Below are 115,343 nucleotides of genomic sequence, written 5' to 3'. Positions count from 1 at the left end.
TAGCCGCAACTGATTCGGCTATGGAAATATCTATTAGGCCTACACTCCTGCCGGGGCTGCTTTCTGCCTAATACCTGACTGCATGCTCACGCCAACACCGTCACGTCTAAAATCAAACATATTCATCTTGAAAGTGTTTATTGTGACTTGGTCGTTTCCGCTTGAATGTGCAATCAATCGATTGTGTCGCTCGTTATAGGGTGCCATGGCGTAAGAGCCACCATATTCCCCTGTGTTAACCAAAACAACGTGTTGGTACATGTGGTAGTGGAGTGCCTCTACCATCGAGTCGAAGGTGTTTACATCTTTGTTTAGGGCAGGAATTAGCAGGGCATGGGATTTGTCTCGCAGGTCAGAGCTCAACGCTATATCTGTAGAATCAAAACAGATAGCGGCTGTCAGCGTAAAACCGGGAGCTTCTTTGAACGCTGGGTGTGATAGCTCCAGCATTAACTGATATGGGCGCCAGGGTTGAATATTCAGTTTTTTCTCAGGGGTGGTCATGTGGTGCTTACCCTGAAATCTATGAATTTCGCTTCGATTGCCGTTGTGTTTTCTAGGTACGATCCAAATGGCGCAGTTATTCGGGCCTTTAATTCCGGGCTGATTTAAGAAGCCAAGGCCTGCGACAATGATTGCGTGAGTTTTTCTGGATAACTGAATCAGAATATCCAAGTCATCTTGATGGACGGCCAGTTCTGGCAGAACGATGAGATCGATATCCTGTTCACGCTCCCCATTATTCGGCTTCTTAAGATGCTGTGCCTCAATGTGCTTTGTGACTAACTTTGCAACACGTGCCACGTGCCTTCTGTGTTTTTCTCGACCCTCCGGTGTATCCATAAATAGCCCATGCCTTACAAAGTCTTCTTGGAGCGGCATCTTGGTTTGAACCATGGCCACAATCAGACTGTTCTTGGCTGAATCCCAAGCAGGGGTTACTAATTCGGGAAGGCCAGGCATGCGAGACTGTTGGCAGTAACAATTCTTAAGTTTGGTAAGCCGTCCTTCGACTAGTTCTCTGACATTTTCCAGCGTGAGTTGAGTCGGCCACGAGTAGCCTTGGTCATTGACCCGGATGCCTGGCCACTTGAGCAGTTTGGAAAGTAGCGTGGTGATCCAACCAGAGAATGAAGCAGCTTCACCAGCAAGCGACTCCGGTGTCGTTAGCAAGCCAATCTGTCGCTTGAACTGAGTTGTCTTTAGGCCGCGATACCCTGCTCTAGGGATAGAGGTCTGCCCGAAGCCGGTAGGGTCTCCCGAACCTTGCAGCACAGCGCGAATACAGAGAGCAATGCGTTGAAGCATAAATGTCTCGTCGTGTTCGGAGTGCAAGTGGTTTGCAGCTACGCCAAGGGAAGTTTGAAAAGCCACCGAGACAGATATGTCTGAACTGAAAGCTTCGAATGTGGGTGGAGTGCATAAGTCATCGAATTTTACTTCTGTCTGCGAAAGATCGATGACATCGTAGCTCTTGGCCTTGGCAAATGGTGCTGGGTCCTTCAGCAGCGCGAGCATAAGCTTCAATGCCATTATTTCATTGCCAAATGGGTTATCTGTTCGGGCAATGAGCTTATATAACGGAGTAAAGGATTTGATATCTGGAAGTGGTTTGGCAGAAGGTCTGCTATCGATGTAAAGCTTCTTAATTAATGCATCGACTTCTGCATATTTTTGCCAACTGTACCGCAGTGCTCTTGCATGAAGTACCAGGGATCGGAATAGTGCTGCATCTTGAATGGCAATCAACTCCAGTACAGTCGAACCATTTTGCTGATTCTCAAGCAGGCTTGCTGTCGAGCGATAGAGTGGCTTGGGGTCGTCTATCAATTGTCGGGCAATCAGAATCCCAGCGGCCAAGTCTCTCGCAGCTACATCTTCGGAAAGGGTGATATTTCGGAATCCCTTGGCAAGCTTGAAGATGAAGTCATGAAACCAACAACCAGAGCTGGTTTCGAGTACAGTGTCCAGTCGCACCAGCAAAAAGAACCTAGCTTGAGTCGCCAAGAAGTTAAAACCATTGGTTTTAGGCTCCTCCTGTGATTTAGATAGTGGGGCCGCGAGAGCATTATCCCCATCGGCAGCCTCTGCTGAGGCATCAAGAATCTCAACAGCAGTATTTTGCAGTGATTCAAAAAAAGCGTCGACGTTCGCATGGGCAGGGAAAGCCTGTCTATCTTTTCGATGAATAATCGTCGCAGCGTGTCGAAAAATCTCAGCAAGGCAGTATTTGCCAATGGCTGCTTGCCTAATGGCCAGCTCTGGCGGAATACCGTAAAAATGGGCATTTGGTAAGGAAATAAGATAATCGAGTTGCTCCAAAACCGGTTCGAGTAATCGAGTGCTCGGAAACAGCTCCAGCCCTTTTTTTAGCAACATCACCAAAGCAGGGTCGCGGCTCCAGCAAGCGATGAAGCGCCGGGCCAAGCGTTCCTGAAGGTAATCCCAATTTCCTGATATAGGCTGGCCATTTTCGTCGGTTTTGCGCGATGTGAAATGGCGAATATTATTAAGGAGCCTAGAAATCTTGTTCGCTGCGAAACGCTTCAGCGTGTCCTCTCGGACATCAAACATGTCTTTTTCGATAGCGGCTAGCCGGTTAAAGTAACCTGCTTGATTCGATTGCTCATTTGAACTGCTATCGGATAAAACCAATAAGGACTCTAGCTGACCTAAATGAATCTCTGCATCCTCATAGGAGACAGGCCCTGATACATTGGTTTGGATACCTTCCAAGGTACTGGAAATTCCAACTGACTTGCCCCGAAATATTTCAACTTTTGTCTTTTTGGGATGAGCCTTCAGGTTCAGCTCGTCTAGAATGGGTTTTACCTTCTCCAACAGCTTACCCTTGATGGTTTCAAGATGATTAGCGCCTTGAAGTTCTTTTCTACCGGGTCCTACCAGCACTAAACGCATGTCATCTACATAACGGCAGTAGTCAGCAAGCCTAATTTCACTGTCGTCCTCAATCGGCTGGCCGATTAACTGCTTCATAAAGTCATCAAACTCAGCCATGTAAATGTTGGCTAGGAAGCCTGACGCAACCATTCCCTGCGGGAGGCCCTTTGGAGCCTCAATGGAACAAACGCTTGGGAAGGCTTTTTTAGCTGAGAGCGACCACTCCCAGTTTTTGAATGCTTCTAGGACATTGGTTATGGTCGCATCGTCAAGGCCCTCCAGAGAGCCTTGCTCGCAGGCTATCGCCTTAATTTTTTCGACCAGTTTTTTCCTGTCTATGCAATCGAAAAACTGACTGAGATCGACTTCCAGAAGGTAGACCTCTTGTTCCTCTGACTTTTCCTGGAGCTCCTTCCTGGCAAAGTGATAGGGGCGTTCCAGGAATTTTCGATAGTCTGTAAAGAACTTGCTATATGTAGTGGTTGCTCCGTAACTGTGTTCGGCTGTGTCGTCCTCATAGCGGCAATAGAGGCGGTTCCCATAGCTGACTACCTCTTTTTCGTGGACTTTTTTGTAGTCGGTTGAAGGGTCCCCCTGTCTAGTCTCGACCTCGTTTGCCAAGCACATCATGACTAACGTCATAACGGTTTGCTCGCGGATGGGCATGTGAGCAAGCGGCCTTAGCCTTAAAAAGCTGTTGTTGTTATCTTCTTGTTCTTTTCCACGCTCAGCAGTTTGCTCAGCTAGCTCTCTTGGCTGCCAAAGTAGTTTGAATTCAGCTACCGGCAAGGGATCTTCAGGCGTTACAAACTCCCAAGGGTGAGACTTTGGAGCTGGTACCAGCTCTAGGTCTCGGAAGACTAGATGGCCCGTGATTTCCTTAGCCCATTCGTCACACCGGTTTGGCAAGTCGATCGAAGAAACATCGAGCTTGAAATGATCTGCATACCAGTTGGCCGTACGGACGTACTCATGGGTCTTTTTCCATGCCAACGCCAAAAGCAATGGGTCGGTTAGGTATTGGTGATTCAGGGAGAGCTTGTCGTACTTATCGTCCAAAACTGGCATGGTGCTGTCCTTAATTAATCGCTTGTTCTACCACGGCCCCCGCCAGTTGGCAGCGGGTGTCGCTGGCCTGTGTCAGGCGCTGTTTGAGGCGGTCGCAAAGGGCCATCAGTTCATCGACTTTTTGGACGATGCGTCTCTGCTCAGCGAGAGGGGCCAGCGGTATAGCGATAGATTCCCATTTCGACCGATTAATGATGGGGGTCGCAGAGCCGGTGGCTTTTTCACGAATAGAATGTTGAAAGAAATCAGCGTTTATTGCCGCCAAGAGATAGCTGGGCTCAACGAGGACAGGTCGAATTTTGTTCAGCTGCTGATTAAATCCACAGCGCTCGGTTACTATCGCCGTTTTGCCTATAGATCCCCCTATACACACGGTTAGAATATCTCCAGAAAGTGCTTCCTCGGATTGGAGGATTCCCTCCTCTGATAGGTGTTTTTCTGGCGTGTTTATTTTTCCCGCAGCTGTGACTTGCCCTGGCCCGATAAATGGAATGTTGCCAGAAAAGAAGCTCGCGTTCTTAGTGCTTGGGGTTTTCCCTGTGGAAGTGATACCGGTTTTTCGAAGAGGCATCCACGCCCAGGTAGAGGGGATTTGAAATGGCTGCGATCCAGCGGTGCTGCTCTTCGGAGGTTTCGAAGCTCTACGTTTTCCGTTTCCGGTTTCTGCCTTTTGAGTTGCTATGCGCTCGATGAGTTGTTCCGCAGGTTCATCCCCATCATCCTGCTCCACCAGCCGCCCCATTACCGCCAGTTGCAGAATGGTTTGCTTGAGCTTATCGATGCTTTGTTCGGTGGTAAACAGCGTATCGAAGTGCTCGGCCAGGAGTGCCCAGTTGTCGGCCAGCTCGGTGGCGTTGGCGGATTGGGTTAAGGTGCCAAGCAGGGTGACTACAAGGGTTTCGCGGGCGTCGAGCTGGTTGCTGGTGTGCTGTTCCAGCCGGTCGCAGAGGGATTGGCAGAGCAAATTCCAGACTCGAAATGATTACATGGCAGAGATGGCCATGCTCGGCTAAGCTATTGTTTTATCGATTTATGTGCAGAGCGATTTATGGTTTGTGGATTCAACCAATAACCGCAGCACCGCCTATTCATAGTGCTCCGGAATATTCACCCCAGAACACCTCTGCCGGTGTTCGGTAGCCCAGCCGTTTTCTGGGCCGATTATTCAGTTGTTCGACCACTCGGTTGATGTGCGCTTGAGACAGCTTGGCGAAGTTTGTTCCTTTTGGGTAGTACTGGCGCAGCAAGCCGTTTGTATTCTCGTTCGTGCCACTCTTCTGTAGCTCAAGCGAACTCCTGTGTTGTCGACCGATCTGCCATACCAAAACAATCGCACCTACAATGATGCCAATCAGCGTTAGCAAATGACCAAATAGATCAACCGAATTCGACTGAATCCAGTCCCACATGTCGCTTTCCTTTTATCCTAAAAGCAGTTGGGCAGCGCGCTTTATCATTGCAGAAATTTGACTGCGTCATTATTACTGACTTTGAACCCTGGATTCATAGAATAACCGCAGCACTTTGGACAGCACGGTGGAGGCAGGAGGGCCAGCGCCGGTACCCTTCTCGGCTCACCGACCAAAGTGATGCAGAGCATGGGATACCGACAGCTGACCCAGATCCAACGATACCAGATCCACGCCCGCTATGACTTGGGCATGAGCCAGCGGCAGATCGGCAGGGAGTTGGGCCTCCACAGCAGCACGATCAGTCGTGAGCTGCGCCGCAACGCGACCTCCGATGGCTATGATCCCGAGCAGGCTCAGGCTCTCAGTGACCATCGGCGCCGTACCGCCTGGAAGTGGACAAAGCGCCTGCCGAGCATGATTGCCGCCGTTGTCGGCCGGCTGCGTGAGGAGTGGAGCCCCCAGCAAATCAGTGGCTTCACAGCGCCATTGGCCGGCGTCGGCGTCAGTCATCAATGGATCTACTCCTTGATCTGGGATGACAAGGCACGGGGGGGTGATCTCTGGCGGCATCTCCGTCAGCCCAAGCGTCGCAGCAAGCACCGCGTCCAGGCCAAGAGCGCTGGGCTGGGCAAGATCCCCAACAGGGTAGGGATTGAGCGCCGCCCCGCTGAGGTCGATGACCGGCGTTTCATCGGCCACTGGGAGGGCGACACCGTGATCCATGGGCACAAGCAATCGGGCTTGGTTACGCTGGTCGAGCGTCGCAGCGGCTATCTGCTGGCGGCACGACTGTCCAAGATCTCGGCGGAGCTGACACAAGCGGCCATGATCCGCCTGTTGAAGCCTCGTCGGGGAGCTGTCCAAACTATTACTCTGGACAATGGCTCGGAATTTGCCGGCCACGAAGCCGTGGCCAAGGCGGTGACGGCGTCGACGTACTTCTGCGACCCCTACTGCTCCGGGCAGCGTGGGACCAACGAGAATACCAACGGCCTGATACGGCAGTACTTCCCCAAGCAGGTCGTGTCAAAACGGAAAACAGCCTAGCTTGGCTGCCAAAAAAGTTGCCCCGCTTCATTCGGGTTGGTTTCTTTAGGGTATTGCGCGATCAATCAACAGACGATAGACCGCCCAGCCATCAGGCCGGCAGCGCTCTCAACCGAGCTTTTAGTGCTTCGGTGCCGATGTGATTCATTAACCGCTTCAGGTTGTAGGCCAGCACGGCTAAGCTGATCTCTCCTCGCCCTTTTCTGAGGCCTCTGACTAGCAAGCGGCCACCGTTACCCATCAAGTCGTATTTTATTGTTCCGAAAGGGTGTTCCACAGTCGCGCGTCGCCGTGTCATGGCATGCGGGTCTGCCTTTAGCCTCTGTTGCGATATGTCGAAAGCCGCCTCGTACTGATGGCGAGATACACGCCTGTAGCGTCCTGTCGTGCACTGCGTTTTTTGCGGGCAGGTTCTACATGCCTCTGGATTCGCGTAGATACTAATCTTTTTCGGTGCATGCCACTGTTTCAAATACAAAGCGCGTCCTGCTGGACAGTGATAGGTATCTCGACCCTGATCATAATGGAAGTCACTCACTTGGTAGAGCGGGACGCTACCTTGACTATTGATGCCCCGTCGCGGCGGAATATAGCAAGCGATACCTCGTTCTTCGCAGTGCTGCTGTTGTTCGACATTGGAGTACCCTGTATCGGCCAGAACCGTTAACTTCTTGGCTTCCTGAGCCTGTCTGGTGGCATCCGCCATAGGGGCCAGCTGGCGTCTATCATCACCGTCCTGAACCACATCATGGTGTACTACTAGGTGCGTATCGGTATCCACAGCAGTCTGGATGTTATAGGCCACGCGCTTATCCTGTGGGGTGCGCATCAGCTTGGCATCCGGCTCGCCGATCACATATTGGCGAATGCCGAGCCGTTCCATGCGCTCACGGCTATCCTGAATTTGATCACGCATTCTTTTGAGTTGATCAAGCGAACGGCGGCGTTGGCCATGATGAGGCTTATCCCGATGAGCCTCATCATGGTCAGCTTCATCGAGCTCATTTAACCAGGTATCGATGCGCTCGTTTAGCCGCTGTTCATCACGTTTTAAGTCCTCAGATCTCACTGCTCGTTTCTTGCTGGCTACCGCACCAAATTTGCTGCCATCGATGGCAACCTCACGGCTTCCGAGCCAGCCAGCATCACGACAGAAGCGAATGAAATGCCGGCAGAGTTGGCGAAAGGCCTGAGGATGCTTGCGTCGAAACTCAGCAATAGTCTTGAAGTCTGGGGTCAACCGGTTGAGCAGCCACATCAGCTCGATGTTGCGCTGACACTCACGCTCCAGGCGACGCGACGAGCGAATCTGCTGCAGGTATCCATAGAGGTAGAGCCGCAGCATGTCGGCAGGATGATAGCCTGGGCGTCCAGTCGCCGCCGGCCTGGCACGTTCAAAGCCAAGGGCTTCGAGGTCGAGAGAATCGACGTACAGGTCGATGACGCGGATAAGGTGATCGTTGGGAATCAGTTCATCGAGAGAGGGCGGTAATAAGTCGAGCTGTTCGCGAGAATCACCCGTGATATAGCGTGCCATGATAAAAGCTGCCGATCAGGAATGCCTGAAAGCAGTGTGCCAGCCTAAGCAGTGTTTTGACACGGCCTGCAAGGGAACGGACTTCCGACAGGTCACCGATACCAAGCTGCGCAAAGTGGTCATGAAGCTGAATGACCGCCCCCGAAAACGGCTCGGCTATCGAACACCGGCGCAGGTGTTTCTGGGGGAATACTCAGGAGCCCTAGATACCGCAGGTGCTGCGCTTATTGCTTGAATTCAGGAGGCTGCGTGCTATCGTATCGCGGGGGGACGTGCCCCGGACATGCTTTCAGCCCGAGCCGTACCGCTACCAAGCAACTAACCGACCAGCACTGGGAAAGGAGAGCGACATGCCATCGACAAATATTGGAATCAGCGATGCCCATCGCAAGAACTCGGCCAAGATACTCAACAACGTGCTATCTGACGTGTTCGTGCTCTATACAAAGACACTATGCTGCCATTGGAACGTCCAAGCTTCCGACTTCCGGGACCTTCACCTTCTTCTGGAAGATCAGTATCGCACCTTAGCCGGTGAGATCGATATGATTGCCGAGCGTGCTCGCGCGCTCGGAGAGCGTTCTACGGGTAGTATGGCGGGCTTTCATGAGCACACCCGGATTCATGAGTTCGACGAGCACAAGGACCTGCCCGACGCGAAGGGTATGTTAGGCCAGCTGCTCGAAGACCATGAAACAGTCATTCGAGAGCTACGGGAGCAGCACGGAAACGTCTCGGATCGTCAGCATGATATCGGAACGACGAGCTTGTTCGAAGACCTGCTGGTAACGCATGAAAAAATGGCGTGGTTCCTCAGGTCCCACCTCTAAATTTTTGTCCTTATTGTCCAGATCGCATCACAGGATAGCCCGACACAGCCTTAGCCACGGCCTAACTAGCTGTGCGGATGCGGTGGCGGGCCTTTTCGTCCTGGATTCATAGAATAACCGCAGCACTTTGGACAGCACGGTGGAGGCAGGAGGGCCAGCGCCGGTACCCTTCTCGGCTCACCGACCAAAGTGATGCAGAGCATGGGATACCGACAGCTGACCCAGATCCAACGATACCAGATCCACGCCCGCTATGACTTGGGCATGAGCCAGCGGCAGATCGGCAGGGAGTTGGGCCTCCACAGCAGCACGATCAGTCGTGAGCTGCGCCGCAACGCGACCTCCGATGGCTATGATCCCGAGCAGGCTCAGGCTCTCAGTGACCATCGGCGCCGTACCGCCTGGAAGTGGACAAAGCGCCTGCCGAGCATGATTGCCGCCGTTGTCGGCCGGCTGCGTGAGGAGTGGAGCCCCCAGCAAATCAGTGGCTTCACAGCGCCATTGGCCGGCGTCGGCGTCAGTCATCAATGGATCTACTCCTTGATCTGGGATGACAAGGCACGGGGGGGTGATCTCTGGCGGCATCTCCGTCAGCCCAAGCGTCGCAGCAAGCACCGCGTCCAGGCCAAGAGCGCTGGGCTGGGCAAGATCCCCAACAGGGTAGGGATTGAGCGCCGCCCCGCTGAGGTCGATGACCGGCGTTTCATCGGCCACTGGGAGGGCGACACCGTGATCCATGGGCACAAGCAATCGGGCTTGGTTACGCTGGTCGAGCGTCGCAGCGGCTATCTGCTGGCGGCACGACTGTCCAAGATCTCGGCGGAGCTGACACAAGCGGCCATGATCCGCCTGTTGAAGCCTCGTCGGGGAGCTGTCCAAACTATTACTCTGGACAATGGCTCGGAATTTGCCGGCCACGAAGCCGTGGCCAAGGCGGTGACGGCGTCGACGTACTTCTGCGACCCCTACTGCTCCGGGCAGCGTGGGACCAACGAGAATACCAACGGCCTGATACGGCAGTACTTCCCCAAGGGAACGGACTTCCGACAGGTCACCGATACCAAGCTGCGCAAAGTGGTCATGAAGCTGAATGACCGCCCCCGAAAACGGCTCGGCTATCGAACACCGGCGCAGGTGTTTCTGGGGGAATACTCAGGAGCCCTAGATACCGCAGGTGCTGCGCTTATTGCTTGAATTCAGGACTCCCAACACTAAGAAGCCAGCAATGCTCACCAGCGCCATTGACAGTGCGTAGGGCAGTTGTGTTATGACGTGGTCTATGTGTAAGCGTTCATTCCACGACGTAGTTGACCTACTTCACGTCACGGAGGGGCCTCAATAACTCCGGCGAGACCTTGTACTGCTTCCTGCCATCCTCACCCAGCACGATCGCACTCTTGCGGTTGATCTTGGTGACGATCCCCAACACCGGTCCTTCCCGGCCCTCGAAGGTCACTTTCAGGCCAACCCGCAATTGACTCAAGGCTTGCAGGGTTTCTTGCTCTTGCAGTTCATCAATTCGCTGGCAGATATACTGGTTCAGTTCCAGCAACTGGTCGATGCTCATGTCCTCAATGCGCACGGACGGTGGCCTCCGGCTGTTTGCTCTGTCGGTCAGGATGGCGTGGGTCGATCAGCGCCCGTAACGGGGTCTCGGCGAACCGAGTTTTCCAGAGTCGGGGCGTCAGGTCGCTGACTTCACGGGCCGGGTGCTGGCTGATGCGTTGCAATACGTCCACCAGATACATGTACGGGGTAATATCGTGCAGCTTGCAGGTGCTGATCAGGCTCTGGATGATGCCCAGGTGTTCCGCGCCCAGTTCGGTCCAGCAGAACATACAGTTTTTCTGGCCCATTGGAATGGGCCGCAGGGCCCGTTCCAGGTGGTTGGTATCGGGTTGTACGTCCGGATCTTCCAGGAACACCGTCAGGCTCGTTTCCCGGCCGAGCACGTAATTCAGGGCTTTGGTTAGCGGTTCACTGGGTAACAGGCCGCCTTGCGCCAACTGATCCCGGCACCACTGGAAGAAGCCGCTGACGACCGGCTTCGCATGGTCCAGCCGGTATTGACGCTTCTTCTCGCCGGTGAGCTCCTTTTCCTTAATGGTATCTTCAATCTGGTACAGCTTCGCGATCTGTTGCAGAGCTTCGGTGGCCTTCTCAGGATGATCCTTCTGGGCCTCAACGAAGCAACGGCGACTATGCACCCAGCATTGAGCATGGGTAATGCCTTTCTGGGCCGCGGCATAGCGGGCATAAGCCGCATAACCATCACTGATCAGTGTGCCACTGAACTGGTCGTTCAGAACGTCCTCAATGTGCAGTCGGCCCCATGCATAACACTCAAATGCTACGGACGCGTAAACGCGCCGAAAATTTTGGGCGGTATCTCTAAGTTGCATGTTCGCTTTGCGACCAAAGCTACGGGCGGCCAATTTATTGTGGCATCCTCCAGCTACAGTATGAGTATGGTGGTACGACCATTGCTCACTTTTAAGCATCCCCGAGGAAGTTATCTGTATCTGTGCTTTCACTGGATCACATCGCTGGTCGTGAAATACCTCGGGTGAATCGCCGCTTGCGGCGAGAGGGCAGAGCCCTTGGAGCAAGTGCTCCTATTTTACACACCAAATTACATACCGTGTAAAAACTAAAAATGCCCCAAAAGCCTTTGCTTATGGGGCATTCACTCACTCACCAACAGAAGTACACAAAATTCACTATATACTCTGTAAGGGGGGCTAGTGGTGGCAACGGATATTGAGCATGCCCATCAAATTGCTGGAATGCTGAATGCTAAGCATCAAAGCTATGTCGTGGTCACCAGTAAAACACCTCGGGCTCAGCAACTAATCGACCGGTTTCGGCATGACAACACCTGCTGGATTGTCGCGGTGAGCATGATATCTGAAGGCACCGATATACAGCGTCTTTTAGTTTGCTGTTACCTCAGTCGCATCCGCACCGAGCTTCACTACAGGCAGGTTCTTGGTCGCATCTTAAGAAAGATGGGCACTGATGACAGAGAGGCGTGGCTTTACGTGATTGCTGAACCTACCCTAAGAAAATACTCACAAAGAATTGCACATGACCTTCCCGAGGATCAATCCACGCTGCAGGCAAAAAAGCTTAATGGCTGTCAGACCCAATCCCACTCTGAGCACGCCAATGGGAGTACCGAAGGCGCAAAAGACAGTGAAGAAAATCCCCTTTCCGTTAAAGATCAGCATGGAAAGAGCGAGCTGCAAGTTACTGATGCTTCGTTACTGACGCTGAGCTTTTCTCAATACTACCGGCAGTACCTCTTGTCGCTGATATAAACACAGCTACTCTCATATACCCGTTCCGCCTAGTGCGATGAGCATTGACAAAGCAGCCTCAAACAAGCAAAAGCGAATCCCATTCCACGCGAGTGAAAATACCCTTGTGTGTATCGACTGACCGTCGCACCGGCAGTTTATGGCGTGACTAAAAAGTTACGTTTTGGAGCCTGAATTCGTCCCATAAACTGAAAATTTAACTAAAATGCCAGTTTTCTACAGAAATTGAGCGGGAATTTTTTTCCAAGCGATGACTTAGGCTCCTTGGTTTGGCGTCTTCCAACCCACCCACCCATCAAAGTTAACGAAAAATTTATGGGATAGATTAGAGTATTGCGCCATGGAAATCCGTTAGGTTGTTGGAGAAAAGAGTCGCAGCTGTGTGCTGGCATAGGGCTAAGATGATAGTGCTCAGCGCAGGTAAAGGCCAGACGCGTAGAAGATAAGTCTTGTATATGCGTTGATCAGCAGCTTAGTAAAGGCTTGGGGTGCAACCATTACAGTGAGTAACTAGATGTCGTAACTAAGCTGCCAATCAATGAAAGCGGTTGGACGATCAGGTTATTCCTCTTCATCCCAATCATCTTCAATAGCGCGCTGCAAACGGCGCTCCTCAAGCCATGCTTCTACTTGGCGGCGGGCGCGAAGCGTATCTGCTTTGCTGGGTTTGCTTTTGCCGTAGTGGTCATCGTTAACAGCGTCTAAGTTATCGAACTCATCTGCATCGACTGCATCACTGGCATAAGATTCACGATTTAAGGGGTCACGGCTCATAGTATGCCCTCCAACCCAAGCCGGCGCACCGGCATCACAACGGCTTCTTCTTTCAATCGATAGATGAAACAAGAAGCGCCTGGCGCTTTTATGCGCTTAGCCGCTGTATACCGCCACTTAGGTTGAAGTTCAAGCCCCCGAGGCTATTTTATTTTACTCTGCCAGTTCTTGGCGCTTTTGAATGGCTGCCAAAGCTTGCTGTGCTTCGACGCGTTCAGTCACATCTTTCTGTACGCCGATGTAGTACATCAAGTTATCAGCTTCGTCATAAACGGGAGTGATAGAGAGCTCATTCCAGAACATGGTGCCGTCTTTGCGGTAATTGCGCAGCACTTCACGAGAAGGGCGACCCTCTTTCAGCGCTTCCCGAATAGAGACCAGTGCGTCTTGGTCACGGTCTTCATTTTGTAAAAAACGGCAGTCGCGATAAAGAATTTCATCTGCACTGTAGCCAGTGAGGCGTTCGAAGCCTTGGTTGACGTAGATAAGGATATTTTCGTCGCCTTCTTGTTCTGCAACGACGATGCCATCCTCGGAAGCGTCAACAAGACGTTCAAGTAACTCAGGGCTGATCAAAGGAGATCGTTTCATCAATGGGTTCCTGTTGCTGCTCTCGTTCTTGCGAAGCTATGCGCTGTCCATCAACGCGGAGCTAAGCGGCATTTCATACTGCTTAATAAAGGTAGAATAGCAAAAACCCAGCTAATCACCGCTAATTACCTATCATCATGGCGAGCGTTGCGATGCATTGCAATCGACAGTGCTATCCAGATAGAGGTCGTTACTGATACCAGTCAGTACTGATAGAAGTCAGTACTGATAGAAGTCAGTACTGATAGCAATAGGTGTGTCTAAAGCATTGAGTTTCCTTGGCAGTTGCTAATGTAAGGTGACAGAATGAAAAATAGCGATGCCACACTAAAATGTTTAGGAACCTTCGTATGTCACGCATTCAAATACGTTACTGCACGCAGTGTCAGTGGTTGCTGCGCAGTGCTTGGTATGCCCAAGAGCTGCTTTCAACCTATGGCGAAAGTCTTGTAGAGGTTGCCTTGTCTCCCTCCCATGGTGGCACCTTTGAGATATGGTGCGACGAAGCGCTGCTATGGGAAAGAAAGCGCGATGGTGGCTTTCCAGATATTAAGCTTCTAAAGCAACGCGTACGGGATAAGATCGAGCCAGCCCGGGATTTGGGGCATATCGACCGATGAACCAAGATCGTCAAGCGATACTGTATGGTCTTGGAGCGGTGGCGCTATGGTCGACAGTTGCTACGGCTTTTAAGGTCGCTCTTGCCTGGATGAGCCCGCTAGAGTTGATGTGGCTCGCGGCCCTTGTATCTTGGGCATTCATGTTTGTGTTGGTAGTGAAGCAAGGGCATTTAACAGAAGCCCTTCGCCATGGTTGGCGAACTGCTGCATGGGCTGGGTTGATGAATCCTGTTGCCTACTATCTAGTGCTGTTTGCCGCTTACGATAGGCTGCCTGGGCAAGAGGCAATGGCACTCAACTATACTTGGGCGCTGGCAATGGCGCTTCTGGCGGTACCGATCCTAGGGCAACGGCTCACGCGAGTGGATGTGGTCGCGGGGCTCATTGCCTACGCGGGGGTCTGGGTGATAGCAACCCGCGGTAATGTTTTCAATGTTGATTTCGCAGACCCTCTTGGAGTCGTATTTGCACTTGTGTCGACGCTGTTATAGGCGCTCTACTGGTTACTCAACGCGCGGGATGAAAGAGCGCCCTTAGTCGCGCAATGGCAGAATTTTAGTGTCGGTTTGCCTGTTTTAACGCTGCTATTAATGGTGGGTCCAGGGTTTAGTTGGCATGGCTGGCAAGCCTTAGGCGCGGGTGTCTACGTGGGTCTTTTCGAAATGGGGGTCGCTTTTATTCTTTGGCAGATGGCGGTTCGCAAGGTCTCGCGTACGGCCAAGGTGTCTAATCTGATCTTTCTTTCGCCGCCTATTTCGTTGCTGCTGCTCTATCTGGTTGTCAATGAGCCATTGTTGGTATCCACGTTGGTAGGATTGATGCTGATCCTTTCAGGGCTAGCGCTGCAGCAGCTGCAATCTTCGAAAGCCTAGCTCTTGGAGCTTAAGGGGGGGCGGAATAGCCCTATTCCCACAGATATTTCTCACTGATTTGATTAGCAGGTTGTTGAACGACGCTGCTAGCAAGTGCAGGTACCGAGTGTTTTTGGCCAGCCCACGATAACGAGCCTTTCGCTTTTTGTTCTGGTACTCAGCTTCGGAGAAGGTGATCTGATCCATGACAGTACTGAAATCTATGCAACTGACAATGGCCGCATTATCGCTGATGTTAGGGTTTTTCTCAGAGCCTCTTTAAGATTAGTGGCTTAGAAGCGCTAGCGTTAAACGATAAAAAGGAACTGTCGTTGTCTCATTTGGCGGATGCTTGAAACACGCTATCGAGCAGAGGTTCAAGTGCTGGCCAAACGTTGTCTAAAATAATGGGTTGAGCTGCTGCGGTGGGGTGAATGCCGTCATCTTGCATCAGTTGCTCGTTAAGCGCTACGTCTTCCAACAAGAAGGGCACGAGAGGTACGTCATACTCATCAGCTAACGAATGAAAAACACCGGTAAAGGCATCACGGTAGGCTTGGCCATAGTTGGGCGGAATATCAATGCCGAGAAGCAGTACGTCAGCACCTGCCTGTTGGCTTTGTTCAATCATGCCAGCTAGATTAGAACGCATTTGAGCAGGCGGAAGGCCGCGTAATCCATCGTTGCCGCCAAGCTCTAACAGAACGATATCAGGCTGTCGTTGTCCGATAATGTTAGCTAATCGTTGTGCACCACCGGACGTCGTTTCACCGCTGATACTGACATTGATAACCTGGGCTTCACCATCTAGCCGCTCAGCCAATAACGTTACCCAACCCATTTCTTGCTCTATACCATAGGCGGCACTAAGACTATCGCCCATGACTAAAAGTGTTGGGCGTTGGTCGGCGCTGAGTGCTGGTGCGCTAAAGATGACTATCAGTGCCAGCAACCCTCCGGTTACCATGCGGTTCAGTCTTTGCCTCGCTATAGGGATGCCATGCTTCATGTCTTACTCCTCTGATCCACAAGCCAATTTGGATCCAAAAGCCCACTTGGACCCAACCGCTAATTTGCCAACCGATGCTGCCTCTTCGCATCAGCCCACCACCGACACCATCACCGCTAGTAATGTTCCTCACAAGCAAGCTCACCAGCCAGTCCTGCATGCGGAAAAACTATCTAAACAGGTGAGGAGCGGAGAGCGTTCGCTAACTATCTTACACGACCTTTCGCTCAGCGTGGCCGCGGGAGAAAGTGTTGCCATTCTTGGTAAAAGCGGTGCTGGTAAGTCGACCCTGCTAGGGTTATTGGCTGGGTTGGATACGCCCAGTGATGGTGAGCTCACGCTATTTGGCCAGCCGCTGAGCCGAATGGATGAAGATGGGCGTGCAGCGTTGCGTGCCGGAAGAGTCGGTTTTGTATTCCAAAACTTTCAGCTACTACCGACGTTAAGTGCATTAGAAAATGTGCTACTGCCGTTGGAGTTGTCTCCCAGAGCGGGAGAAACTCAGGCAGCGGCTCAATGGCTTGAGCGAGTCGGACTGGGTGAGCGCACAGAGCATCTGCCTAAACAGCTTTCGGGAGGCGAGCAGCAGCGCGTTGCCATTGCTCGCGCATTCGTTACCGACCCTGAGCTAGTCTTTGCCGACGAACCAACAGGTAACCTTGATCCCGATACGGGCGCACAGATTATTGACCTGCTTTTCACGCTGAACCGTGAAGCGGGCACGACGCTAATTTTAGTGACCCACGACCACGCACTTGCCCGCCGCTGCGACCGGTGTTTGCGCCTGGCTAACGGGCAGTTGATGCCGTTCGAGCCAACCGCTGCTGCCAGCGGGGGTGGCGATGAGTGATATAAACTGGCGGCTTGCGGCACGTAGTTTGAAGCGTGACCTACGTGCCGCTGATGTTCGCGCGCTGTTTGTCGCGCTGGTGTTGGCAGTTGCCGCTTCTACCATGATCGCCTTTTTTTTAGATCGCCTGGAACGTGGGTTAGAGCGCCAAGCAGGTCAGATGCTGGGTGGCGACTTAGTTCTTGAGCAGCGCGAGCCATTCTCTGAGGAGCTACGCACCACGCTAGAGCAAGCGGGTTTTACGCTGAGTGATCAGGTTGATCTGGTGTCAATGATTAGTCGTGGTGAGCGCTTCCAGCCAGCTAGCTTGAAAGCGGTGGATGAAGTCTATCCTCACTATGGCGTTTCCCATGTGGATCGTGGCAACGGGGTTGAGCAGATTGTATCAGGCCCTCCGCCTGGGGAAGTCTGGGCAGACCCACGGTTAGCGCAACTGATTGACATTGCGATAGGCGACCGAGTTCAGGTAGGCCAAACAGAACTGCTGATTAGTGGGATTATCGAGCGCGAGGCGGATCAGTCTGCCGGTTTTAGTAATTTCAATCCTCGTTTAATGCTCAATACCGCCGACCTGGAAGCAACAGGATTGGTGCAGTTGGGGTCACGGCTCGAGTTTGAACTGCTTGCTGCTGGGCCTCCCGCAGCACTGGAGCAAGTGCAGGTCTTACTGGCCGAACTAAGGCGTAATGGGGTAGATGTACGTGATGTCCGTGTTGACCGTCCTCAGTTAGGCAACGCGCTTCAACGCGCTGAGAGTTATCTGGGTCTTGCCGGATTAGCGGCCGTATTGTTAGCGGGCGTCGCGGTGGCTATGTCGACTCGCCGTTACGTTGAACGCCACCTGGACACCGCGGCGTTGCTGCGCTGCTTCGGCGCCAGTCAATATCAGCTGGTGACTATTTTTACCCTGCAATTAATGGGACTCGCACTAATGGCGGCAATTATTGGCGCGCTGTTGGGGCTTATTGGTCAAGCTGTGCTGTTGTGGCTGTTAACTAGTTTTTTACCTATGACACTGCCGCCCCCCGGTATTATGCCGCTCTGGCTAGGCATTTTTACTGCGCTTGCGGTACTGGTTGGTTTTGCTGGCCCCACACTGTTACGCATTAAGCGTGTCAGTGCGCTGAAAGTGTTGCGTCGTGAGCTTGACCCACTACCGCCGTCTGCTTGGCTAGTAGTGGGAGTTGCGAGTCTCGTGTTTGGTGGCCTGTTGTGGCTTTACTCAGGTAGCTTTTCGCTTGCACTGGCGCTACTCATCGGTGGTGCGGCCCTGTTAGGGCTTTTATGGATGGCAAGCACGCTGTTGCTAAACGGGCTGTTGAAAGCTGTTCAACGGCTTTCCGGTGGAAGTGAGTGGGGCCAAGCGTTTCGGTTGGGCGGCAGGCAGCTGGCCCGTCGAAAGCAAGCAGGGCTTGGACAACTGCTGGCGTTTTCGGTCACGTTTTTTGCGATGGCGATGATCGTGCTAGTGAGGGGGGATTTACTGTCCACCTGGCAAGATCAGTTGCCGGCGAATACCCCTAACTACTTTGCTATCAATATTCAGCCCAGTGAGCGAGATGCCTTCGAGGAGGCGGTTGCTCCGCGGGTGGAGACCCAAAGCACTCTATACCCAATGGTGCGCGGAAGAATCAGTGCTATTAACGGTCAGCCGCCGATAGAAGCCGTTCCTCCTGATGCCAGAGGTGATAACTCGCTGCGCCGTGAACTGAATCTTACCTGGCAATCAGAGTTGCCCGAAGGTAATCAGGTCGTCGCCGGAGAGTGGTTTTCACAACCGAGTGAGCCTCAGGGATGGATGAGTGAGGTGGAGGCCACGCCTCAGGAAGCTTCTAGCGTTGTGCCCATCTCCGTGGAAGATGGACTAGCAGAGCGCCTTGGTCTTGGGTTAGGCGACGAGCTAACGTTCTCCGTCGGCGGTGATACGATCACTACCCGTATTGAGAGCCTTCGCAGCCTTAACTGGGATAGCTTTAACCCGAATTTCTTCGTTATTTTTCCACCGGGCGTGCTTGAATCGTTTGGCCATAGTTTTATCACCGCGTTTCACTTGCCAGAACAAGAGCAGAGCTTAATCCGACAATTAGTCAATGATTTTCCAGGCGTATCACTGCTCAACGTGGATGCCATCTTAGGCCAAGTGCGCGAGGTGCTTACCCAGGTCACCCGAGCAGTGGAGCTAGTGCTTATTCTGGTTCTGATGGCTGGCGTTAGTGTGCTTTATGCAGCACTGACGGCTAGCCGACCGGTACGCGCCCATGAGAGCGGCTTGCTGCGTGTATTTGGTGCAGGTAACCGAATGATTTCACGGGTACAAGGCGCTGAATATGCGCTGCTCGGTTTTGCCAGCGGTTTGATGGGGGCCTTCCTTGCAGAGTTTGCCACTGCCGCGCTGTATCTCTATTGGCTTGATTTAACGCCGCGCCTGCATGTGAGCTTATGGCTAGTTCTGCCCTTAGGGGGCGCATTACTGATTGGCATTATCGGACATGCCCTTTCTTATAGCCTGCGGCGTCAAGCGCCTGCGGCGAGTTTGGGGTTGCTTGGTGAGGCTTAACAACACTTTGCTAAGTGCTATGCTTAGCGCTTCTCACAAGGAGGTCATGACATGTCTGTGTCTGTAGGTCATCGCCAGCTTACTGCTGGGGTTTTGTTGCTGCTACTTTCCGGTGCGGTGAATGCTTCACCTTGGCAGCTTGAAGCAGAGCTTCGTGAGCGGCTAGGTAGTGAGTCGAGCGCATTCACAGTTGCCCAAGTGTATGAGCAGCCTGACGCTATTGTCGCTGAAGATATTGCTATCACTTATGCGAATGGCGATGTGTTTACTATCGAACGTTACCTCGTTGAGGGTGACTATCATCGTCCAGACAATGTAGTCATTGATGGTATGGCCGTTAGCGAGGCAGGTAACTCATTGCCTTTTCTCAGCATTGCCTCCATTGAATTGCCCAACGCTTCGCAAGCAGTGCCGTCGATTGATGAAATGAGTGCGCCTGACATGGTATGGAAGGCATTGAATGCGCGTGACATCACGCTAAACCTACAGGGCGAGGCGGCGGATGAATTTTTTAGTGAGCTAGATTCTCCCCCGCTTGAGGGGCAGTTGCACATTGAAACGCTCATGCTTGAAGAGGTCAGCAGTAGCGCCATTGGCTTGTTCGATATGCAGGGCGTCAGTGCCGATTTTAATGACTTGGAAAGTGGGATTAGTTCGGTTCTTGCGCTCGCTAATTTGCGCATTGAGCAGCTAACCGGAATCGATACGCCTGGGGAGGAGAGCGTGGAACATGCCGCGTTGAATGGCATGGATCTGTCCGGGGATGGTTGGCGCGTAGCGTTGGATAGCGCCTGGGTAGAAGGCAATTCCTATGTGGGAGATGCGGGCTTCGAAGGCGCATTTTTTGATATTGGAGGGCTGCTGCCTTTATTGCCTCTCGAGCAACGACAAGAGTTCGAAACCTTCAACAAGATACTCACAGGGGGAAGTGGTCAGTTACAGGCTGAAGGGCGCAGTCACTCTCGCTGGGAAGAAGAGGGGGCAACCGATCGCTTGATCGCTGATGGCTATGTGCGCTTGAGTAGTGCTGCGGGAATTGAATACAGCCTTGATTTGCCGATCAGTTTGCCAAAGAGCGTTTCCATTGAGCAGGCAATGCAAAACCCTGCGTTGTTTGAATCAGCCACGTTGCATGGTGGTGAGGTCGTTGTGGCTTATACCGATGAAGGGTTGCTGCCGCGATTAACTACCGAGATCGCCGCGCACGAGAATATTACCGAAGCGCAAGCAATCTCTATGGCGGCGGGGCAGGCTCGTCAGCTTGAGCCCTTGTTAGGCTCGCAAATAACCAAATTAATGACCGGGATGGTCGACATTATGGCTGGCCATTCCCAAGCCTTAACGGTCAATGTCGCATTGCCCAATCCGTTTACTTTTAACCAATTCATGATGAACCCGATGGCGAGTACTGAGCGGTTTACGTTCACCTATGAGCTAAAGTAGCGCGGTTGACCAGTTAGTCAGTTTTTTGATGACGACTGCAACATGAAATACGCTCATGCACGACCTGACGCGGATGCGATGAAAGTCGCGTCAGGCTGCGTTATGATAGCGGCCTAGTTTCCCCATGATGATCCTTTTGTAACGAGGTTCCCGCCGATGTTCAGCCGCGATATGACAATTGCCGGATTCGATGATGTGCTATTTGACGCGATGCAAAAAGAAGTTGCACGCCAGGAAGCTCACATTGAATTGATTGCTTCTGAAAACTACGCCAGCCCCCGCGTACTGGAAGCGCAAGGCAGCCAGCTGACCAATAAATACGCCGAAGGCTATCCAGGTAAGCGCTACTACGGCGGCTGTGAATTTGTTGATATCGCTGAAAATCTTGCGATCGACTACGCCAAGCAGCTGTTCGGCGCGACCTACGTGAATGTTCAGCCTCACTCTGGTTCACAGGCCAACAGCGCGGTTTTCCAAGCGCTGGTAACGCCGGGTGACACCATCTTGGGGATGAGCCTGGATGCCGGTGGTCACTTAACCCATGGTGCCAAGCCTAACTTCTCTGGCAAGCACTACAATGCTATCCAGTATGGGCTGAACGAACAGGGCTTGATTGATTACGATCAGGTGGCTCAGCTTGCTCGCGAGCACAAGCCCAAAATGATCATTGCTGGTTTCTCTGCCTACTCGCAAATTGTCGATTGGGCTAAGTTCCGTGAGATCGCTGATGAAGTAGGTGCCTACTTGTTGGTTGATATGGCGCACGTCTCTGGCTTGGTTGCTGCAGGCATTTACCCAAGCCCGCTGCCCCATGCTCACGTCGTAACCTCTACCACGCACAAAACCCTGCGTGGCCCACGCAGCGGCGTTATTCTCTCCGCTGAAAACGATGCGGATATCGAGAAAAAGCTGCAGTCAGCTGTCTTCCCGGGTGGTCAGGGCGGCCCGTTGATGCATGTTATTGCTGCCAAGGCGATTTGCTTCAAAGAAGCTATGGCGCCTGAATTCAAAGCTTACCAGCAGCAGGTGGTCAAAAACGCCCAGGCGATGGCCAAGGTGTTTATCGATCGCGGTTACGATATCGTTTCTGGTGGTACCGAAGATCACCTGTTCCTGCTGTCTTTGATCAAGCAGGGCGTGACCGGTAAAGATGCAGATGCCGCCCTGGGCCGCGCTCACATTACTGTGAACAAAAATGCGGTGCCTAACGATCCGCAAAGCCCATTCGTGACCTCTGGTTTGCGTATTGGCACCCCGGCGGTGACCACGCGCGGGTTCAGTGAACAAGAGTGTAGTACATTGGCCGGTTGGATTTGTGACATCTTAGATGTACTTGCTAAAGGTGAGGACACTAGTTCAATCGAAGCCCAAGTGCTGGATAAAGTGGCACAAGTATGTGGCTGCTTCCCTGTTTACAAGTAGCATAGGCTCGCTTTGTCAGGCTGGCATGGCAAAGCAAACAGAAATAAAGCAAAAACGATAAAAAAAGCGCTAACCTATACGGTTAGCGCTTTTTTAATTGGCCTCAAGCCGACCTTAAGATCAAGGCTCTTCTTGGCGAATGATACTGACTTTCTTCTGCTCTCTGGTCCATTTGCCCGCTTTTTTATCAATATACTGGAAGTGCTCGTTAGTAAAATTGCCTTGGTTGCAGGCGTGACGGTATGACACCGTGGGGACGGTGCGTTGATCTAATAGCTGAATGAATACGCCAGGACCAGTGAGCTCAAACACGTTGGTGAGAGTGTTCTCTTCAATGTTTTGCTGCACTTGATCAATCAATCTGCGTAGGTTGGGGTTACCTGGTTTGCTGGCGATGAAGTAATTGCTCAGCTCACCTTTACGGGTCGTGACGTAGAGCTCGTCAATATCGGCAGGCACAACGCGGGCAAGCGGCCAGATGGCATGTGCATCAATATCAAGGTAAACGCCGCCGTATTTGTAAAGTACCATGAGGCGCCAAAAATCAGCCTGCGCCGCACCAATTTGTAACTTTGAATAGCTGGTGAATAGGGCGTCGTCGAAATTTTCTTTAATGAAGTCACTCCGTGCGTCGGTAATCATGAAGCGATATTCGAAACGAGGAGCCATAAGCCGATTAAACAAGTAGTTCAGGTAAACCGGAAGGGTCACCCTATTAGTGAAGTTGGTCTGCCAAATAGTACGTGGAATAGTCGAATTATCTTTAGGTGTCAGCCATGGGGCGGCATAGGCTGGCAACGTAAAGCGCTTGTTCGGCAGCACGGCATGAAAAATATAGCTAAGCAGCTTGGTAATGTTTGCGCATAGCTTTATCAAGCGACTAGTGGCCACAATAAGTGGTTTGCTTGTGCGGGTGGGCATGTTCATCCTTTTCATTCGTGTTGCGGCAAGAGGTCAATCGATTACCAGCCGCCTTGGCCTTCCAGTAAGCTTCGGGTGTTATTATCCAGAGGCAGTTTAAAGTCAGCGCTGCCAAGCACCATCGCATCACCAGCGCGAACTACTCGTGCACTCACATAGAGATAGTCCTGGCCTTGTGCATAAGTACCCATCAGTATCGAGCGTGCATTGTGCTGGGCGCTAAGACGTTGGACTTGGCGGGATAGAATTAATTCGCCAACGGTCTCTTCGATAAACATGCTGTCTCGCATTTTGACTTCGCGTACCTGCATGCCTTTAGTAACGACGGCACCAGCATTTATGTAATAAATATTAGAAGAGGAGTAGAGAATATGGTCATTATCAACGATCTGCGTAGTGATGATAACCTCCTCTTTTGATGGCTCGGTTCTTAAAGGCCTAGTTTCTGACGATTTAGTGCTTAACGAATGAGCTCTTTATGACCCAGATCGGGTGCGCACCTGATAGTTCCTTCTCGCTATGAAACGGCTTTTAATAGGCCAGTTTGCCACGCTTACCCTAGCTTGGCCACGAGATTAAAAGCTTGAATAAGTGCCCCCCATGCTTGAAGACCTCCGCGCTGGTCCGCGTCATGATTCATTGCTAACCGCCTATCCAGAAGGTGAAAGTAATAGCGGTTGGATGATTAGCTATATTGACATCATGACGCTACTGGTAGCCCTGTTCGTCATTATTATTGCTGCGGCTAATGTGACAAGCCCATCATTGTTTCAGCAAGAAGCAGCCGATGAGTACGGCTATGAGTCATCGCCTGCTAGAGAAATACCCCTGCCGAATGCGCTTGCTGAAGTCCGCCAGCAGCGCACGGTACTCGGCGTATCACCTAGTAGTGATACGCTCAGCCCGTTTGCGAGTAGCGCTGCGTTGGGTATGGCAGGGTTGCCTAAAGCTCGCACTGCTGTTGTGGAGGTGCCTCCTTTATTGGCGCGGATTGAAGAAGCATCGATAGATAGCCAGCCATCGGCTATCAATAGTAGGCTTCCGCAGTTGCTGCTGCCTAGCGATGAACGTCAGGCTGTTTCGCCGTTGGCGGATTACATGGTACTGCTCACCGACCGTCCACCTACCAATGTACAGAAAGTGTCTGATGCGGCGATTAATAGCGCATTAGCACTTGATGAGAGATTGGCTGAGCGTGTGGAGGCCTCGACGTATCTACCTAATTTGGAAGGCGTTGAAGTTTCCCGAGTCGCCGAAGGGATCAGCCTGCGTGTACAAGATCGGTTGCTATTTCCCTCTGCCGATGCTCAGTTGACAGAAGGCGGCTCATCGCTAGTAGGGTCATTGATGGATACCATCCAGCGCTTCGAGGGGGAAGTGTGGGTGGAGGGACACTCTGATAGCCAATCCATCAATACCCCAGAGTTTTCGTCCAACTGGGCGCTTTCAAGTGCGCGGGCGATTGCGATCGTTGAGGCACTGGAAGCCGCAGGGGTTGCTCCGGAGCGTTTGCGAGCCGTTGGACTAGCCGCAACCCAGCCGCTAGAAGATAACAATACTGTTGAAGGGCGAGCGCGAAACCGTCGCGTTGAGGTGGTTATTCACGTGGACTAGGGGATAGGTCAAAAAAACCCGCCGGGGAGGCGGGTATGAAAGGGCTTGTCTCACTGCAGCCCACTGGCATCAGGTGAGGGGGTGTACAAGGTTGCCAGTTGGTACAATTTTAGTATAGTTATTTGTGAGCTTTTGCCAAGGGCTTGTCGAATTTTTTCAATTTATTTGCGCGCTATTTTGGTGCGTCAAGATTGCGTTGTTTTGGTGCTTATAAAATGACAGTCAGTTTTAATGAGCTAATGTTCTGATTATTAACAATAAAATTGTGTTGGCATACAAACTGCTAGATTGCTTATCTAAAAGTGGACGTGTGTAACGACTTTTAAGATTGCAAAAAGGTGGTGCTATGACCGAACAAAGGCGTACTGCGTTGCTCAGTGATGCTCAGTCACCAAGCGACTTGGACCCAGCGCTTCAACCGCGTTTGGTCGTCACCGACTTGGACGGTTCATTACTAGATCACCACAGTTATGATTTCTCACCTGCTAAGCCTTGGCTTGCTCGCCTTAAACAGCTAGGGGTTCCGGTCATTCCGGTTACCAGTAAAACTCGTGCTGAACTCATTCACCTACGCGAAGCCCTTGGGCTAACGGCGACCCCCTTTATTGCTGAAAATGGAGCCGTTATTGGATTGCCTCCGGGTTGGTGTCATGCGCGTTTAGATCGCCCTGGTAATGGCCGAGATGGCGTTGTGATTAAACATACCGGTGTTGATAGTAGCTTCATTAAAGCGCGACTAAACGTTTGGCGTAAGCGCTTGGGCGTTCGGTTTACCCGCATGGGCGACTTAAGTCTTCAACAGGTAATGGCGTTAACTGGACTTGATGAAACCCGTGCGAAAGCAGCGCGGCAGCGAGAGGGGAGTGAGCCGCTTATTTGGGAAGATAATGCAGTTGCACTTGAGACATTTCGCATTGCGCTTGAAGGCGATGGCCTTGAACTCACACAAGGGGGACGCTTTTGGCATGTGATCGGGCGCTTATCTGACAAAGGTGGTGCTGTAGAGTGGCTAATCAAGCGATTTACTGCATTACGAGGCAGTCAGCCACTGTCATTGGGCTTGGGCGATGGTCCAAACGATATCACGATGCTGGAAACTGTCGATCAAGCGGTGGTGATTCGAGGTTGCCACGCACTTAACGTTGAGCCTCACAACAGCGCGCTATATCGAACAAACGCGACTGGGCCAACTGGCTGGGCTGAGGGGGTAGCCCACTGGTGGGGGCGAGATGACGGGCGTCTAAAAATGACGCCAGTGAATGACATCGCTGCATCAGATTACAAGTCACGGGAGGCTAGCGTATGAGTGATTTCCATCAAAATGGTGTGATAACCGATTTTCACAACTTAACGCGCCGGCCAGTTGAAGCCCTTGAACAAGAGCTTTGCCAGTTTGCCAAACGCCGCCCGATGGGGCTAATTCTACCCTCGCTTTTTTCTGAACTGGAAGGGCCTGCGCTGTCGGCGATTGTTGATGAGCTGGTGAAAGTGCCTTATCTCAATGAAATTGTCATTGGTTTGGACAGGGCAGACCGGGATCAGTTTTTATATGCACGGGAGTTCTTTTCGCGCTTGCCCCAGCACACACGAATCCTATGGAATGACGGTCCTCGCTTGCGCGCCATCGACCAAGAGTTAGAGCGTCATGGTTTGGGGGCATTAGAGCCAGGTAAAGGAAGAAACGTATGGTATTGCGCTGGCTATGTGCTTAGTTCAGGTCGCTCCACCACCGTTGGTCTTCACGATTGCGATATTCTTACCTACGACCGTGGCCTTCTAGCGCGCCTTATGTATCCCGTCGCGAATCCTCGTTTTAATTACAGTTTTTGTAAAGGTTATTACCCGCGTATTGCCGAAGGAAAGCTCAATGGGCGTGTTTCTCGGTTGATGGTGACGCCGCTGCTACGTGCCTTGAAAACCGTCTGTGGTCCGTTACCCTATTTGGATTATTTAGACAGCTTCCGTTACCCGTTATCCGGTGAATTTGCCATGCGCAGCGATGTGCTTGAGGGCATCCGAATTCCCGCTGACTGGGGATTGGAAATCGGCGTGCTGTCGGAGTTGCAGCGTAACTACTCCCACCGTCAGCTATGTCAGGTAGATATTGCCGACGCCTATGACCATAAGCATCAGCCCGTTAGTGAAGCCGATGCGACCAGTGGCTTGAACCGAATGAGTCTGGATATCGCAAAAGCGCTTTATCGTAAGCTGGCTACCCAAGGGGTTAGCTTTAGCAGCGAAGATTTCCGGACGCTCAAAGCAACCTATTACCGTTTAGCCTTAGACCTCATTGAAGCCTATGATCACGACGCGACAATGAACGGGCTAAGTTTAGATCGCCACTGTGAAGAACAGGCAGTGGAGCTATTTGCCAGCAATTTGCTAGAAGCCGGCAATCTGTTTTTAGATAACCCCCGCGAACGTCCCTTTATTCCCAGTTGGAACCGTGTGCAAGCGGCGATGCCTGACGTGCTAGCCCGTATGCATGAAGCGGTAGAGCTTGATAATCAGGGTAGGGTTTAACGCTCCATGCCTGTTTTTTTCTAATAATCTTTAAGTTTATCAGTTAGTTGATCTTCTCAGGTCAAGAAGTAAATAAGGCTTTAAGTCGATAGAAGCTGATGAATTTCGCTTAACCGACCATATCATTCTCATCACAGCACCTCGTTGGCAGCGAGGTGCTTTTTTGTTTCGCGGCTATTGGCCGACGAGCAATATTGACCATGCTCAAGAAATCGTTTTAAATTCCAAATAAGTATAAACATATAACATTTTATGGTCTATGATGGTTGCATAGCAACATCATTACTTGCCATTAGCGGGAGGCACAGAATGCAACACCCGATTGTTACTCACTTCTTTGATGAGCCCACCAATACCTTTAGTTATGTGGTGCAGGACCCAGAGAGTAATGCCTGCGCTATTCTAGATTCGGTACTCGATTTCGATTATGCCGCGGGGCATACAGATGTACGTTCTGCGGATGAAATTATTGAATTTATTCGCGATAACCGCCTTGAAGTGACCTGGATTTTAGAAACCCATGTGCATGCTGATCACCTCTCTGCGGCACCCTATTTGCACCAAACGTTAGGTGGAAAAACCGGGATTGGCGCACACATTGTCGACGTACAGGAAATTTTTGGTAAAGCATTCAATGCAGGCACTGAGTTTGCTCGGGACGGCAGCCAATTTGATGCCCTGTTTAACGAAGGCGATACGTTCACCATCGGCAGTCTTCAAGCGCGCGTGCTTCATACGCCAGGCCATACGCCTGCCTGCCTTACTTATGTAATAGGCGACGCGGCCTTCGTTGGCGACACACTGTTTATGCCAGATTACGGCACCGCACGCTGTGACTTCCCCGGTGGCGATGCACGTACGCTGTACCGCTCTATCCAAAAGGTGTTGGCACTGCCGACGCAAACGCGGCTGTTTTTGTGTCATGACTATAAAGCGCCAGGCCGAGACGTTTATCAGCACGAAACCAGTGTGGCAGAGCAGCGTGACGCGAACGTCCATGTACATGAAGGCATTACAGAAGATGAGTTCGTGAAAATGCGCACGGAGCGTGATGCCACGCTAGGCATGCCTAAGCTCATCATTCCTTCCGTACAGGTCAACATGCGCGCGGGGGAAATGCCGCCTGCCGACGACAATGGCGTTGTCTATCTGAAAGTCCCTATCAACCGCTTTTAACCGATATTGATTATTGAGGAGCAGAAAATGAAAGCAAACGTCGGCGGTATCGACAAAGTGGCACGAATCGTTGTTGGTCTTATTCTGATCATACTGGCGCTTACCGGCACCATCGGCGCATGGGGATGGATTGGCGTCGTACCACTCGCCACAGGGCTGTTTAATTTTTGCCCATTGTATCCTCTGCTGGGCATCTCAACCTGTAAAAACAAGCATTAACACAGCAAGGAGACACCTGTGGACTGGATGGCAAGCCTGCAAGGGCTCGTTGGTGGTGTATTGATAGGCTTATCCGCTGTGTGGTTGATGGGAGCCTTGGGACGCATCGCCGGTATTAGCGGCATTATTGGAAACTTAATAACCCAGCGACCTAAAGGCGACAGCGCTTGGCGCTTAGCCTTTCTGGTTGGGCTGGTGAGTGGCCCGTTATTGGTCATGGCAATGGGAGGCGGGCTGGGCAACGTTGCCGATGCTCCCGGTGCGGTGATCGGTGCGCCAGCTGGCGGCGTGCCGCTGATGTTGATAGCCGGTCTGTTAGTTGGGTTAGGCACAGGGCTTGGCAGCGGCTGTACCAGCGGCCATGGCGTTTGCGGCTTGGCACGCTTATCCCCCCGCTCTATGGCCGCCACTGGGGTGTTTCTACTCACAGCGATCGCCACGGTCTATGTGATGCGTCATATGATTGGAGGTGGTGTATGAGGCGCGTGATATGAATAGTGCAACAGTAAAAACCGCTGCTGGCTATATCGCGGGTTTACTATTCGGGCTTGGGCTAGCTATCTCGGGTATGACGGATCCTGCCCGTGTACTTGGCTTTCTCGATGTGGCTGGCGCTTGGGATCCAACGCTGATGTTTGTGTTGGGCAGTGCAGTAGGCACAACGTTTGTGGGCTACCGATTGGCATTTGCCCGTGGCGAGCCGCTGTTTAGCGCTAATTTTCAGCTTCCAGCTAAGCAAGCGTTAGACGGCAAGCTGCTGGGTGGTGCCGCGCTATTTGGCATTGGGTGGGGTCTTTCTGGCTACTGTCCTGGCCCTGCCATCGCCTCCATCGGTGGGATCTCATTGCCGTTATTGGCGCTGTTGGCCGCGATGGTGGCAGGCTGGTTTATCGCAAAACGTATTAGCCAGTAGCGTTAATGTATAAACCACTGCGATCGCCCTTGTCTCTTTAGGCAAGGGCGTTTTTGTAGCAGGTTTTTGTGAATGAGCTTTGGTAAATGAGTTTTTGTAATCAGTTTATGGCACAGCTCGCTAGCTTAATGCTGGGTTAACGTGCATTTGCCATGCTAGTAGTAATAAAAGGAAAACCGCCATGCACGTCTTGCTCATTGAAGATGATCCACTTGTTGCATCAGGAATACGCTCCGGCTTAATGATGTACGACTTTGTCGTCGATCATGTGTCTACGATTCAAGCCGCGGGACAAATCATGCAGTCAGTGGTGAGCGATGTTGTGATACTTGATCGTGGTCTTCCCGATGGCGACGGCTTGCAACTGCTGCAATCGTGGCGCGACCAAGGCAACGCTACCCCGGTGTTAATGCTAACGGCGCGGGATGCGGTAAGAGACCGTGTTGACGGCCTGCAGTGCGGAGCCGACGACTATCTGGTGAAACCCTTTGACCTTGATGAGTTAGTGGCCCGTCTTCATGCACTGCTGCGGCGAGTGTCAGGCCGTAGCCAGGGTATGACGATACATGGGGTGCTAACGCTGGATCCCCATGCGCGTGAAGTGAGAGTCTCCGGTCAGTTGGTAACGCTATCGCGCCGAGAACTGGTGCTTTTAGAGGCCTTTCTGCATTCGCCGCGTAGTGTCCTTTCTGCCGACCAGTTAAAAGATAGCCTCTATGGTTTGAGTGATGATGTAGAGAGCAATGCACTGAATGTGCATATCCACCACCTACGTCGAAAATTAGGCAGTGGCATCATTGAGACAGTTCGTGGGTTGGGCTATCGATTAGGCAAGCCTGAGGCTGTCCACATTCCAGGCACGCCTCATAAGGGGCAGCAATGAGTTTACGAGCCCGCCTATTGCTCACTCTGGGGGTGACGTTGGCATTGCTGTGGGGTGTTGCTGCGGCTTGGTTACTCAATGATTTAGAAAAAAAATTCGTAGAAACGCTAGATCAGCGCCTTGCTCAGTCGGCACGCATGGTCGCTGGGCTCGTGCTTCAGCTGCCTGAAGATGTCTGGGAGCAGAGCCAGTCTCGCGCTTTATCTATCCCGCCCATCGAGGGGTTGGCCTGTCAGGTGCACTCCCCGCGTGGCGATATCATTGCCCGCACTCATGCCAACATGGACACCATACTGGCACCGGGTGAGCGTGGTCATGCTTACCGGCAGGAAGGCGATACTACCTGGCGTGTCTTTACCTATGAGCGTGGCAATCTGGTCATTACTACCGCCGACCGGATGGATGAGCGGGACATATTGCTTAGCGATGTGTTTCGCGTCGCTGTCGTGCCATTTGTGGTGGCATTAACGGGGAGCTTAATTGCGCTCTGGGTGGTTGTGTGGCGTGGTTTGGCGCCGCTAACAAGGCTGCGCGCGTCGCTTGCCAGCCGTCATCCGGAAGCATTGGCACCTGTGTCTACCTATGGTGTGCCGAAAGAGATTAAACCGTTGATTGAGACGCTCAATGGGTTACTCGTAAGAATTCAACAAACCATTGTCCGTGAGCAGCGTTTTACCAACGATGCCGCTCATGAGTTACGCACTCCCTTAACCGCGATTAAAACCCATCTTCAAGTAGCGCAGCGAGCCGACGGCGAAACGGCGAAAGAAGCGCTCAGATACGCAGAGGCAGGGGTGGTGCGTTTGGCGCATACGCTAGACCAGTTACTGACGTTAGCAAGAGTTGAAGGGCGCATGCGCTTTGATGATGGCGAGCCAAGCCAGGTAGGTGAGATTGTTGACGTTGCGATCGCCGACTGCATGGCAACCGCAGGGCAGTGCCAGATTACCTCCCAATTACCCCAAGTGTGCGTTGCCATGCCCAGAGAGCTGGCAATAACCGCACTACGTAATTTGCTGGATAACGCACTGCACCATGGGGCAAGTGAGCTGCCTGTAGCGTTAGACGTGCAGTATGCCGCTGATCAGCGTCACGTAACGTTCACGGTGCATGACCAGGGTGGGGGCGTCGATGACGCGACACTAAAACAGTTAACTCAGCGCTTCTGGCGCGTGAGCAAGCAGCAAGGTAGTGGTTTGGGCTTAGCGATTGTGGCGGCAATTGTTGAGCGTTTTGGGGGCTGGGTAAGTTTTGAAAATGTCCAGACCGGCGGGTTTAGCGCCCACTTAACCATTCCTACGGCAGGGGATGAGCAACGAGAAGGGTCTGAGGCTATTCGATAGCGCTCGCTGCGTCATCTCAGTCAATGGGCAATGGCTAGTCAATAACGGGCAGGTAAGTAAATAACGAACAGCAGTCAGGGGGATATATGAATAAAAAACAGTGGGGCAAGTTTAGCTTGTTGATGGGAGCCAGTCTTATAGGGGCCAGCACTCTCGCAGGTACGGCCTTTGCCGAACCAGGCGATGCCGAGCGTGGCCAGGCCGCCGCGGCAACCTGTACGGCGTGTCATCAAGCTAACGGTAGCGGGATGAATATACCGGGAGGCGAATCGTGGCCGCGTTTGGCTGGGCTGAATGCCGATTATATCGTTAAGCAGCTACATGATTTTAAAGAGGGACGTCGCCAAAACGCCACCATGATGCCCTTTGCTAATATGCTTAATGACCAGCAAATAGTGGACGTTGCCGCCTATTATAGCGAAATGCCGATCACCCCTGGCCAAGGGGGCGATGATGTAGAAAAGGCGCTATTAGCCCGTGGCGAGCAGTTGGCTGAGCGCGGAGATTGGGATGCCTACATTGTGTCATGCAAGAGCTGTCATGGCCCGGGCGGCACTGGCGTTGGGGAGACGTTCCCTGGTATTGCAAGCCAGCACGCAGGTTACATAAGCAACCAGCTGCATGCCTGGCAAAATGATCAGCGCCATAATGATCCCCAAAATTTGATGGGAGCCATTGCCAAGCGTATGAGCGATGAGGATATCCAAGCGGTGTCAGCGTGGTATGCCAAGCAGGACGATAGCGCCCAAGTCGGCAGTGAAGAAGAGGAGGTAGCGCAATGATTATGCATAAAAAACGTCTCGTGCTGGCGCTAACAGGCTGTTCATTGGCTACCGGGCTAGCCGTCAGTGCTTTCGCTGACAATGCTGCCGACCCATCGAACGAAGCGCCCTATCAGCAGTTAGTAGAACTTGGCTTTCCTGCACCGCAAGAGGGCGAACTCGTTCATGTTCCACCGACCATGGCAGACCTGGAAGACGCCGATATCCATCCAGAGCTAAAAAAGGTCATTCGGTATGGCTATGACCTATTTACCAACACGCAGCAGCTACGCGGTGAAAACGTTTTCAATGACATGAACTGCTCAAGCTGCCACTTAGGCGAAGGGCGTCAGCCGTTTAGTGCACCGGTCTGGGCAGCGGCGGTCACGCTTCCTGACTTCAGGGGTAAAAATCAGCACGTTAACAATCTTGAAGAGCGCATTGCTGGCTGCTTTGCTTACTCGATGAATGGAACGCCGCCTGCCTATGGCAGTGATGAGATGCTCGCACTCAGCGCTTACCATCAATGGCTGGCTACCGGTGCGCCAATGTACCCCAGTCAGCCTATTTATGGCCGTGGTTTTCCTGCGCCAGACGAGCCAGATGAATCCCCCGATTACGCCCGTGGTGAAGCGGCTTATCAAGAAAATTGCGCCATTTGTCATCAAGACAACGGCGCTGGACACTATGAGAACGGCGAGTATGTGTTCCCCGCCCCCTGGGGGGATGGCTCTAATAACTGGGGCGCAGGCATTGTCAGAGTCGATACCGCCGCAGGATTTATTTACAACAATATGCCGCTAGGACAGCCGCGCTCGTTAAGTGACCAGGATGCCTGGGACATTGCCTATTACATGAGTAGCCAAGAGCGACCGCAAGACCCCCGTTACACGGGTGACGTTGCTGAGACACTAGAGCGCTTTGGCCCTACTTTCCATAAACGTTCGCTTTATGGACAGGTCCGTGAGCATGACGGCCATGTGCTTGGCGACCATGCGAACTTTGGCGAAAAAGGCGATATCGAACCATGGAACGTCGGCATGCCTCGTTTTGAAAATCTGACAGACGAGTAACTAGCTAAGGAGCAGCGATACAAGCATCGCAACCAACGTATCCGGAAAAAATAGTAGCCCGTGGTGGTATAACCCCACGGGCTACTGATTGGTTTGAGGATGCTGGATGGGCGCTTTAAAACTTGCTTATATTGTCTGCTTTAAGGCGCTTCACCGCCCATCATTTCAATTAAACGCTCCTCGCTCGGTAAGCCTTGAATCCTGTCGATACGTAAATTGCCACTGTCTGTCTCGCGCTGGAAGGCGCTGGTGGGCGTAGCGTACAGGCCTAGCTCCTCAAAAAGCTGATTGTTGGCATATACCTGTTCTTCAATATCTCGAGGCTGGGCGCTTGCTGAAAGCGAATCGCCGTTGCTGTGGTCATGTAGCGCGGCAGCAGGATCGTCTGCTCCCAGCAGGGTGGCCGCCAGGGCGGGACTGTTCGGTGCCAAGATGCCCACCATAATATGGCGCAGCTGTACCTCTCCAGCCTCTACCCAAGGGCGACTTTGTTGCCACAGTTGGCGACAGTAGGGGCAGTTAGCATCGGTAAAGGTATAGATAACCCGCGGCGCGTTTTCATCGCCATCTTGAATCCAGTGGCTCTCTTCCAGTAACGCCCAGGTTTGCGCTTCAAGCGGAACCCGAACATGCTCCTCTATCTGTGCTTCGGTGAGGTCGTTGCCTTGATCATCCATTAGCGTGCCGATAATGGCATGTTCGCCATCAGGAGTTAAATAAATCGCTAACTCTTGGCCCTGCGCGCTAGCACCGTAACCACGCATTCCCCCTGGCGCCTCAAACTGACCGTGAATCGTTAGCCCCTGGTTGGCTAGCGCTTGAACCGGTGCAGGCAGTTCTTCGGCATAACTCAACGACACGCTACTCATCGCTACAGTAAGCGCTAAGGTGCGCAATCCCGGCAAAAAAATGTGAGGCATAACACGTCCTTATACATGCGAAAAGTCGGCATCAACGCTATCGCCATTGATGATGATCGCGACAGTATCTCAGTCATCGATTATTTGGCGATTATATTGCCTAATTACTGAGACATTATGCCGCAATGCACCTTTCATGTGTCTGCCACCATCCATCTTATTGCATAGGGAGGAAGCGCGGTTTCCTCCTGGGCGTTTTGCAGATCTAAAGCACGCCAAGCATGTTGGCTAAGTGCCTGCTCAAGTGCTTCTCCTACATTATCTAATGGCAGTAGCGTATCGGTGACATTAAACAGGGCAAGCAGGCGGCGGCCGTCGCTTAGCGGGCCTCGCTCAATGGCTAACACGTCAGGCGGCGTGGTCAGTACGCGTTGTGTGGCGTTGGGGTGGAAGCAGGGCTCTGTGCGCCGAAGTTCCAGCAAGCGGCTAAGCGCATGAAACACATCGTGAGTCGGCGTTGAGGGGCTTTCGAGTAACAGTGCTAGCTCATCACGCTGCCAGCGGCGTCGATTAATTGAGCGCAATCGGCCGCTGCGCTCCACTCCTTCGACATCGTTAAGCGTGCCGGTCAATGTATGAATATAGAGGGCGGGAATGCCCTGGAGCGTCAGCATAATAGCTTGGCTGCACAGGAAGCGGGCAATTTGCCAGGGGTCTGGTCCTCTGCGCGTGCCGCGCATGGCCTCAAACCAAGTAATATTGATTTCGTAGGGCGAGTCACTGCCATCGGGATTGCTGCGCATGCTGACAAAGCCACCAAAGCGATGCATCAGTTCTAGCAGTGCATCTCGCTCATGATCGGGTAGCACCCCTTCTAAAGGGCGCACGCCAATACCATCATGGCTCGCGGTGAAGTTTAAATAGGTGCAGTGTCTGGGCAATATCGGCAGGCTGGAAAGCCATGTTTGAAGGGTAGTGGCTTCACCGCGGGTGAGCGTGTGCAATAACAAAGGGGGCAGGGCGAATTGATAGACCATGTGAGCTTCGTCTGGTGCCCCGTTGGCTAACCGCTCTAGGCCAAAGTAACTGATGTTTTCTGCGTGAGGGACATTGGTCTCGGTAATTATCAGCGTGCCCGGCGCTATTTCATCCACAATGGTGCGCAGTAAACGGACCATTGTATGGGTTTCGGGAAGGTGGATGCATGGCGTTCCCAGACGCTTCCATAAAAATGCCACTGCATCCAGGCGAATGATACGCACGCCCTGTTGGAGGTAAAACAGCAGGATGCCAACAAACTCGAGCAATACGTCAGGATTTTCAAAGTTTAAATCGATCTGATCTTCTGAGAAGGTTGCCCATACATGGCGCGTGCCCCGGCGCGTGGAAATGGGCACTAGCAATGGGCTGCTACGTGGTCGAACCACGTCAGAAACATCGGTTTCTGGGTCTATTTCTATAAAGTAATCACGACCTGGCAAACTTCCGGTTAAATAATCCACAAACCACAGGGATTCGCGAGACACGTGGTTTAGCACTAAATCGCCCATCACGTCATAGTGGCTTGCTAGCTCACGGATGTGCTGCCAATCGCCTAGCTCTGGATTAACCTCGCGGTAATGAATGACTGAAAAGCCATCATCGCTACTCCAGGGAAAAAAAGGCAGCACATGCACGCCGCTAATACGCTCCCCCAAATAACGCTGAAGGAACTCGTTAAGCACGGCAAGAGGCGGTGTTTCCTCTGCCACAATGGAATCACCGTAGCTAATGACCCATTGATCTTTTTCGCTCCATGTTGGTGCATTATCGCCTTCAGCCGCGGTATTTTCTGTTATGGCTGGCGCCTGTGATGTCCTGCGAAAGTGTTCAATGTGTTGTCCAAGACGGCGTTGTACCTCGCTGGCGCGGGGGCCGTAGAGGTGCGCAAGGAAATGGTGGACTGTCTGCTCAAATGGGGTCATAGGGGTGTCCTCTTAAACAACCTACGACAAACGCTGCAGCTTGTGTGCCAAATCGTTACAATGCTAGGTTAACGCCGCGTTTAAAGAAGCGACTATTTTTGCTTGCAAGCGCCCTTAAACTGCATGTCGTTGTAGCGCGTGGCTACTCCGCTGCTAATAATAGTTTGCAATACTGCTTATATGTGCCGTTATCCGCACAAGCTGACACGCTGCACGTACTGACAACAGGTTGACTGCCATGCATTGCCCTTTTTGTGGTGCTAATGATACTCGAGTGACCGACTCGCGGCTGGTAGCCGACGGTGACCAGGTGCGCCGTCGTCGCCAATGCGCTAGCTGCCAAGAACGCTTCACCACGTATGAAACCGCAGAACTGATTATGCCGAGGGTCGTAAAATCCGACGGCTCACGCGAAACCTTTAACGAGAGCAAGCTGCGGGCAGGCATGTTGCGGGCGCTTGAGAAGCGTCCGGTAAGTGCTGAGGCAATAGAAGCCGCCGTTGAGCGTATTCGTCAATCGCTTCGTGCCCGTGGGGATCGCGAAGTTAATGCGCGGGATATCGGTGAAGCCGTCATGAAGGCATTAAGCAACCTGGATCAGGTGGCGTATATCCGCTTTGCATCGGTATATCGTAAGTTTCAGGATTTAGATGAATTTCGCGCTGAGATAGACCGTCTTTCTCAAGATCCTGGCGATCATCCGACATCAGCCCACAGCGGCCCACATCGCGGAGAGGCTTGATGAACGAGTTGACGGAGAGAGGCTTTACCAGCGCTGATCATCAATTTATGGCGCGTGCTCTGCAATTGGCGGCGAAAGGGTTGTATACAACAGACCCCAACCCCCGGGTAGGCTGTGTTATTGTCCGCTACGATCAACACACTGAAGGGCAGGTAGTTGGCGAGGGCTTTCACCTTCGTGCTGGCGAGCCTCATGCAGAAATTCACGCACTTAACACAGCTGGTGCTAAGGCAGAAGGCGCAACGGCTTATGTCACGTTAGAACCTTGTTCCCATACAGGGCGCACTGGCCCTTGTGCCGTTGCGTTAGCGAATGCCAACGTTGCCCGCGTGGTAGTCGCAATGGTTGACCCTAACCCTTGCGTTAGTGGACGCGGTATCAAGCGGCTTCGGGAATCAGGAATTCAGGTAGATGTTGGGCTGTTGGAACAGGATGCCCGTGCGTTAAATCCTGGCTTTATTTCCCGTATGCAGCACAAACGTCCCTTTGTACGTTTAAAAATGGCCATGAGCCTGGATGGCCGCACTGCCATGGGCTCTGGAGAGTCACAATGGATTACTGGCCCAGAAGCTCGTAGCCAAGTGCAGCGTCTGCGAGCGCGTTCAAGCGCTATTTTGAGCGGCGTTGAGTCCGTCATTATGGATGATTCACGGCTAACAGTGCGCGCAGACCAGCTGGGGCTCGATAACGCGGATACAATTAGTCAGCGGCAGCCACTACGCGTTATTTTGGATTCGCGTCTGCGGTTACCGTTAGCGGCAGCTTGTCTTCGTGAACCCGGCCGCACATTGATTATTACCACTGAACACCACAGTGAAGAAAAACGCCAAAAGCTGGAAGCTGCAGGCGCTGACATTAAGGTACTGCCCGCGGCTCAAGAAGGCCGAGTTGACCTAACAGATATGCTGAACTGGTTGGCTGAGCATGAGCTGGTAAATGAGCTGCTTGTTGAAACCGGCGCTACGCTGGCAGGTGCGCTGTTAGATGCAAATGCGGTGGATGAACTGCAGTTATTTGTTGCTCCCACGCTTTTGGGAGGCGAGGCTCGACCACTATTTGCGTTGCCCGGGATGACCCGCATGGCCGACCAAAAGCGCTTAACTATTAAAGAAATTCGAGCCGTTGGGAGTGACTGGCGCATCATCGCTAAACCGTGCACTGACTAGCGCGCCGGGCCAGAGCAAGGTACCCTGACGCGCGAAATCGCATGTGTTGCGACCACTTATTTTGGAGATTCCATGGCGCATTCCTCTTCAGAGGGTTTGTCCCCTATCGCTGAGCTGGTGGAAGATATCCGCCAGGGCAAAATGGTGATTCTCATGGATGATGAGGATCGCGAAAACGAAGGTGATATCATCATGGCGGCCGAAAAAGTTCAGGCCGAGCATATCAACTTCATGGCGCGTTATGCCTGTGGGCTTATTTGTATGCCCATGACTCGCGAGCGTTGCGAGCAGCTAAACCTACCGCTGATGGTGCGTGATAACGGCTCTGGGTTTGGCACTAAGTTTACGCTCTCCATTGAAGCGACCGAAGGTGTGACCACCGGCATCTCAGCAGCTGATCGTGCGCGTACTGTTCAAGCGGCAGTGGCGGCGAATGCCAAGCCGACAGATATCGTACAGCCAGGGCATATCTTTCCGCTGATGGCTGAACCTGGTGGTGTTCTACGTCGTGCTGGGCATACTGAAGCAGCCTGTGATTTAGCCTCTTTAGCAGGCTGCGACCCCAGCGGCGTCATCTGTGAAATCATGAATGATGATGGCAGTATGGCGCGTCGGCCTGAGCTTGAAGAGTTTGCTAAAAAGCACGGTATTAAAATTGGCACGATTGCCGATTTGATTCACTACCGTATCGTCAATGAACAAACGGTTGATGCGGTCGAAACGACCAATGTGATGACGGCCCATGGGGAGCTGGCGCTGCATGTGTTCCGGGACCGTATACAAGGTGCTCATCATTTGGCGTTAGTTAAGGGGCAACCAACGCCAGAGCAGGCGACAACGGTGCGTGTTCACTTAGCGGATACACTGCGTGATATCGTAGGGTTAATGAAAGATGAGCAGTGCCGTTGGGATGCCCATCGCGCGCTGGAAGAGATCGCTAATGCATCTGCGGGGGTCTTTGTGCTGATTGACGATGGTCGTCCTCACCAAGACTTGAAAGATCAACTCGATATTTTTCTGGATCGCGTGCGTCAACCGCGCACCAGCGATTCGGACGGTTCAGGTAACTACTTAACGATTGGTACTGGCTCGCAAATCCTACGCCATTTAGGGGTAGGCAAAATGCGGCTACTCAGCTCACCGTGGAAATTCTCGGCGCTCTCCGGTTTTGATCTCGAAGTTGTCGAGCGTCTAGGACCCAATGACACGGCGTATGAGCCAACTTCTCAGCAGGAATAAATTGATGCAATCCCTTTCGCAAGTTGAAGGCACTTTTGTGGATGTCGATGGCCGTTATGTCATCGTTGTAGGCCGTTTTAACCACCATGTGGTGGATAGCCTGGTGGAAGGCGCTATTGATAGCCTGACACGCCACGGCGTTGATGCGGACAATATTCACCTTGTCCACGTACCTGGTGCTTGGGAACTACCGCTGGCAGTAAAGCGTGTACTTAACGTCATGAAGCCCGACGCTGTTATCGCGCTGGGCGCTGTTATTCGTGGTGGCACGCCGCATTTTGAATATGTAGCTGGCGGCTGCAACACAGCCATCAACCACCTCCAGCTTGAGTTCGATACGCCGGTAGCAAACGGCGTGTTGACCGTTGAGTCTATCGAACAGGCGATTGAGCGGGCGGGCACCAAAGCGGGTAATAAAGGTACGGAAGCCGCAATGGCGGCGATGGAGATGGTCTCGTTACTGCGAGCATTGCCGCTAGGAGACAACCAATGAGCGAACGTCGTGAGCGTAAGCCCTCTGCCGCGCAGCTAGGGCGCCACGCCGCGCGTGAGTTAGCGGTTCAGGGGATTTACCAGTGGCAAATGACAGGGAAATCGATCACCACTATCGAAGCTGAGTTTCGTAGCCAGGTGGCAGATGATGACCTGGAAGATTACGAAAACTGGGTGAAGGTAATGGAAATCGCTGATAAGGCGCTTTTCCATGAACTGCTGCATAACACGGTCCGGTTCAAAGCGGAGTTAGATCGTGAAATTGCGCCGCTGCTCGACCGACGCCTCGAAGATCTTGATGCTGTTGAGCTAGCCATCCTGCGCTTGGGTGCCTACGAGCTTTCTCGGCGGATGGAAGTACCCTACCGAGTAGTGATTAACGAAGGCGTTGAGCTGGCCAAATCATTTGGTGCCACCGACGGCCATAAATACGTGAACGGCATTCTCGATAAGTTAGCAAATCGCTTACGAAGTGCTGAGGTCAGCGCTCGCCGTCTGTAAGGCGAGCCTCCTGATAATGCGTTTAAGGGGCCTTTGTGCTTGGCGAATTTGAACTGATTCAGCGCTACTTCATGTCGCCGCAGGAGGCGCACGCGACAGCTGGCATAGCGCTTGAAAATGGCGACGATGCAGCGCTTTTGGTGCCCCGAGCAGGTCAGCAGCTTGTGGTCAGCGTTGATACGTCGGTGAGTAACGTGCATTTTCCTCACGATGCCCCGGCGCACGCGGTAGGACATCGCGCGCTGGCGGTGGCGCTCAGCGACTTAGCAGCCATGGGCGCGATGTCTCGTTGGTGCCTGATGGCAATGACGCTGGATAAGAGCGTCTTTAATGACCGCGAAGCTGCTGAACACTGGTTAGCAGGATACGCTGAAGGGTTTCACGCGCTTTGTCAGCAGCACTCCACCGCGCTGGTTGGTGGTGATGTCACCTCTGGGGCACTGACCATTGGCGTTACGGTGATGGGCGAAGTGCCAGCCGGCCAAGCGTTAACTCGCTCAGGTGCGCAGGTCGGCGATGTTGTCGCCGTGACCGGTGCATTGGGTGGTGGTGCCGGTGGCCTAGCACTTTGGCGCCAGGGCGAACGTGAGCTATCGCACCCACTGCTGGCCCGTTATTTGTTGCCGCAACCTCGCTTAGCCGCGGGTGTGGCACTGCGCGGTATTGCAACGGCGGCACTGGACATCTCGGATGGCTTGCTGGCAGATTTGTCGCACTTGCGTAAGGCATCTGGCGTAGGCTGTGTGCTAGACGTCGACGCGCTACCGTTGGCCGCAGGATTGCAAGAAGCGTTAGGCCACGATGACGCAATTAAAGCCGCGCTATCGGGTGGTGACGACTATGAGCTGCTGGTGACACTCTCACCAACGAACCTCGCTATCGCCCAGCAGCGGCTCGCCAATCTTGGCCTCTCGCTAACGGTGATAGGCCACTGTACCGAAACCCTAGGCGTGACTGGCGTTGCCGCCAGTGACTACGAAGGATGGCAACATTTTAGCGGGGAAGCGCCATGAACCGAGCACCAGCGAGCGTATGGCGTCGGCCAACCCATTTTTTTGCCTTTGGCCTAGGCAGTGGTGCGGTGCCCTGGGCACCTGGCACCTTCGGTACGCTAGCAGCAATCCCTTTCTACTGGATGATGGCCGACCTCCCTTTGGCCTGGTATCTCAGCATTGTTTTTGTGGCGTTTGTGGTTGGGGTGTGGTTGTGTGACAAAACTTCCCATGACTTAGGCGTGCATGATCACTCCGGCATTGTTTGGGATGAGTTTGTTGGCTATTGGATAACCATGGCGGCAGTACCCTTTTCATGGGAGGCCGCTCTCTGGGGATTCATTGTTTTTCGCATTTTCGATGTCTTCAAACCATGGCCCATTCGGTGGGCAGACCGACGCGTTGCCGGTGGTTTTGGCATTATGATTGATGACGTCATGGCGGGCATCTACGCGTGGAGTACGATGCATTTATGGTTTTGGCTACACTAATAAACCTATCTGCACGAACCGGTTGGTGAGCCACCTATATAATAAATAGACTTAGCTAATTATTGAAAACTGATCACGCAACGTCGGTGGCGAATGGCTCCAATCGTGGGGGTGTTCAAGGAGATCGCATGCGCAAGGAACGACTGATCGTGCCTATTCTCGCGGCCTTGGTGGTGGCGTGGGTGGTGGCACAACTGCTATCAAGCATTTTGTTTGAACGCAGCCTTCGTCAAGCACTAGAAGATTTAGAAGCGCGAGGGGAGTGGCGCGTTAGTCGGACGGAGAGCCGCCAAGGGTGGTTGACGTCTCAGGGCAAACTGCTTTTATCGCCCTTATTAGGTCGGCCATGGCGGTTAGAGCTTACATATCGTGCTCGTCATGGTGCGTTAAGTACTGACGTTGAAGGAACGCTACTACCCCGTTTAGATAGCGTTTTACAAAAAGCCGTGGGTGAGGTCTCTGCCCCGTCTATACCGCGCTGGCAAGGGCGCTACCATACGCTAAGTGGCCACAGTGAACTGCGTTTAGCACTTGCTCCTTTTGTGATCCAGCAAAATGGCCGTGAGTTATCGGTTCGTGGTGCCCGTATGCGCTTAGAAGGCGTATTTGGTGATTGGCGGTTGCGTGCGCTGCTCGACCAGCTCACGCTAACAGATGGCCCTGCTCATTTGACGCTGGGACCTTCGTCTCTTGAAAGTCGTTATACCTACATTGACGATGCCTACCACTTTGCTCAGCGTGACCATCTGCATGTTGAGTCGTTATCGCTTCACTATCCTGCCTATGATATTCGTGTGTCGCCGCTTGATGTTCACAGCCACATGGTACTCGACGAACAAGAGCTTCGCTTGAATGGCGAACTGATCATTGGCGAGGTGAGCGTCCCAAGCGAAGCACCCGATACAGCTTTGTTAAGCGGTCGGATTGAGGCCGAGCTTTCACGCTTAAATGCGGATGCTGTTCGCGCAACAATCTTGCGTTTGCGGCAAGAAGCCTCATGGGGTGACGCTAGCCTGCCAATGGCAGAAGGACTGCTGGTGCGTTTAGCCCCTGATTTAAAAGGTGTGTTGAGTGACTCGCCCCGTTTAGACGTTACAACGATCGCGATTGAAAGTCCGCTGCTAGGTATCAATGTTAACGCAGATGGTGCGCTCTTTTTTGATGCGCGTGGGCTTGATGAACTCATGATGACGAGGCTAGATAAGCCAGAAGAGCGCGCTCGCTGGTTGGATCGTATTGATGGTGATTTTACTTGGTACGATGCGCCAACCGTGGCAGCCCTTTGGCTAGGCTTACCCCTGGGGACGCAAGAATTAGAGTTTGATGTTGTTCGTGGCGAATTGCGTGTTAATGGACGTCCGATGCCTCAGCTTTGGCCATAAGCGTTTTGAGCATCACTGTTTTGAGTACCACTGTTTTGAGCATCAATGCTTTCTACTAAACAGCGATGAGCTCTGAAGCTGTTACCACTCTTCGAATACACTGCTACAAATGGTGCCAAGGGTTGAAGTTCACCCCCTGTGCCCACATTCCTTAGACATTGCTAAGCGGATCAATCCGCTAGTCACTGTTATGGGAGGGCGCATGAGCGACCAGGATTACGACCGCGATCACGAACACCTCGATTGGCTGACGGACGATGAGTCCGACGCACCGCAAGACGATACCTCGAACAGTGAAGAGCACCGTTCAGACGGTGAGAAAGTTAATTCGTTAGTGCCTGCCAGCGATATGCTCCCAGAGCGTATCTATCTATTGCCGATTCATAATCGACCCTTCTTTCCCGCTCAGGTACAGCCGCTGGTCATCAACCGCGAGCGCTGGGAAGAAACCATGCGTCGGGTAGGCAATACGCCTCACCACACCATTGGTGTTGCCTTTGTTGGCGAGCAAGGTGTTGAGTCGTTGGATCACAACGGCTTTCCTGAGATTGGCACGGCGGTCAAAGTACATAAACTCCAGAGCGAAGATCAACAGATCCAGTTTATTGCTCAGGGGGTTAGGCGTTTTAAAATTCAGCGCTGGTTGTCTAAAGAGCCGCCTTATCTGGTGGAAGTAAGCTATCCCAAAGAACCAGTCGACGCTGAGAACGAAGAAACCCGCGCTTATGCGATGGCGATTATTAATGGCATCAAAGAGTTGCTGCCGATTAATCCGCTGTATGGTGAAGAGCTAAAACATTATCTCAATCGCTTTAGTCCTCATGAGCCCGGTCCGTTAACTGACTTTGCAGCTGCTATTACATCTGCCAAGGGCCCCGAACTGCAGGATGTACTCGCCACGCTGTCGGTGGCTGAGCGCATGCACAAAGTTCTCCCGCTGCTGCGTAAAGAAATCGATGTTGCTCAGTTGCAAAGCGAGATCAGTGAGCAGGTAAATGCCCAGATGCAGGAGCGGCAGCGAGAATTTTTCTTGCGTGAGCAGCTTAAAGTCATTCAGCGTGAACTGGGTATTTCCAAAGACGACCGTGAAAACGACGTCGATACGTTTAGGAACCGCCTAGAGTCGCTGGTGGTGCCAGAGCGCGTTCAAGCGCGTATTGATGATGAACTCAACAAGCTCAGCGTGTTAGAAACCGGCTCGCCAGAGTACGGCACTACTCGTAATTACCTTGATTGGCTCACCTCGTTGCCCTGGGGGGTAACCAGCCAGGACAAGCTTGACTTGGCCCATGCTAGGGAAGTCCTTAATCGCGATCACGACGGCTTACAAGACGTAAAAGAGCGGATTATTGAGTTTCTTGCCGAAGGTACCTTCAAGGGCGATGTTGGTGGCTCGATTGTGCTGCTGGTCGGCCCTCCTGGGGTCGGTAAAACCTCGATTGGACGCTCTATTGCTGAAGCGTTAGGCCGTGAGTTCTATCGTTTCTCTGTGGGCGGGATGCGTGATGAGGCTGAAATTAAAGGTCATCGTCGTACTTACGTGGGCGCAATGCCCGGCAAACTAGTACAGGCCTTTAAAGAAGTCGAAGTCGAGAACCCTGTGATTATGCTCGATGAGATTGATAAGCTGGGCCAATCATTCCAGGGCGATCCTGCATCAGCACTGCTTGAGGTGTTAGACCCTGAGCAAAACGTCGATTTCCTGGATCACTATCTCGATGTGCGCATGGATCTATCCAAAGTGCTGTTCTTGTGCACCGCGAATACGCTGGACTCAATTCCAGGTCCGTTGCTTGATCGTATGGAGCAGATTCGCCTTTCTGGTTATATCGCGGAAGAAAAGCTACAGATCGCTAAGCACCATCTATGGCCGAAGCTGTTGAAACGCGACAACCTGCCTAAGAAACGTATCAACTTAACGGATGCCGCGCTCAAGCAGGTTATTGACGGCTATGCCCGTGAGGCAGGCGTTCGCCAGCTTGAAAAACAGCTGCATCGTATTGTTCGCAAGGCAGCAGTGAAGCTGCTGGAAGAACAGGTGGAAACGGTAAAAATATCGGTTAAAAACCTGGAAGAGTTCCTAGGAGCACCGCTATTCCGTAAAGAGAAAGTGCTGAAAGGCGAAGGCGTTGTTACCGGGCTTGCCTGGACTTCTATGGGGGGCGCAACGCTGCCTATCGAGGCGGGCAAAGTTCATGCGCTGGATCGCGGCTTTAAACTCACCGGCAAGCTTGGCGATGTGATGAAGGAGTCCGCCAATATTGCTTACAGCTACACGCTGGGCCACTTGCAAGAGTATGGTGCCGATGCTGACTTCTTTGACTCGGCATTTGTGCATCTTCACGTGCCCGAAGGGGCGACACCCAAAGACGGCCCGTCGGCAGGGGTCACAATGACCACGGCGTTACTTTCGCTGGCCAAGCATCAGGCAATTAGCCGCCCCTTGGCAATGACTGGTGAATTGACCTTAACCGGGCAAGTCTTACCGGTGGGGGGAATCCGAGAGAAAATTATTGCCGCACGCCGCAGCGATATTTTTGAGGTGATACTGCCAGAAGCCAATAAGCGCGATTACGAAGAGCTTCCCGATTACTTGAAAGAGGGAATGACGGTGCATTTTGCAAACCGCTATCGTGATGTGGCCAATGTGGTCTTCACGTAGGCTCTTAAACCGGGTGTAAAACAATCGTTTAGTTAAGCCGCCGCACCAAAGAGTGCGGCGCTTTTGTAGGGTTATTCAGAGGTTAAATTCCCTGGCGGCAAGTGATAATAGAGGCAAATCAAAATTAAAAGTCCCCTAGGGAGCCTCTGTATGCGCAACAACCAACCCGTCACTCAGCGTGAGTACACGCTTGACGATGAGACTGTGCTGATTTCACGTTCCGATTTGAAGGGCAATGTGACCTACGCTAACGCCGCGTTTGTCGAGGTCAGCGGCTATACCCGCGATGAATTGATGGGAAGCCCTCATAACCTAATTCGCCACCCGGATATGCCGGAAGCAGCCTATGCAGATTTCTGGAAGACGATTCAGTCAGGTGCGAGCTGGCAAGGTACGGTCAAAAATCGTCGTAAAAACGGCGATCATTATTGGGTCACTGCTAGCGTGGCACCGCTCAGAGATGGCGACCGCATCGTAGGGTATACCTCGTTGCGGCGCAAAGCCCCAGCTCAAAGTATTGCGCTAGCAGAAATCGTCTATAAAGAAATACGCGAAAAAGGTAAATCTCGCCGCTACACGCTGGCGCAGGGGGCGCTAAAGCGCCGCGGTGTGGGAGGTTTTTTTGCTCGCTTTCAGTTTAATAGCCTGAAAGCTAAGTTAACGGGCATGGTAGTAGCATCCATTATTCTCATGGGATTGGCAGGCGGCCTAGGGATGTACGGCTTAATGGTTTCTGGTGAGCGTCTCGATACGTTAAATCGCTCAGGGCTAGAAGCCGTCGCCAATCTTCAGCGAATAGAGCGCCAAATCGGCCAAGTGGTGGCTCAGTTGGAACCTGCTGTTCGTAACCCTCGTCGGGTTGATGTTGATGCAGTTGCCGCGTCAGTTAGCGAATATTCTCAGTCAATACAAACGCTTTGGAACGAGTATCTTACGGACAGCAATGCCGGTGCTGAGCGTCTACAAGCTTTTAGTGCAGGATTAGCGACCTGGATCAGCAGTGTCGATACCACGGTGACGGCGGTCAGTAGCGCAAATGGCTTTGCCGCTTTTGAAGCCTTTAATGACGGCGTACAACCTACCACAGAGCAGCTAAGAGAGAGCAGTAGCCAGTTAGTTAGCGATGAGCGAGCAAATGCTGAAGCGCTGGTTGGCCAGGCACAGCAGGGACGCCAGCAAATGCTGATTGCTCAAATGGTGTTGATGGTCATTGGTTTGCTGTTGATGGTAGGTCTCAGTACCGTGATTTTAAGGTCCGTGTTGCGCAGCGTAGAAGGGGCGCGGCATATTACTTTTCAAATTGCAGCAGGTAATTTGGCTGCTCGCGAACGTCGTGAAACGAAAGACGAGCTGGGCGAGCTGCTCTATTCGTTGGATACCATGCGCTTTAGCTTGGCGAGTATTGTCGGCGACGTGGAACATCGAGTGTCTGTTGTCACGCCTGCTGTTCAGCAAATTGCCGCTGAAAATGAAGAGCTGGCTTCTCGCACCGAGCAGCAGGCGTCATCACTGCAGCAAACGGCCTCAAGCATGGAAGAAATGACGTCCACGGTGCAGCAAAATACTGAGAATGCCCGCCAAGCGACGGAGCTGGCGGTGCAGAATGCCTCAAGCACCCGCGATACCCGAGAGCAAATGCAGCAGTTGGTCGCAAGAATGCAGCGTATTGCCCAAAGTGCTGAAAAAATGGCGGAGATGATAGGCGTCATTGACGGAATCGCTTTCCAAACGAATATCCTGGCACTCAATGCATCGGTCGAAGCTGCACGTGCCGGGGAGCATGGCCGAGGCTTTGCGGTGGTGGCTAGTGAAGTGCGTAACTTGGCGAGCCGTAGTGCCGATGCGGCCCAAGAAATTCGCAAGATGATTGAAAGTACGACGCAAGAGGTCAGTGGCGGCCGTGGTGCGGTCGAGCAAGCTGAACGAGCCATCGATAATGTGATGCAGCAGGTCAGCCGTGTCAGTGAGCTGATGGAGTCGATTAGCACCGCCTCAAGCGAGCAAAGTAGCGGTATTGGCCAAATTAATTCCGCGATTGCTGAAATGGATAATGTGACTCAGCAAAACGCCACCAAAGTACAAACCATCGCGGTCTCGGCGGATAATTTAGCGCTAGAGACGTTTGAGCTAGCGAATGTAGTGGATGCCTTCCGTCTGGAAGGCGCCCAGGAAGAAAATATTCACTCTGCCCGGGAAAAGCTACAGCAGGTTAATCAAGCGCAGCGTAAAGCGTCACTGAAACTGCCTTCCGGGGGAGGTGCTGCGGCAAGAGAATTGGCTAGTCAAGAGTCCTCTGCACAGTGGGAGACGTTTTAACTGCGACAAATTGGGAAGGGAGGTTGCTCTCAGCATCTAGTCTCCACGGTGCGCTCATGCCACAATCTAAGGCCGCTGGATTCACTTGCCTGTCGCCAAGAATGCGGCAGGCCACGATAAAGATGTAGAAGAGGACACCATGCCCGAGTATCGCTCCCGTACGACCACCGCCGGCCGTAATATGGCCGGCGCCCGCGCCCTTTGGCGCGCCACCGGCATGAAAGACGACGATTTCCATAAGCCCATTATTGCGGTTGCGAACTCGTTTACCCAGTTTGTGCCGGGCCATGTTCACTTAAAAGACATGGGCCAATTGGTCGCACGTGAAATTGAGAAAGCCGGCGGTGTGGCTAAAGAGTTCAACACCATAGCGGTAGACGATGGCATCGCGATGGGGCACGACGGCATGCTCTATTCGCTGCCCAGCCGCGATATTATCGCTGATAGCGTTGAGTACATGTGTAATGCCCACTGCGCCGACGCGCTAGTGTGTATTTCCAACTGCGACAAAATTACCCCTGGGATGCTGATGGCTGCCATGCGCCTCAATATTCCGGTCATTTTTGTTTCGGGTGGGCCCATGGAGGCGGGCAAAACTAAGCTGCTAAATCACGGCCTAGATCTGGTCGACGCCATGGTTATGGCGGCTGACGATAGCGTTGATGATGAAACCCTGGCTGAAGTCGAACGCAGTGCTTGCCCCACCTGCGGCAGTTGCTCGGGTATGTTTACCGCTAACTCGATGAACTGCCTAATGGAAGCATTAGGCTTGGCGTTACCTGGTAACGGTACCGTGCTGGCGACCCACTCAGACCGTCGGCGCCTGTTTGAAACCGCTGGCCATCGCATTGTAGAGCTGGCCAAGCGCTACTATGAAGGCGAAGAAGCCCACCTGCTGCCCCGTGCGATTGGTAACAAAGCAGCGTTCAAAAATGCCATGACGTTAGATATCGCCATGGGCGGCTCTACGAATACGATTTTGCATTTGCTGGCGGCGGCCCAAGAAGCGGAAGTCGACTTCTCCATGGCGGATATTGATCGGCTTTCCCGTGAGGTACCGCAACTATGTAAAGTGGCACCCAATACCCAGAAATACCATATCGAAGACGTTCACCGTGCAGGTGGCATTATGGCTATTCTGGGCGAGTTGGATCGTGCGGGAGTGCTGGACACGTCAGTGCCAACTGTTTACGGCGATAGCCTAAAAGCGGCGCTGGAAGAGTGGGATATTATGCGCTCGCCAAACGCTGATGTGGTCGAGTTCTTTAAAGCAGGCCCTGGTGGTATTCCTACCCAAACCGCTTTCTCACAAAGCGCCCGCTGGCCAAGTCTAGATGGCGATCGTGCTACCGGTTGTATTCGCGACCTAGCGCATGCGTTCTCAACAGAAGGCGGTTTGGCTGTGCTTTACGGCAACATCGCCCTCGATGGTTGCGTGGTTAAAACGGCAGGCGTTGACGACTCAATTCTCGTGTTCGAAGGCAAAGCCCACGTCGTTGAATCCCAAGATCAAGCAGTGGCCAATGTATTGGACGGTAAGGTCAAAGAGGGCGATGTAGTGGTCATTCGCTACGAAGGCCCTAAAGGCGGTCCTGGCATGCAGGAAATGCTCTATCCGACCTCGTACTTAAAATCCAAAGGGCTGGGTAAGGCCTGTGCATTGTTGACGGATGGCCGCTTCTCTGGCGGGACTTCTGGGCTTTCCATTGGTCATGTTTCCCCCGAAGCGGCGGCAGGCGGCGCGATTGGTTTGGTTGAGCAGGGCGATACCATTCTGATTGATATTCCCAACCGTACGATTAACGTGCAACTACCTGATTCAGTATTAGTGAAGCGTCGCGAGGCGATGGAAGCTAAAGGCAAAGACGCCTGGAAGCCCGTCGAACAGCGCCCTCGTAAGGTAACGCCTGCACTGAAAGCCTACGCATTGCTGGCCACGTCAGCAGACAAAGGTGCGGTTCGCGACCTTTCCAAGCTCGACTAGGTGTAGGTACTATGTAAAACAGCCCGTGCAAAGCGGGCTGTTTTATGTGGGTTGCTTTATGTGAGCTGCTTTATGCCCAATGCAAACCGTCAAAACGACTAAGGAATGTAATGAAGGCGATTATCAACGTTGGCCTCGTTGGCTATGGATTTGCGAGTAAAACGTTTCATGCGCCACTCATTCAGGCAACGGAAGGCCTGGATTTAGTCGCAGTATCCTCCAGTGATGCCGCCAAAGTGCATGCTGACTTAGATGTTGAGGTTGAGCGCCAAGCACTGGCGTTATGTCAGCGCAGCGATATTGATCTCATTGTTATCCCGACACCTAATGACACGCATTTTCCGCTCGCCAAAGCAGCGTTGATGGCGGGTAAACACGTAGTCGTCGATAAGCCGTTTACCGTCACACTTTCAGAAGCCAAGCAGCTAAAAGCGCTGGCGATTGATAAAGAGCGCTTGGTGTCGGTATTTCATAACCGCCGTTGGGATAGTGACTTCCTTACCGTTAAAGCGCTGCTTGAAGCCGGCACGTTAGGCCGTGTCACCGGGTTTGAGTCGCGTTTTGATCGCTTTCGCCCTGAAGTTCGTGACCGCTGGCGCGAAAAAGTCACACCAGGTGGGGGTATTTGGTATGACCTAGGCCCTCACTTGCTTGACCAAGCCTGTGAGCTGTTTGGGATGCCCAATGCCATCATGCTGGATCTGGGTGTGCGCAGAGATGACGCCAAAGCCGATGATGACTTTTTAGCGCTGCTGGAGTACGACGGCTGTCGCGTTAGCCTCAGCGCTGGCACGCTGGTTGCCGAATCAACACCGCGCTTCCGCATTAATGGAACGAAAGGTAGCTACCTTAAATACGGCCTAGACCCTCAAGAGGATCGCTTAAAAGCGGGTGAGGTGCCTACGCCTGCCTGGGGAGCTGACTCCCCAGGCGCGCTGACCCTTCGCGAGGGCGACGGAGAAGAGGCACCGCTAGTGCGTCACGAGCATGCTACCCAAGCGGGTGACTACCTGGCTTATTATCAAGGCATGGCCGTCGCGATCCGTGATAAAACGCCACTGCCGGTTGATATTGAAGATGCGCTACGCAACATGACGCTCTTGGAAGCTGGCCTAGACAGCCACCGCCAACGCCGCTGGATACCGCTAAAACACCATTTGTAAGCAGTTGGGACGGCTGCCACTGGGCGTCGTTCCGCCACCTTCCGCGGGTGCCTCATTCGCTCGTTCCTCGCGAGATTCGTTACCACGCGCTACATAACTTATTGAGTCCTTAGGTTTTGTAGTGCGGTGTAAGCGTCAGCGCACCTGCAAAAGCAGCGCGGCTTTACAACAAATCCATTGCGCTATTACGTTTCTCTTCGCGTAGCTTATCTCTTGCGATATAGAGCGCGGCGATGGCGCGGGCTTCGTGGAAGTCGTCACGTAACAGCAGCGCCGGCAGTTCTTCAATGGCGTGAGTTTCGACAATCAACGGCTCTGGCTCGTCACCTGGCAGGCGCTTGGGATAAAGATCGGTGGCGATGAGTACCTGCATGCGGTGGCGCATGTAGTTAGGCGCAAGTGATAACTCCACCAGCGGCTCAATGCGGTGCGCGCCAAAGCCGCACTCTTCCATTAGCTCACGGTTAGCAGCAGTGACAATGTCTTCGCCGGGGTCAACTAGCCCCTTTGGCAGCGTCAGCACATAATCTTCAAAGCCAGCCGCATATTCACGAATAAGCAGTACGTGCTCCGGATCGGGCATGGCAATAATCATTACCGCGCCTCGGTCTGCGCCGGTTAAACGTTCAAACTGGCGCTCTTCACCATTAGAAAAGCGCAAATCAAGCGACTCAATCTGGAATAAACGGCTTTTGGCGACGTTGGTTCGCGCCAAGATTTGCGGCTTTTTCAGGTAGTCATGTGGGGTATTGCCTGTTGAAGCGTCGTGGACTGACATCATGCCTCCGTGGCTGCAAAAAACGGGTTACGCTACAATAGTATGCTTACTCTTTCATACTGGAGCGGCAATGATTGATTGGCGCGAGATTGATACTGTCCTACTCGATATGGATGGCACGCTGCTGGATCTGCACTTCGATAGCCATTTCTGGCTAGAGCACCTGCCAAAACGCTATGTTGAGCTTCATCAGCTAGACGCAGCGAGCCAAGAAGCGCTGCGTGCGCGCATTATCGGTGAGCAGGGCACGTTGAACTGGTACAGCCTTGCGTACTGGAGCCGCGAACTTGGGGTGGATATCGTAGCGCTGAAACGCGAAGTACAGCACTTGATAGGCCTGCGTAGCGATGCGTTAGACTTTTTAACCTGGCTGAAGCAAGCCCACCCCCGTGTCATTCTAGCGACCAACGCAGACCGTGCCAGCCTCGCGCTAAAATTACCGCTGACAGGGTTGGAAAACTACCTCGACGCCATCATCTCATCAGAGGATGTAGGGGCTGCCAAAGAGGAGCAGGCTTTCTGGTTTGCGCTTCAAGAGCAAGAACCGTTTGATTCAGCGCGCACGCTGTTTATCGATGATAACGCACGCGTACTCGAAAGTGCCCGTGAGTTTGGTATCAAACACTTACTAGGTATTAAGCAGCCAGATAGCCAGCGGCCTGAAAAAGAACTGCAGGAGTTTATTGCCCTAGACCGGTTTGCCCAACTGCTGCCAGATAACCTGCCAGGGCAGCGAGGAGAGCGTTAATGAGCGACAGCGTTCGCTTGGATAAGTGGCTATGGGCCGCACGGTTTTTCAAAACCCGTGCCCTGGCTAAAAAAGCGATAGAAGGCGGTAAAGTCCACTATGACGGTGGCCGCGTAAAAACCAGCAAAAATGTCGAACTGGGGGCACTTATTCGTGTTCCCCAAGGGTGGGATATTTTTGAGGTGGAAGTGGTTTCGCTTTCCGACCAGCGTCGCGGCGCGCCAGAAGCGCGCAAGCTCTACGCTGAAACGGAGGAAAGTGTGCAACGCCGAGCCAAAGAAGCTGAAGCTCGTCGTCTCACCAATGAAGCCATGCAGCACCCACTCAAACGTCCTGATAAAAAACAGCGGCGTGACATCCAACGCTTCCAGCGCCAACAGGGCGATTAAACACGCGTTTATTCGTCATGGCGGTAAGCCTTCTCTCTACTTCTCCGACGGTTTCCTTATGTCTGATCAAATCCAACGTTTTATGTTTGACCAAACCAACGTGCGTGGTGAAATCGTCACGCTCAGCACTGCCTATCATGAGGTGCTTGACCGCCACGCTTACCCGCCAGCGGTTAATGAATTGCTGGGTGAGCTGTTGGCGGCGGTCGCTTTGCTAACCGACACGGTAAAACTAGACGGCACCTTAAGCATTGAAGTGCGAGGACGAGGCTCGCTTGCACTCTTAATGGCCGAGTCCAACCCCGGTGGTGAGCTGCGTGCGATCGCGCGAATCGCGGAAGACGCTGTGCTGCCCAGCGAATATGCCAGTTTCCGAGAGCTGGTGGGGGAAGGCCAAATTGTGATTACCCTAGATCCAAGGGAAGGGCATCGATATCAAGGTATTGTTGCGCTTGATCACGCTACCCTGGGGGGCTGCCTAGAAGCCTACTTTGGCCAATCAGAACAGTTGCCAACCCGCCTTTGGCTCGCGGCTGACGGCGAGCGTGCAGGTGGGCTGCTGCTTCAGCGCCTGCCCGATGCCTCACAAAATCAAGATGTTGATGCTTGGGAACGCAGCGTTCATCTTGCCGACACCATTAAGACTGAAGAGCTTCTGGGGCTGGAGCAGCGCGAAGTACTGTACCGGCTTTATCACGAAGAGACGGTTAGAGTGTTCGAGCCGAAAGCACTACGCTTTGGTTGCACCTGCTCGCGGGAGCGAATGAGCCATGCGTTATACACGCTTGGCGAACAGGAGCTGCGCGATATTTTGCGCGAAGAAGGCGCAATCGATACGCAATGCCACTTTTGCCACACGAAATATCACTACACAGCCGCAGAGATTGAAATTTTATTAGAAAATCCGGACGCGCCACCCCCGGTGATTCATTGATTGTGTAGTCGCAGATGATGGCATGGGTATTGAAGTCGTATGTGTGCCGCGCTAGTCATAGCAAAGCCTATAGGATGCCTGCCGAACGATTGTTTGAAAATATACTGCGCTGCAACACAAAATGTAGTGCCATTGTAGTAGTTTAACTACAAGATGTTTGATGAAAGCCCCCGTTTCCCGGGGGCTTTCTTTTTGCCATAATGCGCCGGACTTCAGCGCACTCAGCCCATGGTATTGGAAACAATAAGCGGCTGAGATGATTTCTCAAGGCGTCGTTGACGCCCGGTAAATTCGAGACCCAGGAATCGACATGACCACGACTCAAGCCGCTCCCCAAGCCCACGTTAATCTTAGCAGCGCCGAACTGATCGAGCGCGCCGTGGCCCGTGGTGAAGGCCGCCTGTCGGCTAACGGTGCGCTGGTGGTAAACACCGGTCTGCGCACAGGGCGTTCACCGAAAGATCGCTATATCGTCGACGAGCCCTCTACTCGCGATAGCATCGACTGGGGAAGCGTGAACCGCCCGTTTGATGCTGAAAAATTTTCAGCGCTGTGGGCACGTGTAGAAGACTATCTGGGTAGCGGTGAGCACTTCGTAGCCGAACTGCATGTAGGCAGTGATAACACACACTACTTACCCGTTCGTGTTACCACAGAAACGGCTTGGCAAAACCTGTTTGGCCGCACCATGTTTGTGCGCCCGCAGGCATACAACACAGCGGTTAAAGATGAGTGGACGATTCTGAACGCCGCGGGCTTTGAGTGTGACCCCAGCCGCGACGGCACCAACTCTGATGGCTGTGTCATTATTAACTTTGCCGAGCGCAAAGTGTTGATTGCTGGTATGCGCTATGCCGGTGAAATGAAGAAAGCAATGTTCTCGGTGCAGAACTACCTGTTGCCAGAAGCTGATGTTCTGCCGATGCACTGCTCTGCGAACGTTGGTGAAGACGGCGAAACCTGTTTGTTCTTCGGCCTTTCAGGTACGGGTAAAACTACGCTTTCCGCTGACCAAGCGCGCTACCTGATTGGCGATGATGAGCACGCGTGGGGCGACGGTATCGTCTTCAACATGGAAGGTGGCTGCTACGCTAAATGTATCGACCTTTCTGAGAAGAACGAGCCGGTTATCTGGAACGCGATTAAGTTTGGTACCGTGCTGGAGAACGTTGTTCTTGATGATCGTCGCGAGCCGGATTACGCCGACGACAGCCTGACTCAAAACTCTCGTGCCGCCTATCCGCTAGAGCACGTTGAAAAGCGTGTACCGGAGAACCTGGCTGGTGAGCCTAACGCTATCGTCTTCCTGACCTGCGATATGTCTGGCGTATTGCCGCCCGTATCGATTCTTTCCAAAGAAGCCGCCGCGTACCATTTCTTGTCAGGCTACACTGCGAAAGTGGGCTCTACCGAAATGGGTTCATCTGAAGGCTTGGCTGCTACATTCTCTACCTGCTTCGGTGCGCCATTCTTCCCGCGTCCTGCGCGTGAATACGCCGATCTGTTGATCAAGCGGGTAGACAAAAAAGATGCTCAGGTTTATCTCGTCAACACCGGTTGGACAGGTGGTGCCTACGGTGAAGGTGGCTCACGTTTCTCTATCCCGACTACTCGCGCCATCATCAGTGCTATTCAGTCCGGTGTGCTGCGTGATGTTGAAACCCAGCACATCGATGGCCTTAACCTTCAAGTACCTGTAGCGGTGCCGGGTGTAGACTCTAGCCTGCTCAATCCTCGCGAAACGTGGGCTGACCAAGATGCCTACGATCGTCATCTGCAAGACCTTGCCACCAAGTTCGTTGATAACTTCAAGAAGTTTGAAGGTGTTAACGAGGCAATTATCAAGGCAGGTCCGCAGTTAACCTGATATGTACGATAGGGTAAAGATTGTCAAACGTTTGAATAACTAATCGAACGTTTGGACAGTCAAGTAGTCAAAACGGGACGGTGCTAAGGCGCCGTCCCGTTTTTGTGTCTATGTCCTTGACGTGTTAAGGGGGAGTGCGCAAATGAAGCGTCGTCACTTTTTGGGTCTTGCTGGACTAACGGGATTGGCAGGTGTTCTTCCTGGCGTCTCGTTTGGCTTTCCGCGATTAGACCTTAAAGCAGCTCCTGGCCTTGAAAAGCTTGAATTAAGCGAAGACGAATGGCGTGAACGCCTGACTGATGAAGCCTTTTACGTGCTCCGCGAAGAGGGAACTGAGCGCGCCTTTTCAAGCCCCTTGGACGGAGAGGTTGGGGAAGGTGAGTACCGCTGTGCTGGGTGCGATCTTGTACTTTTTACCAGCGCAATGAAGTATGACTCTGGCACCGGTTGGCCCAGTTTTTTTGAGCATGTTGAGGGCCACTTGTTAAGCAAGTTGGATTTCAAACTAGTGTGGCCACGCACAGAATATCACTGTGCGCGCTGTGGTGGTCATCAAGGCCATGTCTTTGGTGATGGTCCAGAGCCTACCGGCTTGCGCTGGTGCAACAACGGTGTAGCACTGCGGTTTGTGCCCGCGTAGGGCGTTCATGCAGCGATTGTGGTACCTTGTCGGCACCTCGAATGCTGCATGAGTTAGTTGCACGTTATGGATGTCAAACAACGCATTATTTCACGCTTAGCCACTGAGCTAAACGTACGGCCTGAACAGGTCTCCGCAACGGTAGAGCTTCTGGATGGTGGCGCTACCGTGCCGTTTATTGCTCGTTATCGTAAAGAGGTAACGGGTGCCCTCGATGATATTCAGCTGCGCCAACTGGATGAGCGCCTGCGCTATTTGCGCGAGCTGGAAGAGCGCCGTGAAGCCGTACTAGCGGCTATCGATGAGCAAGGCAAGCTGGATGCCACGCTAAAAGCAACGATTCAGGCAGCTGAGACGAAGCAGCGCCTGGAAGACTTATACCTACCGTTTAAGAAAAAGCGCCGCACGAAAGCGCAAATTGCCCGTGAAGCGGGCTTAGAGCCTCTGGCTGATGCCCTGTTGGCCAATCCGCAGCTTAATCCCGAAAGCGAAGCAGCGCAGTACCTGCGCCCTGCAGAAGGCGATATTCCAGCCATTGAAGATGCCAAAGCCGCCCTTGATGGTGCTAAGCAAATTCTCATGGAACGCTTCGCCGAAGACCCTGAACTTATTGGCCGGTTGCGTGAACGGTTATGGCAAGAGGGCGAATTAAGTGCCCGTGTGCTAGATGGCAAGCAGCAGGAGGGCGCGAAGTTCTCTGACTACTTCGAGCATGACGAGAAACTGGCCAAGGTGCCATCTCACCGTGCGCTTGCTATGTTCCGTGGTCGCAACGAAGGCATTCTAAGTCTGGCGATTCGTCTGCCTGGCGAAGAGGACGCGCCAATTCATCCGGCCCAGGTCGCCATTGCCAAACAAGTGGGTATTAGCGATGAAGGTCGCCCCGCCGACAAATGGTTGAGCGAAGTAGTGCGCTGGACGTGGCGTGTAAAGCTCTACACCGCGCTTGAAACCGAGCTGTTAGGTCGCCTGCGCGAGCAGGCAGAGTTGACCGCTATCGAGGTATTTGCCGCCAACCTGAAAGACCTTTTGCTGGCAGCACCTGCAGGGCAAAAAGTGACTCTCGCGATTGACCCGGGGCTAAGAACCGGCTGCAAGGTTGCGGTGGTGGATGCGACCGGTCAATTTATCGACCAAGCGACGATTTACCCCCATGCGCCGCAGAATCGCTGGGACGAATCGCTCAATGTGCTCGCTAAGCTGGTTAAACTGCATGGCGTTCAACTCGTTGCCGTTGGCAATGGCACCGCCAGTCGTGAAACCGACAAGCTGGCAGGTGATCTGCTGAAGGCGTTAGCACCCGAACATCGTTTAAGTAAAGTCATGGTGTCTGAGGCCGGTGCGTCGGTTTACTCTGCATCGGAATACGCTTCCCGCGAGCTGCCGGATCTTGATGTCACTGTGCGCGGCGCCGTCTCTATTGCTCGCCGTCTGCAAGACCCGCTTGCAGAACTGGTGAAAATCGAGCCGAAATCTATCGGTGTTGGACAGTATCAGCACGATGTCTCCCAGGTGCAGCTGTCACGTAGTCTAGAAGTCGTGATAGAAGACTGCGTTAACGCTGTCGGTGTGGATCTCAATACGGCATCTAGCGCATTGCTTTCACGTGTTGCTGGGCTAAGTGCTGCCATTGCTGAAAATATTGTTGCCCAACGCAACGTTCAAGGGGCGTTCAAAAGCCGTAAAGAGCTGTTGGAAGTTAGCCGCCTTGGGCCAAAGACGTTTGAGCAGTGTGCTGGTTTTTTACGCATCAGCAACGCCGAAAATCCGCTGGATGCCAGTGCTGTTCACCCAGAGGCTTATACGCTGGTAGAGCGTATTGCCAAGCAAAATAGTCGAGATATAAAAGGCCTGATTGGTGATAGTGCAACGCTAAAAGCACTAAAACCCGCCGACTTCGCTGACGAGCGTTTTGGTGTTCCTACCGTCAGCGATATTCTCAAAGAGCTGGATAAGCCAGGACGCGACCCGCGCCCTGAGTTTAAGGCGGCTGAATTCCGTGAAGGCGTCGAAACACTCAAAGACCTGAAGCTGGGCATGGTGCTGGAAGGTACCGTCACCAACGTGACCCACTTCGGTGCCTTTGTAGATATTGGCGTTCATCAAGACGGGCTCGTGCATATTTCAGCGCTCTCTGACCGCTTTATCGATGACCCCCGCAGTGTAGTCAAAGCAGGCGATATCGTTACCGTTAAGGTGATGAGCGTGGATATCCCCCGCAAGCGGGTAGGGCTTTCAATGCGTTTGGATGATGAGCCAGAACAGGCGCAAGCAGCTGCAAATTCCACTAACGACGAGCCCCGTAAGCCTGCGCGTAGTCAGCGGTCGGCCAGTTCTGGACAGAATGGTCGTGGTCAACGCCAGGGAGGAAAGTCCAGCGAAGCAGCGGTACCAATGGGCGCGCTCGGCGCAGCACTGCTTAAAGCAAAGCAGGGCAAATAGTCGCGCGTCTTGAATATTTAATGGTTGCCGCCATATCCTGCTGTCTATTCTCGGTAAAAAAACGTGATAAACCGCATGGCGATGCCAGCTGATTTCAACAAGGCCTGCTTTAAGCAGGCCTTCCTAACAAGGAGTGTTCACCTTGTCTGAACCTCTCACTGTGCCATCCACACTGACCGCCCAGGTTGAGCGTTTGCTCCCTAGCGCGCGTTTAGGGCGTCTAGGTCGCCTGCGTCGCGGGGTGGAAAAAGAGGGCCTGCGCGTTGACGCCAACGGCCATATTGCTCAAACGCCGCACCCCTACGCGCTGGGTTCAAAGCTAACCCACCCACATATCACCACTGACTACTCCGAAGCGCTATTGGAGTACATCACACCGGTGTGTTCAGAGCCAAAAGAGGCGTTGGCATTTTTATCAGACCTGCACACGTTTACCTATCACTACTTGGAAAATGAGTGGATTTGGCCAGGCAGCATGCCGTCTCGGCTTTCCGGTAACGATAGCGTACCGATTGCTGACTATGGCAGCTCCAATGTGGGCACCATGAAGCATGTCTATCGTAAAGGGTTGGATGTGCGCTACGGGCGTATTATGCAGGCTATCGCCGGGGTGCATTACAACGTATCGCTACCCGATGATATGTGGCATGCCCTGCGTGAGCTTGAAAAAGCCACCAATATTCCTTTTAACGATTATCGCTCTACGCGTTATTTCGGCATGATTCGGCATTTTCGTCGTCATAGCTGGCTGCTGCTCTACCTATTTGGCGCATCACCCGCCATCGACAAAAGCTTCCTGCCAACTGGTACAGTGCCTGAAAAACTGCAGTCGCTGAGCGACGACACCTATTACGCCCCCTATGCGACCACGCTACGTATGTCGGATTTGGGCTATCAGAATAAAGTGCAGTCGCAGCTTAAAATCTGCTTTAACTCGTTGTCCAACTACGTCAACACGCTACGGCACGCTATTTCCACTCCGTGGCCAGACTACGAAAAGCTGGGCGTGAAGAACGGCGACGAGTGGCAGCAGTTAAACGCCAATATTTTGCAGATTGAAAACGAATACTACAGCGATATTCGCCCTAAACGAGTCGCCAAGCACAACGAAACGCCCAGTCAAGCCCTGGAAGCGCGTGGGGTGGAGTACATCGAAGTACGCTGTTTGGATCTTAATCCATTCGACCCGCTAGGTGTCACCGAGGCTCAGATGCGTTTTGTTGATACCTTCTTAATGTGGTGTCTACTAAGCGATAGCCCGTGGATTTCAGACGAAGAGTGCGACCGCTTAGACGACAATCGCCGTTTCGTCGTTGAGCGTGGGCGTGACCCAGCGCTGAAGCTGATCCATAACGGCAAAACGACGACTGTGAAGGAGTGGGGCGAGCAGATTTTTGCGGAAATGGCCGAAGTGGCACGCCTATTGGATGCTGTAGAAGAGAGTACTCCTCATGCGTCGGCACTCGCTGAGCTAGCGCCGCGGCTGAAAGATCCTTCTCTAACCCCCTCAGCGCAACTACTGGAGCGCCTGGAAGCTGGTAATGGCTCGCTCAGCGATACGCTGTTGCAATTGGCTCAAGAGCAAGCCGACAAGCTTAAGTCCACGCCCATGCTACGTTCTCGTGAAGCACTGCTTGCTCAGTTGATCGAGACCTCGCACCAACAACAGCACGATATTGAAGAAGCCGATCAAGAGAGCTTTAGTGGGTTCCTAAGCACTTACTTTGCCAAAGCGCGTGAGTCCAGAGCGCTGTCTGCTATTTCACCAGAGGATGGTCAATGACATCATTAGCAGTTCGCCCTATCGCGTTAGCGGGCTTCGCCTTTTGTGTTCTGATGATGGCGGTAGCCTTGGGGCTTGAGCATATTATGGGGTTGGAACCCTGCCCGTTGTGTATTTTTCAGCGGGTCGCGGTGATTGCCGCAGGGCTGGTGCTAGGTATCGCTGCACTTCATAACCCAAGTGGCAAAGTAGGCAAAGCTATCTACGGTTTGCTGAGCTTAGCCGCAGTAGGTACGGGTGCTTTTGTTGCCGGAAGGCATGTATGGCTTCAAGGCTTGCCCGCTGACGAAGTGCCAACCTGTGGCCCAGGCCTTGAGTACATGATGGATATCTTGCCGATGCAAGAAGTGGTTGCCATGGTGCTTACCGGCTCTGGTGAGTGTGCTGACATCGATTTCATGTTCTTAGGCCTGTCGCTGCCTGCATGGACCTTGATCGGCTTTTTATTGCTCGCGATTGCGCCTCTGCGTATTCTGTGGTCTTTAAAAACATAGTCTGTAAAAACATGGTCTGTAAAAAAGAGTTAAATAAGTGGTATGGTTTACGTTAATTGATTGGCCTCATTTAATTAAGTAAACCGTACCCGCTAGGATTGACAGGTGTCCACGGACGCGCGAGTCTAGCTCAGTTGAAGACGGCTATCTGTAAGGAGAAAGCCCCATGCTCGAAGATTGCAAAAATGCCCTGGAGCGCTGGGGGGGCGTGCACAGTTTGATTGATCGCTGGCTTGATCAGCGCCGCTCGCTGTTAGTCAGCTTCATTGAGCTGAAAGAAGCTTGTGACGCCGAATTAGAGGCGATTAGCAAAGCGCGCATTGACACCTTTAGTGAGTTGTTGATGGACTACATCAGCGCTGGGCACTTCGAGATTTACCCCCAGCTTGCTGAGGAAGCGAAGGCATTCGACGATGAGAGTGCATTACAAATCGCGGCAAAGCTTCTTGAGCGCTTAGAATTGTCAACGGCCATGGTGCTGGAATTCGATGAAGACTTCGCCTCACCGGTACGCTGTCAGCAGAATCTAGTGCGTTTACCCGCCTGGATTGACCGCTTAGCGAAAGGGTTGGCAGAGCGCTTCGCCCTTGAAGACCAGCTAATCGCCCGCCTGCACGCCGCCCACAGCCCACAGCAGATGAAGTCACCAGCTTAATTTTTCCCATTATCCATAGCATGGTGTGTTGTAGGAGGGAGCTTCAGCTCGCGATGGTGTTTAGGTGAATAGCCTGGATATTGTAGGGGGAGCTTTAGCTTTGGTTCGACATTTCGACGATGATCCAAGCTAATGCGCCTGGCTATATTAAGGGCGGCTGCGCCGCCATCGCCGAGATGTCGGACCACCGATAAATCGGCCTCCTGGTATGGATTGACCTGTCAAGGGCACGGTTATCTTTCGTTCATTCGGTTGTCCTCAATGCCTAGGGGTCAGGAAGCGAAGGGCTATCTGCGACGGTGGATCTCTCTGGTATTCGTGGGTTGGTTACCGACCTGTCATCACTTCGTCGCGGAGCTACCCTGCTCTACAAGCGAGGGTCACCCAGCCCCAGAGGGCGGGGCCTCATAGGAGGGCCAGGGGTTCTCCCACCGGCCCGACGCTCCCTGACACCTAGACACTGGAACGTGATAGTCATGCGGTTGCCCGGCTTCCGTGCGGTTTGCCCATAGCCTCACAGGCAATCGCCCACATAAACCCCGTCAATTCGCGCGCGACGGCGGTGATAACCTGCTGCTTCATCTTGCCCGTGGCCGCCAATCGACGGTAACGTCCGCAGAGTCGTTTCTGTGCTTCCCAGGCGATTGCCTGCACCGTCGGCGTGGTCTGCTCGGCTCGCTTCTCAATAATGCGCGTCTTGCGCGCGGGGAAGCGATAGCTCCAGGCGGCCTCCACCAACACACGACGCACATGACCATTACCCGTTTTAGTGATGCCTCCCTGTCGGCGACTACCGCCACTGGAGTGCTCGCTGGGCACTAGTCCCAGGTAGGCCATCAGTTGCCGCGGTGAGTCGAACCGGCTGATATCACCCAGCTCGGCCAGCACTGTCATGGCGGTAATCAGGCTGATCCCACGCATCGCCATTAGCGACCGAACCACCGAGGCCAGTGACCACTCCATTAACGCCGCTTCCATTTGCTTCTCTAACCCTGCAACGCGTCGTTGAGCCTCTCTCACGGCCTCAATGTACTCCTGTAGCACGATCTGCTGAATCCGATTATCGAAGCGGACGGTCTCGAGCCAGCGAAAATGAACCGGTATCCACTTACTTTTGCCAGTGTAGACCTTGCCGTGGCGTAGCAAGAATGCGCTCAGACGTTGACGTGCTTTAAGCTCAATGGCCTTCATATCCTCACGGGCACGTGTCAGATCACGAATGGCTTCCTGCTCGGGCGTGGGCACCCAGACCGGCGTGAGTTCGCCAGCACGTGAGAGACGGGCCAGCATGACGGCGTCTCGTCGGTCGGTCTTGACGCGATCTCCCGCACGACGAGGAATCAGTGATGGGGCAACCACTTCGCCATCATGGCCGCTGGCCTGAATCTGGTGATAGAGGCCGTAACCACAAGGGCCAGCCTCATAACTGAACAACAGAGGCTGCCCGTTGAACCGCTGGCTGAGCTGGCGAATCATCTTGTCAATGGCCTTGGATTCGTTAGGAATCTCGCCACGAAACTCGGGCTCGAGCCGCCCCGCCTCGGCGATAGAGACGGCAATGGTGGCCTTGTGCACATCCAGGCCGATATAAGCGGCATGGACGTTGCCAGCGCCGCTACGGCGTTCACCAAAGGACGGTTGATTTACGCTAGACTGTTTCATGACCTGCCTCCCTTAATAGTGGCTCTGCGTTGTTGCCTCAACCTCAACATAACCCACGAAGTTGAGGAGGGGCAGGTCAATCCATCATGTCTACAGTAGAACAGTGGCACGGTGTCTTGTAGAAGGGAGCTTCAGCTCGCGATGGTGTTCGGACTTTGTTGCTGCTAACTAAGGGCGGTGGCTACTCCGCCTCGCTGAGGTGCCGGACCACCGATAAACCGGCCTCCTACAGTGGCACGGTGTCTTGTAGGAGGGAGCTTCAGCTCGCGATGGTGTTCGGACTTTGTTGCTGCTAACTAAGGGCGGTGGCTACTCCGCCTCGCTGAGGTGCCGGACCACCGATAAATCGGCTTCCTACAGTGGCACGGTATCTTGTAGGAGGGAGCTTCAGCTCGCGATGGTGTTTAGGTAAATAGCCTGGATATTGTAGGGGGAGCTTTAGCTTTGGTTCGACACTTCGACGATGATCCAAGCTAATGCGCCTGGCTATATTAAGGGCGGCTGCGCCGCCATCGCCCGATAAATCGGCCTCCTACAAGAGCAGTGGTGATGTAATATATTGATTACAGCCAAGCAGCATCCCAATAGCTGTACTGAATGATATCATTCACCAAGTTTGCTCTTAACGGATTTGCTACGATGTATCTGGCTACTCCTTTTAATGACTCCTCTTGTCTAATCATTCGGTCGTGAAATCCGTCTTGCCATATGCGCTGACCGATATCTAATGAAACATATGTTTTGTAACGGCGAACGGCTTCCGATAGATTTCCATTTAACTGCAAGAGCCAATGAATATGATCTGGCATCACGACAAATGATAAGGTTGTCGCTATCTCCAAGACACGCGGATGGTAAAAATGCCTTGAGGCACTGCATGCGTGCTCAAATACTGTAAATGTAGGCTGCCGCCGCTGTGTAGTGATTGTAATTAGATAGCATGCACCTGTAATGGAGTGCCTACCTTGTCGAAGCTGATGACCTTTGTGCATGCTAGGCTCCTTGTATACTGGTTCCTATTCCGACAGCTATTTTTGTAACATAGAACATCGGCGAGGTGTTTTGTAGGAGGAGGCTGTAGCTTGCGATGCTCTTTGAGCATGCTAAGGGCGGCTGCGCCGCGATCGCCGAGATGTCGGACCATCGATAAATCGGCCTCCTACAGTAGAACAGTGGCACGGTATCTTGTAGGAGGGAGCTTTAGCTCGCGATGATCTTCTCACTTCTCACTTCTCACTTCTCACTTCTCACTTCTCACTTCTCACTTCTCACTTCTCACACCTCACCTATTACTTCTCACGCCTCACCTTGCCGCCTATTACTAACATGCAAGGCGTTAGCAAGAGCGTTAGGGCAGTGGCAAAGGTTAAGCCACCTGCAATCGCGCTGGACATTTGTGTCCACCACTGAGCCGAAGGGGCATTGAATCCTAGCGTGGGTGCAAAAAGATTAACGTTAATCCCTAGCACCATCGGCATTAACCCCAGCACGGTGGTAATAGCGGTGAGAAGCACTGGGCGTAAGCGCAGGGTGCCTGCTTCTAGTGCCGCTTCGGTTGGGGGCATGCCTTGGCCGCGCAGCTCGTTGTAAGTGTCGATCAAAACGATATTGTTGTTAACGACAATACCTGCCAGGGCGATAATGCCCATGCCCACCATGACAATACCAAACGCTTGGCCAGTAATGAGCAGCCCCATCAAAACGCCCGCAGTGGAGAACACAATGGCCGATAGCACTAGCGCTGCTTGATAGTAGCTATTGAACTGTGTCACTAGAATCAGCGCCATTAGCCCAATCGCGATCAAGAAAGCGCTGATCAAGAACTGCATGGATTCCTGCTGATCTTCTTGTTCACCCGCCACATTAACCATCAAACTATCGTCAAGTTGGCTTTGGCCTGCATCTAGTAGCGCTCGCAACCGCTCGTCCGCTAAATAGCCTGTTGCTAAATCGGCCTCAACGGTAATCGCACGGCGTCCATCAATACGATTCAGGGTGCCTACTTTGGGGGCGGGCGTAATGTCTACAAAGTGAGCAATAGGCACTTGGCCTCGTGGGGTGTTGATCGTCAGTCGTTCAAGCTGGTTGAGCGTGCGCCAGTGTTCCGGTAAGCGCACGCGAATATCCACCTCATCAGTAACGGTGGGGGGACGGTAGTTGGCCACTTGAAGGCCAGTGGTCAGTAGCTGTACAGCACTACCAATGGTGGTGATATCGGTGCCCATGCGGGCAGCGGCTTCACGGTTAACTTTTACCTGCCATTCGACCCCGGGCAGGCTGCGATTATCCTGGATGTCGGTAAAGCCGCCTAGCTCGTGCATTAGTGCCGTAATCTGGTCAACGCCGGCGTTTGCGATGTCTGGATCAGTGGCGCTGATTTCGAGCACAATAGGTTTGCCGCCACCAGGCCCCATCTCCTGCTCGCGAAACTCTAGCGTTATCCCCGGTAGATCTTGAGTGCGCTCGGCCATGTCAGCCAAAATCGTGCGGGCAGGGCGGCGCTGGTACCAGTCGACAAACTGAAACTGCAACATCCCGATCACATCATTGCCCATTTGCTGGTTAGGCACCGCAAAAGAGCGTGCATAAAGGGCTTCGACTTCTCCCATGCTGCCCAGTCGGCTTTCCACCCGCTTCAGGATGGTGTCGGTTTCTTCAGCGGAAAAATCGCCTCGGGCACGTACCAGCACCTGCGCGCTGTCCGGCTCTACGCTGGGGAAGAAATCAACGCCATGATTAAAACGAGCATAGCCGGTATAAATCAACCCAATTAACAGCACCGCAAACACGAGCACCCAGGTGGGATGCTGCAGTAAACGTCCGAGTACGCGGCGATAGGCGCGCCCAAGCGACGTGCTTTCGTCGACCGGGCCAGCACCCGCGGTTGCTGTATGGGATGTGCGGGTAAACAATCGCCCCAGGGTTGGCAAAAACACCAGAGCCATGGCTAGCGACGCAAGAAGGCACAAGATGACGGTGGCAGGCAGGTACTTCATAAACTGACCTACCACGCCTGGCCAAAATAGCAGTGGTATAAATACCGCAAGCGTTGTCGCGGTAGAGGCAATAACCGACCAGCTCATGCGTGTTGCGGCATTCAGCCAAGCCTGGTGGGGAGACTGCCCCTCATGCAGGTGTCGATCAGCGAGCTCGCTGACTACAATCGCACCATCCACGAGCATGCCAGCCACTAAGATCAGCGCAAATAGCACCACAATGTTGAGCGTAAAACCAAATGCCCAAACCAGAAGAATGCCGGTTAAAAACGCGCCGGGTATGGTCAGGCCTACCAGCAGCGCCATGCGCCAGCCCATCACGGCTACGACAACAATTAATACCAGCACCACTGCGGTGAGCACGTTATTTAACAGCTCAGAGAGCATATTTTGAACGGTAACCGACTCGTCTAAAATCGTGGTAATACGCAGCTGTTCAGGCAGCAGGTCGCCTGCCTGGGCAAAGCGTTCTCTTACGGCTTCAATGGTGGCGATGATATTCGCCCCCGCGCGCTTGGAAATTTCCAGCACTACCGCAGGCTGGCCGTCGATACGGGCGAATCCTTCGGGATCTTTGTAGGTCGGTAAAATCCACGCAACATCACCAAACGTAACCACTTGGTCGCCGTCAACTTTCACCGGCATGTCCATGACATCGTTTAACGATTCGATAATGCCTGGTACTTTTAGTGCTAGCCGTCCGGCGCCGGTATCCAAGCTGCCCGCAGCAACTAGGCGATTATTGCGTGAGATTTGATTAAACAGCGTATCAAAATCAACGCCGTAACTTTCCAGTACCAGTGGATCAACGACAATTTCGAGTAAGTCCTCGCGGTCGCCAGCAATATCGACCTCTAGGACGTCGGCAATGCCCTCTATTTCCTCTTTTAGGCGACGTGCAATGGTTACCCGTTCTCTAGTATCCAACTCGCCGGAAAGGCCGATGCTCAGCACCGGAAACTCAGAGACGTTAACCTCCATGACCCGAGGCTCGTCCGCTTCATCCGGTAAGCTACTGCGGGCGATATCCACGCGTTCGCGTACATCAGAAAGCGCTGTATCCGGATCAAAGCCAGGATCAAACTCCAGCGTTACCGACCCATGACCTTCGCTAGACTGGGCGGTAAATTTGCGCAGCCCTTCGATTCCACGCAGCTCCTGCTCCATTGGGCGAACTAACAGGCGCTCACCATCTTCCGGGCTAACGCCTTCCAGCGAAAGCGAGACGTATATAATCGGGATAGTGACGTCTGGATTGGCTTCCTTGGGAATCATCTGCCAGGCGGTTGTACCCGCCAGCAGCAAGCCAACCAGGAGCAGCAGGGTGGTTCGCGTGTGGGTTAGCGCCGCATTAATCAACTGACGCATGACCACCTTCCTGGGTAGATACGGGTGTTACGGTGTCGCCTGGGCTGACTAACCCTGCGCCGAGGGTGATTAACTGAACAGGATTTGGCAAGCCAGTAACGTAGGCACGTTCGGTATCAGCACTGACCAATTCAATCGCCGTTTGGGCAACGCGGTTATTCTCAACAACGTGCTTGATGGCTAGTTGCCCCTGCTCATCCAGGCTAAAGAGAGCAGGCGATAGAGTATGCACTTGTCGAGGTGGCAGCGTTATGGTGAATTCAGCGCTGCTCCCTGCTAGGCGTTGCCTTTCTGGATTGTCGAGCGTTACTTCGATATAGAATGTGCGAGTGGCTTCTTCTGCACGACTACTAATGTAAGACACTTCGCCGGAAAGCGACTGGCCATTGAGCAGTCGCGCGGTGACAGGTAAGCCAACGCTTAACTCGCCGATTTGCTGTTGAGCCACCCAAGCGGTGCCGATTAAGCGCCGATCGTCGATCAGCCGTGCCCACTCTTCGCCTGGTTGCAGTAAGTCGCCAAGTTCAACCTGGACGCGGTCCAGCACGCCTTCAAAGGGCGCGGTAGGGCGAGTATCGCTTAACTGCTTTTCTAACTGAGCTACCTGGGCGGCGCTGGCGCTTAAGGCACTTTGCAGGCGCAGCAGTTCTGGCTGAGAAATCAGCTCACGGCGACGCAGGTTTTGGGCGCCGGCGTACTCCGCTTCAGCAAGCGTTAACTCATCACGTGCCTGCTGTAGGCGTTGGGGGAGCGCATCGTTGTCTAGTACCAGCAGTGTCTCGCCTCGGCTGACGGTTTCTCCTTGGGCCACCGGTTTTTCTGCGACATAGCCAGTTACATTGGCGCGCAGCAGTGTTTCTTTTTCAGCAGTTAGCTGGCCTTGCAGCACGTGCTTAGGAATATAGGGCGCGCTCTGCTGGGTCATCACCTCTACACGAGGTGTTGCGTCGCGTTCAGTGGCATTTACGTCAGGTGGACTACTTTGAAAACGTTGGAAATCGCCAACCGCTAGCCATATCACAAGCGCTAGAACCAGCAGGCTAGCAAGCGCGTAAGAGTAGGGGATTCGTCGCATGGGGTAGTTATATCCGTATTAACCCAAAAAAATCACACAAGGCAAGTCATGCTGAAGGGTATGTCATACTAAGAGTTAAGGCTTAGTGACCGACACACCATAGCGCAACTGGCGTCTGGCAGCGAGTACCAAGCTACTGCGAGAATGGGTAGTAGTCTCATGTATGATTGAGTTTTTGCACATCTGGGCATACCATCTTTGCGTCTTGAGTTCTGTCGTCCCACTCTCAGGCGAGAACCCACCCTAGGCGAACCATCAAGGAGCAATGATGAAAGATCCAGTACGTATTGCGATTACCGGCGGTGCCGGCCAGATCAGCTACTCTCTTATTTTCCGCATCGCCGCTGGCGATATGCTGGGGCCGGATCAGCCAGTCATTCTCCAGCTTCTCGAAATTCCCCAAGCCATGGACGCCCTGAATGGCGTTGTCATGGAAGTGAACGACTGTGCTTTCCCGCTGGTACAAGACATCGTTGCCACTGATGATCCGAACGTTGCCTTCAAAGATGCCGATTTCGCCTTGCTGGTAGGTGCACGTCCGCGTGGTCCGGGTATGGAGCGTAAAGATCTGCTGGAAGCCAACGCCGCGATCTTCTCTGTACAAGGTAAAGCGCTGAACGATCACGCTAGCCGCGACGTGCGCGTACTCGTTGTCGGTAACCCGGCTAACACCAACGCATTGATTGCTTCTTGCAATGCGCCGGACCTCGATGCAGGCCAGTTCACTGCGATGACGCGTTTGGACCACAACCGTGCGCTGACACAGCTGGCTCAGAAAACCGGCAAGCACGTTACCGACGTCGACAGCATGATTATCTGGGGCAACCACAGTGCTACTCAGTACCCTGATCTGGCGCAGTGCAAAGTAGACGGCAAAGCCGCCTTCGATCTGGTCGAGCGTGACTGGTACGAAAACGACTTTATCCCGACAGTACAGCAGCGCGGTGCGGCGATTATCAAAGCCCGTGGCGCGTCTTCTGCAGCATCTGCGGCGTCTTCAGCGATTGATCACATGCGTGATTGGGCGCTGGGTTGCGATGGTATCGTTAGCATGGCGATCCCGTCTGACGGCAGCTACGGCATTGAAGAAGGCATCATCTACTCCTACCCAGTGCGTTGTCAGGGTGGCAAGTATGAAATCGTTCAAGGCTTTGAGTTGGACGCGTTCAGCAAAGAGAAGATGCAGGCCACCGAGAAAGAACTGCGTGAAGAGCGCGCAGCCGTTGAGCACCTGCTCGGCTAAGCACGCTGACTGGCGTTCTTTGAGCTGTTCTAAAAACTGTTCTTAGAACAATGCTCAGTAATACGAAACCCCGCAAGCACTAAGCTTGCGGGGTTTTTTATTGGGCGGCTGCGCCGTTCGCGAGTGCCTCATTTCGAAAGATACGTTACCACGCGCTACGGTTAACGTATTGAATTAACGGATTTGTAGCGCGGTGTAAGCGTCAGCGCACCCGCGGATCAGCTGGCTCAATCTCGCAGGCTCATAATGCGCCATTGGCGTTCTTCGGCCACCTTGCGCAGGGTGTCATCGGGGTCGACGGCCACCGGGTGTTCTACCTGTTCAAGCAAGGGAAGGTCGTTGTGTGAATCGCTGTAAAACCATGCGCCGTCCATGGTGAACTCTTGGCCCTCAAGCCATTGCTTTAAGCGAGTCACTTTGCCTTCGCGGTAGCTGGGAGTACCCGTCACTCGTCCGGTGTAGCGGCCGTCTACTATTTCTGGGTCAACTGCAATCAAGTCGTCCACGCCCAAACGACTGGCGATGGGGGCGGTAATAAAGCGATTAGTGGCGGTAATGATCAGCAACGTATCGCCTTTCGTGCGGTGCCGAGCCAGCAACTCTTCGGCTTTAGGTAAAATATTCGGTTCGATTTTGCTGACCATAAATTGCTGATGCCAAGCGGCTAACTGTTCCGGCGTATTTTCAGCCAGTGGCTTCAATGCCATTTCCAAAAATGCCGCCATGTCTAACGTGCCCGCATTGTAGTCCGCCATAAAGCGCTCATTGGCCTCGCGGTAGGCAACTGGGTCAACGGCCCCCTGTTCGAGCAAAAACTCGCCCCAGGCATGATCGCTGTCGATGGATATCAGCGTATTATCCAAATCGAAAATGGCCAGACTCACGGCGCTCCCCTTATGGTGTTGGTTAATTGTGCTGCTCGTTAGCTCAGTAATGAACGTCAGTAACGGCTTACAAAGCGGCGGATTATCGCAGAGTCACCATGGTTTAACCACTTAGGGTGATATTGTATTGATACGCTTGTCTCCCTTGTGGAAAAATGGGGACAACTGAAAATTTATAAGGTGATGTCCGTGATCGACGCTGACGGCTTTCGCCCCAATGTTGGCATCATTATTGCCAATAGCCAGGGGCAGCTGCTTTGGGCGCGTCGTGTAGGGCAAAATGCGTGGCAGTTTCCCCAGGGAGGCATCAAGGCAAACGAAACACCACATCAAGCGCTTTTTCGTGAGCTTTTTGAGGAGATCGGTCTAACCGCCGACGATGTCGATATTGTCGCCTGTACCCGGGGATGGCTGCGCTACCGTCTGCCACGACGCATGATTCGCACCCACTCGCGGCCGGTTTGTATCGGCCAGAAGCAGAAGTGGTTTTTACTCAAGATTCGCTGCCAAGAAAATCGAATCTGTATGACGGCAACGCCTAAACCCGAGTTCGATGGTTGGCGGTGGGTAAGTTACTGGTATCCACTGGGGCAAGTGGTGCCGTTCAAACGAGAGGTGTATCGGCGCGCGCTACGGGAGCTTTCTCCTCGCGTTCAGCGCTTGGCGCAACAAGATCACGATGGATAACGCGCGCTCCACTGTTCTAGGAAACTGTGCTAGGTAAACTGTTTAAAAGAAACAGTTCAAAGGAAACGGTTTGAAGGACACAGTGACAGCTGGCCGAAAATCCCTCAGCGAGGCAAATAATAGTGAATAGGAAAACGTCCATGCTTGAGGTGCTGCGACGCGTTATTCAAGAAGTGAATGGCGCACGAAACCTCGACGCCGCGCTGTCAACGATGGTACGCCGCATACGAAAGGCCATGCAGACGGATGTGTGCTCCTTCTATTTATACGATAAGGAGCTTGAGTCACTTGTATTGATGGAGACGATTGGCCTTCGCACGCAAGCGGTAGGCCGCGTTGTGCTACCGCTAGGCGAGGGCCTGGTAGGTCTAGTGGCTAAGCGCAGCGAGCCGCTTAATTTAGAAGATGCGCAAACTCATCCTCATTTTCGCTATTTTGAAGCAACTGGCGAAGAGCGCTACTCAAGCTTCTTAGGGGTGCCGATTATCCATCAGCGCCTCATGCTGGGCGTTTTGGTCGTGCAGCAAGCCGAAAAACGTCAGTACGACGACGAAGATGAAGCTTTTCTGGTCACCATGGCTGCTCAGTTGGCAGGCGTGCTGGCTCACGCGCTCGCTACCGGCAATCTGGCTCGCCCTGCGCTTCCAGGTGGCCAGGCCATGTTTAAAGGCGTGGCGGCTTCCCCAGGAATGGCGATGGGGGAGGCGGTGGTGATCACGCCGCCCGCTGACCTGAACAGCGTGCCTGACCTTATTCCCAGCGATCAAGACTATGAAGTCGCACGGCTAAAAGAAGCCATTGGCAAAACGCGCGATGAAATCCGCGCAGCGGCAGAGCGCTTGGTTAACCGTATTTCTTCCCAAGAGCTGGCGCTGTTTGATGTTTATCAGCAAATGCTTGGCGAAGCGGCGCTCTCCGAAGAAGTGGAAAAGCGTATACGTGAAGGGCAGTGGGCACCTGGCGCGTTGGCCGACGTAGTGCGCCGCCATGTGCAATACCTTGAGCGCGTCGACGACGATTATTTGCGTGAGCGCGCGGCGGATATTCGCGATCTTGGTCGCCGTGTGCTGGCGCACCTTCAAGAAGACACGCCCTCCACCCCAGAAACCTACCCAGAAAACGCCATTTTGGTAGGTGATGAAATTAGCGTTGCCATGCTGGGAGAAGTGCCAAGAGACAAGCTAAAGGGCTTGGTCTCCGTGCGTGGTTCGAGTACCTCGCATGTTGCTATTGTTGCCCGGGCTATGGGAATTCCGACGGTGCTTGGGATGATGGATCTCCCGCTGCCGCGCTTAAATGGCGCCCCGGTAGTGCTTGATGGCCATCGGGGGCGATTGTTCGTGCGGCCAGCGCCAGAGTTAAGAACTCGTTATGAAAGCCTGATTGCTGAAGAAGCAGCGCTGAGTGAGTTACTGGAGCACGAGCAAGACTTGCCCAGCGAAACGCCAGATGGCCATGCCATGCCGCTGATGGTTAATACTGGGCTGGCGGTTGATGCTTCGGCGTTGCTGAAAAGCCGTATCGGCGGCGTAGGCCTGTACCGCACCGAAGTGCCCTTTATGATTACCGAGCGCTTCCCCGGTGAGAAAGAACAAATGCGCATGTACCGCGAGCAGTTAGAAGGCTTTGCGCCACTGCCGGTGGTGATGCGAACGCTGGATATCGGTGGCGATAAAGACCTTCCCTATTTTCCCATTGAGGAAGCTAATCCATTCTTGGGTTGGCGGGGAATGCGAGTCACTCTCGATCATCCAGAGGTATTGATGGTACAGCTGCGTGCCATGCTGAAAGCATCGCATGACTTGAATAATCTCTATGTGCTCTTCCCAATGATTACCAATGTGGAAGAGGTGGACGAAGCGATTCGTCTGTTGGATCGTGCCATTTTAGAGCTTGGCGAAGAGGGTATTGGCGTCGAACGGCCTAAAGTGGGCGTGATGATTGAAGTGCCTGCGACTATTTATCAAATGGATGCGCTGGCGAAACGGGTCGATTTCTTCTCGGTGGGCAGTAACGACCTAACGCAGTATTTGCTCGCGGTGGATCGCAATAATCCTCGCGTATCTAGCCTGTACGATGCGCTGCACCCAGCGCTGCTGGGCGCGCTGCAAGAGCTCGCTCAGGATGCCACTCGGCTAGAAAAGCCTATATCGCTTTGCGGTGAATTAGCGGGCGACCCCGCTGGTGCGCTGCTATTAATGGCGATGGGATTTACCAGCCTGTCTATGAATGCTCCTAGTTTGCCCAGAGTGCGGGCCGCTATCCGCCGAGTGCCGATGCACGATGCACAAACGCTGCTTGAAGAGATCATGGATTTGGATACTCCAGCGTTAGTACATGAGCATCTCAATCAGCGTATGGATGAGTGGCAGCTCTCGCACTTAATGCCGCCACGAGATTAATGCCGTGGCTAATTTATTGACAGAGAAGATGGTGTCGTCAGCGTAGTTTCTCCCTCAAAATGACCGAGTGGCCCAAACCGCTGCTCGGTTATCTCCACTTCCCCTTGGTTGTTTAGCGTTAACCAAGTGGTTGCCCGGGTGCCGTAGTGTTCACCAACAATAAACGCGGCAGAGAGCTGGCGCTCCAGCGTTAAGCCCACCCCGGTATCCGGTAATTCTTCATCAGGTGCGGTTTGCGAATTATGCAGCGCATGTTGCGTCGCGCTCTGCCACTGTTCGTCGGCGCTGTTTAACAAGGCGTCGCGAACCAGGTTCAGTTTTGGCCAGGGGGTATTCAGAGTGGCATTGGACAAGCCATGAACTCCAGGGGGCACGCTGGTCAGTAATACCCCATGGCGACCACGGTGCAGATGCCACATGCGATGTGGTGTCGCAACCAATAGATTAAACCCGGCATAGCGATGCGCGGTCATGCGCTCTTTCGCTTTAAGCCATGCTTCGACATCGTCACTTTGTAACACGCTAGCAACAAGTTCGCCTCGGCTGGGCGCGTTGATTGGTGTTGCCAGTGCGGGGTCACGCACATTGGTCAATGCTGCGACAACGCCTTGGGAGTTGGCGGCTAGCCACGTACCACCGGCTTCTAAGTCGCGCCCACCCAGTACGGCGGTGTGTCCTTCCCAATGAGCAAGAGGCGCAGTGGGCCGCTGGTGGAATTCATCTCGGTTGCCTGCCAAGCGTAACGGTGTAGAAGAGCCAGGGGACCAAGAAAAGGTAATTAAGCACATAGGTAAGGCTCACGAAGAGTAACGGAAACCCAATTAGCCAGTTTGGCATGACAGTATTGAGGCGTAGACATACACTTAACATTAATATAAATATGCTTAGCCATGCTATGGCTGCCAACATGTTAAGGCGCAACATTAAAGAAGCCACCTAGGAAGGCGCATACTATGCAACGCTATCAGCGAGAGCACTTCTGGAATGCGATTGTCTGGCCTACTCTGTGGCCTCTTTTACTCGTTCAGGCGGCCTTGGTACTGCTTTGTGTGCTGGTAGGGCTGGTGGTCTGGGGGCTTTCCCCTAGTCAAACGTCATGGAGCACCACCCTATGGTTGACTCTTGCGTTGCTGCTGGGTAGTTGTTTGAATGTTGGCGTTTTTTTGATGCTGGTTAAAAGTCGCGCAAAGCAAGAAGACACCAGTTGCATGCAAGAGCTGGCCGAGTTAGAACGCCAAGCCGCCCAATTGGTTAATCGACAAGCGGAGCATGCTCATTCACAGACGGAAGACGCCAGTGAAGGGCTGCCACTTAACCGCTTAGCGATAGTCAATCAGCGGTTGGCGGATGTCATTCGCGCAGGCGAGGATAATCAGTATCTAGCTTCTTCAAGCGAGCCATTTCGATCTGATCAAACCTTGCTTGATGACCTGCATCACCAGCAAAAACAGTTGAAGCACCTCATCGCTGGGCGCGACCGTGCGCGGGAAGAGTCACGTTTGAAGTCTGGTTACCTAACGCTCCTTCAGCGTGAAGCCGATAGTCTGTTTGATCATTTGGGCGATATGTTGCAGATGGATAATACAGAAACATGTTTTCAGAATATTACTCACGTGCGGGAGCGTCTGGCGGATATACGCGCATTGCTTACTAATTTTGTTCAGCAAAGCGCTGATGAAACAGATGTTTATGAGCAATTGCTACCGGCTGACCGCAAGTTGCGTATTCTGGTGGTAGATGATGGCCCCGTTAATTTAATGCTGGCGCGCCAAATGCTCGAAACCCAGGGGCTTCAGGTAGATGGCGTCAGCAGTGGGGAGCAGGCTTTGGACTGCCAGCGAACGGTTTCTTATGATCTCGTGTTTATGGATATCTTTATGCCGACCTTAGATGGGCTAGAAACAGCACGTCGTTGGCGAACCTTTGAGCGTCTTAGTGGCGGTCAGCGACGTAGTGTCTTGATTGCTCTCACCGCGAACGTTGATAGCGCTGGTCATGGCGCTTATAACGCTGCCGGTATAGATGACGTGCTAGCGAAGCCCTACAAGCCCGAAACACTGCTCAGTATGATTACTAAGTGGGTGCCCAGCGCGAATAACCAAGTGCAGAATAAATGACCGTATTGAGTATTTTAGCAGGGTATTTGTTGCTAGGCGCAGTGGCAGGCACTATGGCTGGCCTGTTTGGAGTAGGGGGCGGTTTAATTATTGTGCCTGCGCTTGTCTTTGCATTTGGCCTACAGGGAGTTGCTCCTGAAATTGCCATGCATCTTGCCGTAGGCACCTCACTGGCGACGATCGTCGTCACCGGGGCTTCGTCAGCATTAGGGCACTTCCGAAAAGGCAGTATTCATAAGCCATGGTTCATGGCGCTATTACCCGGACTTATGCTGGGGGCTATCGGTGGTGTGTTTATCGCGGATAACCTTTCGGGCACCGTTTTGGGAACGTTATTCGGGGTGTTTGTATTGCTACTAGCCACCAGAATGGTGTTTGGCCTTTCGCCAAAGCCCGGTAGTTCGCCGCCAGGGAATGTTGCAATGACCATTGCTGGCGGCGTAGTGGGCGTTATATCAGCACTATTTGGTATTGGTGGAGGCGCAATGACAGTGCCTTGGCTTTCACGATGTGGTGCAAGCATGACCCAAGCGGTGGGAACCTCTGCCGCCTGTGGCTTACCAATAGCGATGGTTGGTGCGTTAACGTTTATTGTTGTGGGGTGGGGTAATCCACTTCTTCCCCAATGGGCGACCGGCTTTGTTATGTGGCCCGCCTTTATCGGCATTGTGCTAACCAGTGTGCCTTGTGCACGGCTTGGCGTTCGTTTGGCTCATGTGCTCCCAGCCACTGTGTTGAGGTTTTCATTTGCAACGCTGTTGGCCGTAGTGGGCTTGCGCTTCATATTGGCGTAATTCACTGATGCCACGCTGCTGTTTTCTTCCTGTTTGCTTTAGAGATTCTTGATGATTAATTATCCAACGATCGATCCGGTAGCGATTTCACTTGGGCCGCTGCAGGTTCATTGGTACGGCTTAATGTATGTGGTGGGGTTTGTGGCGGCATGGTGGCTAGGATGTAAACGGGCGCCACGTATTGGGCTTACAAAAGATGATATCGGTGATTTGCTTTTTTACTGCGCCATTGGTGTGGTGGTGGGGGGGCGATTAGGGTACGCACTGTTTTACGGCCTAGGGCAGTGGACGGCTGACCCGCTATGGGTGTTCCGCGTATGGGATGGCGGCATGAGTTTCCATGGCGGTTTATTAGGGGTGCTGTTGGCGGCATGGCTATTTGCACGTCGTAAACAACTGGCGTTTTTCACCCTCGCCGACTTCATCGCCCCGCTGGTACCCATTGGTTTAGGTGCTGGGCGGATTGGTAATTTTATCAACCATGAGTTGCCGGGCGGGGTAACGTCGCTACCCTGGGGTATGCCATTTCCTGGTATGGGGCCAGAGCCACGCCACCCTTCAGCGCTTTACGAAGCCCTTCTGGAAGGTATCGTGCTGTTTGCCATTCTGTGGTGGGTATCTGCCAAGCCGCGCGCCAGAGGGTTGGTCTCGGGTTTGTTCCTGTTAGGCTACGGCGTTTTCCGCTTTATGGTTGAATTTGTACGTATGCCGGATGCCCACATTGGCTATCTCGCCTTTGGCTGGTTCACCATGGGTATGCTGCTCACGCTTCCGATGATCGCGTTAGGCCTCGTTTTTATCGCCTGGTCGCGTAATCAACCTATTGATGCCAAGTTGTGAAGAGTGAGTGGCAGGAATGCTTCTGGCTGCCTGATGCTTACGCGTATAGAATATCTACCCAAATTGATTTTTAATCTGGAATTTCTGTGACTGCAATAACGCCCATGCCGAAAGAAGCGCTAGAACAGCCGTATCTCGACCTAATGCGCACCGTGATGGAGCAAGGCGTTGATCGGGATGATCGCACTGGTGTTGGTACACGCTCAGTGTTTGGTCATCAAATGCGTTTCGACCTCTCTCGTGGTTTTCCGCTGCTAACCACTAAAAAGCTGCACCTGCGCTCTATTATTCATGAGCTGCTGTGGTTTCTTAAAGGTGATACCAATATCGGGTATCTCAAAGAGCATGGCGTACGCATCTGGGACGAGTGGGCCGATGAAAACGGTAATCTTGGTCCGGTCTATGGTTATCAGTGGCGCAGTTGGCCGAGCCCCAATGGCGGTAGTGTCGACCAGATTGCGAATGTGTTGGAGCAGATTAGTACGGCGCCTCAGTCACGGCGACTGATTGTTTCAGCCTGGAATCCAGGTCAAGTTGATGAAATGAAATTGCCACCTTGCCACTGTTTGTTCCAGTTTTATGTGGCCAATGGGCGTCTCTCGTGTCAGCTTTACCAACGCAGTGCGGATATTTTCTTAGGCGTGCCGTTTAATATTGCAAGCTATGCGTTACTGCTCAGTATGGTGGCGCAGGTAACTGGCCTGGAGCCTGGCGAGTTTGTACATACGTTGGGTGATGCCCATCTTTATAGCAATCACCTAGAGCAGGCTCAGGAGCAGTTGAGTCGCACGCCTAAAGCGCCACCGCGTCTGGCGCTTAATCCTCAGGTAACCAATCTGTTTGATTTCACCTTTGACGACATCAGCATCGAAGAGTATGAATCGCACCCCCATATCAAAGCGGAGGTGGCGGTATGAGTCAGCAGCAACATGCTTATGACCCCCTGGTGCCGATAGCGATGATTGTGGCGATGGCCAAAAACCGGGTGATTGGGGTCGAAGGTAAGTTACCTTGGTACCTGCCTGAAGATCTAAAGTTCTTTAAACGCATGACTCAAGCCAAGCCGCTTGTGATGGGGCGCAAAACCTACGCATCAATAGGCAAACCGCTGCCCAATCGGCTCAATATTGTAGTAACCCGTGATACAAACTTTGCCGCCGAAGGCGTGCGGATATGTCATGAGCTACCAGCAGCATTGGTATTGGCCGACCAGCAGGCCACCATTGAAGCCGCCGAAGAAATTATGGTGATGGGAGGGGGGGAGATTTATCGACAAGCGCTTCCTCATGCTCAGCGTCTCTATATCACTGAAGTAGATATTGATGTCGATGGTGATGCTGTTTTCCCCGAACTCTCTATGGAAGAGTGGCAGGAAGTTCAGCGTGTAGCGGGCAAGCCAGCAGAAGGGCAGCCGCAATACGACTTTGTAGTCTATGAGCGGATCGCCGACTGATCAGCGCAAAGAAGGAGGGGGTTATGGCCGCAACAGTACTGGATCTGCTAGAAACATTGGAAACGCGCTTTGAGCAGACCAGAGCCGCACTGAACGCGTTGCGTGAAGAGAACGAAATGCTCAAACGGCGGTTGGCAAACCAAGAGCCACAGACCCAGCCACCTTCGCAGCCGCTACAGGACCCGGCTCAGTCTGATACATCTGCTGCTGAGCCGTCGGCAGCAGATGTAAAGCCTTCCGACTCACAAGTGATCAGCGAAGCCGACGCCACAGAAACAGCGCCACAGCCGCCTTCACCTCAAGCGCTGTTGAATCAGTGGTATAAACGCTACCCGCACGCTTTTTTCACTGGCCATACTAAACCGCTGAAAGTGGGTATTCATCAAGATTTGGCTCAGCGAGAACCCTGGTCAGGGAAATTGATACGCCGAGCATTAGCTAACTATGTGAATTTGCCCCGCTATGTAAAATCCATGCGAGAAGGTGCTGAGCGAATTGACTTGGATGGCAATCCTGCAGGTAAAGTCGATAAAGAAGCGGCGCGACATGCTAGCGATCGGCGAAAAGATAAGTTAGACAGCAATGCATCAAAGCAAGCACCGTCTTCAGATCATCGAAAACCGCAGCAATCATCAAGGCAGACATCACAACAAGCATCGAGACAAGTGCCAAAAGATGCTGTCCCCACGCCTATAAAGGCGCATGAGCATAGAGGGGAAGGTGAGAAGACGGAAGCGTTTGAAACAACAAAGCCACTTAGCTTAGAGGATAAATTAAGAGGGCTTCAGCAAAAATTTACAGGCCGCTGAGACCAATCAGTTGCCCATGGGTTCCTTAAAAAAATGCAAATCGTAAAAAAACACTGTTTTTTTCTATTGCGTTCACTGGAATCCCAGTATAGAGTTTGACCTGCGAGCATTGGACTATAACAAGGCTTAGTTGAGGACGTGCCGCATACCACCGGGAAAAACCGGAGGATGGCATAAAGAGCATGGCCCGCAAGCCAGCTGCAGACTTCACAATAAGTTTGCGGTAACGATCGAAACAGTAAGCTAGTTAAGGAACCTACATCATGAAAAAGACACTTTTAGCGACTGCTATCATTGGCGCCCTAGGTGCCTCTGCTGCCGCTCAAGCAGCTACCGTTTATGACCAAGATGGTACCAAGCTCGACGTCTATGGCCGTATCGCCATGGGTATCGCTGGCGGCGGTCCCGAGTACCGTGCTTCAACAGCAGAAGAGCGTGCAAATGGCGCTGGTAAGAATGTTTCATTAGATAACAGCGCAGAATTTGTTGACGTCTATTCTCGTCTTGGCCTGCGCATGAGCCACGAAGTTAACTCTGACCTGACCGCTTTCGGTCGTCTAGAGTGGCGCTTCAAGGGCGACGAGCGTTACACCGAGTCTGGTTTCACTGAAGTTCGTCAAAGCTACCTGGGCGTACAGAGCAAGCAGTACGGTACCTTCCAGGCTGGTAACTTCGACGCCTTCTACAACCAATTCGTCTCCCTGCCGTTCGACTGGGAAATTGATCGTGGTTTAGAGTTCTCTGGTCACACCAAGCAGTCACGTGGCGACTCTATCGGTTACTACACGCCTGATCTTCAAGGCTGGACTGCCTTCCTGCAGCTGAAACACTACAGCACGCGTGGCCAGGTTGAGACTGGTAACAACGATCCTGACAGCGTAATTGCTGCACAAGGTGGTGTACGCTATGAGCAAGGCCCGGTCACTGTAGGTCTGGGTTTTGTTGACGACGTAGTACGTGGCGGCGGCAATGGCGAAATCATGGGCGGTTTGATCGGTTCTTACGCCATTAACGACCAGCTATCTGTTCGTTTAGGCTATGAAGGTCGTGAAAACAGCGATACGCGTGGCGGCGGCTACGACACCGTAGGTCTGGGTGGTACTTACACCACTGGTCCTTGGGCATTCGCTGCAGATATCTACAATGTAGATCCTGATGGTCAAGACGATGACCGTACTGCTTGGGCTCTGGGTACTTACTACAAAGTTTCCAGCAACTTCGACGTATTCGTTGAGTTGAACCAAGCTGACCAGCAGTCAGTCAACGTTACTCTTGACGGCCTTGACTCTGAAGTCAACTCTGATGGCGACGACGTATACTACCTGACAGGCGCGCGTTACCACTTCTAAGCTTGGCTCTATCGCCATGCTTAGCAGGTAACCCCTGTAAGTAGAAATAGAACCGGCCTCATCGCGAGGCCGGTTTTTTTATGGTCTCAATATGTAATGCTGAAAGAGTCTCTGTATCCGACGCTAGGTTTAAAATCTGCGCTACAGGATAGATCGCTTTGATGGGACACTATCCTGAAAGTATTAAAATTTTGAGGTCGCGACTAAGCGTATTGTGGGCCAAAATGAAGAGAGTTTGAGGAAGCCTTGGCTACGTTTAGTTACATGGCCGCTGGTAAGTGGGTATGATGGTACTGGGAATTAGCAGCGCTTTTTATTATGGGAAAAAGAGAGTGTGTAAGCAGAATGCTGTCATTATCGATCACGGCTATTCAGCGTAATGGTAAAAAGAGTCTAGAGAATGTCTGTGCTTAGTCAGTTAATGTTGATAATTAATAATTAGAAATAATGACCGTTATACGTAAGTTATGCTTAAAATTCCAATGAGGGGCAAGAGTAAGTGTATGGATAGCGAAGATATGTATAAAGCAAGTGACGTAACACTGGTTGACTTTGTGGTGCTCTTGCTCAGGCAGTGGAGGGTGATGCTGAGCTGTATCATGATGGTACTGGCGATTACCATGCTAGTTGTTTTTTTAAAGCCAGTTAAGTATGAATTTACAACAATGTATAGTATCGCTTCCTATGAAACGGTTGAAGGCGTGAAGCGAGGGTTGGAGACGCCGGAGGAAGTTATTGCAAAAATTAATAATGTTTTTTTAGAGCAGCAGCAACGCAATATATTGTCAGATAGTAGTGTTTCAGAACTGCCTTTTGAAGTCAATATTAATAATCCGCGGAATACTCTTCTGCTAAAAGTGACCAGTGCATCGGAGGAGAAGTTTCAACCGCTTATAGAGCGCTTTCATGATGGCCTTGTTCAAACAATAGAAGATGATCAAAGCAATTTTGTTGATATGCTTAAAAATAATCTTCAATATCAATTTGAAGCGTATTCAGAAGCATTAGAGGCTGCTCGCACCAGCAATAGTGAAACGGTTGGTGAGCTTGAGGCCGCCTATTTTGAAAAGGTATTTTTACTAGAGCGCCGTATCGACAGTATTAATGAAGGCGAGGCATCCCAGCTTGCGGTGAGAAGCTTGGAGCCAGTTGGGTTGGGAAGAGGCTTCATTGTTGCAGTAGGCTTGTTACTGGCGTTTCTGTTCGCACCCATTGCTGCGGTAATGAGTATTTTTGCGACAAGAGTGCGCGTTGCCTATCGGCGTGGCGATTAGTCATGGATGTAAAGGTTAAGACTTGCCTTGATATCACACTGTTGATGTTTCTGGTGTTATGGCCAGCAGTAGATACCTTGAATGGCTACTTCTATTATCAGGAGGCGGCAATACCAAGTATATCTGCTCCCTATAAAGCCTTAGGCTTCATAGGTATTGTGCTCATGTTGCTGGTGTACCACCCTTGGCGTTTTTTTCGGCTACTGATTATGATCGCGTTGGTAGTAGTTAGCATTTGTTATCAAATGATTGTCTATGGTGCGGTGACGGAAAGTATTACCTGGGCTGTAAGAGGGCTTTTAACACTTGCTCTACTGTTTTATCTAATAGGTGAAAGTGCTAAAGGCGGCTTTTGGAGTAGAAGAAAGATAGCTTCATTAATGCTTCTATACTTTGTTGCTATGGCGGCGAATGTTGCTCTAGGTATTTTTGGCATTGGAGAGTCTCAGTACGCTGGTGGAATAGGCGGTAAGGGTTTTATTATTGCTGGTAACGAAATGAGCTATTTAATGCTCGCTTCCGCAAGCATCGTTCTTTTTTATATCGCTGAAAATAGAAACGTTTGGGTGCTTTCCGGAGTGTTTCTGGTGCTGCTGTTTTTTTTCTTAATGAAGGCCACTAAGGTCGCCATGATTGGAATCTGTCTTGCCTATTTGTGTGCTTTGATCCGCGGTGGCTACTTCAATGTAAAGCGTATTCCTGTTATCTATATATTGGGTCTTGTTGGTACGCTTGTTATGTTGATGCTGGGCTATCAATTTATTCAAGCAACTGGCTTGCTTGATAGAATTTTATATCTTTATAGTCTTCACGGCGGTATCTGGGGGGCGTTACTTAGTGGGCGGACTACCTTTGTGCATGCCGCATATAGCAGCGTTATTGTGAATTTTAGTTTTTTGGACGTCCTGTTAGGCGTGGGTGTTGACAAGCTGCGCGCTGCAACTGGTTCCATTGTGGAAATTGATGTTATTGATGTATGGGTCGCTTTCGGCGTCGTTGGGCCTATACTATTTTATTTCCCCTGGTTATTAGGCACTGGTTACGCGATAAGCATTTTCAAGCGCCATGCAAATAGTAGTATATGTTTTTTACTGCTCATAGGCGTGATGGTTGGAGTAAGTCTTACAGCAGGTCATGTTGTTAATTCTGGAATTGCATCAAGCGCTACAGCGTTATTGATAGCCTATCTATACATGCTGAGAATAGAATTACTGGAAGCTAGGGGCGTTTAAACATGAAAATTTTAATGGTAGCTTCTTTTGGTGGCCATTTTGTTCAGCTAAAGCGATTGTATCAGCAAATTAAAAAAACATCTGATTGTAGCGGTGTTGAATTTATGTTTGGCGTAAGTGAGCCAAATGTCACCATTAATAGTTGTATTGTTTACGAAATTACTAATATTCATCGCGAAAGTGGTATAAAGAAACTGCTTAAAGTTGCTCGAGAGGTGTTTGGCGTGATAAAAAAATCGCGCCCAGATGTTGTCATATCAACGGGTGCTTTACCGGGGCTTCTGTTTTGTGTTATCGGGAAGGTGCTCGGTAAAAAAGTGATTTGGGTAGATAGTATGGCAAATTATCAAACCTTATCGTTTTCAGGGAAAATAGCTAAACTATTCTGCGATGTATGTTTAACACAATGGGAGCACTTGGCAGAGCAGGATAAGCGCCTTTCTTTCTGGGGAAAAGTTTTATGATCTTTATTACGGTAGGTACACAGCTGCCTTTTGACCGTATGTTAACCTATATTGCACAATGGTTAGAAAAGTCAGGGTATACAGGGAATGTGGTGGCTCAAGTAGGGGAAGAGAGTCATTTTGAAAGCGATAGCATGGTTATTTATAAAACATTGTCAAGCGATCAATATTACCAATTGTTTTCCCAAGCGGAAGTTGTCGTTTCTCACGCAGGTATGGGAAGCATTCTATCATGCCTAGATAACCAAAAAAGAGGCGTGTTTCTGCCGCGAGAGCTTGCGTATTCTGAACACCGAAATGACCATCAGCTAGATACCGCCAATGCGTTTGCTAATCAATACCCTTCACTAACATTTTGCTTTGACAGAAATGCTTTTCACGCAGCGTTAGATACCTGTGTGGCCCAGGCTGCTAATGGCATTCCCATCGCGGCTGTCGACAACGCTAGCGACAACACTCTAGGGCGACGTATTGGTGCTTACTTGGGGTTAGGGAGTGTTAACGAATGAAACGGCTATTGTTATGGACTAACATGTACCCGACAAACTGTGCACCATTTTATGGTACATTCGTACGCTCTACTGAGCGTGCATGGAAGCAGGTTATCGGTGAGAACAATGTGATGCTGGTTGCGATTAGAAAAAAGCCAACTGGTAAGTTGTCTAAAGTAATGCTTTATGCGGATTTAATAATCCGTTGTGTTTTCTCGGTTTTTTCGCAGCCTAAGAGTGCAATGTTAGAAATTCACTATCCAGTATATTTTCTGCCAGTGCTTTTTTTAAGTAAGCTGCTGGGTAAGAAGAGATATACAGTGTTGCGTTTTCATGGTTCTGATCTCAAAAAAATAACAGGGTCACGTTTTTTTACAGCCCTATTTAATGCTATTAAAGAAGATGTTGACCTTTACGTTGTTCCTTCTGATTACTATCGGGAAAAAGTAAGTGATGAACTGAAGCTTCCTATCGAAAAAGTGATAAAGGTGTTTCCTGACTGTGTCGGAGAGGAGTTCTTCGCCAGAGGAGATGTTGATAAACAAGAACTGCAGAATGATGGTGATACCTTTAGTATTGGGTTTGTATCTCGGCTAGAGACGGTGAAAAACTGTCACGAGCTAATTGAAGCCTTTTCAAAGCTGGGTATACCTGGCGCCAAATTGACTATCGTGGGCGATGGTTCACAGCGATCAGCCTTAGAAGCTCTTGCCGAGCGATTGGGTGTTGCAGAAGAAGTGGAATTTAAGGGTGCGTTAGCCCGGGAACAGCTCCCAGCTATCATGGCCACGTTTGACGTGTTCGTGTTTCCTTCGGTGTCGGAGACAGAAAGTTTTGGTTTAGTTGCATTGGAAGCGCTCGCTTGTGGTACGCCGGTAATTGCCAACCATCAACTGAAAGCAGCCAGCGAGTACCTAGATAATAATAGGAATGGCTATTTTTATAGCGATGAAGCTGAAGGGCTGTCTCGGGCGCTTAAAAGTTACTACGCGATGTCTCCAGTTGCCAAAGCAGATATGTCGGAAGAAGCCAAAAAGGTGCGACAGAAGTTTAGCTTTCACAATGTCTTTAGCTTAGGTGTTGAAAGTATTCTGAGCAGGCAGCAGGCTGACCACCAACAAGCCAGTAGCAAAGGATGACAACAATGGGTAATCCTAAAACAATGACGTTTTCGGAGCGTTACCCGCCGCAGGTGGTCTTTCCGTTTTTTGATGTGTTCTCTATTTTCGTTGGCGGGTGGCTGGCACACTTCATGCGCTTTGGCTCATTCCAGCTTCACGAACGATATGTGTTGGCGCTAATCTGCATCGCTTTATTAGTGCTAGTAATCAACAGCATGTCAGAGAGCTATAAACGTTGGCGTATCACGCCCATCTATCACATGTTGGCAAAGCTCTCGTTGGTCTGGTTAGTCGTTGGAATTACCGCCGCATCGCTTATCTATTTTGCTCACGCCGCAGAGCGTTACTCACGGCTTTGGATAGGATTAACGCTGATGGCATCGTTTCTAATGGCGGGAGGGGCGCGGTTGTTGGTCCAGTTAGGGCTGCGGCATGTGCGTTTACGAGGTGGCGCACGTCGGCCAGTATTTCTAATCGGTCCAAGTCAAAACGTACTTGATGTTGCCAAGGGGATTCGCAGTGCCTCCTGGGAAGGCCACACGATTGCCGGTGTTGAGCGTATTAAAGCGCCACTAAACAATGCCTGCATAGATCGCATCGCGCGACGTATCAATGAATCTAATGCTCGGGAAGTGTGGATCTGCGTACCTTTTGAGATGGGTGAGGTAGTGCGGGCGTTATTTTACGCGCTGCGTAACCACACTGCAGAAGTACGTTTTATTCCCGCTTTTCAAGATATGCACCTGCTGAATCATCGCATGTCGGAAGTGGCAGGCCATTACGCGATAGACTTAAGCGTTTCCCCAATGAGCGGCATGTCACGTTTTATTAAACGTTCTGAAGATATTGTGATCGGGGCGCTAATTTCTCTGCTTATATTGCCGGTATGTGCGGCGATTGCGTTAGCCATTAAGTTCACATCACCAGGGCCAGTGCTTTTTAAGCAGTACCGGGAAGGCTCCAATGGGCGGCACTTTAAAGTCTATAAATTCCGCTCCATGCACGTGCACAATGAAAATGATGGGCAAGTTACCCAAGCAAAGAAAAATGATAGCCGCATTACAACGATCGGTGCGTTCTTAAGGCGTACATCGTTAGATGAGTTACCGCAGTTTTTTAATGTACTGCAGGGGAGAATGTCGATAGTGGGGCCGCGCCCTCACGCATTGGCTCATAACGAGCAGTATAAAGAGCTGGTGGAATCTTATATGCGACGCCATAAGGTAAAGCCGGGAATTACTGGCTGGGCGCAAGTCAACGGATTGCGCGGGGAGACTGACACTCTGCAAAAAATGCAGAGGCGCGTTGAGTATGATCTTTGGTATATCGATAACTGGTCTTTATGGCTGGATCTAAAGATTATTGTAATGACTATTTTTAAAGGTTTTATCAATAAAAACGCCTATTAATAGAATGATATCGAAGCGCGTTTTCAAGGTGTCGGTTGGCTCGACAGTATAAGCCCTGTAATAATGTAAATCTGTGTGAAGGCTTATAGCTTTTGCGAGTGTTCAACAGTCATCAGGAACCTTGCTTTGATGGTGTCTCAAAATTTGCCTGCAAACGGCTCACGATACGCGCCACACTGGTTAACTAGTGTGGCGATTTTTCTGTTAGGCGCCTTGGCGCTGGTGATTCCCAGTGGCTACTCGCTGGGGGCGGTGGTGCTGTTTTTGGCGGGCGTTGGTCTTTTGATAATGAGGCGCTTGCCGCAGCTCACTGTCCAGGATCGATGGGTCATCGCCACTTTAGTGGCCTATGCACTTGTTAGTCTTGCTGAAGCCTGGTGGGATGCACAAGGTAGCCGGGGGATCGATAAACCCATCCGCTTTATACTCGCCGTGCCTGCTATGTGGTGGGTGATTGCCTACCCCCCTAAACTCGCTTTTTTGTGGGGGGGCATTGCCGTTGGGGCGATATCCGCTGGTAGTTGGGCTGGGTGGCAAAAACTAGTTGAAGGCGTCGCTCGAGCGGGTGGTCACACCCACGTTATCCAATTCGGCAACCTAAGTATGTTACTCGGGGTGCTTTGTTTGGCGGGGCTTGGATGGGCCGCTGTTCAGCGACAGCGCAACGTGTGGGTGGCTTTCATGCTGCTGGGGGCGATGGGCGGCATACTGGGCTCGCTATTTTCAGGCAGTCGAGGGGGGTGGGTAGGCTTTCCTATCGTATTGCTGGTGCTATATCGCGCTTATGGGGCGGGGTTCTCACCAAAGCTAAAAGTCGCGGCTATTAGTGCGGTATTAATTGGTGGTGTTGCCGTCTACGCGGTTCCTCAGCTTGGTGTGCAAAGCCGCGTCCATCAAGCGTTTAATGATGTCAGTTTGTATATCTCTGGTGAGAGCCGTTCCACCTCGGTGGGTTCTAGGTTTGAAATGTGGCGTGGGGCAACGCTGTTAATTCAAGAGAAGCCGTTAATAGGCTGGGGAAGTAATGGTTACGAGCAGGCGATGGCAGCACTGGGAGAAGAAGGCGTGATTGACCAAGAGGCCGCTTCGTACGGCCACGCACACAATGAATTTATAGATGCTTTTGCCAAGCGCGGTTTGATTGGCTTGTTTGTTTTATTAGCGCTCTACATCATTCCAATGCGCTTGTTCGCCAGGCAGATAGGCGCCGACAACTTGGCAATTCGGTCTATTGCTACCGCAGGCGTGCTGCTCCCAGTCACTTATATCGACTTTGGCCTGTCTCAAGCGTTCTTAACTCATAACAGCGGTGTGATGATGTATGCTTTTTTACTAGCCTCGTTTTGGGGTGTCTATGCAAATCTTACGAGAGAAGCAAGTCATACCAAGTCCCAAAGTTAACTTTTAAGTCGTTGATCCCGTAACAAAAAAAGCCAGTTCTTACAGATCTGGCTTTTTTTATGTGTTTCATGGGTAATGTAGCAAAATTTAATGAATTAACTGTATAAGGTTTGTCAATGTAGAGCCTCGCCAGTTAATCCCTTACAATGGCACCGCTTTGATAGCACAGGTTAACCACTTTTTAAGCCGCACAGCGTAGGGCAAGGGAATACGCCCGTTAGAATCCCTGGGCGGTAGCGTGCCTTTTTACTGGAAAATATCATGTCAAATAGCCCATTTTCTCTAACGCGGCCAGCTCGCATGCTGCTGGCAGCGTTAAGCGTTGCCGTAGTAAGCGGCTGCGCTACCTATCCCAACAGCACACAACAGCAAGCGCAGTATGTGCTGAATACCGACTCAGCCAAATTGCTGAGTGACGACAACCTCAATGGCTTTTTATCTCAAGCACCTGCTGGGGCAGTTATGAACCTGGCGCGCAGCCCTTGGGGTGATAACGTCGAAATCGTTGCAGACGCCCCTTACCTCGCGGCCAGTGGTAGAGCGTGTCGACAGCTGCAGGTAGTAGAATCAGGAAGTGGCGCTGCACGCATCGCGCTCACCTGTGAGACCCCCAATGGCTGGGTTAATCAGCGAGTGTTGAGTCAAAGCACTTCCGCGACATCCACTGCAGCACAAGGGCGCTAATAATGAACACTATTCGTCTCCTTAAACAGTTTTCGTTTAAACGCCCTCTTGCCGTTGTCTCTTTGGTCATTATGAGTAGTGCCGTCAGCACGACGGGCTGGGCACAAAGCATTAGTTTGCCCAATACTATTTTGCCGGAAGAGCAAACCCGCGAGCAGCAAGAGCAGGTAGATGATACGCCCCGCGCCGATTGGCGTAGCGGCACTTACGGCCCGGTTAGCGCTCCGCCGCAAAACCCCGATGCGCTACCGCCATTCGGGGCTAACCTGTTTAGCGGTGGATTTCGTGGCGCGATGGGCGATGGCCTGAATGCTGACTATCAAGTAAAGCCCGGTGATCAAATTACCGTGCGCGCCTGGGGGGCATTTGAATTTGATCGCGTGCTACCGGTGGATGCCCAAGGCAATATCTTTATTCCTGGCTCAGGGCCATTAAATGTAGAGGGCCAAAATAGCCAGCAAGTAGATAGCAGCGTGCGCGGTGCCATTACGTCGGTTTACCCAGAAAACGTACAGGTCTATACCAACGTACAAGGTGTTCAGCCCGTTGCTGTTTTCGTGACCGGCTACGTTGAAAATCCTGGTCGTTTCGCAGGCACGCCGAACGATTCTGTACTCTATTTCCTCGATCAAGCAGGTGGCATCGATCAAGACCTTGGCAGTTACCGGCAAATTCGCGTGATGCGTAATGATCGTACGGTTGCCACGGTCGACCTCTACGACTTCCTTATCAATGGCTCTATTGCCCGTCCGCAGTTTCAAGATGGCGACACCATCGTGGTCGAAGAGCGCGGCCCCGCGATTGCGGTGGGAGGCGATGTACACCGTGAGCACCGTTATGAATTGCTGGGCAACCAATTAAGCGGTGCCGAGTTAGTTAATTTGGCGCGCTTGAGAAGTGGTGTTTCCCATGTGCTGCTACGCGGTAACCGGGAGGATGGCCCCATTGCTCAATACTTCCCCATTGATATGTTCTACGGTCAAACCATCCGTAGTGGCGATGAAGTTTTGTTCAGCGCTGACAAGCGCAGTGAAACGATCGTGGTGGAAATAGAAGGTAGCTACTACGGACCCTCACGTTACGCGTTACCTCGTGATGCCCGCTTAAGCGAACTGCTAGATGCCATTCCTGTGCCGGAAAACATGACCGCCGTGGAAAGCATTTCACTACAGCGTGAAAGCGTTAGGGAGCAGCAACAGCAATCCATGGAAGACAGCTTACGCCGCTTAGAAACTACCTACCTCGGCGCCGAATCCAGCACAAATGAAGAAGCGAAAATTCGCGCCCAAGAGGCCGAGCTTATCCAAAACTTCATTGAACGTGCCCGTGAGTTAGAGCCCAGTGGCCGTTTAGTGGTCTCCTACAACGACCAAATTTCCGATATCCGTTTGCAGGACGGCGACATCATTACCATTCCTGAGTTGAGCGATTCGATGCTCATTAGCGGTGAAGTGCTTGTGCCCCAAGCAGCTGTTTATCGCCCTGGCATGAATGTGATTGACTACATCGAAAGCGCTGGAGGCCTCACCAACCGCGCCGATGAAGACCACATACTAGTGGTCCGCCAGAACGGCGCGGTAGAAAATGCCCGCAACGTTAACCTGCGCCCAGGCGATGAAATTCTGGTCATGCCCGCTGCACCTACCCACAACCTGCAGCTAGCTTCTACGCTCACGCAGATATTGTTCCAAATTGCTGTCGCCACTCGCGTTGCAGTTGATCTGTAACGGCTCTAGCTACAGACGACACGGAAAGCACGGATAAAACCAAATGCTATTCTTTTGACTTTGTCCGTGTTTTCAGTGAGTGTCCGTGGCAAATTAAAAGCCGCATAACTTATTTCACTTTCAAAAAGTAGAGCTATGGCAAATGTAAAAGGCGCGCCGAAGGGTGCCCGTACGCCTTGGCAAGTTACCCGCAGCGTTTGGTATGCCATGTTCATGCGGGAAGCACTTTCCCGCACGATGGCCGACCGTATGGGCTGGTTCTGGATGATTTTCGAACCAGTGGCGTTTGTCGGCATTATGGTATCCGTACGTAGCTTTATCCGCGGTGGTAAGTTAGTCGTAAATGCCGAGTTTATTCCTTGGTTAATCGCCGGCCTTATGGGGTTTATGCTGGTACGAGAGGGCATGCTACGCGGGATGGGGGCAATAGAAGGTAACAGTTCGCTGTTTGCCTACCGCCAAGTACAGCCAGTAGACCCCGTGATTGTCCGCAATTTTCTTGAGGGTGCGCTACGTAGTTTAGTGTTTCTGATCTTTATTGCTGGCGGGCTGCTACTGGGATTGGATATGTATCCCGACAACGCCGTGCGCGTCATGGCTGCTTGGCTATCATTGTGGAGCCTAGGGCTAGGCTTGGGGCTTTTGACATCCGTTGCCGCAACCTTGGTGCCTGAAGTGGGCAAAGTGATTCGAATGCTCTCATTACCGCTCATGATCGTATCTGGGGTTATTATTCCCTTGAATAGTTTGCCTCACTGGTTACTCGAATATCTGATGTTGAACCCCATTCCCCATGGACTAGAAGTGCTCCGGTTAGGCTTCTTTGAGAACTATCAGGTGGTTCACGGTACCAGCATGCTTTATTTCTGGTTATTTACTCTCACCACCATATCGCTAGGCCTTCTAATGCACCTGCGCTTTGTTGATAAGTTAAAGGCAAAATAATTCATGCAAGCTTCCCTACGCCGATTCGTAAAAACATCGCCTCACTGGGCAGTAGCATTTGTTGCTATTCTGCTTGTGTCTTTTTATTGGTTTGTCTGGGCAGAAGAGCGCTATGTGTCCCGTGCTACGGTAGTGCTAGAAAGCCCACAAGTCGCCACACCTGAATTCAGCCTTTCTTCGCTTATGAGTGGTGGCGGTGGTAATACCCATGATCTTCTGTTGCTGCGTGAGCATTTGCTTTCAGTCGATATGCTACGTTTATTGGATGAACAGCTCGATATTCGCCAGCACTACAGCGAACACGGCGATATTTTTGCCAAGTTACGCGACCCTAATGTCCCCATTGAAGACTTGCACAAATATTACCTACGCCGGGTAGAAGTAGAACTGGATGAGTATGCTGGTGTTCTAAATATTCACGTCCAAGGTTACACACCCGAATTTGCTCATGATATGGCTGCATTGCTGCTTGAGGCAGGCGAAAACCATATGAATACGATGGGCCATCGCTTAGCCGAAGAGCAGGTTCGCTTTTTAGAGCAGCAGATGATTCGTCTGGAAGATCGTTTTCGTGAGACGCGTACTGAGCTGCTCGAATTTCAAAACGAGTATGGTCTAGTATCGCCCACCTCAACGGTAGAAAGTATCAACCAAGTTGTCGCTACGCTAGAAGGCGACTTAGCCCGTCTGCAAGCGCAACGCAATGCATTGGCAAGCTTCCAAAGCTCGCAGTCAGCCGAGCTGCGCCAAGTCGAACGCAGCATCACCGCATTGCGCGACCAAATCGTTGAGCAGCGGGATCGCCTAGCCCAAGCAACGGGCAACTCGCTCAACCGTGTATCTGCTGAATATGAAACGCTAGAGCTTCAAGCCCAGTTTGCTCAAGAAACCTATTCAAGCGCATTAGCTGCGCTGGAAAATACTCGCTTAGAAGCTGCCCGCCAGCTCAAGCAGGTGAGTGTGCTACAAAGCCCGCTATTCCCAGAATACCCAACCGAACCAAACCGCCTTTATAACAGCAGTGTGTTCGCCATCATCACTATCTTCCTGGCTTTTATTCTCAGCATGATCATGATGATCGTGAAAGACCACAGGGATTGATGAGTGAGAGTGGAAGAGTGAGAAGGGCTTTCATTCCGTGCAAAACATTGGCCTAGTTGTCTTATAACGCCACCGAAAAAGGAATTTCGATGCTAGATATTATTCATCACGGTGGCGCAACAGGCGTAACAGGTAGTTGTCACCAGCTCATTCTCAACAGTAAACACTCACTGTTGGTAGATTGTGGCCTCTTTCAAGGCGAAGATGCACTAGAAGACAGCTTCCAACAGCTGCAAATTGAATTTGATATCAGTACCGTTAAAGCACTGGTTATCACACACGTACATATTGACCACGTGGGGCGGCTGCCTTACTTGCTGGCGGCGGGTTATAAAGGCCCCATTATCTGCTCGGTTCCTTCGGCCATACTGCTACCGCTAGTGATTGAAGACGCTCTAAAGATCGGTTTCACACGTAATGCGGAGCTCATCCAACGTTTCCAGGCTCAGCTCGAATCGCAAATCATCGGTGTGCCCTACGGAAAGTGGCACACCGTGGTAGATGAAAGTAAAGAAGCCAATCAAAGTATCACCACTCGCATCAAGCTGAAGCGGGCAGGGCACATCCTTGGCTCAAGCTATGTTGAAGTGGCCCACCAACATAACGATGGCAGCAAAGAGCGCGTTGTCTTCAGTGGCGATCTCGGTGCACCCTACGCACCTTTGCTACCCGCACCAAAATCGCCCTACAGCTGCGACCAGCTAGTGCTAGAGAGTACCTACGGCGACCGACAGCACGTAGGCCGTCGCACGCGCCGTGCCACGCTTAGAAATGCCATAGAAAAAGCCCTTGGTAACGGCGGTACGGTGATGGTGCCAGCCTTCAGTATAGGCCGTACACAAGAGCTGTTATACGAGCTAGAAGGCATTATTCATGAAGCCAAGCGCAACAAAAACAGCCAGTGGCAGCAGCTAGAGATTATCGTCGACTCCCCCTTGGCAGCGCGCTTTACCCGTGTGTACCGCCAGCTTAAACCCTACTGGGACAAGGAAGCCCAGCGCCGCCTACACAGTGGCCGCCACCCGCTCAACTTCGAAAATCTCTACACCGTAGAAAGCCACGAAGCCCACGAGCAAACTGTCCAATACCTTGCGAAAACCGGCCGTCCGGCAGTTGTCATTGCTGCCAGTGGCATGTGTGCGGGTGGGCGTATCATGAACTACCTAAAAACCATGCTAGGCGATGAGTGCCACCAGGTATTGTTCGTGGGGTATCAAGGCGCAGGCACGCCAGGGCGAGCGATACAGCAATATGGCCCACAGGGCGGTTGGGTGGAAATTGAGGGTCAGCGAATCGATATTCACGCTGGCATTACCACTATTAGCGGCTACTCTGCCCATGCAGACCAAAAAGACCTGCTTAATTTTGTAAAATGTATGCGACGTTGGCCCCACACCATACACCTTGTGCACGGTGAACAAACCGCCAAAACCGCGCTCAAAGATGAACTGGACGCGCTGTATCAGCGCAAAAGCAAACCGCTAAATATCAATACGTAATGCGGTGTAACGAGCCAATGGTATTGCTCGCAGCCCCAGGACTGTTTCGAGTTACACCACCTGATTTGAAAAATGCGCTAGCCTTAACTATGTATAGCCACCGATTTAATTCAGAAATACACATCACTCGTCATGCTAGCGAAAGAATGGCTACTAGAAACATAAATGATGGCGAGTTAATCGAATTGATAGAAGAAGGTACGGTGAAGCATAAAGATGATGTGCGAGTCTGGGTGGCAAAACATTTTGATAATAGGCAAGACAACCTCTTATGTGTTGCAGCCGTCCTGGAAGAAAAAGTTGTAGTGAAAACAGTAATGCATCATTTTGAGTGGGAGTAAAAGTAATGCGTACTACTTACGATGAGGCAGATGATATTTTAGTGCTGCACCTCTCAGAAAAAACGACCGTCAAAGAAGTGTCTCAGGACTGGAATACGCATATTAGCTATGCAGAAGACGGGACAATCACTGAAATCGTTATTTTAGATGCCTCCAAGCAAGGGGCATGGCCGCTTTTAAAAAGTCAAGCTGCCTGAGAAGTCTAACGCCGCACCTATGATTAGCTGCACCCGCAACAGCGGCGCAGCCGCCCCGTAAGGCAAGTGTCGCCATAATAGGCAACCCCAACATCGATAACCGAGAACGCATGAAAAACATTGCTGTAGCAGGTACAGGTTACGTAGGTCTTTCTAACGCTATGCTGCTAGCGCAGAACAACAGTGTCACAGCAGTAGACATCGTTAAAGAAAAAGTAGACAAACTCAACTTAAAGCAATCGCCGATTGAAGACAGCGAAATTAGCCATTTTCTTAATCGCGATGATCTACATTTTACCGCCACGCATGATGCTGAAAGCGCCTATGCCAATGCTGACATTGTCATCATTGCTACGCCTACCGACTACGATCCCATGACCAACACGTTTAATACCCAAAGTGTTGAGGCGGTGATACAGCAAGTTATAAAGGTTAATCCCCATGCGTTAATGGTGATTAAATCAACTGTGCCGGTAGGGTATACCGCGAGCGCTAGCGAAAAATTTAATACTAAGAACCTGATATTCTCGCCAGAGTTTCTGCGTGAAGGCAAAGCGCTTTACGACAACCTTCATCCATCACGAATTATTGTAGGCGAGCGTTCTGAGCGGGCAGAGCAATTTGCCAATATGCTCAAGCAAGGAGCTATCGAAAAAGATGCCCCCATTCTACTAACCAACAGCACAGAAGCAGAAGCGATTAAACTGTTCGCCAACACCTATTTAGCAATGCGAGTTGCCTACTTTAATGAGTTGGATACTTACGCAGAAACGCATGGCTTAGACGCTCGGCAAATCATTGAAGGGGTGGGGTTGGACCCACGAATTGGCAAACACTACAACAACCCAAGCTTTGGCTATGGGGGATATTGTCTCCCCAAAGACACCAAGCAACTGCTTGCCAACTATCAAGACGTACCGAACAATATGATTCAAGCCATTGTGGATGCAAACCGCACCCGCAAAGATTTCATTGCCAAAGCCGTTTTGAAGCGTAACCCCAAAGTAGTGGGCGTTTATCGACTGATCATGAAAGCTGGGTCTGATAACTTCCGAGCCAGTGCTATGCAAGGCGTGATGAAGCGTCTTAAAGCAAGAGGGATCGAAGTCATCGTGTATGAGCCAACGCTTCACGAAGAAGATTTCTATAACTCCCGAGTCATTAATGATCTAGCCGCGTTCAAGCAAGAAGCAGACTTGATTTTAAGTAACCGAATGAACAGTGAGTTAGACGATGTCTCTGAAAAAGTCTACACCCGTGACCTGTTCGGTAATGATTAAGTATTAAGCGTGCTACTCAATTACGATTTGCCGGTATTAGTCATCAGTTCAAGGTCTTTATAAAAGTGCCCATGCAATTTTTAATTACCGGTGGTGCAGGCTTCATCGGCTCTGCCGTTATTCGTGAGTTAATCCATAACACCGGCCACCGTGTCGTGAATGTCGATAAACTCACCTATGCAGGCAACCTAGAATCGCTGGAAAGTATCTCCGACAGCGAACGCTACACGTTTGTGCAAGCAGATATTTGCGATGCCCCTGCGATGCAGCATCTGTTTGAACAGCACCAGCCCGACGTAGTGATGCATCTCGCAGCAGAAAGCCATGTAGATCGTTCTATTGATGGCCCCGCCGCATTTATTCAAACCAACGTGGTTGGTACGGCTGTCTTGCTAGAAGCCGCCCGCGCTTACTGGAAAGACCTGCAGCAGCAAGATGCTGACAAAGCAGAAGCGTTTCGGTTTCATCACATCAGCACTGATGAAGTGTATGGCGACCTAAAAGGCACAGACGATCTTTTCACAGAAGACACTCACTACGCGCCCAGCTCTCCATACTCGGCGAGTAAAGCCAGTTCAGACCATCTGGTGCGCGCTTGGCAACGTACCTACGGCTTGCCCACATTGGTCACCAACTGCTCTAACAACTACGGGCCATACCACTTTCCGGAAAAGCTAATTCCGTTGATGATCCTCAACGCCCTGGCAGGCAAGCCGCTGTCGGTATATGGCGATGGACAGCAAATCCGTGACTGGCTCTATGTAGAAGACCACGCCCGCGCCCTGATCAAAGTCGCCACCGAAGGTGCAATAGGTGATACCTACAATATCGGCGGGCATAATGAAAAAGCCAATCTAACCGTCGTTGAAACGCTGTGTGATCTGTTGCAAGAGCTAGTGCCGCAAGAGAGTTCATACCGTGAGCTGATCACGTTTGTGACTGATCGCCCAGGCCACGACGTACGTTATGCTATTGATGCCAGCAAAATCGAACGCGAGCTCGGCTGGAAGCCAGAAGAAACCTTTGAAACCGGCTTACGCAAAACCGTTAAATGGTATCTCGCCAACGAAACCTGGTGGAAGCGCGTACAAGACGGCAGCTACCAAGGCCAGCGATTGGGTAGTATTTCATGAACATCTTCATCACCGGTGGTAACGGCCAGGCCGGCTTTGAACTCCAGCGACAGTTTGCGCCGTTTGGCACTATCCTGGCCCCAGTGCGCCAAGAACTCGACCTAGCCAACGCCGAAGCCGTCAATGTTTATCTTGAAAAACACCGGCCTGACCTGATTCTCAATGCCGCTGCCTACACAGCTGTTGATAACGCTGAGAGTGAACCAGAGCAGGCGAAACGCCTAAACGCCGAATTGCCCGCGCAACTGGCTGGCTACGCCGCGAAGCAGGGCATTCCCCTGGTGCATTACTCAACGGATTACGTCTACCCAGGCAACGGCGAAACCCCCTGGCAGGAAGATAGCCTCACCGGCCCGCTAAGCGTTTACGGCCAAACCAAGCTGGAAGGGGACAACGCGGTGTCTGAAAGCGGTGCCAGCCACCTGATTTTCCGCACGAGCTGGGTGTACGCTGCCCGTGGCAACAACTTTATGAAAACCATGCTGCGCCTGGGCCGCGAACGGGATGCATTGAGCATCGTTAATGATCAAATCGGCGCGCCTACGCCAGCACGGCTAATCGCTCAAGTCACCGCACAGGCATTCACCACTCAAGGCTCACCACTGACTATTAATATCCCGCCAGGGGTTTATCATCTCGCCCCACGCGGTGAAACCAGCTGGCACGGCTTCGCCAGCGAAATTTTCAACCAGGCGCGTGAAGCAGAGGAAGCACTGGCGATTACGCCTGAAAATACCGTCGGCATCCCCTCGGCAGAATACCCAACGCCCGCCCAACGCCCGCTGAATTCACGCATGGCGCTGGGCAAGCTGGAAAAAGCACTAGGCATCACCATGCCATCCTGGCAAAGCCAGTTGGGGCTGACATTGCGTGAATATCTGGATCAATAGCCCGGTCGTTAACAAGTCATGCAAAAACAGCCTTGCGTATACATAATGGCCAGCGGAAAACGCGGCACACTTTATATCGGTGTGACCAGCGACTTAGTCCAGCGAGCATGGCAGCACAAGCAACACTCATACGACGGTTTCACAGCAAGGTATGTAACCAACCAACTCGTATACTTTGAACAAGCAAGTGATATGGAAGCGGCTATAAAACGCGAGAAGCAACTCAAAAAATGGAACAGAGCGTGGAAAATTCAGTTAATCGAAAACCACAACCCACACTGGAAAGACCTCTACCCTGACATACTTTAGCCTAACTAGCAGAACCACAATGGATTCCCGCTAAAAGCATGCGGGAATGACGGAGCGGCAGGCACGCGGGAATGACAAGGCGGCAGGCACGCGGGAATGACAAGGCGGCGGGCACGCGGGAATGACAAGGCGGCGGGCATGGCGGGAGTGACAGTCAGTAGGCATCATTCCCGACAAACCACACCCACGTCATTCCCGAGCGGGTTTATCGGGAATCCACCTTGACCTTACCCGCTGAGGTCAGAGTACTAAAATCAAACTGGATTCCCGCTAAGGGCACGCGGGAATGACAGAGCGGCAGGCACGCGGGGAGTGACAGTCAGTAGGCATCATTCCCGACAAACCACACCCACGTCATTCCCGAGTGGGGTAATCGGGAATCCACCTTGACCTTACCCACTGAAGCCGAAGTACTAACATCAAAATAGATTCCCGCTAAGGGCATGCGGGAATGACGAGGAGTAAGGTGTCATTCCCGAGCGGGTTTATCGGGAATCCACCTTGACCTTACCCACTGAAGCCGAAGTACTAACATCAAAATAGATTCCCGCTAAGGGCATGCGGGAATGACGAGGAGTAAGGTGTCATTCCCGAGCGGGTTTATCGGGAATCCACCTTGACCTTACCCGCTGAGGCCGATGTACTAAACTCAAACTGGATTCCCGCTAAAAGCATGCGGGAATGACAGGACAGAAGGTTAATGGATGACTATGAGCCAAAGCTCACAAAGAAAAGGCATTATTTTGGCCGGTGGCTCGGGCACGCGGTTACACCCCATTACCCGTGGTGTATCCAAGCAACTCCTGCCGATTTACGACAAGCCGATGATCTACTACCCGATCTCGGTCCTTATGCTGGCAGGTATCCGCGATATTCTGGTCATCTCAACGCCGGAAGACCTTCCCCAGTACCAAAACCTACTAGGCACCGGCGAAGACTTTGGCATTCGCCTAGAGTACGCAGAGCAGCCGAGCCCCGATGGCCTAGCCCAAGCGTTTATCATTGGGGAAGCGTTTATCGGCGAAAGCCCCGTTTGCTTGGTGCTGGGCGACAACATTTTCCATGGGCAGCATTTTTCCGATCAGCTAAAGCGCGCCAGTTCACACACGTCAGGCGCGACGGTATTTGGCTATTTGGTGAAAGACCCTGAGCGCTTCGGCGTAGTGGAATTTGATGAGCAGGGCAAAGCTATTTCTATTGAAGAGAAGCCAGAAGAGCCAAAATCTGCCTACGCCGTGACCGGACTGTATTTCTACGATAACGATGTTGTTGAAATCGCCAAAAACGTACTGCCTTCAGAGCGTGGCGAGCTAGAAATTACCAGTGTGAATAATGCCTATCTAAAGCGTGGTGATTTACGCGTAGAACGCCTAGGCCGCGGCTTTGCTTGGCTAGACACCGGCACCCACGACAGCTTGCTAGAAGCCAGCCAATACGTGCAAACCATTGAACACCGCCAAGGCCTTAAAATCGCCTGCCTAGAAGAGATCGCCTGGCAGCAGCAGTGGATTAGCGACGAACACCTAGCTAAACTAGCCCAGCCACTAGCAAAAACCCAATACGGCCAATACCTACAGCGCCTATTGAAGGCGAAAGATAAAAAGTAGAAGCCAAGATTGGCTAAACAAACTCGGCAATGGCTAAAGGATGTTTAATGCAATACGAAAAACTCGCCATTCCCGATGTAGTGTTAATGACCCCCCAAGTCTTCGGCGATGAGCGCGGTTTCTTTATGGAAACCTTTCGCCAAAGCGAATTTGAAGCCCACTGTGGCCACTACACCTTTGTACAAGATAATCACAGTAAATCTGCCCGTGGCATTCTGCGTGGCCTGCACTACCAGTACCAACAGCCCCAGGGCAAACTAGTGCGGGTAACCCGTGGCGAAGTTTTCGATGTTGCGGTGGATATGCGCCAAAGCTCGCCAACCTTTGGTCAGTGGGTGGGCGTAACGCTCAGCGAACAGAACAAACAAATGCTTTGGGTTCCTCCCGGCTTTGCCCACGGCTTTTATGTCGCCAGTGAAGAAGCCGAGTTCCAATACAAATGCACTGATTATTACGCCCCAGGTGATGAAATAACGCTGTGCTGGAACGACCCCACGCTCAATATCCAATGGCCTCTGGTCAGTAATCAGCCGCCGCAGCTCTCAAGCAAAGATCAGCAGGGCCTATTATTTATTGATGCACCATGCTTTAGGTAGCACATGATCGAAATTCGTAACCTCTACAAGCGCTACCACAACCACCACGGTAGCGACTGGGTATTGAAAAATATCAACCTTACCATTCCCCCCAAGGTGAGCGTGGGTCTGATAGGGGCGAACGGTGCAGGCAAATCAACGTTACTACGCTTAATTGCCGGTATGGATAAGCCCGAAAGAGGCGAAGTGATTCGCCACACCAAGGTTTCTTGGCCAGTCGGTCTTTCAGGCGGCATGCAAAAAAACATGACAGCCCGGCAAAACGTCAAGTTTGTTGCCCGGGTTCACGGTAGTTCTAGCGAAGATGTAAAGCGAGTCATCAAATATGTAGAAGACTTCGCGGAAATAGGCACTGCCTTCGATGAACCTGTCAGAACCTTCTCCTCAGGGATGCGCTCGCGTATCTCGTTTGGCCTATCGCTTGCGTTTGATTTCGACGTCTACATTTCTGATGAAGCCACGGCAGTGGGTGATAAAAACTTTAAAGCCAAAGCAAAAGCTGCCTTTCGGGAAAAAACCGGCAAGGCCAGTCTTATTATGGTCTCGCATAGCGAAGGCATACTCAGAGAGCTTTGCCAGGCAGGCATTTTTATCAATAAAGGCGAAGCTACTTGGTTTGATGATATCGACGATGCGATTGATGCCTACCATAAGGCATTTGGTATACATGAAGCAGAAAAGCTTAAAAAAACCCGTCAAGATGTCAGAGCAGCAAGGAAAATACACAAAGAAGCAAAAGCCCTTTATCTAGCAGCGAAAGGCAATAATAGCGTGTCGCCGGAAGAGTTAGCAGAGCTAAAAGGCGATATGGAAGAGAAGCTCAAAATATTGCGCAAAGATCTGGCGGTGTTGAAATCGCTTCAAGAAGCCAGCGACGACGAATAGATTTTTATAGGTGGCTATTAAACACTATGTTCTCAACACATAAAGAAAGCATCGCGCACGCCGACGACATCGCCTCCCTGCAAGCCTGGAAAGACTTTACGCTCAGGTTCTGGGAAGATAACGCGCCAACCATAAAAGAAGAGCAAAGCCGCCAGCTATTTCACAGCGGGTTCTACAGAAGCCGAGCAGGCCTGTACGATTTAACTGAAAACGACCTTAATGCCTACTTGAGTGATTACCAGTCTCTTAGGTTGCAATCAATTAATCAAAAGTACCAAACCGTCCTCTCCGATCGAGTGCTATGTGGCCATGTGTTGGCCAATTACTTCGGCGTTGAAAAAAACATCTGCATGATTTCTAAAAACGGTGCTCAGTGGTTAGAACCACCGTGGTGGACGAACGGAAATACAGCGCCTAGCGAAGTGCACGTGCATTCACTAGCACCGGATAACCACGCGCAGTACCGCAAAATAAAGCTGGTAGAGAGCAGTGACTCGCAAACGTTTCAAAAAGCATTTGTTAATCAGTTAGTTGAAGAAGCACAAGAGCACAACGAGGCGTTGATCATTTCCACAGCGCCGGTTCAACATAGTTGGTTAACTAAAATAAGCCCTGATGGCTACCATCTGCTGCACGTATTACTGGTACGTGAACCCGATGAAGGACTGCCTGAAATAGCCGCTGCTAGCTTAACGGTGGGCAGCATGGCAACCTCATCAAACACACCAATGCGGGTAGAAGAAGGCGCGCTTAGTGCCAGTATCAATCCACAAACTGGCTTAATTACAGCATGCCGCGGGCTTAACCAGCAGGGCGTTATAGACACCTATTTGCAACACCCTGACACCGCCCAAACCCTAGTCGGTGAGCACCTACCCAACTGGGCTGCTATTAGAAAAGCCCTGCTGCGCTTCTTTGATGAATCATCATATTTGCACGTTTGCAGTCTAAGCTTTGTGGTTACCGAAACAGGCGTATCGTTTTTCGGAACCAACACGGACGTCATGGCAGCACATCAAATGCATCAACCGCTACTTGAGCACCCAGGCATTACCAATCACTTGAACAAGGTGAGCGGCTAGCTATGCCAACGCAACTCGTGCCAACGCAATTTATGCCAACGCTATTGAAGACGTTCGAATGGCGTCTCAGAAAGTGGCTAGGTTACCAAGACGCCAAGATACGGGCAGAAATAGAGCAGAGCGGCTACTTCCATTCAGAATGGTACCTAGCCAACTATCCAGAACTACTCAATGAGCCAAGCGCCGTAAAAGATCCGTTAGGTTATTATCTGTCTCGCGGAATACAGCAAGGTCACAACCCTGGTCCAGGGTTTCATACTCAATGGTATCTGGAAGAGTACGACGACGTACGTAACGCTTCCATGAACCCGTTACTGCACTATTTACGTTTCGGCCGTGAAGAAGACCGCAGGCCAACGCCTTTTCTGGGCGGTGTACAGAGCATGATGCACAAACAGGGAGGCGCAAAAAACCATCGTGTTATTTATAAAACACGCAGAAGTGCAGATTTAAGTCACGTTGGTCGAATAAAAAGGCTGAATCATAGTGAAGGCGTACAAATTTGGCGAGAATTTAGCCACTCGTTTAGAGCACAGCAAGGAAGTCTTGCCCAGCAGGACGCAGAATACCTACATAACCGTGGTTTTCTGCCCAACCGCAAACGCCTTTATAAGCTGCCAGACACGCGGATAGATGCTTATATCAGCGATCTACAAGCGAGCCTGCTAGCCCAAACCAATGGGCCAATGCAACCGTTGCTGGAAAATACAGAGCTACAGTGGCAGCTCTATAACCAGCGCATACCCATGATTGCTAACCCTATGCTAACCAAGCAGGAACCGCCTACAGGGCCGGTTCTTAAAGTTATTTTAATCATGGATCCAGCAGGTGCTGGACTGGTGCCGCTCTCGGTGGTTGCTACTAAAAAAGCGACGGCTGCCACCGTGGGTATGGCGCTTAGCATGCAGTTATCGCCCGGTAGTGGCCGCACCCGGAGCGTTGCACGGTTTAATACTAGCGGCACTGTCGTGGGCCCTAGAAGACCGGTTCCTTGGGAAAAATACCGCTACAAAGCTGCTTGGCAACAAGCTAATAAAGACATTATTTATCCCATTCAAAAAGAGTCGCTTTACTCTTTTATCCAGGTAGATATTGATATTTCGACGCCGACTCCAATGTTGATTCGCCTTGCAGCCACCCCTACGGTGGAAGACTTTCAGGTACACGGCCCATTAATGCAAAACCAAACAGCCATCGACTTTATGCGTGAGTTTGGAATATGAAACTTGATACCACCTACCACGAAATGAGGCACTCTTCAAAGAACCTCACAGGCAGCCAGGAGGCGGTAGTGGCAGATGCGCTATCGAAAGATCATCATAAACGCTTGATGGATAGCCTGCAGGAAACAGAGCAGCTTGCGCTATTAAAACGCTTTACGTTGGATTTTCACGCCGACTCAGACTTGCCGAGTCTCAGCGAAGAAGAGGCGCAATTCTTTTACGAGCGCGGCTTTTTGCCTGAAAAGGCAAGGCTATATGGGCTCAACCGCGACAATATCGACAGTTACCTAAGTGATGTCCAACGCTGGCTTACCCGGCTAGTCAATGGTCATTATAGTGTTGTTTTTAATAATAAAATATTGTTTGACCAAGTGTTCGGCCAATATTGTAATGTGCCACATACTGTCGCGGTATGCCGGCAAGGCCGTGTAATCCCACACACCGATCTATGGCTGCAGATAGCGCGCGGCGAATCTGAGTCGCGAATGTTAGTGGCCAAGCCCTTAGGTGGCGGTGGCGGTGGTAGTGTTTACTTTATTCGTATAGATAAACGCCATGCCGTGGTGGAAACCAACGACGCAATTAACCCGCGCTTTAGCTTGCGAAGCGACGCATTAAGTGAATTATTCACCAGTCAACGGGTTCCATTTATTATTAATGAATACGTACAGCAAGGTGAATTCTCACGCCGTCTTTATCCTCTTACGGTTAATACGGTGCGTGTGCTCATAATGCGCGACGTGCAAAGCGGTGAGCCATACATAGTGCGAGCCGTACTGCGTGTAGGTAATAGCGAATCGTACCCTATCGATAATTTTTCGCGGGGTGGACTAAGCATTGAAATTGATTTGGAAACGGGAAGACTTGGTAATGCTGTAGCTGCGGCGGGCCGTTTTAGTGGTCAAGTGTGGCATGCCCACCCAGATACGGGCGAGACACTAACAGGGGCTAGTATTCCCAACTGGCAAGAACACAAGTACAAACTTAAGGCCCTGTTCAGCAAGCTACCGTATCTAAAGTATTGCGGTTTCGATCTGATTCTACGTGACCACGACTTTGTAGTGCTAGAAGGCAACAGCTACAGTCAAGTGCGTCTTTTTCAGATGCATGAGCCGTTACTTGGCGATGCCACTTATAGACGATTTCTTCTGGCTGAAGGATTGGCTGTTTAGCTCATGTCGCTTGGGGCTATTTGTAAACAGGAAATAAAATTTCTGATACTAGTGTTTGATGACAATACAGGGCGTATTTGATGAGTATTAAGGTAAGCAAAGTAAGTGCTGGTGGTTTAAAAGCACCAGTACAGGGCGGGATATGGAAGGATGCAGACCCCCGCTACGCCGCAAATGCGTGGGTTAGTATAGAAATAGAAGGTAACAGTGGCATAGAAACCGCAGCGGTAGAGTTTCAAATGCCATCCTTATCAGGCCAGGGATACCCTTCAAGAGCCCAGGACTTGTTAAAGGAGGTAATTAAGCGTCTGGTTAATCACTCATTCTCGTTAAATGAAGGTGATGAGTTAGAAGCATTGATTGAAGCGTGGTCCATAGAAGCAATAAAAGATAAGAAGATATTCAGAAAATTAAATCGAGATGGTAGTCCTGAGCTAGATAAGTTTCTTAAAAAATATAAAGATAAGATTGTATATGCTATTTGTTCTTTGATACGCCATGCTTTAAAAAGCCGGAGTTCTACAGCGCACGATGATGTGCAGACCTTCAGCAATGTAGCTTGGCCAAATAGTCGGTTTAGCGACTTGCTTGAAAATATACTGTTTTTCTGGAAACTCCCTGAGTTAAATGTACCTGATATGCTTGGGAAATCGGCGCAGCATTATTCAGATGTTGAGCTTGCTAAACCATTAGGTATAAACGGAACAAAAGGGCACTTAGTAGAAAGGCATGCGCTTAGCTTAGGTCTGAATAGCCTAAGGTTCACGAAAGGCTCCTATGTCATCTATGATGAGAGTAATAAAAAACTCCCGTTCAAGTGGAGTAGAACCATAGTTTCAAGCAGTATGTCTCATGCTTTAACTAGCCATAAAGAGGCAACGCGAGCATGTTTGCAACGCCTAGGTTTGCCCGTGCCAGAAGGTAGACTGTTTAAAAAAGATGATTTATGGATGGCTGAGCAGTACGCAGAACTGATTGGTTACCCGGTTGTATGTAAACCCGTGGCAGGTGTTGGTGGGATAGGTGTTTTTGCAAACTTGCGAACAGCTAAAGAACTGAGGGATGCTCTGAATATAAGTCAGTCCTCACAGCTGGGTAAGCAAGATGTTATCATTGAAAAACATGTTAGCGGTGAAGATTACCGAATACTGGTATTAGATGGCAAAGTGATTGCGGCAATCATGAGGTTGCCTGCATGTGTAGTAGGCGATGGAGAAAATAGTATCGCTGAACTTGTGCTTCTTAAAAATCAGTTCCGAAAAAGTAACCCCCATCTTTGGAGGAGGCCGATAAAGTTCAATGACACTATGATGTTCCAACTTGATAGGCTGGGTCTCTCTTTAGAGAGTGTTCCCGCAGCAGGTGAGTTGGTAAGGCTTTCTTCTTCCAGTAATATTTCCCAAGGCGGGGATAGTATCAGCGTCTATGACGAGCTACATGAAGATATAAAAAAGGCTTGTGTGGAATCGGTTAAGGTGATTCCAGGTCTAAACTACTGCGGCGTTGATTTCTTATTAGAGGATCACACAAAGCCATTAAGCGAGCAAGATAGTGGTATCTGTGAGCTAAATGCTCATGCCGCGATTGGTAATTGCGAATATCCTCTTTTTGGTGAGCCTAAAGAAGTCGCAAAGAAGCTATTAATCAGTGCAGCAAATCAAGAAGGGTTGAGTTTTTTGACTGCGCCACTCGATACACTTCATCTACATTCAACCGTAAAAGGTACTTTAGCCAAGACGGGATATGTCGAATGGGTTATGGAAAGAGCAAAGAAATTTGGTCTATCCGGCTGGATACGACAAGTAGACCGCAGAACAGTAGAGGTTCGGATTTACGGTGATTTGCTGCCAGCATCCTACCTGGTAACCGCGTTAGTTTTAGGTCCTGCTAATGCGAAGCCTACTTCGGTAAATACAATTCACTATGAAGGCGAGAAACCAGTGGGTTTCAGATTGTTGGGTGGTAAGTTATGAAACATTTATATGAAAAATTAATACCCGAAAAAAGATATGAGGGTACCTATGCTGACTTTCCATCTGAGCTCATAGATGGTGTGTTAATAACGGAAGCGTTACTTAAAATAAGGCTGCCATTGCAGCTGCTACCAAGACAAATGGTTGTGGGATATTTACCATCAGGGCCTATCAGCTCCGTAGGCTTTACTCATGGTGTGCCAGGAAGTTCCTCGCTAGCAGGCGTTACTTTTCTTTCAGATCGGCGAGTAAGGAGGGCGCTCCTTCAAAAGCATGGAATGAAGGTGCCTGAAGGAGCCACTTTTTCTTATGAGTCAAAGCTAGAAGTAGTGAAGTATATTCGCAGAATTGGTTACCCCGTCGTTATCAAAGAGGCGATGGCGCAGGAGTTAGGAGAAAGGGGGGTTGTTGTTAACAACGCCCAAGAATTTGATGCTGTAATTAAGCGCCTTCGCGTGGTGGATGAAAGAATGTTTTCACCGCAAGCTGATTACAAAAACTCAGCGTATGCAATAACGGGTCTGCTTCCTACGGTCACTGCAGAGGATGGAATCGAATTAAAAAATGAAAAACACAGATTCCTAGTAGAACAGCATGTGCCGGGTAACAAAGTAAGATTAATAGTTGTTCATGGTAGCGTGGTGTGTGCATTATCGAAGCCAGAAAATACTGGATATGATGGTTACAATTTGTTAAAAATGCCTCATAGATACCAACGTGTTGCCGAAAAAGTTATGGATGCACTACCAGGAGTACGTACCCTATGTATTGATATTGTGGTTGACAATACAGCTGGGGATGTGTCAGAGCAGCAATGCTGCATCGTTGAGGTGAGTGAAAGGCTGCATCTTCATAATGTTCTTTTCCCATCAGCACGTTTGGCTAAGAAAATAGCTAGTAGCATTGTTGAAAACGAGGTTTCTTATGTTAAATTTGCTGCGCAAAAAAACATGGCTTTTTTCAATAGATCGGTGACGACTCCTTGTAAAGCTAAAGGCTTAGTCGACTGTGATAAATTTAAAGAAGAAGTTGACAAATTCTATAGCACTAAAAATTCAGGGTTGGTTCTGGAATGGCAAGCATCTGATGCCATTAAAGGCCAGATGGATTTTATTTTAAAAGGAGGTACTAGCGAAGTTAGCAGTTTCTTGAATTCGTTATCTTGTGGTCATGGCGTTTCAGTCAGGCCAATGTCAATAGATGTTTTTTGAATTTTAAGCTTAAGCCTTAAATTTTAAACCTTAAACCTTAAACCTTAACTAAAGGGACTTTTATGTTTACTGAAGCTAGCTCGCTCGATATTTCATCTGAAGCCATCATTGAGAAGATGGGCAGATACGGTGTCGGTCCCCAGTTAATAGCTTATGAAGCTGAATTGGATGAAGCTACGGTAACGTGGATTTCTAAGTATGTTTTCCTGTGCGAGAAAGCAGGAAAAAAAATCCTTTTTCATGACGTAAGAGGCGCTGACTCCTATGCCGCTAACTCAGTCACTGATAGAAGAGTGTTGCTTAGGAAACTGCTGAAGCATGCTGGTGTTAATGTTCCCAAGGCTCGCATTGTAAAAAGCTTGAATGCGGCAAAGCGAGCAAGAAAAGCTTTCGGTGGCACTTTAAGCCTATGGTCGACTAGTGCAAGTGCAAAAAATATTAATATTGGCAAGGTTTCTTCAGAAAGGCGTCTTGAGCGTGAGTTAGAGAAACATCTAGAGACGAATTCATCTGTTTTAACTGAGGAGCATATCGAAGGCTCCGTATATAGAGTTATGGTGGTAGGCGATAAAGTAGTTGCGGCTCTATCCAGACGACCGGCTACCCTGATCGGTGATGGAAATTCTACAATTCAAGAATTAATAGAAATAAAAAACCAAGCCCGTGACCTTAACCCTTGCTACCGAAACAAGCCGATCCGGTTTGGACGAAATACTGAATCTGATATGCAAGAACGCGGGTTAACCGTTGACAGTATCTTGTCTGAGGGTGATTCCTTTGAAGTAAGAAGTAGCCTTGCATTGGCTGCAGGGGCAGAATTTGTTGATGCTACTGACGATTTAACGCCAGCGCTTGAAGAAATTGCAATACAAGCGGTAGCTAGCATTCCGGGGTTAGAAGTTGCCAGTGTTGATGTGGTGATTAGCTCAAAAGGTAATGATGCTGTGCCGTATGTACTCGATGTTTCATGCGACCCTAATATTGCAGTCTATCACTACCCAGGCGAAGGGAAGCAAAGCAATATTGCACAACAAATATGGAAGCATGCGGCTGCCTCTATTTGATTTGGCTGTTTATGCTAATAGTAGGCAAGTTGCTGTTTTTCCACGGACTTTGTCGAAGTTGACAATTTAATAAAAATTTGGCACAGGTTAGTGGAAGTTTTAGGCTCCTTCCGGCCGGGTACATGTTGCGGTTTCTCAATAATAAATGCTCATTCGCCTCCCTGGCCGGACTGTTAATAAAATTCAATATAGCTGAATATTTTTTAATGGCAGTGATTGGCCCCGTTAAGGGGGAATCGCCCGTGCTGTAAGTGGTTCAAGCCTTGGCCTGTTATGCTAATACCCACTGTAACGGTACTGAAATTAACTATAGGATATCTTTAATATGACACGCAAACCTTTGGTCGCAGTATTAATGGGCGGACTTTCCTCCGAACGTGATGTTAGCCTTAGGACAGGAGAGGCTTGCGCACTTGGCTTGGAAGAGGCTGGCTATCTTGTCGAACGTGTTGATGTTCAAGATGATATTGCCGAGCGTCTCATGCAGATCCGCCCTGATAAGGTTTTCAATGCGCTGCACGGGCCGGGTGGTGAAGACGGCATAATTCAGGGGCTTCTAGAGCTGCTGCACATTCCTTATACCCACTCAGGTGTGCTTGCTTCGGCGTTAGCGATGCATAAGGTTAATGCCAAACATGTTGCTGCTGCCAATGGGATTCCAGTGGCGGAACACGTTTTAGCTACGCCAGAGGAAATTTCGGCTGGCCATGTCATGGCCCCGCCTTATATTGTCAAGCCCATCGCTGAAGGTTCATCTTTCGGGATAACCGCCGTATATGAGGGAGACGAAGCCCCAAGTCTTTCGCCCGATATTGCTCGTTTTGGCGAAAAGCTAATGGTTGAGCGCTTTGTGCCTGGTCGAGAGTTAACCTGCGCAGTGCTGGATGATGGTGCCCTTGGTATCTCTGAAATCTTTACTCAGGGTCAAGATTTCTATGATTATGAATCCAAATATGTCGCCGGTGGGTCTCGCCATATATGCCCAGCTGAATTACCTCCAGAAGTTGAGCAGCGCATACTTGACTTGTCGCTGGCTGCGCACCGTGCACTTGGCTGCCGAGGCGCGAGTCGGTCAGACTATCGCTTTGACCCAGAACGTAATGAATTAATTTGGCTTGAGGTGAATACCCAGCCTGGCATGACTCAAACCTCTCTTCTGCCTGAAATTGCACAGATGCGGGGAATTTCCTTTTCACAACTGGTGGCAGGGTTAATCGAAGATGCCTCGTTAAATCGCTAGCATTAGGAAAGCTTATTTTGACAAACGAAGTCGCACGCCTAGTAACGGATCAAGAGGGAAATGTGCTGTTGGCTGAGCACGCTGACACACCGTTCAACCCAGCCTCACTGACCAAGATGATGGTGCTTTATTTGGCCTTTCGCAGACTACCTTTATCTACGATGATAACGGTGCCTAAAGCTGCCGTAGTAAATCGAGTGCCAGGGCGGGTGCCGCAAACGAATATGGGGTTAAGAGAGGGGCAAGTAGTCTCGGTAGCGGATTTAGTGCTAGGCATGATTTTGCCTTCAGCGAATGATGCAGCTGTTACGATTGCTCATCATTTCGGTGCTGATGATTTTGTCTCACAACTAAATAAAGAAGCCGCTAAGCTTGGGTTGAAGTCAACACACTTCGCCACCCCCTCGGGTATAGGCAAAGGTACAACGACAGCGCGAGACATGGCGCTATTGGCTAGGCGCCTGTGGCAAGATTATCCTGCGTATCGCAGTTTTTTCTCAATTGGCTCGTTTGTTTTTAATGGAAAAACTCGTCGTAACACAAACGAGTTACTGTCTAACGTCTCTGGAGTGCTCGGAATGAAAACCGGCACGACCGCTGGTTTACGCCGTAATCTGGCTACAGTGGTTCAAAGAGATGGGAAAACCGTATTTGCCGTTGTATTAAATGCTGCGGACAAGGCTGAGAGAGACAATACGATGGTTACGACCATCGATTTTGCTTTGGAAAGACTGCAGCAAGAAAACTCTAAAGTATTGAGTGCTGCGCCAAAAAGCAGCGTGTCATCAGTAAGGCATCTTGAGGAAGAGGAAACGATGGGACTTCAAACTAGACCGTTGTTAGGTACCGTTGAAGGGATCGCAGAATTCCTTGGGGCAAAAATTATTGGTAACGAATCTGGCCAGCTTCTTGTAAGCCGCATAATTACATCCGCAGTTAACGTTAACCCTGGGGACATTTATGTTCCTATATCTGCCGCGAAAAGTAGAAGACAAGCTCTTGCTGAACGAGCGGTCGAGAGAGGGGCTGTTGCTGTTATGTCTTCCGGCAATATTGAGGGTGACTTTCCGATAATTGAAGTTCCACGCCTGGATCATGCGCTTCGCGAGCTTGCAACACTTGCACGCTCAGAGTTTAAAGGGAAGGTGATCGGTGTCACTGGAAGTGTGGGTAAAACTACTACAAAGGACATGATCGCACTTGTACTTTCATACTGTGGATCTACTAACCACACCACCGCTAATCTCAATTCTGGAAATGCAAACCTTGCGGCGGTGGCTAGCCTCCCCATAAATGCGGCCTATTCTGTTCTTGAAATTGCAATGATGGACCAAGGTGCCGTAAGACGTAAATCAGCTGTGGTTAAGCCTGACGTGGCGGTAATTACCAGCATCGGCCTCAGTCATGGGAGTCATCATGCCGAAGGTGGTGCTGATTCTATCTTAATTGGAAAAACCGAGATGTTCTTCGAGCTAGCGCATGGTGGAACGGCTGTTCTACCATCCGGTGACGCTCGCTATGAGCAAATGGTAGCGCGGGCATCAGAAAGTGGGAGAGTTGGAAGAATTATTTCATGTGGCAAGCGTGACTCAGATGATGTGCGTCTGCTTGATGCTAAGCTTCGCCCCACTTGCTCCGAAGTTACGATAATGGTTGGTGATACACGTGTAGATTATTTAATTGGCCAGCCCGGTGCACACTTTGTTATGAATTCGCTTCTCGTAGCAGGGGTTTTGCTGGCGGTCGGTGGTAGCTCATTAGCGTTGGCAGGGCTGACAGCTTACACCCCAACCGCACGTCGAGTTGAGCGTTTTCGAGCTATACCAAAAGCTGGCTGCACTATCGAACTCATTGATGATGCTTATAATGCTGCGCCCGACTCAGTTGTTGCTCTTCTTGAGCTGTTAAAGCTCAGAGAGAAAGTAAAGCGAAAGATTCTAGTTTTAGGTGACATGCTAGAGCTGGGGCCTGATGAGGTCCGTCATCATCTTGAACTTGCTCCAAAAATAGAAGAAGCGGGTATAGATCTGCTAATTACTGTCGGCCCTAAGGCTGCAATGGTTGCCGATGCTGTTCAAAACATTGAAACTATTAAATTTAAGGATGCGAAATCAGCGGCCAAAAAAATTCGTTTCTTGCTGCAAGACCGCGATCTGATCGCAGTCAAGGGATCAAATGGAATGAGCCTTGTTACTGTGGTAATGGCAATTCTAGGTTCCCGTGATGCACGCGTGCGGCAAGATTATCGGTGGTCGATCGAGGTTGAGCCAGCAAATACATCACAATTCCCTACACATCCAATCAGGGTTGTTGTCAGTGGTAATAAGGTTCAAGGCGTTGGCTATAGAGTTTGGCTCCAGCGTGAAGCTCGTGCTCGTGCTGTGCAAGGTTTCGTACGTAACCGTTCGGATGGCGCGGTAGAAGCAGTGTTGTTCTGTGCGCAAACGACGTTAGATGAGATGCTTACGTTAATGCGACAGGGGCCGGAAAAAGCTGATGTGACTGAACTGGTTACGGAAAACTGGACACGTGAGTTAAAAGATAAAGATTTTTTACGATACAAAGCGGTTTCAGTTTAGATTAGCTCTTGATGGGGCATACCTTTGTTCTTATGAGTTAAAAGGACTTTAGGCATAGCAATTGGTATGCCCACTATTTAACACTGTAATATCGCTATCTGACTTAGGGTTGCTGCTTGTCTACTATTTTGGGCTGTAAAAATGCTGCTTTCTGATATGCCACCCTTTCATGCCTATATATCAAATCCTGCGTCTCTGGCGTGGGTTCAGGCTTCCCATCCAGCTCGTAAGGGCTCGCCATCCACTTTACCTTCGTTCCGGGCTGGTTTAGATGCGCTAGTACGGCGTTACCAGCGTGAAGCGCTTCAGCCAAAAGGGACTTCCTTTGAGCGGCTTTCAGTGGATCGTGCTTGGGTAAATGCGCAAATGCAGGCAAAGGGCGTGGCCACAGCGCGCCTGTTGCGTGAAGACTTTCCCCTACAACACCTGCGTGATGCATTAGAGGGAATTGATGCTTGTGTAATCAAGCCTCGTCAGGCGCATAGCTCCCGAGGTGTGCTTTCGCTTAAACGGATGGACGCGATTACTTTTAACTGCTTGCAGTTACGCCGGCCAATACGGTTAGTTGAGATTCTCGAACATCTTTATGCTGAAATGCGCGAGCATCAGTTTCCCAATCATTGGCAATTAGAAGAACTGCTGCTTCCGCCTTCTGGTTTATTACGCCCTGTTGATGATTTTAAGTTCTATGCTTTCCGTGGGCATGCCGCAATGATATTGCAAGTAGCACGGGGGCAGCACGGGCAGCGTTATCGCTGGTATGATCGTGATTGGTGCCCAATAGATACTGGTAAATACGATGGTGCCTTAGACGCTACCCTGCTCCCCCCACGTAACCCACGGGCTTTGTTAGCTGTTGCAGAAAGAGTTTCTGCTAGTCTGTCGGTACCTTTTTGCCGAATTGATCTTTACGAAACTTATCAAGGTGTGGTGTTAGGCGAGTTAACAGCGGTGCCTGGGACTTATCATGCCTTTAGTGATCAGGCCGATACTTACCTTGGAGCATTTTTTGAACTGGCGAGTTGTTTAGAGTGATGCCTTTAGCCTGCTTGGCTCTAGTAGGAAGTTTTTATGCAAGTTGATTCGGCAGTTTTACCTGACCCTGTTTTAAAAAATGACCAAAATTATTACGAAGACCCCTTTAGCCAAATGGCTAGATGCGTACCCCAATATCATTTGTTTGGGCCGTGGT

At 51.4% G+C, this 115,343-nt stretch carries 100 protein-coding genes and 4 pseudogenes (1 of these 104 running past the window's edge); 84 read left to right on the top strand and 20 right to left on the bottom strand.

The window, feature by feature from the left end:
* Positions 1-39: 39 nt before the first annotated feature.
* From NDQ72_13900 to NDQ72_13890, 3 genes and pseudogenes are all read right to left on the bottom strand, one after another.
* Positions 40-3,969: a reverse transcriptase domain-containing protein gene (locus tag NDQ72_13900; protein ID WKD27145.1), complete on the bottom strand. Its 3,930-nt coding sequence runs from the start codon at positions 3,967-3,969 to the stop codon at positions 40-42.
* A gap of 10 nt (positions 3,970-3,979) precedes the next feature.
* Complete coding sequence (locus NDQ72_13895) at positions 3,980-4,933, bottom strand: restriction endonuclease subunit S (protein WKD27144.1); 954 nt, start codon at positions 4,931-4,933, stop codon at positions 3,980-3,982.
* Between the two features lie 124 nt (positions 4,934-5,057).
* Positions 5,058-5,246 (bottom strand): annotated as a pseudogene (locus NDQ72_13890) (IS30 family transposase).
* Between the two features lie 321 nt (positions 5,247-5,567).
* Here NDQ72_13890 and NDQ72_13885 point away from each other — a divergent pair.
* Complete coding sequence (locus tag NDQ72_13885) at positions 5,568-6,428, top strand: IS30 family transposase (GenBank protein WKD27143.1); 861 nt, start codon at positions 5,568-5,570, stop codon at positions 6,426-6,428.
* Positions 6,429-6,519: 91 nt separating this feature from the next.
* Here the strand turns inward: NDQ72_13885 and NDQ72_13880 are convergent, their stop codons facing one another.
* Positions 6,520-7,965: an IS1182 family transposase gene (locus NDQ72_13880; protein WKD27142.1), complete on the bottom strand. Its 1,446-nt coding sequence runs from the start codon at positions 7,963-7,965 to the stop codon at positions 6,520-6,522.
* A 127-nt stretch (positions 7,966-8,092) separates the two neighbouring features.
* Between NDQ72_13880 and NDQ72_13875 the strand changes: the two are divergent.
* The 3 genes and pseudogenes from NDQ72_13875 to NDQ72_13865 all read left to right on the top strand — a co-directional run bounded on the left by NDQ72_13875 (position 8,093) and on the right by NDQ72_13865 (position 9,989).
* Positions 8,093-8,200, top strand: a pseudogene (locus tag NDQ72_13875) (IS30 family transposase).
* Positions 8,201-8,315: 115 nt separating this feature from the next.
* The gene (locus NDQ72_13870) at positions 8,316-8,795 is read left to right on the top strand and encodes a DNA starvation/stationary phase protection protein (protein WKD27141.1); all 480 of its coding nucleotides are present in this window, start codon (positions 8,316-8,318) and stop codon (positions 8,793-8,795) included.
* Between the two features lie 201 nt (positions 8,796-8,996).
* Positions 8,997-9,989, top strand: a complete 993-nt coding sequence (locus tag NDQ72_13865; protein ID WKD27140.1) for an IS30 family transposase — start codon at positions 8,997-8,999, stop codon at positions 9,987-9,989.
* Between the two features lie 118 nt (positions 9,990-10,107).
* On the opposite strand, the gene NDQ72_13860 is transcribed toward NDQ72_13865, so the two are convergent.
* Together NDQ72_13860 and NDQ72_13855 are read right to left on the bottom strand one after the other, a co-directional pair.
* Complete coding sequence (locus NDQ72_13860) at positions 10,108-10,377, bottom strand: hypothetical protein (protein WKD27139.1); 270 nt, start codon at positions 10,375-10,377, stop codon at positions 10,108-10,110.
* A pseudogene (locus NDQ72_13855) lies at positions 10,367-11,131 on the bottom strand (IS66 family transposase). Before NDQ72_13855 ends, NDQ72_13860 begins: the two are co-directional and overlap by 11 nt.
* 411 nt (positions 11,132-11,542) lie before the next feature.
* Between NDQ72_13855 and NDQ72_13850 the strand changes: the two are divergent.
* Positions 11,543-12,115 carry a hypothetical protein gene (locus NDQ72_13850; protein WKD27138.1) on the top strand — a complete coding sequence of 191 codons (573 nt, stop codon included), beginning with the start codon at positions 11,543-11,545 and terminating at the stop codon, positions 12,113-12,115.
* Positions 12,116-12,676: 561 nt separating this feature from the next.
* Here the strand turns inward: NDQ72_13850 and NDQ72_13845 are convergent.
* Together NDQ72_13845 and NDQ72_13840 are read right to left on the bottom strand one after the other, a co-directional pair.
* Positions 12,677-12,889, bottom strand: coding sequence for a hypothetical protein (locus NDQ72_13845; protein WKD27137.1), 213 nt, complete (start codon positions 12,887-12,889; stop codon positions 12,677-12,679).
* 153 nt (positions 12,890-13,042) lie between these two features.
* Complete coding sequence (locus NDQ72_13840; GenBank protein WKD27136.1) at positions 13,043-13,480, bottom strand: PAS domain S-box protein; 438 nt, start codon at positions 13,478-13,480, stop codon at positions 13,043-13,045.
* Positions 13,481-13,830: 350 nt separating this feature from the next.
* Here NDQ72_13840 and NDQ72_13835 point away from each other — a divergent pair, with 350 nt between their 5' ends.
* Together NDQ72_13835 and NDQ72_13830 are read left to right on the top strand one after the other, a co-directional pair.
* Positions 13,831-14,100 (top strand): SelT/SelW/SelH family protein, encoded by a 270-nt coding sequence (locus NDQ72_13835; GenBank protein ID WKD27135.1) that lies wholly within the window; start codon positions 13,831-13,833, stop codon positions 14,098-14,100.
* A pseudogene (locus NDQ72_13830) lies at positions 14,097-14,972 on the top strand (DMT family transporter). Before NDQ72_13835 ends, NDQ72_13830 begins: the two are co-directional and overlap by 4 nt.
* 316 nt (positions 14,973-15,288) lie before the next feature.
* Here NDQ72_13830 and NDQ72_13825 read toward each other — a convergent pair.
* Entirely contained in the window at positions 15,289-15,960 is a 672-nt protein-coding gene (locus tag NDQ72_13825) for an arylesterase (GenBank protein ID WKD27134.1), read from the bottom strand.
* Between NDQ72_13825 and NDQ72_13820 the strand changes: the two genes are divergently transcribed.
* The 4 genes from NDQ72_13820 (at position 15,959) to NDQ72_13805 (ending at position 22,232) form a co-directional block, all read left to right on the top strand.
* Positions 15,959-16,810 carry an ABC transporter ATP-binding protein gene (locus NDQ72_13820; GenBank protein WKD27133.1) on the top strand — a complete coding sequence of 284 codons (852 nt, stop codon included), beginning with the start codon at positions 15,959-15,961 and terminating at the stop codon, positions 16,808-16,810. The genes NDQ72_13825 and NDQ72_13820 overlap by 2 nt on opposite strands.
* Entirely contained in the window at positions 16,803-19,367 is a 2,565-nt protein-coding gene (locus tag NDQ72_13815; protein ID WKD27132.1) for an ABC transporter permease, read from the top strand. The genes NDQ72_13820 and NDQ72_13815 overlap by 8 nt, the downstream gene beginning before the upstream one ends.
* Positions 19,368-19,418: 51 nt before the next feature.
* On the top strand, positions 19,419-20,810 hold the full coding sequence (locus NDQ72_13810) for a hypothetical protein (protein ID WKD27131.1): 1,392 nt from the start codon (positions 19,419-19,421) through the stop codon (positions 20,808-20,810).
* Positions 20,811-20,966: 156 nt separating this feature from the next.
* Complete coding sequence (locus tag NDQ72_13805; GenBank protein ID WKD27130.1) at positions 20,967-22,232, top strand: serine hydroxymethyltransferase; 1,266 nt, start codon at positions 20,967-20,969, stop codon at positions 22,230-22,232.
* A 120-nt stretch (positions 22,233-22,352) separates the two neighbouring features.
* Here the strand turns inward: NDQ72_13805 and NDQ72_13800 are convergent, their stop codons facing one another.
* Both NDQ72_13800 and NDQ72_13795 read right to left on the bottom strand, forming a co-directional pair.
* A complete protein-coding gene (locus tag NDQ72_13800; GenBank protein WKD27129.1) occupies positions 22,353-23,153 on the bottom strand; it encodes a glycosyl transferase in 801 nt (266 codons plus the stop codon).
* A 41-nt stretch (positions 23,154-23,194) separates the two neighbouring features.
* Positions 23,195-23,524: a FlgO family outer membrane protein gene (locus tag NDQ72_13795; protein WKD30406.1), complete on the bottom strand. Its 330-nt coding sequence runs from the start codon at positions 23,522-23,524 to the stop codon at positions 23,195-23,197.
* Between the two features lie 229 nt (positions 23,525-23,753).
* Here NDQ72_13795 and NDQ72_13790 point away from each other — a divergent pair, with 229 nt between their 5' ends.
* The 11 genes from NDQ72_13790 to NDQ72_13740 all read left to right on the top strand — a co-directional run bounded on the left by NDQ72_13790 (position 23,754) and on the right by NDQ72_13740 (position 33,658).
* A complete protein-coding gene (locus tag NDQ72_13790; GenBank protein ID WKD27128.1) occupies positions 23,754-24,767 on the top strand; it encodes an OmpA family protein in 1,014 nt (337 codons plus the stop codon).
* 346 nt (positions 24,768-25,113) lie between these two features.
* Positions 25,114-26,073, top strand: coding sequence for an HAD-IIB family hydrolase (locus tag NDQ72_13785; protein WKD27127.1), 960 nt, complete (start codon positions 25,114-25,116; stop codon positions 26,071-26,073).
* A complete protein-coding gene (locus NDQ72_13780) occupies positions 26,070-27,290 on the top strand; it encodes a glycosyl transferase (protein ID WKD27126.1) in 1,221 nt (406 codons plus the stop codon). The genes NDQ72_13785 and NDQ72_13780 overlap by 4 nt, the downstream gene beginning before the upstream one ends.
* A gap of 309 nt (positions 27,291-27,599) precedes the next feature.
* The gene (locus NDQ72_13775; protein WKD27125.1) at positions 27,600-28,466 is read left to right on the top strand and encodes an MBL fold metallo-hydrolase; all 867 of its coding nucleotides are present in this window, start codon (positions 27,600-27,602) and stop codon (positions 28,464-28,466) included.
* Between the two features lie 27 nt (positions 28,467-28,493).
* Entirely contained in the window at positions 28,494-28,685 is a 192-nt protein-coding gene (locus NDQ72_13770) for a DUF2892 domain-containing protein (protein WKD27124.1), read from the top strand.
* Between the two features lie 18 nt (positions 28,686-28,703).
* Positions 28,704-29,165, top strand: a complete 462-nt coding sequence (locus tag NDQ72_13765; protein WKD27123.1) for a YeeE/YedE family protein — start codon at positions 28,704-28,706, stop codon at positions 29,163-29,165.
* A 10-nt stretch (positions 29,166-29,175) separates the two neighbouring features.
* Positions 29,176-29,598, top strand: a complete 423-nt coding sequence (locus NDQ72_13760; protein ID WKD27122.1) for a YeeE/YedE family protein — start codon at positions 29,176-29,178, stop codon at positions 29,596-29,598.
* Positions 29,599-29,779: 181 nt separating this feature from the next.
* On the top strand, positions 29,780-30,481 hold the full coding sequence (locus NDQ72_13755; GenBank protein WKD27121.1) for a response regulator transcription factor: 702 nt from the start codon (positions 29,780-29,782) through the stop codon (positions 30,479-30,481).
* Positions 30,478-31,824, top strand: coding sequence for an ATP-binding protein (locus tag NDQ72_13750; GenBank protein WKD27120.1), 1,347 nt, complete (start codon positions 30,478-30,480; stop codon positions 31,822-31,824). The genes NDQ72_13755 and NDQ72_13750 overlap by 4 nt, the downstream gene beginning before the upstream one ends.
* Positions 31,825-31,910: 86 nt before the next feature.
* Positions 31,911-32,606: a cytochrome c4 gene (locus NDQ72_13745; protein ID WKD27119.1), complete on the top strand. Its 696-nt coding sequence runs from the start codon at positions 31,911-31,913 to the stop codon at positions 32,604-32,606.
* Positions 32,603-33,658, top strand: coding sequence for a c-type cytochrome (locus tag NDQ72_13740; protein ID WKD27118.1), 1,056 nt, complete (start codon positions 32,603-32,605; stop codon positions 33,656-33,658). Before NDQ72_13745 ends, NDQ72_13740 begins: the two co-directional genes overlap by 4 nt.
* 140 nt (positions 33,659-33,798) lie before the next feature.
* On the opposite strand, the gene dsbG is transcribed toward NDQ72_13740, so the two are convergent.
* Positions 33,799-34,527 (bottom strand): thiol:disulfide interchange protein DsbG, encoded by a 729-nt coding sequence (gene dsbG, locus NDQ72_13735; protein WKD30405.1) that lies wholly within the window; start codon positions 34,525-34,527, stop codon positions 33,799-33,801.
* A gap of 185 nt (positions 34,528-34,712) precedes the next feature.
* On the bottom strand, positions 34,713-36,482 hold the full coding sequence (locus tag NDQ72_13730; protein WKD27117.1) for a sugar phosphorylase: 1,770 nt from the start codon (positions 36,480-36,482) through the stop codon (positions 34,713-34,715).
* 238 nt (positions 36,483-36,720) lie between these two features.
* Here NDQ72_13730 and nrdR point away from each other — a divergent pair, with 238 nt between their 5' ends.
* The 12 genes from nrdR (at position 36,721) to NDQ72_13670 (ending at position 51,612) form a co-directional block, all read left to right on the top strand.
* Positions 36,721-37,224 (top strand): transcriptional regulator NrdR, encoded by a 504-nt coding sequence (gene nrdR / locus NDQ72_13725; GenBank protein WKD27116.1) that lies wholly within the window; start codon positions 36,721-36,723, stop codon positions 37,222-37,224.
* A complete protein-coding gene (ribD, locus tag NDQ72_13720) occupies positions 37,224-38,390 on the top strand; it encodes a bifunctional diaminohydroxyphosphoribosylaminopyrimidine deaminase/5-amino-6-(5-phosphoribosylamino)uracil reductase RibD (GenBank protein WKD27115.1) in 1,167 nt (388 codons plus the stop codon). Before nrdR ends, ribD begins: the two co-directional genes overlap by 1 nt.
* Positions 38,391-38,462: 72 nt before the next feature.
* Positions 38,463-39,629 carry a bifunctional 3,4-dihydroxy-2-butanone-4-phosphate synthase/GTP cyclohydrolase II gene (gene ribBA, locus NDQ72_13715; GenBank protein WKD27114.1) on the top strand — a complete coding sequence of 389 codons (1,167 nt, stop codon included), beginning with the start codon at positions 38,463-38,465 and terminating at the stop codon, positions 39,627-39,629.
* Positions 39,630-39,633: 4 nt separating this feature from the next.
* On the top strand, positions 39,634-40,122 hold the full coding sequence (gene ribE, locus NDQ72_13710; protein ID WKD27113.1) for a 6,7-dimethyl-8-ribityllumazine synthase: 489 nt from the start codon (positions 39,634-39,636) through the stop codon (positions 40,120-40,122).
* Positions 40,119-40,622: a transcription antitermination factor NusB gene (nusB, locus tag NDQ72_13705; GenBank protein ID WKD27112.1), complete on the top strand. Its 504-nt coding sequence runs from the start codon at positions 40,119-40,121 to the stop codon at positions 40,620-40,622. Before ribE ends, nusB begins: the two co-directional genes overlap by 4 nt.
* Positions 40,623-40,657: 35 nt before the next feature.
* The gene (gene thiL, locus NDQ72_13700; protein WKD27111.1) at positions 40,658-41,635 is read left to right on the top strand and encodes a thiamine-phosphate kinase; all 978 of its coding nucleotides are present in this window, start codon (positions 40,658-40,660) and stop codon (positions 41,633-41,635) included.
* Positions 41,632-42,105 (top strand): phosphatidylglycerophosphatase A, encoded by a 474-nt coding sequence (locus NDQ72_13695; GenBank protein WKD27110.1) that lies wholly within the window; start codon positions 41,632-41,634, stop codon positions 42,103-42,105. The genes thiL and NDQ72_13695 overlap by 4 nt, the downstream gene beginning before the upstream one ends.
* A 128-nt stretch (positions 42,106-42,233) precedes the next feature.
* Positions 42,234-43,487, top strand: a complete 1,254-nt coding sequence (locus NDQ72_13690; protein WKD27109.1) for a YdgA family protein — start codon at positions 42,234-42,236, stop codon at positions 43,485-43,487.
* 202 nt (positions 43,488-43,689) lie between these two features.
* Positions 43,690-46,149 (top strand): endopeptidase La, encoded by a 2,460-nt coding sequence (gene lon / locus NDQ72_13685; protein ID WKD27108.1) that lies wholly within the window; start codon positions 43,690-43,692, stop codon positions 46,147-46,149.
* 150 nt (positions 46,150-46,299) lie between these two features.
* Positions 46,300-48,465 carry a methyl-accepting chemotaxis protein gene (locus NDQ72_13680; GenBank protein ID WKD27107.1) on the top strand — a complete coding sequence of 722 codons (2,166 nt, stop codon included), beginning with the start codon at positions 46,300-46,302 and terminating at the stop codon, positions 48,463-48,465.
* Between the two features lie 139 nt (positions 48,466-48,604).
* Positions 48,605-50,449: a dihydroxy-acid dehydratase gene (gene ilvD / locus NDQ72_13675; GenBank protein ID WKD30404.1), complete on the top strand. Its 1,845-nt coding sequence runs from the start codon at positions 48,605-48,607 to the stop codon at positions 50,447-50,449.
* Positions 50,450-50,559: 110 nt separating this feature from the next.
* Positions 50,560-51,612: an oxidoreductase gene (locus NDQ72_13670; protein ID WKD27106.1), complete on the top strand. Its 1,053-nt coding sequence runs from the start codon at positions 50,560-50,562 to the stop codon at positions 51,610-51,612.
* 163 nt (positions 51,613-51,775) lie between these two features.
* Here the strand turns inward: NDQ72_13670 and nudE are convergent, their stop codons facing one another.
* Positions 51,776-52,390, bottom strand: coding sequence for an ADP compounds hydrolase NudE (gene nudE / locus NDQ72_13665; protein ID WKD30403.1), 615 nt, complete (start codon positions 52,388-52,390; stop codon positions 51,776-51,778).
* A gap of 70 nt (positions 52,391-52,460) precedes the next feature.
* On the opposite strand from nudE, the gene yrfG reads away from it, so the two are divergent.
* The 9 genes from yrfG to rsd all read left to right on the top strand — a co-directional run bounded on the left by yrfG (position 52,461) and on the right by rsd (position 62,342).
* Positions 52,461-53,138 carry a GMP/IMP nucleotidase gene (gene yrfG, locus NDQ72_13660; GenBank protein ID WKD27105.1) on the top strand — a complete coding sequence of 226 codons (678 nt, stop codon included), beginning with the start codon at positions 52,461-52,463 and terminating at the stop codon, positions 53,136-53,138.
* Entirely contained in the window at positions 53,138-53,527 is a 390-nt protein-coding gene (gene hslR / locus NDQ72_13655) for a ribosome-associated heat shock protein Hsp15 (GenBank protein ID WKD27104.1), read from the top strand. Before yrfG ends, hslR begins: the two co-directional genes overlap by 1 nt.
* A 58-nt stretch (positions 53,528-53,585) precedes the next feature.
* Complete coding sequence (hslO, locus tag NDQ72_13650) at positions 53,586-54,461, top strand: Hsp33 family molecular chaperone HslO (GenBank protein WKD27103.1); 876 nt, start codon at positions 53,586-53,588, stop codon at positions 54,459-54,461.
* Between the two features lie 310 nt (positions 54,462-54,771).
* Complete coding sequence (locus NDQ72_13645) at positions 54,772-56,328, top strand: phosphoenolpyruvate carboxykinase (GenBank protein WKD27102.1); 1,557 nt, start codon at positions 54,772-54,774, stop codon at positions 56,326-56,328.
* Between the two features lie 142 nt (positions 56,329-56,470).
* Positions 56,471-56,968: a peptide-methionine (R)-S-oxide reductase MsrB gene (gene msrB, locus NDQ72_13640; GenBank protein WKD27101.1), complete on the top strand. Its 498-nt coding sequence runs from the start codon at positions 56,471-56,473 to the stop codon at positions 56,966-56,968.
* Between the two features lie 66 nt (positions 56,969-57,034).
* Complete coding sequence (locus NDQ72_13635; GenBank protein WKD27100.1) at positions 57,035-59,410, top strand: RNA-binding transcriptional accessory protein; 2,376 nt, start codon at positions 57,035-57,037, stop codon at positions 59,408-59,410.
* A gap of 142 nt (positions 59,411-59,552) precedes the next feature.
* Positions 59,553-61,193, top strand: coding sequence for a glutamate--cysteine ligase (gene gshA / locus NDQ72_13630; protein WKD27099.1), 1,641 nt, complete (start codon positions 59,553-59,555; stop codon positions 61,191-61,193).
* Entirely contained in the window at positions 61,190-61,687 is a 498-nt protein-coding gene (locus tag NDQ72_13625) for a disulfide bond formation protein B (protein ID WKD27098.1), read from the top strand. Before gshA ends, NDQ72_13625 begins: the two co-directional genes overlap by 4 nt.
* Before the next feature lie 166 nt (positions 61,688-61,853).
* Positions 61,854-62,342 carry a sigma D regulator gene (gene rsd, locus NDQ72_13620; protein WKD27097.1) on the top strand — a complete coding sequence of 163 codons (489 nt, stop codon included), beginning with the start codon at positions 61,854-61,856 and terminating at the stop codon, positions 62,340-62,342.
* Between the two features lie 474 nt (positions 62,343-62,816).
* Here the strand turns inward: rsd and NDQ72_13615 are convergent, their stop codons facing one another.
* The 4 genes from NDQ72_13615 to NDQ72_13600 all read right to left on the bottom strand — a co-directional run bounded on the left by NDQ72_13615 (position 62,817) and on the right by NDQ72_13600 (position 69,443).
* Positions 62,817-64,004 (bottom strand): IS110 family transposase, encoded by a 1,188-nt coding sequence (locus NDQ72_13615; protein WKD27096.1) that lies wholly within the window; start codon positions 64,002-64,004, stop codon positions 62,817-62,819.
* A gap of 563 nt (positions 64,005-64,567) precedes the next feature.
* The gene (locus tag NDQ72_13610; GenBank protein WKD27095.1) at positions 64,568-64,996 is read right to left on the bottom strand and encodes a transposase; all 429 of its coding nucleotides are present in this window, start codon (positions 64,994-64,996) and stop codon (positions 64,568-64,570) included.
* 297 nt (positions 64,997-65,293) lie between these two features.
* Positions 65,294-68,368 carry an efflux RND transporter permease subunit gene (locus NDQ72_13605; GenBank protein ID WKD27094.1) on the bottom strand — a complete coding sequence of 1,025 codons (3,075 nt, stop codon included), beginning with the start codon at positions 68,366-68,368 and terminating at the stop codon, positions 65,294-65,296.
* A complete protein-coding gene (locus NDQ72_13600) occupies positions 68,352-69,443 on the bottom strand; it encodes an efflux RND transporter periplasmic adaptor subunit (GenBank protein ID WKD27093.1) in 1,092 nt (363 codons plus the stop codon). Before NDQ72_13600 ends, NDQ72_13605 begins: the two co-directional genes overlap by 17 nt.
* A 268-nt stretch (positions 69,444-69,711) precedes the next feature.
* On the opposite strand from NDQ72_13600, the gene NDQ72_13595 reads away from it, so the two are divergent.
* On the top strand, positions 69,712-70,686 hold the full coding sequence (locus NDQ72_13595) for a malate dehydrogenase (GenBank protein WKD30402.1): 975 nt from the start codon (positions 69,712-69,714) through the stop codon (positions 70,684-70,686).
* Positions 70,687-70,913: 227 nt separating this feature from the next.
* On the opposite strand, the gene NDQ72_13590 is transcribed toward NDQ72_13595, so the two are convergent.
* Positions 70,914-71,570, bottom strand: coding sequence for an HAD-IB family hydrolase (locus tag NDQ72_13590; GenBank protein ID WKD27092.1), 657 nt, complete (start codon positions 71,568-71,570; stop codon positions 70,914-70,916).
* Positions 71,571-71,759: 189 nt separating this feature from the next.
* Here NDQ72_13590 and NDQ72_13585 point away from each other — a divergent pair, with 189 nt between their 5' ends.
* Both NDQ72_13585 and ptsP read left to right on the top strand, forming a co-directional pair.
* A complete protein-coding gene (locus NDQ72_13585) occupies positions 71,760-72,257 on the top strand; it encodes an RNA pyrophosphohydrolase (protein ID WKD27091.1) in 498 nt (165 codons plus the stop codon).
* A gap of 140 nt (positions 72,258-72,397) precedes the next feature.
* Entirely contained in the window at positions 72,398-74,659 is a 2,262-nt protein-coding gene (gene ptsP / locus NDQ72_13580) for a phosphoenolpyruvate--protein phosphotransferase (GenBank protein WKD27090.1), read from the top strand.
* Positions 74,660-74,667: 8 nt separating this feature from the next.
* Here ptsP and NDQ72_13575 read toward each other — a convergent pair whose 3' ends face one another.
* On the bottom strand, positions 74,668-75,447 hold the full coding sequence (locus NDQ72_13575) for an NRDE family protein (GenBank protein WKD27089.1): 780 nt from the start codon (positions 75,445-75,447) through the stop codon (positions 74,668-74,670).
* A gap of 165 nt (positions 75,448-75,612) precedes the next feature.
* On the opposite strand from NDQ72_13575, the gene NDQ72_13570 reads away from it, so the two are divergent.
* The 38 genes from NDQ72_13570 to NDQ72_13385 all read left to right on the top strand — a co-directional run.
* Positions 75,613-76,776 carry a response regulator gene (locus NDQ72_13570; protein ID WKD27088.1) on the top strand — a complete coding sequence of 388 codons (1,164 nt, stop codon included), beginning with the start codon at positions 75,613-75,615 and terminating at the stop codon, positions 76,774-76,776.
* Positions 76,773-77,570, top strand: coding sequence for a sulfite exporter TauE/SafE family protein (locus NDQ72_13565; protein WKD27087.1), 798 nt, complete (start codon positions 76,773-76,775; stop codon positions 77,568-77,570). Before NDQ72_13570 ends, NDQ72_13565 begins: the two co-directional genes overlap by 4 nt.
* Positions 77,571-77,621: 51 nt before the next feature.
* Complete coding sequence (lgt, locus tag NDQ72_13560; GenBank protein ID WKD27086.1) at positions 77,622-78,410, top strand: prolipoprotein diacylglyceryl transferase; 789 nt, start codon at positions 77,622-77,624, stop codon at positions 78,408-78,410.
* A 104-nt stretch (positions 78,411-78,514) separates the two neighbouring features.
* Positions 78,515-79,327 carry a thymidylate synthase gene (locus tag NDQ72_13555; GenBank protein WKD30401.1) on the top strand — a complete coding sequence of 271 codons (813 nt, stop codon included), beginning with the start codon at positions 78,515-78,517 and terminating at the stop codon, positions 79,325-79,327.
* Complete coding sequence (locus tag NDQ72_13550; protein WKD27085.1) at positions 79,324-79,863, top strand: dihydrofolate reductase; 540 nt, start codon at positions 79,324-79,326, stop codon at positions 79,861-79,863. Before NDQ72_13555 ends, NDQ72_13550 begins: the two co-directional genes overlap by 4 nt.
* Positions 79,864-79,886: 23 nt before the next feature.
* Entirely contained in the window at positions 79,887-80,672 is a 786-nt protein-coding gene (locus NDQ72_13545; GenBank protein ID WKD27084.1) for a ProQ/FINO family protein, read from the top strand.
* Between the two features lie 263 nt (positions 80,673-80,935).
* Positions 80,936-82,021, top strand: coding sequence for a porin (locus tag NDQ72_13540; GenBank protein WKD27083.1), 1,086 nt, complete (start codon positions 80,936-80,938; stop codon positions 82,019-82,021).
* A gap of 503 nt (positions 82,022-82,524) precedes the next feature.
* Positions 82,525-83,295 (top strand): lipopolysaccharide biosynthesis protein, encoded by a 771-nt coding sequence (locus tag NDQ72_13535; protein WKD27082.1) that lies wholly within the window; start codon positions 82,525-82,527, stop codon positions 83,293-83,295.
* A gap of 2 nt (positions 83,296-83,297) precedes the next feature.
* Complete coding sequence (locus NDQ72_13530) at positions 83,298-84,527, top strand: O-antigen ligase family protein (protein WKD27081.1); 1,230 nt, start codon at positions 83,298-83,300, stop codon at positions 84,525-84,527.
* Between the two features lie 2 nt (positions 84,528-84,529).
* Complete coding sequence (locus tag NDQ72_13525; protein WKD27080.1) at positions 84,530-84,991, top strand: UDP-N-acetylglucosamine transferase subunit ALG14; 462 nt, start codon at positions 84,530-84,532, stop codon at positions 84,989-84,991.
* On the top strand, positions 84,988-85,500 hold the full coding sequence (locus NDQ72_13520) for a glycosyl transferase family 28 (protein WKD27079.1): 513 nt from the start codon (positions 84,988-84,990) through the stop codon (positions 85,498-85,500). Before NDQ72_13525 ends, NDQ72_13520 begins: the two co-directional genes overlap by 4 nt.
* The gene (locus NDQ72_13515) at positions 85,497-86,621 is read left to right on the top strand and encodes a glycosyltransferase family 4 protein (GenBank protein WKD27078.1); all 1,125 of its coding nucleotides are present in this window, start codon (positions 85,497-85,499) and stop codon (positions 86,619-86,621) included. The genes NDQ72_13520 and NDQ72_13515 overlap by 4 nt, the downstream gene beginning before the upstream one ends.
* A 5-nt stretch (positions 86,622-86,626) precedes the next feature.
* On the top strand, positions 86,627-88,012 hold the full coding sequence (locus tag NDQ72_13510; protein WKD27077.1) for an undecaprenyl-phosphate glucose phosphotransferase: 1,386 nt from the start codon (positions 86,627-86,629) through the stop codon (positions 88,010-88,012).
* A 129-nt stretch (positions 88,013-88,141) separates the two neighbouring features.
* A complete protein-coding gene (locus tag NDQ72_13505; protein ID WKD27076.1) occupies positions 88,142-89,413 on the top strand; it encodes an O-antigen ligase family protein in 1,272 nt (423 codons plus the stop codon).
* Positions 89,414-89,674: 261 nt separating this feature from the next.
* Positions 89,675-90,097, top strand: a complete 423-nt coding sequence (locus NDQ72_13500) for a hypothetical protein (GenBank protein WKD27075.1) — start codon at positions 89,675-89,677, stop codon at positions 90,095-90,097.
* Positions 90,098-90,099: 2 nt separating this feature from the next.
* Entirely contained in the window at positions 90,100-91,824 is a 1,725-nt protein-coding gene (locus NDQ72_13495) for a polysaccharide export protein (GenBank protein ID WKD27074.1), read from the top strand.
* Between the two features lie 135 nt (positions 91,825-91,959).
* The gene (locus NDQ72_13490) at positions 91,960-92,769 is read left to right on the top strand and encodes an ABC transporter permease (protein ID WKD27073.1); all 810 of its coding nucleotides are present in this window, start codon (positions 91,960-91,962) and stop codon (positions 92,767-92,769) included.
* 3 nt (positions 92,770-92,772) lie between these two features.
* Positions 92,773-93,870: a chain-length determining protein gene (locus NDQ72_13485; GenBank protein WKD27072.1), complete on the top strand. Its 1,098-nt coding sequence runs from the start codon at positions 92,773-92,775 to the stop codon at positions 93,868-93,870.
* An 89-nt stretch (positions 93,871-93,959) separates the two neighbouring features.
* A complete protein-coding gene (locus tag NDQ72_13480) occupies positions 93,960-95,369 on the top strand; it encodes an MBL fold metallo-hydrolase (protein ID WKD27071.1) in 1,410 nt (469 codons plus the stop codon).
* 23 nt (positions 95,370-95,392) lie between these two features.
* Positions 95,393-95,710: a DUF4258 domain-containing protein gene (locus tag NDQ72_13475; protein ID WKD27070.1), complete on the top strand. Its 318-nt coding sequence runs from the start codon at positions 95,393-95,395 to the stop codon at positions 95,708-95,710.
* A 5-nt stretch (positions 95,711-95,715) separates the two neighbouring features.
* Entirely contained in the window at positions 95,716-95,907 is a 192-nt protein-coding gene (locus NDQ72_13470; GenBank protein ID WKD27069.1) for a DUF2283 domain-containing protein, read from the top strand.
* 110 nt (positions 95,908-96,017) lie between these two features.
* A complete protein-coding gene (locus tag NDQ72_13465; GenBank protein WKD27068.1) occupies positions 96,018-97,187 on the top strand; it encodes a nucleotide sugar dehydrogenase in 1,170 nt (389 codons plus the stop codon).
* Between the two features lie 71 nt (positions 97,188-97,258).
* Positions 97,259-98,320, top strand: a complete 1,062-nt coding sequence (gene rfbB, locus NDQ72_13460; GenBank protein WKD27067.1) for a dTDP-glucose 4,6-dehydratase — start codon at positions 97,259-97,261, stop codon at positions 98,318-98,320.
* A complete protein-coding gene (gene rfbD / locus NDQ72_13455) occupies positions 98,317-99,210 on the top strand; it encodes a dTDP-4-dehydrorhamnose reductase (protein ID WKD27066.1) in 894 nt (297 codons plus the stop codon). The genes rfbB and rfbD overlap by 4 nt, the downstream gene beginning before the upstream one ends.
* A gap of 45 nt (positions 99,211-99,255) precedes the next feature.
* Complete coding sequence (locus NDQ72_13450) at positions 99,256-99,519, top strand: GIY-YIG nuclease family protein (GenBank protein ID WKD27065.1); 264 nt, start codon at positions 99,256-99,258, stop codon at positions 99,517-99,519.
* A gap of 710 nt (positions 99,520-100,229) precedes the next feature.
* A complete protein-coding gene (rfbA, locus tag NDQ72_13445; GenBank protein WKD27064.1) occupies positions 100,230-101,126 on the top strand; it encodes a glucose-1-phosphate thymidylyltransferase RfbA in 897 nt (298 codons plus the stop codon).
* Between the two features lie 47 nt (positions 101,127-101,173).
* On the top strand, positions 101,174-101,722 hold the full coding sequence (rfbC, locus tag NDQ72_13440; protein WKD27063.1) for a dTDP-4-dehydrorhamnose 3,5-epimerase: 549 nt from the start codon (positions 101,174-101,176) through the stop codon (positions 101,720-101,722).
* A 3-nt stretch (positions 101,723-101,725) separates the two neighbouring features.
* On the top strand, positions 101,726-102,607 hold the full coding sequence (locus tag NDQ72_13435) for an ABC transporter ATP-binding protein (GenBank protein WKD27062.1): 882 nt from the start codon (positions 101,726-101,728) through the stop codon (positions 102,605-102,607).
* A 26-nt stretch (positions 102,608-102,633) separates the two neighbouring features.
* The gene (locus NDQ72_13430) at positions 102,634-103,689 is read left to right on the top strand and encodes a hypothetical protein (GenBank protein WKD27061.1); all 1,056 of its coding nucleotides are present in this window, start codon (positions 102,634-102,636) and stop codon (positions 103,687-103,689) included.
* Between the two features lie 2 nt (positions 103,690-103,691).
* Positions 103,692-104,912 carry a hypothetical protein gene (locus NDQ72_13425; protein ID WKD27060.1) on the top strand — a complete coding sequence of 407 codons (1,221 nt, stop codon included), beginning with the start codon at positions 103,692-103,694 and terminating at the stop codon, positions 104,910-104,912.
* On the top strand, positions 104,909-106,084 hold the full coding sequence (locus NDQ72_13420) for a hypothetical protein (GenBank protein ID WKD27059.1): 1,176 nt from the start codon (positions 104,909-104,911) through the stop codon (positions 106,082-106,084). Before NDQ72_13425 ends, NDQ72_13420 begins: the two co-directional genes overlap by 4 nt.
* 80 nt (positions 106,085-106,164) lie before the next feature.
* Positions 106,165-108,057 (top strand): ATP-grasp domain-containing protein, encoded by a 1,893-nt coding sequence (locus NDQ72_13415; GenBank protein WKD27058.1) that lies wholly within the window; start codon positions 106,165-106,167, stop codon positions 108,055-108,057.
* A complete protein-coding gene (locus NDQ72_13410; protein WKD27057.1) occupies positions 108,054-109,268 on the top strand; it encodes a hypothetical protein in 1,215 nt (404 codons plus the stop codon). The genes NDQ72_13415 and NDQ72_13410 overlap by 4 nt, the downstream gene beginning before the upstream one ends.
* Positions 109,269-109,330: 62 nt before the next feature.
* Entirely contained in the window at positions 109,331-110,332 is a 1,002-nt protein-coding gene (locus NDQ72_13405) for a hypothetical protein (protein ID WKD27056.1), read from the top strand.
* Between the two features lie 325 nt (positions 110,333-110,657).
* Positions 110,658-111,572, top strand: a complete 915-nt coding sequence (locus NDQ72_13400; protein WKD27055.1) for a D-alanine--D-alanine ligase — start codon at positions 110,658-110,660, stop codon at positions 111,570-111,572.
* Positions 111,573-111,589: 17 nt separating this feature from the next.
* On the top strand, positions 111,590-114,151 hold the full coding sequence (locus NDQ72_13395) for a Mur ligase family protein (protein WKD27054.1): 2,562 nt from the start codon (positions 111,590-111,592) through the stop codon (positions 114,149-114,151).
* Between the two features lie 141 nt (positions 114,152-114,292).
* Positions 114,293-115,186 (top strand): hypothetical protein, encoded by an 894-nt coding sequence (locus tag NDQ72_13390; GenBank protein ID WKD27053.1) that lies wholly within the window; start codon positions 114,293-114,295, stop codon positions 115,184-115,186.
* Between the two features lie 36 nt (positions 115,187-115,222).
* Positions 115,223-115,343, top strand: the beginning of a protein-coding gene (locus NDQ72_13385) for an acylphosphatase (GenBank protein ID WKD27052.1). 1,250 nt of this gene lie beyond the right edge of the window; the window shows 121 of its 1,371 coding nt (coding positions 1-121); its start codon is at positions 115,223-115,225; the stop codon falls past the right edge of the window.

This window comes from Halomonas sp. KG2 (assembly GCA_030440445.1).
GTDB lineage: Bacteria > Pseudomonadota > Gammaproteobacteria > Pseudomonadales > Halomonadaceae > Vreelandella.
This window is presented reverse-complemented; position numbering and strand designations above follow the sequence as displayed.

Coding starts and splice junctions, on each gene's coding strand:
- NDQ72_13465 (WKD27068.1), top strand. CDS start 96,018: ATGAAAAACATTGCTGTAGCAGGTACAGGTTACGTAGGTCTTTCTAAC.
- NDQ72_13810 (WKD27131.1), top strand. CDS start 19,419: ATGTCTGTGTCTGTAGGTCATCGCCAGCTTACTGCTGGGGTTTTGTTG.
- NDQ72_13845 (WKD27137.1), bottom strand. CDS start 12,889: ATGAGCCGTGACCCCTTAAATCGTGAATCTTATGCCAGTGATGCAGTC.
- NDQ72_13645 (WKD27102.1), top strand. CDS start 54,772: ATGACCACGACTCAAGCCGCTCCCCAAGCCCACGTTAATCTTAGCAGC.
- NDQ72_13450 (WKD27065.1), top strand. CDS start 99,256: ATGGCCAGCGGAAAACGCGGCACACTTTATATCGGTGTGACCAGCGAC.
- NDQ72_13420 (WKD27059.1), top strand. CDS start 104,909: ATGAAACTTGATACCACCTACCACGAAATGAGGCACTCTTCAAAGAAC.
- NDQ72_13800 (WKD27129.1), bottom strand. CDS start 23,153: ATGCCCACCCGCACAAGCAAACCACTTATTGTGGCCACTAGTCGCTTG.
- NDQ72_13555 (WKD30401.1), top strand. CDS start 78,515: ATGCCGAAAGAAGCGCTAGAACAGCCGTATCTCGACCTAATGCGCACC.
- NDQ72_13430 (WKD27061.1), top strand. CDS start 102,634: ATGTTCTCAACACATAAAGAAAGCATCGCGCACGCCGACGACATCGCC.
- NDQ72_13785 (WKD27127.1), top strand. CDS start 25,114: ATGACCGAACAAAGGCGTACTGCGTTGCTCAGTGATGCTCAGTCACCA.
- NDQ72_13880 (WKD27142.1), bottom strand. CDS start 7,965: ATGGCACGCTATATCACGGGTGATTCTCGCGAACAGCTCGACTTATTA.
- NDQ72_13835 (WKD27135.1), top strand. CDS start 13,831: ATGTCACGCATTCAAATACGTTACTGCACGCAGTGTCAGTGGTTGCTG.
- NDQ72_13390 (WKD27053.1), top strand. CDS start 114,293: ATGCTGCTTTCTGATATGCCACCCTTTCATGCCTATATATCAAATCCT.
- ribE (WKD27113.1), top strand. CDS start 39,634: ATGCAATCCCTTTCGCAAGTTGAAGGCACTTTTGTGGATGTCGATGGC.
- rfbA (WKD27064.1), top strand. CDS start 100,230: ATGAGCCAAAGCTCACAAAGAAAAGGCATTATTTTGGCCGGTGGCTCG.
- ribD (WKD27115.1), top strand. CDS start 37,224: ATGAACGAGTTGACGGAGAGAGGCTTTACCAGCGCTGATCATCAATTT.
- NDQ72_13405 (WKD27056.1), top strand. CDS start 109,331: ATGTTTACTGAAGCTAGCTCGCTCGATATTTCATCTGAAGCCATCATT.
- NDQ72_13600 (WKD27093.1), bottom strand. CDS start 69,443: ATGCGACGAATCCCCTACTCTTACGCGCTTGCTAGCCTGCTGGTTCTA.
- NDQ72_13770 (WKD27124.1), top strand. CDS start 28,494: ATGAAAGCAAACGTCGGCGGTATCGACAAAGTGGCACGAATCGTTGTT.
- NDQ72_13490 (WKD27073.1), top strand. CDS start 91,960: ATGGCAAATGTAAAAGGCGCGCCGAAGGGTGCCCGTACGCCTTGGCAA.
- ptsP (WKD27090.1), top strand. CDS start 72,398: ATGCTTGAGGTGCTGCGACGCGTTATTCAAGAAGTGAATGGCGCACGA.
- rfbD (WKD27066.1), top strand. CDS start 98,317: ATGAACATCTTCATCACCGGTGGTAACGGCCAGGCCGGCTTTGAACTC.
- hslR (WKD27104.1), top strand. CDS start 53,138: ATGAGCGACAGCGTTCGCTTGGATAAGTGGCTATGGGCCGCACGGTTT.
- NDQ72_13900 (WKD27145.1), bottom strand. CDS start 3,969: ATGCCAGTTTTGGACGATAAGTACGACAAGCTCTCCCTGAATCACCAA.
- rfbB (WKD27067.1), top strand. CDS start 97,259: ATGCAATTTTTAATTACCGGTGGTGCAGGCTTCATCGGCTCTGCCGTT.
- NDQ72_13820 (WKD27133.1), top strand. CDS start 15,959: ATGTCTTACTCCTCTGATCCACAAGCCAATTTGGATCCAAAAGCCCAC.
- NDQ72_13570 (WKD27088.1), top strand. CDS start 75,613: ATGCAACGCTATCAGCGAGAGCACTTCTGGAATGCGATTGTCTGGCCT.
- NDQ72_13775 (WKD27125.1), top strand. CDS start 27,600: ATGCAACACCCGATTGTTACTCACTTCTTTGATGAGCCCACCAATACC.
- NDQ72_13790 (WKD27128.1), top strand. CDS start 23,754: ATGCTTGAAGACCTCCGCGCTGGTCCGCGTCATGATTCATTGCTAACC.
- NDQ72_13680 (WKD27107.1), top strand. CDS start 46,300: ATGCGCAACAACCAACCCGTCACTCAGCGTGAGTACACGCTTGACGAT.
- NDQ72_13550 (WKD27085.1), top strand. CDS start 79,324: ATGAGTCAGCAGCAACATGCTTATGACCCCCTGGTGCCGATAGCGATG.
- NDQ72_13425 (WKD27060.1), top strand. CDS start 103,692: ATGCCAACGCAACTCGTGCCAACGCAATTTATGCCAACGCTATTGAAG.
- ilvD (WKD30404.1), top strand. CDS start 48,605: ATGCCCGAGTATCGCTCCCGTACGACCACCGCCGGCCGTAATATGGCC.
- NDQ72_13815 (WKD27132.1), top strand. CDS start 16,803: ATGAGTGATATAAACTGGCGGCTTGCGGCACGTAGTTTGAAGCGTGAC.
- NDQ72_13485 (WKD27072.1), top strand. CDS start 92,773: ATGCAAGCTTCCCTACGCCGATTCGTAAAAACATCGCCTCACTGGGCA.
- NDQ72_13500 (WKD27075.1), top strand. CDS start 89,675: ATGTCAAATAGCCCATTTTCTCTAACGCGGCCAGCTCGCATGCTGCTG.
- NDQ72_13520 (WKD27079.1), top strand. CDS start 84,988: ATGATCTTTATTACGGTAGGTACACAGCTGCCTTTTGACCGTATGTTA.
- NDQ72_13525 (WKD27080.1), top strand. CDS start 84,530: ATGAAAATTTTAATGGTAGCTTCTTTTGGTGGCCATTTTGTTCAGCTA.
- NDQ72_13695 (WKD27110.1), top strand. CDS start 41,632: ATGAACCGAGCACCAGCGAGCGTATGGCGTCGGCCAACCCATTTTTTT.
- NDQ72_13605 (WKD27094.1), bottom strand. CDS start 68,368: ATGCGTCAGTTGATTAATGCGGCGCTAACCCACACGCGAACCACCCTG.
- NDQ72_13470 (WKD27069.1), top strand. CDS start 95,716: ATGCGTACTACTTACGATGAGGCAGATGATATTTTAGTGCTGCACCTC.
- NDQ72_13515 (WKD27078.1), top strand. CDS start 85,497: ATGAAACGGCTATTGTTATGGACTAACATGTACCCGACAAACTGTGCA.
- NDQ72_13745 (WKD27119.1), top strand. CDS start 31,911: ATGAATAAAAAACAGTGGGGCAAGTTTAGCTTGTTGATGGGAGCCAGT.
- NDQ72_13615 (WKD27096.1), bottom strand. CDS start 64,004: ATGAAACAGTCTAGCGTAAATCAACCGTCCTTTGGTGAACGCCGTAGC.
- NDQ72_13530 (WKD27081.1), top strand. CDS start 83,298: ATGGATGTAAAGGTTAAGACTTGCCTTGATATCACACTGTTGATGTTT.
- NDQ72_13805 (WKD27130.1), top strand. CDS start 20,967: ATGTTCAGCCGCGATATGACAATTGCCGGATTCGATGATGTGCTATTT.
- nrdR (WKD27116.1), top strand. CDS start 36,721: ATGCATTGCCCTTTTTGTGGTGCTAATGATACTCGAGTGACCGACTCG.
- NDQ72_13730 (WKD27117.1), bottom strand. CDS start 36,482: ATGACCCCATTTGAGCAGACAGTCCACCATTTCCTTGCGCACCTCTAC.
- NDQ72_13400 (WKD27055.1), top strand. CDS start 110,658: ATGACACGCAAACCTTTGGTCGCAGTATTAATGGGCGGACTTTCCTCC.
- nusB (WKD27112.1), top strand. CDS start 40,119: ATGAGCGAACGTCGTGAGCGTAAGCCCTCTGCCGCGCAGCTAGGGCGC.
- NDQ72_13545 (WKD27084.1), top strand. CDS start 79,887: ATGGCCGCAACAGTACTGGATCTGCTAGAAACATTGGAAACGCGCTTT.
- NDQ72_13510 (WKD27077.1), top strand. CDS start 86,627: ATGGGTAATCCTAAAACAATGACGTTTTCGGAGCGTTACCCGCCGCAG.
- NDQ72_13495 (WKD27074.1), top strand. CDS start 90,100: ATGAACACTATTCGTCTCCTTAAACAGTTTTCGTTTAAACGCCCTCTT.
- NDQ72_13755 (WKD27121.1), top strand. CDS start 29,780: ATGCACGTCTTGCTCATTGAAGATGATCCACTTGTTGCATCAGGAATA.
- NDQ72_13505 (WKD27076.1), top strand. CDS start 88,142: ATGGTGTCTCAAAATTTGCCTGCAAACGGCTCACGATACGCGCCACAC.
- NDQ72_13740 (WKD27118.1), top strand. CDS start 32,603: ATGATTATGCATAAAAAACGTCTCGTGCTGGCGCTAACAGGCTGTTCA.
- ribBA (WKD27114.1), top strand. CDS start 38,463: ATGGCGCATTCCTCTTCAGAGGGTTTGTCCCCTATCGCTGAGCTGGTG.
- NDQ72_13690 (WKD27109.1), top strand. CDS start 42,234: ATGCGCAAGGAACGACTGATCGTGCCTATTCTCGCGGCCTTGGTGGTG.
- lgt (WKD27086.1), top strand. CDS start 77,622: ATGATTAATTATCCAACGATCGATCCGGTAGCGATTTCACTTGGGCCG.
- NDQ72_13625 (WKD27098.1), top strand. CDS start 61,190: ATGACATCATTAGCAGTTCGCCCTATCGCGTTAGCGGGCTTCGCCTTT.
- NDQ72_13480 (WKD27071.1), top strand. CDS start 93,960: ATGCTAGATATTATTCATCACGGTGGCGCAACAGGCGTAACAGGTAGT.
- NDQ72_13535 (WKD27082.1), top strand. CDS start 82,525: ATGGATAGCGAAGATATGTATAAAGCAAGTGACGTAACACTGGTTGAC.
- yrfG (WKD27105.1), top strand. CDS start 52,461: ATGATTGATTGGCGCGAGATTGATACTGTCCTACTCGATATGGATGGC.
- NDQ72_13635 (WKD27100.1), top strand. CDS start 57,035: ATGGATGTCAAACAACGCATTATTTCACGCTTAGCCACTGAGCTAAAC.
- NDQ72_13575 (WKD27089.1), bottom strand. CDS start 75,447: ATGTGCTTAATTACCTTTTCTTGGTCCCCTGGCTCTTCTACACCGTTA.
- NDQ72_13595 (WKD30402.1), top strand. CDS start 69,712: ATGAAAGATCCAGTACGTATTGCGATTACCGGCGGTGCCGGCCAGATC.
- nudE (WKD30403.1), bottom strand. CDS start 52,390: ATGTCAGTCCACGACGCTTCAACAGGCAATACCCCACATGACTACCTG.
- dsbG (WKD30405.1), bottom strand. CDS start 34,527: ATGAGTAGCGTGTCGTTGAGTTATGCCGAAGAACTGCCTGCACCGGTT.
- NDQ72_13825 (WKD27134.1), bottom strand. CDS start 15,960: ATGAAGCATGGCATCCCTATAGCGAGGCAAAGACTGAACCGCATGGTA.
- NDQ72_13610 (WKD27095.1), bottom strand. CDS start 64,996: ATGCACAAAGGTCATCAGCTTCGACAAGGTAGGCACTCCATTACAGGT.
- NDQ72_13760 (WKD27122.1), top strand. CDS start 29,176: ATGAATAGTGCAACAGTAAAAACCGCTGCTGGCTATATCGCGGGTTTA.
- NDQ72_13870 (WKD27141.1), top strand. CDS start 8,316: ATGCCATCGACAAATATTGGAATCAGCGATGCCCATCGCAAGAACTCG.
- NDQ72_13435 (WKD27062.1), top strand. CDS start 101,726: ATGATCGAAATTCGTAACCTCTACAAGCGCTACCACAACCACCACGGT.
- NDQ72_13885 (WKD27143.1), top strand. CDS start 5,568: ATGGGATACCGACAGCTGACCCAGATCCAACGATACCAGATCCACGCC.
- hslO (WKD27103.1), top strand. CDS start 53,586: ATGTCTGATCAAATCCAACGTTTTATGTTTGACCAAACCAACGTGCGT.
- rsd (WKD27097.1), top strand. CDS start 61,854: ATGCTCGAAGATTGCAAAAATGCCCTGGAGCGCTGGGGGGGCGTGCAC.
- NDQ72_13780 (WKD27126.1), top strand. CDS start 26,070: ATGAGTGATTTCCATCAAAATGGTGTGATAACCGATTTTCACAACTTA.
- NDQ72_13565 (WKD27087.1), top strand. CDS start 76,773: ATGACCGTATTGAGTATTTTAGCAGGGTATTTGTTGCTAGGCGCAGTG.
- NDQ72_13865 (WKD27140.1), top strand. CDS start 8,997: ATGGGATACCGACAGCTGACCCAGATCCAACGATACCAGATCCACGCC.
- NDQ72_13670 (WKD27106.1), top strand. CDS start 50,560: ATGAAGGCGATTATCAACGTTGGCCTCGTTGGCTATGGATTTGCGAGT.
- msrB (WKD27101.1), top strand. CDS start 56,471: ATGAAGCGTCGTCACTTTTTGGGTCTTGCTGGACTAACGGGATTGGCA.
- NDQ72_13415 (WKD27058.1), top strand. CDS start 106,165: ATGAGTATTAAGGTAAGCAAAGTAAGTGCTGGTGGTTTAAAAGCACCA.
- NDQ72_13840 (WKD27136.1), bottom strand. CDS start 13,480: ATGAAACGATCTCCTTTGATCAGCCCTGAGTTACTTGAACGTCTTGTT.
- lon (WKD27108.1), top strand. CDS start 43,690: ATGAGCGACCAGGATTACGACCGCGATCACGAACACCTCGATTGGCTG.
- rfbC (WKD27063.1), top strand. CDS start 101,174: ATGCAATACGAAAAACTCGCCATTCCCGATGTAGTGTTAATGACCCCC.
- NDQ72_13750 (WKD27120.1), top strand. CDS start 30,478: ATGAGTTTACGAGCCCGCCTATTGCTCACTCTGGGGGTGACGTTGGCA.
- NDQ72_13410 (WKD27057.1), top strand. CDS start 108,054: ATGAAACATTTATATGAAAAATTAATACCCGAAAAAAGATATGAGGGT.
- NDQ72_13540 (WKD27083.1), top strand. CDS start 80,936: ATGAAAAAGACACTTTTAGCGACTGCTATCATTGGCGCCCTAGGTGCC.